Origin of the sequence: Pseudomonas vanderleydeniana (genome assembly GCF_014268755.2) — a bacterium.
GTDB classification, from domain to species: Bacteria; Pseudomonadota; Gammaproteobacteria; order Pseudomonadales; family Pseudomonadaceae; genus Aquipseudomonas; species Aquipseudomonas vanderleydeniana.
Genome location: NZ_CP077093.1, coordinates 5398469 through 5506442, shown reverse-complemented (window position 1 = coordinate 5506442; position 107974 = coordinate 5398469). Strand labels below are relative to the sequence as shown.

Sequence of the window (107974 nt, the reverse complement as noted above, 5' to 3'; positions counted from 1 at the left end):
TGAGCCGCGCCTGCTGATCCTCGACGAGCCGACCGCCGGGGTGGACATCGAACTGCGTCGCTCGATGTGGACCTTTCTCACCGAGCTGAACGAGAAGGGCATCACCATCATCCTCACCACCCATTACCTGGAAGAGGCCGAGCAGCTGTGCCGCAACATCGGCATCATCGACCACGGCACCATCGTCCAGAACACCAGCATGCGGCAGTTGCTCAGCCAACTGCATGTCGAGACCTTCCTGCTCGACCTCAAGCATGCGCAAACGGTCGCGCCGAACCTGATCGGCTATCCGAGCAAGCTGCTCGACAGCAACACCCTGGAAGTGCAGGTGGACAAGTCCGTGGGCATCACGGCGCTGTTCGGCCAGTTGGCCACGCAGCAGATCGAAGTCCTCAGCCTGCGTAACAAAACCAATCGCCTCGAGGAGCTGTTCGTGTCCCTGGTGGAAAAGAATCTGTCGAAGGTGGCGGTATGAGTTCGGAGCTGCAAGCCAACCTGGTCGCCCTCAACACCATCGTCTACCGGGAAATCCGGCGCTTCATGCGGATCTGGCCGCAGACCCTGCTGCCGCCAGCCATCACCATGGTCCTGTACTTCGTGATCTTCGGGAACCTGATCGGTCGGCAGATCGGTGACATGGGTGGTTTCACCTACATGGAGTACATCGTGCCGGGCCTGATCATGATGTCGGTGATCACCAACTCCTACGGCAACGTGGTCTCGAGCTTCTTCGGCAGCAAGTTCCAGCGTTCGATCGAGGAGCTGATGGTCTCGCCGGTGTCGCCGCATACCATCCTGGTTGGCTACACCCTGGGTGGCGTGCTGCGCGGCCTGATGGTGGGGATCATCGTGACCCTGCTGTCGCTGTTCTTCACCCACCTGCAGGTCCATCACCTGGGCGTGACCCTGCTGGTGGTGGTGCTGACGGCGACGATCTTCTCGCTGCTGGGGTTCATCAACGCCGTGTTCGCGCGCAACTTCGACGATATCTCGATCATCCCGACGTTCGTGCTGACGCCGCTGACCTACCTGGGCGGGGTGTTCTACTCGATCACGCTGCTGCCACCGTTCTGGCAGACCGTCTCGCTGGCCAACCCGGTGCTGCATATGGTCAACGCCTTCCGCTACGGCATTCTCGGCGTATCGGATATCCGTATCAGCGTGGCGATCGCCTTCATGCTGTTGGCGACCTTGGTGCTGTATTTCGGTTGTGCACGACTGCTGGTCAGCGGGCGCGGCATGCGCCAGTAAGCCCAGGCGACCCTGGCATGCCTGGCGGGCCGGGGCGCCCCGAATTCGTTGATACAGCGCAACCTTGTAGGAGCGTGGCTTGCCCGCGAAGCTCTTGGCGTCCTCAAGGAACTCTTCGCGGGCAAGCCACGCTCCTACAGGGGGCGGTATTCATTTGGTGTGGCGCTGTTCCCGGCGCCGCTGCCACTGCCGGGCCACCCACCAGCGCCAATAGCCCATGGTCAGGCAGTAACCCAGGGCCGCCATCACCAGTCCCAACAGCACCGAGCCCAGCAGGAACGGCTGCCACAGCGTGGACAGCTGGTCGCTGATCCAGGCCCAGGTCAGTTCGTCCGGCAGGCTGCGTGACGGCACGTTCATGACCCAGGCCCCCAGCTTGTAGGTGCAGTAGAAGATCGGCGGCATGGTCAGCGGATTGGTCAGCCATACCAGGCTGACGGCAATCGGCATGTTGCCGCGCAGCAGGATTGCCAGGCACGCCGCCAGCAGCATCTGCAACGGGATCGGCATCAGCGCGGCGAACAGGCCGATCGCCATGGCGCGTGATACCGAATGGCGATTGAGGTGCCAGAGGTTCGGATCGTGGAGCAGCCTGCCGAAAAATCGTAAGTGCTTGTGTTCCCGGATGCTCTGCGGATCGGGCATGTAGCGTTTGAATAGGCGACGCGGCATGGGGCTTCTCGGTCGGTTCAAGCAGGCAGTATGCCCGGATTTTACTGACGACCCATTCAGACATTGTGACAATTAATAAAGCACTCGCTGGCCAATCGGGCTATTCCGAGAACTGAACCCGTTCACGGAGAGTGAGATGCGCACAGGGATGTTGGCGCTGGCGGCGGGCCTGCTGTGCCTGCGCGCTCTGCCGCAGTTGCCGCCGCTGGGTTGGTTGCCGTTGCTGGCGCTGGCCGGCCTGGTGTTGTTGGCGTTTCGCCGTTATGCCGTCGCGCTGTTCCTGCTCGGTTTCAGCTGGGCCTGCCTGCAGGCTCACTGGGCCCTGGCGGATCGCCTGGCGCCGGAGCTGGATGGCCAGACGCTGTGGCTGGAGGGGCAGGTGGTGGGGCTGCCGGAGAACGGTGGTGCGGTGCAGCGCTTCCTGCTGGAAGAGGTGACCTCGCGTCGCGCCGTGCTGCCCCGGCGGATGCGTCTGGCCTGGTACGCCGGCCCGGTGGTCAGCAGCGGCGAGCGCTGGCGGCTGGCGGTCAAGCTCAAGTCGCCGAGTGGCCTGCTCAATCCCCATGGTTTCGACCGTGAAGCCTGGCTGCTCGCCCAGCGAATCGGCGCTACCGGCACCATCAAGGATGGTCAACGATTGGCTGCGGCTGCGGGGTCCTGGCGTGATGGCATTCGCCAACGCATGCTCCAGGTCGATGCCCGGGGACAATCGGCTACCCTGGTGGCGCTGGTGCTGGGCGATGGCTCGGGCTTGTCGACCGAGACCTGGCAGCTCCTGCAGGACACTGGCACCGTGCATTTGCTGGTGATTTCCGGGCAGCATATCGGGCTGTTCGCCGCGCTGGTGTATGCCCTGGTGGCAGGGGCGGCGCGTTATGGCCTATGGCCGCGACGCCTGCCCTGGGTGCCCTGGGCCTGTGCCCTGGCCTTCGCCGCGGCCCTGGGGTACGGCTTGCTGGCGGGGTTCGGCATTCCGGTGCAGCGCGCCTGCGCGATGATCGGCCTGGTGCTGCTCTGGCGCCTGCGCTATCGCCATCTCGGCGTAGGCTGGCCTTTGCTGCTGGCGCTCGATCTGGTCCTGGTGGTCGAACCCCTGGCCAGCCTGCGGCCGGGGTTCTGGCTGTCCTTTGCCGCCGTGACGGTGCTGATTTTCTGTTTCGCCGGACGATTGGGGGCCTGGAGCCCCTGGCAAACCTGGACCCGCGCGCAATGGACCATCGCCCTCGGCCTGGTGCCGTTGCTGCTGGCGCTCGGCTTGCCCATCAGCCTCAGCGGGCCGTGGGTCAACCTGGTCGCGGTGCCCTGGATCAGCCTGGCCGTGTTGCCGTTGGCCCTGCTCGGCACCCTGGCCTTGCCGCTGCCCTGGATCGGCGAATCATTATTGTGGCTGGCCGGTGGCCTGCTGGAGATCCTTTTCCAGGGGCTGGACCTGGTAGCGACGCAGCTGCCGGCGTGGTTGCCCGACACCCTGCCACCCTGGGCCTGGGGACTCGGCAGCCTCGGTATCCTGCTGTTGTTGCTGCCGGCCGGGGTACCCCTGCGGCCGTTGGGCTGGCCCTTGGCGGCGCTGGTCGTGTTATCGCCGCCGTCCCGCGTGCCCGAGGGGCACGCCGAGGTCTGGCAGCTGGACGTCGGGCAGGGCCTGGCGATCCTGGTTCGTACCCGCCATCACAGCCTGCTGTATGACGCCGGGCCGCGTTTCGGCGAGTTCGACCTAGGCCAGAGGGTGGTCCTGCCATCGCTGCGCAAGCTGGGCGTGCGCCAGTTGGACCTGATGCTGCTCAGCCATGCCGATGCCGATCATGCCGGTGGAGCCCTGGCGATCCGCGATGGCTTGCCGGTGAGCCGGGTGATCAGTGGTGATGCCCGTGGGCTACCCAAACGGTTGCGCGCCGGAGACTGCTCCAGCGGCGAGCGCTGGCAGTGGGACGGGGTGAGCTTCGAACTCTGGCAATGGCCTGCGGCGCAGGACAGCAACCAGCGCTCCTGCGTGCTGCAGGTCGAGGCCCGGGGGGAGCGGCTGTTGCTGACCGGGGACATCGACACCCGGGCCGAGCAGGCCTTTCTCGAGAGTCTATTGGCCGTTGGCACCGACTGGCTGCAGGCCCCCCACCATGGCAGCCGCAGCTCCTCGTCGATGAGCTTTCTCCAGCGCCTGGCGCCGCGGGCCGTGCTGATCTCGCGCGGCCGTGGCAACAGCTTCGGGCATCCGCATCCCCAGGTGATGGCGCGTTACCAGGCGCTGGGCATGGCGGTGCACGACAGTGCCGAGCAGGGCGCCGTACGCCTGTTGCTCGGGGCTTTTGGCGGTGCGCAGTCACAGCGCGAGCAAAGACGCTTCTGGCGTTGATTCGGCCCCTTGTGGCGAGCGGGCTTGCCCGCGCTGGGCCGCATGGCGGCCCCACATCCGCAAGACGCGGTGTATTTGAACGCAAGAGGAACCAGGTTTCACGACTGCTTCGCAGCCGAGCACGGGCAAGCCCGCTCGCCACTTCATCGTGCACATACAAAAACTGAAGTGCCGTGCTGGCAGGATTCAAATAGCCCAGGGTTATTAAACCGCACCGTCATGCGACATCACGTTCTTCGGCACGGCCAACCCCTATGTTAGAGTGGCGCACTTTTTCGAGGGGACTGTCACTGTGTGGGAATTGGTCAAATCCGGCGGCTGGATGATGTTGCCGATCATTCTGAGTTCCATCGCGGCCGTGGGTATCATTGCCGAGCGCCTGTGGACCCTGCGCGCCAGCCGCGTGACCCCGGAGCATCTGCTGGGACAGGTCTGGGTGTGGATTCGCGACAAGCAGCTGGACAAGGAAAAACTCAAGCAACTGCGCGCCGACTCGCCGCTGGGTGAGATTCTCGCTGCGGGCCTGGCGAACTCCAAGCACGGTCGCGAGATCATGAAGGAGTGCATCGAGGAAGCCGCCGCCCGGGTGATCCATGAACTGGAGCGCTACATCAACGCCCTCGGTACCATCGCCGCCATGTCGCCGCTGCTCGGCCTGCTCGGGACGGTGCTGGGCATGATCGACATCTTCAGCTCGTTCATGGGGGCGGGCATGACCACCAACGCGGCGGTCCTCGCCGGCGGTATTTCCAAGGCGCTGATCACTACCGCCTCGGGCCTGATCGTCGGTATTCCCGCCGTGTTCTTCCACCGCTTCCTGCAGCGCCGGATCGATGAGCTGGTGGTTGGCATGGAGCAGCAGGCGATCAAGCTGGTCGAAGTGGTACAGGGCGACCGTGACGTGGAAATGCCCGAGGGCAAAGCGTGAAATTCCGCCGCAAGCCTCGGGAAACCATCGATATCAACCTCGCGTCGCTGATCGACGTGGTCTTCGTCCTGCTGCTGTTTTTCGTGGTCACCACCACGTTCACCCGTGAAACCCAGCTGCGGGTCGACCTGCCGCAGGCCGTCAGTGGCTCGCCGGCCGAAGACCAGTTGGTCAAGCAGCTGGACATCGCCATCAGCGCCGATGGGGTGTTCTCGGTGAACAACCAGATCCTGCCGAAGAATGACCTGGCGACCCTGATGGAAGCGCTGCAGAAGGAGTCCAACGGTGACACCAACATGCCGCTGTCGATCAGTGCCGACGGCAAGACCCAGCACCAGGCCGTGATCACCGCCATGGACGCGGCCGGCAAGCTCGGCTTCAGCCACTTGCGCATGACCACCGTCGAGGCGGCGCCGGCCCCCTGATGGCACTCTCGGACCGCTTGTTGCGCGCCTGGTACGACGGCCACCCGGCCCTGGCCCTGCTGCGCCCGCTGGAATGGCTGTACCGCCGCGTGGTGGCGGGCAAGCGTGCTCGTTTCGTGGCCGGTGAAGGTGACATCTACCAGCCGCCGGTGCCCTTGATCGTGGTGGGCAACATCACCGTGGGCGGCACGGGCAAGACCCCGATGATTCTCTGGCTGGTCGAGCATTGCCGGCGCCGGGGCCTGCGTGTCGGCGTGGTCAGCCGCGGCTACGGCGCCAAGCCGCCAAGCCTGCCGTGGCGGGTGCGTGCCGACCAGGAGGCCGCAGTGGCCGGCGATGAGCCGTTGCTGATCGTCCAGCGCAATGCCGTGCCGCTGATGATCGACCCGGACCGCAGTCGCGCGGTCCGCGCCCTGTTGGCCGAGGAAAAGCTCGACCTGATCCTCTCCGATGACGGCATGCAGCATTACCGCCTGGCCCGTGACCTGGAGCTGGTGCTGATCGACGCCGCCCGCGGCCTGGGCAATGGCCGGTGCCTGCCTGCCGGGCCCCTGCGCGAGCCGCTGGAGCGCCTGCAGAGTGTCGACGCGCTGATGTACAACGGTGCCCACGCCGACCGCGACGGCGGTTTCGCCTTTCGCCTGCAGCCGACCGCACTGGTCAACCTGCGCAGTGGCGAGCGCAGGCCGCTCGACCATTTCCCGGCCGGGCAGGCACTGCATGCGGTGGCCGGTATCGGCAACCCGCAACGTTTCTTCAATACCCTCGAAACGCTACACTGGCAGCCTGTGCCCCACGCCTTTGCCGACCATGCCGAATACAGCGCGCAGGCCTTGAGTTTCACGCCGTCGCTGCCGTTGGTCATGACCGAGAAGGACGCGGTGAAATGCCGGGCGTTCGCCCCTGACGACTGGTGGTACCTGGCGGTCGATGCGCTGCCTTCCGAGGCATTCGTCGCCTGGTTCGACACGCAACTGCTGCGCCTGCTGCCTGATCGTCTCTTGCCCTAAACCCTTTTTATCCAGGGAACTCCTCATGGACACCAAACTGCTCGATATCCTCGCTTGCCCGATCTGCAAGGGGCCGCTCAAGCTCAGCGCCGACAAGACCGAGCTGATCAGCAAGGGCGCCGGCCTGGCTTTCCCGATCCGCGATGGCATTCCGGTCATGCTGGAAAGCGAGGCGCGTACCCTGAGCGCCGATGAGCGCCTGGACAAATGAGTACCCCGTTCATCGTCGTGATCCCGGCGCGGTTTTCCTCCACGCGCCTGCCGGCCAAGCCGCTGCAACTGATCGCCGGCAAGCCGATGATCCAGCACACCTGGGAACAGGCGTGCAAAAGCAGCGCGCAACGGGTGGTGGTGGCCACTGACGATCCGCGGATCGTCGAAGCCTGCCAGGCCTTTGGGGCTGAAGTGCTGCTGACCCGTGAAGACCACGAGTCCGGCACCGACCGCCTGGCCGAAGTCGCCAGTCTGCTGGGGCTGGAGTCGGAAGCGATCGTGGTCAACGTCCAGGGTGACGAGCCCTTGATCCCGCCGGTGGTGATCGACCAGGTCGCAGCCAACCTGGCGGCGCACACCGAGGCACGCATGGCCACCCTGGCCGAGCCGATCGAAGAGGTCGACGCGCTGTTCAACCCGAACGTGGTCAAGGTCGTCAGCGACGTCAACGGCCTGGCCCTGACCTTCAGCCGGGCCACCTTGCCCTGGGCCCGCGATGATTTCGCCCAGGATCGCGAGCACCTGCCGCAAGGCGTGCCGTTCCGTCGGCATATCGGCATCTATGCCTACCGTGCCGGCTTCCTGCATGACTTCGTCAGCTGGGGCCCGTGCTGGCTGGAGACCACCGAGCGCCTGGAGCAGTTGCGGGCCCTGTGGCATGGCGTGCGAATCCATGTGGCTGACGCCCTGGAGGCACCACCCACCGGTGTCGACACGCCGCAAGACCTAGAACGCGTTCGCCGTTTGCTGGAGGCCTGATGCGGGTCCTGTTTGTCTGCCTGGGCAATATCTGCCGTTCGCCCACGGCTGAAGGCGTATTGCGTCACAAGTTGCGCGAGGCCGGCCTGGCCGAGCTGATCGAGGTCGACTCGGCCGGGACCGGCGCCTGGCATGTCGGCAAGGCGCCGGACAGCCGCAGCCAGCGCGCGGCGCGGTTGCGTGGCTATGACCTGTCGGCGCAGCGCGCCCGGCAGGTCAGTAGCGCGGACTTCAATCGTTTCGACCTCATCCTGGCCATGGACCAGAGCAACCTGCGCAACCTCAAGTTGCTGCAGCCGGCCCAGGGCAAGGCTGAGCTGGACCTGTTCCTGCGCCGTTACGACAGTGCGGTGGACGAGGTGCCGGATCCTTATTACGACGAAGAACACGGCTTCGAGCAGGTGCTGGACCTGATCGAACAGGCCAGCGATCGCCTGGTCGATGAACTCCGGGGGCGCCTATGAGTCTGCAACTGCAAGCCGATGTGTCCCTCAAGCCCTACAACAGCTTCGGCGTCGATGTCCGCGCGCAGTGGTTCGCCGAGGCCCATGGCGATGAGGACGTGCGCGAAGCCCTGGCGTTCGCGGCCGCGCGACAACTGCCACTGCTGGTGATCGGCGGGGGCAGCAACCTGCTGCTGACCGGCGATATCCAGGCACTGGTGTTGCGCATGGGCAGCCGTGGCATTCGCCTGCTCAGCGATGACGGCCAGCGCGTGGTCATCGAGGCGGAGGCGGGCGAGCCCTGGCATCCGTTCGTGCTGTCGACCCTGGCCGAAGGCTGGTTCGGCCTGGAAAACCTCAGCCTGATCCCCGGGACAGTGGGCGCCGCACCGATGCAGAACATCGGAGCCTACGGTGTCGAGATCAAGGACGTGTTCGCCGGCCTCACCGCCCTCGACCGGCAGACCGGCGCGCTGCGTGACTTCTCCCTGGAAGAGTGCCAGTTCGGTTATCGCGACAGCCTGTTCAAGCATGCCCAGGGGCGCTGGTTGATCCTGCGGGTGCGCTTTGCCTTGAGCCGCGCCCAGCAGTTGCACCTGGACTACGGTCCGGTCGCCGAGCGTCTGAAGCAACTGGGCGTCAGCGAACCGGGGGCGAGCGATGTCAGCCGGGCCATCTGCAGCATTCGCAGCGAGAAGCTGCCGGATCCGGCGGTGCTCGGCAATGCCGGTAGCTTCTTCAAGAACCCGCTGGTCTCGGCCGCTCACGCCGCCGAGCTGAAGCAGGCCCATCCCGGCCTGGTCGGTTATCCACAGGCCGACGGGCAGGTGAAGCTGGCGGCGGGGTGGTTGATCGAGACGGCGGGCTGGAAAGGCTTCCGGGACGGCGATGCCGGCGTGCACCGCCTGCAGTCGCTGGTACTGGTCAACCATGGCGCGGCGACCGGTGGGCAACTGCTCGCCCTGGCCCGGCGAATCCAGGCCGATATCGCCGAGCGTTTCTCGGTCGAGCTGGAAATGGAACCGAATCTCTACTGACTGATTGCGCCCAAAAGTAACTGGAGGCTGTGTTCAGTGACTGAAGCCATTACCGCGATCATCCTGGCGGCCGGGCGCGGCAGTCGTTTTCGACAGGCGGCCGGAGCTGACCAGGACAAGTTGCTGGCCCTGTGCCGGGGACGGGACGGGGTGGAGCGTCCTGTGCTGGAGCAGGTGCTATGCAGCCTGCCTGAGCGCTTGGGGCAGCGGGTGCTGGTGACCACGGCGGATCGACCCGAGGTGATTCGCCTTGGGCGTGCCCAGGGTTGCCAGGTGTTGTTGCTGCCCTCCACGGGCATGGGCGACAGCATTGCCGCCGGGGTCAATGCTGCGGCAGGCGCCGCAGGCTGGTTGATGGTGTTGGGTGATATGCCGTTCATCCTGCCAGGGACCTTCGAACAGGTGCTGGCGCGAATGACCGGGGAGCGCATCTGCGTACCGGTGATGGCTGGCGAGTATGGCCATCCCGTGGGCTTTGGCCGCGAGTTCGGTGCGGGCTTGAGGGCGTTGTCCGGCGATCGCGGGGCCAAGGCGCTGTTTGCCGACGGGCGGGTCGATCCGGTACCGGTGGAGGATCGGGGGATTCTCTGGGATGTCGACTTGCCGGCAGCCCTGGTGTTTGATCCTGAAGAGGGGTAATGGTTTTTGCTGGCCTCTTCGCGGGCAAGCCCTGCACCTACAGGATCGGGTGAAAGATACTCGGTTCTAGGAGCAGGGCTTGCCCGCGAAAGCGTCCTGCGAAACAACGCGACTCTGAAGGGATGAAAAAGGAAGACATGAAAAAAGCCCCGCCTGCATCACTGCAGGCGGGGCTTTTTCATGGCCGTTGGAATCAGGCGTGAGGCTTGTGCTCTTCGGCTGTTTCCAGGGCTTTTGGCGCGTGCTCGATCACTTCTTCGACAGCCGGCGAGTTTTCCTCGGCCGCCGCTTCGGAGTGAACGACAGGTGCCGCAGGCGCCTGTTCAGCCTCAGCGACCGCAGGGGCCGGTTCGGCAACCACGGCGGCTTCTTCGGCAGGAGCGGCAGCGGCGGCAGCCAGTTCGGCAGCCTTGCGCGCTTCTTCTTCACGCTTGCGACGACGCACTTCACGCGGGTCGTTCGGTGCACGACCATTGCTGGTCAGGACCACCGCAGGCGCTTCCACCGCTACCGGGGCGACGTCCTCGGCGACCACGGGTGCGGCTTCGACAACCGGAGCCGGCTCGGGCTGGGCGACTACCACAGGCTCTACCGGAGCCGGTTCAGCGACCACAGGCTCGGCAGCAGGCGCTTCGACAGCAGCCGGTTCAGCCGCCCACTGGAAGGTGGCCTGGATTTCCTGGGCAGGCTCTGCAGCCTTCTCGACGACAGGTGCTTCAACTGCCGGTGCTTCAACCGGGGTCGCTTCGACAGCCGGTGCCTCGACCGCTGGCGCTTCAACAACTGGCGTTTCAGCCGCTGGCGTCTCGACAGCCGGCTCAGGTGCCACGAACACTGGCAACTGCTCGGCAGTGGCTTGCACCGGTGCTTCGGCGGCTGGCTCGGCTTCACGAACCGGGGCCACTTCCACTTCCGCAGCAACGGTTGCTTCAACCGCAGTGGTCGCCTCAACGACAGGTGCTTCAGGCGCTGGCGTTTCCAGGGTGGTCGCGGTGGCGCGTTCGGCCTGCTGATGCGCTTCGGCTTCGGCGGTGGCGCTGATTGCGCTGCTGGCAACGGCGGCGGTCACGGCCAGGCCGGCGGCCAGTTCGTCACCGGTGGCTTCGTTCTGCTGGCCTTCGCCGGCTTCTTCCGAGCCTTCGATCACGTTGCCGTTGGCATCGCGCTGGCGCTCACGACGGTTGCTGCGGCGACGCTGGCCACGGGAACGACGGCGTGGACGCTCGCCACCTTCGGCGTTGTCCTGGCCATCTTCCGACAGGTGCTCTTCGCCCTGCAGGACTTCTTCCTCGCTGGCTGCGGCAGCCTGTTCGGCACGTGGCTGGCGCTCTTCACGCGGTGGGCGTGGTTGGCGCTCCTCACGCGGTGCACGGGCTGGGCGTTCCTCGGCGACTGCGGCGGCAGCAGCAGCGGCGGTAGCGGCTACGGCACCAACGGCCGGGGAGGCGTCCAGTGGCTCGCGCAGCTCGCGGACACGCTCTTCACGCTCGCCACGGGGCTTGCGGTCTTCACGTGGCGCACGCGGTGCGCGCTCTTCGCGTGGTGGGCGCGGTGCACGTTCCTCACGGGCAACTGGCGCGTCGTCACGGGCTTCACGCAGTTCGCGTGGCGCACGTTCCTCGCGTGGAGCACGCTCTTCGCGCGGCTCGCGTGGTGCGCGTTCCTCGCGCGGGGCACGTTCTTCACGTGGCTTGCGGTCGTCGTCGCGGCGGCCATTGCGGCTGCGGCTCTGCTGACGGCCGTTGCGACGTTCTTCGTTGCGGGCCGGACGCTCGGCGACAGGCTTCTCGACCACGACAGGCGCGGCCGGTTCTTCCTTGCCGGCGAACAGGCTGACCAGCGATTTCACCAGACCCTTGAACAGGCTTGGTTCGGCGACAGGGGCTGGCGCTGGGGCCGGGGCGGCGGCAACCGGGGCGGCCACTTCGGTCGGAACCGGTGCGTTGGCGCGGGCCGGTGCGGTCTTGACCGCGGCTTCCTGGCGAACCAGGGTGCGGGTAGCGGCAGCTGGCTGGGCTTCTTCCGCTTCGGCGGCGGCAGCAGCGATTTCGTAGCTGGACTGGTTGTTGGTGGCGTCCGGGTTGTCGTCACGCAGGCGCTGCACTTCGAAGTGCGGCGTCTCGAGGTGATCGTTCGGCAGGATCACGATGCGGGCGCGGGTGCGCAGTTCGATCTTGGTGATCGAGTTGCGTTTTTCGTTGAGCAGGAACGCGGCAACCGGGATCGGCACCTGGGCACGGACTTCGGCGGTGCGGTCCTTCAGCGCTTCTTCCTCGATCAGGCGCAGGATCGCCAGGGACAGCGACTCGACGTCACGGATGATGCCGGTGCCGCTGCAGCGTGGGCAGACGATGCCGCTGCTCTCGCCCAGGGATGGGCGCAGGCGCTGGCGGGACATCTCCAGCAGGCCGAAGCGCGAGATGCGGCCGACCTGGACGCGGGCGCGGTCGGCTTCCAGGCATTCGCGGACCTTTTCTTCCACGGCGCGCTGGTTCTTGGCCGGAGTCATGTCGATGAAGTCGATCACGATCAGGCCGCCGATGTCGCGCAGGCGCAGTTGACGGGCGATTTCTTCAGCGGCTTCCAGGTTGGTCTGCAGCGCGGTCTCTTCGATGTCGCTGCCCTTGGTGGCGCGCGCCGAGTTGATGTCGATGGACACCAGGGCCTCGGTCGGGTCGATCACGATGGAACCGCCGGACGGCAGTTCGACGACGCGCTGGAAGGCGGTCTCGATCTGGCTTTCGATCTGGAAGCGGTTGAACAGCGGGACGCTGTCTTCGTACAGCTTGATCTTGCTGGCGTACTGCGGCATCACCTGGCGAATGAAGGTCAGGGCTTCGTCCTGGGCCTCGACGCTGTCGATCAGCACTTCGCCGATGTCCTGGCGCAGGTAGTCGCGGATCGCACGGATGATCACGTTGCTTTCCTGGTAGATCAGGAAAGGTGCGGAACGGTCCTGGGAGGCTTCCTTGATCGCGGTCCACAGTTGCAGCAGGTAGTCGAGGTCCCACTGCATCTCTTCGCTGCTGCGGCCCAGGCCGGCGGTGCGGACGATCAGGCCCATGTCGGCCGGGGCGACCAGGCCGTTCAGCGCTTCACGCAGTTCGTTGCGCTCTTCGCCTTCGATGCGACGGGAGATACCGCCGGCACGCGGGTTGTTCGGCATCAGCACCAGGTAGCGACCGGCGAGGCTGATGAAGGTGGTCAGGGCGGCGCCCTTGTTGCCACGTTCTTCCTTCTCGACCTGGACGATGACTTCCTGGCCTTCGCTCAGGACTTCCTTGATGTTGACGCGGCCTTCAGGCGCTTTCTTGAAGTATTCGCGGGAGATTTCCTTGAGAGGCAGGAAGCCGTGGCGCTCGGAGCCGAAGTCGACGAAGGCGGCCTCAAGGCTCGGCTCGATACGGGTGATTCGGCCTTTATAGATGTTGGCCTTTTTCTGTTCGCGCGCACCGGATTCGATGTCCAGGTCGTAGAGGCGTTGGCCGTCTACCAGCGCAACACGCAACTCTTCGGGTTGAGTTGCGTTAATCAGCATTCTTTTCATGTAGTACCGTCGGTTTCCGGGCTGCCGGAAACGGCGTTCGGCACACACGACTTCTCACGGTCGGTGTCAGGTGCGTCATGGAGTGGCGGGCCATTCCAGTGTCTAGCGAGATTTCGGCCTACTAATACTAGTGGCGAAGTCGCGACCGACGCTTCCTGCTTGCTGTGGTGGCATAAGCCCCGCTTTAAGCAAAACTGAGTCAGGAGGAGGAATCAACCGTGGGTGTGGACGATATGAAGCGTCTTGAACAAGCCTAATGCTACACAGTCCGACGGTTGTGCATCTCCACCCTACACGTATCCCTGATAATTCGGGTGCTGCCGCTCGCAGAATCCGCAGCGGGTTGCATTTACCGTGAACGCCGAAAGGGCAGTTCACGCATCATGGCTAATTTAGGCGTTGTTTCCGAAGCCTTCGCCGAGGTGGGTCCTGCGACTGACCGCACTTTGTGAACTGTCCGTGAATATCGGCTCGGGAGACGAGTGGTTACTCAGTTTCCCGGCTCGCTTCAGGCCTCATGTCACCTGCGCTTGTTACAATCGCGAACCTGCCAAATGTAGCGAAAGCCCCGTAGGACGGCCTCGCGTCCTGATGAATTGCGTGGGTCAGGGTCGGCTGTTTGCCGTTGTTCCGCTGCCCGGCCGCTTTTGGCGGCGTTCGCGACTATAGCAGCAATGATTAAGTGCTTCAATTCCATAAAAAATTGTTATCATCCGCGACATGACGACGACTACCCCCCCGACCTCAGGCGTTCAACTGCTCGAGGTCTCGCCGGAATATGCCGGCCAACGCATCGACAATTTTCTCCTGGCCCGGCTCAAAGGCGTGCCCAAGACCTTGATCTACCGCATCTTGCGCAAAGGCGAAGTGCGGGTGAACAAGGGGCGGATCAAGCCCGAATACAAGCTGCAGGCCGGCGATATCGTTCGTGTGCCTCCCGTGCGCGTTCCCGAGCGCGACGAGCCCGTGCCGGTGGCCCAGGGCCTGTTGCAGCGCCTGGAAGAGTCGATCGTGTACGAGGACAAGGCGCTGATCGTGATCAACAAGCCGGCCGGCATCGCCGTGCATGGTGGCAGCGGCCTGAACTTCGGCGTGATCGAGGCCTTTCGCCAGTTGCGCCCGGACGCCAAGGAGCTGGAGCTGGTACACCGGCTGGACCGCGACACCTCCGGGCTGCTGATGATCGCCAAGAAGCGCAGCATGCTGCGTCATCTGCACGAGGCGCTGCGCGGTGATGGTGTCGACAAGCGCTACATGGCGCTGGTGCGTGGCCACTGGGCGACCTCGGTCAAGCAGGTGCGGGCACCGTTGCTCAAGAGCAACCTGCGCTCCGGCGAGCGCATGGTCGAAGTCAACGACGAGGGCAAGGACGCGTTGACGGTGTTCAAGGTCCTGCGTCGCTTCAATGACTTTGCCACCATGATCGAAGCCAAGCCGGTGACCGGCCGTACCCACCAGATTCGTGTGCATACCCTGCATGCCGGGCACTGTATCGCTGGCGACAGCAAGTACGGGGATGACGACTTTACCCGGGAAATCCGCGAGCTGGGCGGCAAGCGCCTGTTCCTGCATGCCTACATGTTGACGGTGCCGCTGCCCGATGGCGGCGAGCTGAAGCTGCAGGCGCCGGTGGATGAAATGTGGGCCAAGACCGTGGAGCGCTTGAGTGCGGGCTGATTACAAACTGCTGATTTTCGATTGGGACGGCACCCTGGCCGATTCCATTGGTCGGATCGTCGAGGCGATGGGCATGGCGGCCGAGCGGGCTGGTTTCCCGCTGCGCGACGAGCGGGCGGTCAAGGGCATCATTGGCCTGGGATTGCCTGAGGCGATTCGCACCCTCTATCCAGATATTTCCGACGAAGGGTTGGTGGTCTTTCGCCAGCACTACGCTGACAGCTATATCTCCCTGGAAGCGGTGCCTTCGCCGTTGTTCCCCGGGGTGGTCGAATCCATGGCGGCCTTTCGCGAGGCGGGCTATCAGCTGGCCGTGGCGACCGGCAAGGCGCGTCGGGGGCTCGATCGGGTATTGAAGGCCCATGGTTGGCTGGACTACTTCGATGTCACCCGGGCGGCCGACGAAACCGCGAGCAAGCCACATCCACTGATGCTGGAAGAGATTCTCGCCCATTGCGGCGTGCCGGCCTCGCAGGCGCTGATGGTCGGCGATTCGGCTTTCGACCTGCAGATGGCGCGCAATGCTGGCATGGACAGTGTGGCGGTCGGTTATGGCGCCTTGCCCCTGGATGAGTTGCAGGTGTTCGAACCGCGCCTGGCGATCGACAGTTTTCCGCAGTTGCATGCCTGGTTGAATCGCCAGGTCTATTGATCTTGTTCGGATGAGCGCGCATGGCTGATGAATGGAATGCACCGCCCAAGGCGAATGCCGATGGCGAAGACAAAAGCTGGAAGTTGCTGGAGCGCACGCTGCAGGCAGGAATCATCGAGCAACGTCGCGCGCGGCGTTGGGGGATCTTCTTCAAACTGCTGACCTTTTTCTACCTGATCGGCGCGTTGGTGATGTTCTCGCCGCTGATGGATGCGGAAAAGAGTGTCAGCCGGGGTGCCCACTACACCGCCTTGATCGAGGTGCGTGGGGTGATCGCGGACAAGGAGTCGGCCAGTGCCGACAATATCGTCGGCAGTCTGCGCACGGCCTTCGAGGACCCCAAGGTCAAGGGCATCATCCTGCGCATCAACAGTCCGGGCGGCAGTCCGGTGCAGTCGGGTTACGTCTATGACGAGATCCGCCGCCTGCGCGGCCTGCATCCGGACACCAAGGTCTATGCGGTGATCTCCGACCTGGGCGCGTCGGGTGCCTACTACATTGCCAGTGCGGCCGATGAGATCTATGCCGACAAGGCCAGCCTGGTCGGTTCCATCGGTGTGACGGCGGCAGGCTACGGCTTCGTCGGTGCCATGGAGAAGCTGGGTGTGGAACGCCGTGCCTACTCTTCGGGTGAGCACAAGTCGTTCCTCGATCCGTTCCAGCCACAGAAGGCGGATGAGACCCGTTTCTGGCAGGGCGTTCTCGACACCACTCACAACCAGTTCATTGCCAGCGTCAAGAAGGGCCGCGGTGATCGTCTCAAGGACAAGGAACATCCCGAGTTGTTCTCCGGTCTGGTCTGGTCCGGCGAGCAGGCATTGCCGCTGGGGTTGATCGATGGCCTGGGCAGTGCCAGTTCGGTGGCGCGGGACGTGATCGGCGAGAAGAAACTGGTGGACTTCACTGTCCAGGAATCGCCGTTCGATCGATTCTCGAAAAAACTGGGTGCCAGCATGGCCGAGCAACTGGCCATGTGGATGGGCTTCCAGGGGCCGACCCTGCGTTGACCCGGCTGGCAGGCTGATCTCCGTGGTGAGCGGGCTTGCCCGCGCTGGGGTGCAAAGCACCCCTGGAACCTGCTATCGCGATTTGCCAGGCAAGCCGAGTCGAGCGGTTTGCGGCTGCCTTGCAGCCGAGCGCGGGCAAGCCCGCTCGCCACAGACCGGTGGTGGGACCGGAGTGGCGGTTGACTCAGGGGATCTCGACGCCTTCGGCCAGCAGCATGTCCACCAGTCGGATGAGTGGCAAGCCGACCAGGCTGGTGGCATCCGTCCCTTCTGTGCTTTGAAACAGGCTCACGCCCAGGCCCTCGGCCTTGAAGCTGCCGGCGCAGTCGTAGGGTTGTTCGGCGCGCAGATAGCGCTCGATGCGCTGTTCATCGAGTTCGCGCATGTGCACCGTGAAGGCCACGCAATCCACCTGGCAATGGCCGGTCTGGCTGTTGAGCAGCGCCAGGCCGGTGAGGAAGCTGACGCTGGTGCCGCTGGCGGCGAGCAGTTGCTCGCGGGCTTTCTCGAAGCCGTGGGGTTTGCCCAGGATGCGCCCGCCCAAGACCGCGACCTGGTCCGAGCCGATGATCAGGTGCCCTGGATGGCGAGTGGCCAGGGCGCGGGCCTTTTCTTCGGCGAGGCGTCGCACCAGGGCTTCGGCTGACTCGCCTGGGCGCTGGCTTTCGTCGATATCGGGCGAGCTGCACGTGAAGGGCAGGCGCAGGCGATCGAGCAATTCCCGGCGGTAGACCGAGCTTGAGGCAAGTAACAACGGCAGCATGCGCTTCTCCTGAAGGTGGCCGGCGATTCTATCCACAGGCGAAGCCGACGGACAGGGCTGAATTTCCTTTGACATGGGCGGGTGCATCCCTATAATGCTGCGCCTATGTTGAATGACCCGATTCCACCTCACGTTGACCCGCGCAAATTGGCTGATCGCGGCACCACCCTCCAGGGTGAGCTGCTGCTGGCCGATTTGGAGAGACTCTGCGACCCGCTTTCCGACACAGTCGGTACGGTGCAGGCCAAATTCGTTTTTGAACGAGATGAACGTAAGTCTGTGGTTATCCACAGCTTTATTGACACCGAAGTCAAGATGGTTTGCCAGCGTTGTCTTGAGCTGGTCACCCTGCCGATTCACAGCGAATGCAGTTATGCTGTGGTGAAGGAGGGTGCGAATACCCAGTCGTTACCGAAAGGTTATGACGTGCTGGAACTGGGCGAAGATCCTTTGGATCTGCAGGCATTGATCGAGGAAGAGCTTCTGCTCGCCTTGCCCATTGTGCCTGCTCATCATCCGGAAGAATGCCAGCAGCCGGCGGGGCTCGACGAGCCCGAACCAGCCGAGGACGAGGTAACGCGGTCCAACCCGTTCAGTGTATTGGCGCAGTTAAAGCGTGACCCAAACGTTTAGGAGTTAATCAATTATGGCTGTTCAGCAGAACAAAAAATCCCGCTCTGCCCGTGACATGCGTCGTTCGCACGATGCCCTCGAGGCCAACGCTCTGTCCGTGGAAAAGACCACCGGTGAAGTTCACCTGCGTCACCACGTTTCGCCAGAAGGCGTATACCGTGGTCGTAAAGTGATCGACAAGGGCGCTGACGAGTAAATCTTGTCCGCTCAGATCATCGCGATCGACGCAATGGGCGGGGACTTCGGTCCCCGCAACATTGTCCAGGCCAGTGTTGCCTGCCTTTCCGCTAAACCCTCGCTGCACCTGACCCTCGTCGGTCAACCCTCCCTTCTGGAAGAATTGATTGCTGGCTACCCGGCGGTTGATCGTGCGCGCCTGACGGTTTTTCCGGCGAGCGAAGCCATCACCATGGATGAACGTCCGTCCCAGGCCCTGCGGGGCAAGCCGGACTCGTCGATGCGCGTGGCCTTGCAACTGCTGCACGATGACCGTGTCCAGGCGGTGGTCAGTGCCGGCAATACCGGCGCGTTGATGGCCTTGTCGCGGCATGTGCTCAAGACCCTGCCGGGGATCGATCGGCCGGCGATGGTCGCGGCGATCCCGACCCAGCGTGGCTACTGCCAGTTGCTCGACCTGGGGGCGAATGTCGATTGCACCGCCGAGCACCTGTTCCAGTTCGCCGTGATGGGCTCGGTGGCAGCCGAGGCCCTGGGGGTGATGCGGCCGCGGGTGGCGTTGCTCAATGTCGGTACCGAGGACATCAAGGGCAACCAGCAGGTCAAGCTGGCGGCCGGTCTGCTGCAGCAGGCGCGAGGCTTGAACTACATCGGGTTCATCGAGGGCGACGGCTTGTATCGCGGCGAGGCCGACGTGGTAGTCTGCGACGGTTTTGTCGGCAACATCCTGCTCAAATCCAGCGAAGGGCTGGCGACCATGATCGCTGCGCGGGTCGAGGCGCTGTTTCGGCACAACCTGGCTTCGCGGCTGGTGGGAGCCCTGGCCTTGCCGTTGCTCAGCCGCCTGCGTGCCGACCTGGCGCCGGCGCGACACAATGGGGCGAGTTTTCTCGGCCTGCAGGGGATCGTGGTCAAGAGCCACGGTTCGGCCGGCGTGCAGGGCTTGCAGAGTGCAATCCAGCGGGCGCTGATCGAGATCCGGGAAAACCTTCCCGAGCGCCTGCATGGGCGTCTGGAGGACCTGTTGCTTTAGGCGTTTTGCCCGGCAGGCGCTTACAATGTGACCGCCCGGTTCAATGGGCCATCCAACTGACAGTTTATTGCGTTCCGTTCGTTATGTGCTGACGGGGCGCCAACTCTTCGACGATAAGATCATTAGGGGCTCGTTTCATGTCTACCTCCCTCGCATTCGTCTTTCCAGGGCAGGGCTCGCAGTCCCTCGGCATGCTGGCCGAGCTGGGCGCACAGTACCCGCTGATCCTGGAAACCTTCGCCGAGGCCTCTCAGGCCCTGGGCTATGACCTCTGGGCGCTGACCCAGCAAGGTCCGGAAGAACTGCTCAACCAGACCGACAAGACCCAGCCGGCGATTCTCACCGCCTCGGTTGCCCTGTGGCGCCTGTGGCTGGCCGAAGGTGGCCAGCGTCCTGCCTATGTCGCCGGTCACAGCCTGGGCGAATACAGCGCGCTGGTTGCCGCTGGCAGCCTGAGCCTGGCTGACGCCGTTCGCCTGGTCGAGCGTCGTGGCCAACTGATGCAAGAGGCCGTACCGGCCGGCCAGGGCGCCATGGCGGCGATCCTCGGCCTGGACGACGCGGTCGTCGTTGCGGCCTGTGCCGACTCCGCCCAGGGCGAAGTGGTCAGCGCGGTCAACTTCAACTCGCCGGGCCAGGTGGTGATCGCCGGTGCCAAGGCCGCCGTCGAGCGTGCCATGGAAGCCTGCAAGGCCAAGGGTGCCAAGCGCGCCCTGCCGCTGCCGGTGAGCGTGCCGTCGCACTGCGAACTGATGCGTCCGGCTGCCGAGCGTTTCGCCGAAGCCGTTGCCGCCATCGACTGGCAGGCGCCGCAGATCCCGCTGGTACAAAACGTCAGCGCCAGCGTTGCCGCCGACCTCGACAGCCTCAAGCGCGACCTGCTGGAGCAACTGTACAAGCCGGTCCGCTGGGTCGAGTGCGTGCAATACCTGGCAGCCCAGGGCGCGACCGAACTGGTCGAGTGCGGTCCTGGCAAGGTCCTGGCCGGCCTGAACAAGCGTTGCGCCGATGGCGTCAACACGTCCAACCTGAATACCCCGGATGCCTTCGCCGCCACGCGCGCGGCGCAGGCCTGAATTAGGAGAAGCCTGCATGAGTCTGCAAGGTAAAGTTGCACTGGTTACCGGCGCCAGCCGTGGTATCGGCCAAGCCATCGCCCTCGAGCTGGGCCGCATGGGCGCCGTGGTGATCGGCACCGCGACATCCGCCTCGGGTGCCGAGCGCATTGCCGCGACCCTCAAGGAGCACGGTATCCAGGGCACTGGCCTGGAACTCAACGTGACCAGCGACGAGTCGGTTGCTGCCGTACTGGCCAGCATCACCGAGCAGTTCGGTGCCCCTGCCGTACTGGTCAACAACGCCGGTATCACCCGCGACAACCTGATGATGCGCATGAAGGACGATGAGTGGTACGACGTGGTCGATACCAACCTCAACAGCCTGTATCGCCTGTCCAAGGGCGTTCTGCGCGGCATGACCAAGACGCGCTGGGGCCGAATTATCAATATCGGCTCGGTAGTGGGTGCCATGGGCAACGCAGGCCAAGTAAACTATGCGGCAGCCAAGGCAGGCCTCGAAGGTTTCAGTCGCGCACTCGCGCGTGAGGTCGGCTCGCGGTCGATTACGGTAAACTCGGTGGCGCCAGGCTTCATCGACACCGACATGACCCGCGAACTGCCGGAAGCACAGCGTGAAGCCTTGCTGACGCAGATTCCGCTGGGCCGTCTGGGCCAGGCCCAGGAGATCGCGCAAGTGGTCGCTTTCCTGGCATCAGAGGGTGCGGCATACGTGACCGGAGCTACAATTCCGGTGAACGGCGGGATGTACATGTAATTCAAATGTGACGGATTGCTTCAAAAAAATGTCATACCAGCTGTCTAAAATCCGTTATAAAGCTGCAACTTATTGACGGGCAGAGGGACACGGCGGGGTGAAGGCGAAAGCTTTCGGTTGAAAAGCTGAAAAGCCTTTCTATACACTTACCCACCGGCCAGCTGCCTGAATTTTTCCATTAGGAGTGAAAACAAGGTATGAGCACCATCGAAGAACGCGTCAAGAAAATCGTTGCCGAGCAACTGGGTGTGAAGGAAGAAGAAGTCAAAAACGAATCTTCCTTCGTTGAAGACCTGGGTGCCGACTCCCTTGACACCGTTGAGCTGGTGATGGCTCTGGAAGAGGAATTCGAGACCGAAATCCCTGACGAAGAAGCTGAAAAAATCACCACCGTACAAGCTGCTATCGATTACATCAACGCCAACCAGGCGTAATAGTTTGTAATCGTTGCCTGCTGTCATGGAAAAACCGCACTGCCATCATGGCGTGCGGTTTTTTCTTTAGGTGTAGGCAAACTGGTCAACAGGAAAGAGGAGAGTGCTGTGTCGCGTAGACGCGTCGTAGTCACCGGTATGGGGATGTTGTCGCCATTGGGTACGGATGTTCCGAGTACCTGGCAGGGCATTCTGGCTGGCCGCAGTGGCATTGGTCTGATCGAACACACAGACCTTTCTGCCTATACCACCCGTTTTGGTGGCTCGGTAAAAGGCTTCAATGTCGAGGAATACTTGTCGGCCAAGGAAGCCCGCAAGCTCGACTTGTTCATTCAATACGGCCTGGCAGCCGGTTTTCAGGCAATCCGCGACGCGGGCCTGGAAGTCACCGACGCCAACCGTGAACGTATCGGCGTGGCCATGGGTTCGGGTATTGGCGGTCTGACCAATATCGAGGAAACCAGCCGCACCCTGCATGATTCCGGGCCCCGGCGCATTTCGCCGTTCTTCGTGCCTGGCTCGATCATCAACATGATTTCCGGCTTCCTGTCCATCCACCTGGGGGCACAGGGACCGAACTACGCCATCTCCACGGCGTGCACCACCGGTACCCATTGTATCGGCATGGCCGCGCGCAACATCGCCTACGGCGAAGCCGACGTGATGATCGCCGGCGGTGCGGAAATGGCCGCCTGCGGCCTGGGCATGGGCGGCTTTGGCGCCTCGCGCGCACTGTCGACCCGCAACGATGAGCCAACGCGTGCCAGCCGTCCGTGGGACAAGGGCCGCGACGGCTTCGTGCTGTCCGACGGTGCCGGCGCCCTGGTGCTCGAGGAGCTGGAACACGCCAAGGCGCGTGGTGCCACCATCTACGCCGAGCTGATCGGCTTCGGCATGAGCGGCGACGCCTACCACATGACCTCGCCACCCGCCGACGGTGCCGGTGCGGCGCGCTGCATCGCCAATGCCCTGCGCGATGCCGGGATCACTCCCGACCAGGTGCAGTACATCAACGCCCACGGTACTTCGACCCCGGCTGGCGACATTGCCGAAGTCGAGGCGATCAAGACCGTTTTCGGCGAGCACGCCCACAAGCTGGCGGTCAGCTCGACCAAGTCGATGACCGGTCACCTGTTGGGTGCCGCCGGCGCGATCGAGGCGATCTTCAGTGTCCTGGCGATCACTGACCAGGTGGCGCCGCCGACCATCAACCTCGACGAGCCGGACGAAGGCTGCGATCTCGACTTCGTGCCACACGAAGCGCGGCACATGCCGATCGACGTGGTGCTCTCCAACTCCTTCGGGTTTGGTGGCACCAACGGTTCGCTGGTGTTCCGCCGGTTCGCCGAGTGATGCAGAGCTGGGTCGACGGTCAGCCGGCTGATTCCCTGCCGCTCAAGGACCGTGGCCTGGCCTATGGCGACGGTTTGTTCGAGACCATCGCCGTCAAGGGCGGGCGCCCGGTGTTGCTCGAGCGGCACCTGCAGCGCCTGGCCGAAGGCTGTCGCCGGCTGGGCCTCGCTGCGAATCAGCCGTTGATTCGCAGCGAGTTGCTGGTCTATAGCGCCGCGATGGGCGAGGGCGTGCTCAAGCTGATCCTCACTCGTGGCGACAGCCTGCGTGGCTACGCGGCGGCGGCTGATGCGCAGCCGCGGCGTATCCTGCAAGGCAGTCCCTTGCCGAGTTATCCACCGGCCCTGCAGAACCTGGGTATCCGCCTTTTTCCTTGCACCACCCGTTTATCCGAACAGCCACTGCTGGCCGGTCTCAAGCACCTCAACCGGCTGGAGCAGGTCATCGCCCGCAATGAGTGGCACGATGGCGAGCATGCCGAAGGGTTGATGCTCGACGCCGCCGGGCGAGTCATCGAGGGTGTATTCAGTAACCTGTTTCTCGTCAGTGAGGGCGTGTTGCGTACCGCGGACCTGAGCCGTTGCGGCGTGGCCGGGGTGATGCGCGCCGAGTTGCTGGACCAGGCGCGCGCCTTGGGCGTGCCTGTGGATATCTCTGACATCAGCCTGGAGCAATTCCAGCAGGCTGACGAAGTCTTTCTCTGTAACAGCGTTTATGGTGTCTGGCCAGTTCGTGCATTTGCCGATCTGAGCTGGTCGGTGGGGCCGCTCACCCGTAAACTGCAAGGCATTGCCCGCGCGTTATTGGAAGTTTGAATTGATACGTAAATTCTTGTTGCTGCTGCAGACTGGTCTGGTGCTGGCGGGATTGCTGCTGGGCGTTTCGGCCTGGAAGATCCATTCTGCGCTGGAGCAGACCCTCGATGTGACGCAGGAGCAATTGCTCGACGTGCCGGCCGGTGCGACACCTACCGGTACCTTCAACCGCATGGAGGCCGAGGGCACCCTGCATGATGCCTTCTGGCTGCGGTTGTACTGGCGCTTCAACCTGTCCGGGGTGCAGTTGCACAGCGGCGAATATCGCCTCACGCCGGGCATGACCGTGCGTACGTTGTTCGGTCTCTGGCAGCGGGGTGAAGTGGTGCAGTACAGCCTGACCCTGGTCGAGGGCTGGAACTTCCACCAAGTGCGCAATGCGCTCGCCAAGCAGGAAAAACTCCAGCAGACCCTGGCCGGCCTCAGTGATAGCGAAGTCATGACCAGGCTCGGCCACAAGGATGTATTTCCGGAAGGGCGTTTCTTCCCGGATACCTATCGATTCGTGCGTGGGATGACCGATGCCGAACTGCTGGAAAAAGCCTACGACCGCCTGCAGAACGTCCTGGCCCAGGAGTGGGAGAAGCGTTCGGCCGACGCGCCGTATACCGAACCCTACCAGGCGCTGATCATGGCCTCGCTGGTGGAGAAGGAAACCGGCGTACCCCAGGAGCGCGGGCAGATCGCTGGTGTGTTCGTGCGCCGCATGCAGCTCGGCATGTTGCTGCAGACCGACCCGACGGTGATCTATGGCCTGGGCGAGCGCTACACCGGCAAGTTGACCCGGGCCCACCTGCGCGAAGCCAACCCCTACAACACCTACCTCAACGTCGGCCTGCCGCCGACCCCGATTGCGATGGTCGGTCGTGAGGCGATCCATGCCGCGCTGAATCCGGTGGAGGGCAAGAGCCTGTACTTCGTCGCCCGTGGCGATGGCAGCCATGTCTTCTCCGATGACCTGGACTCGCACAACAATGCGGTGCGTGAATTCCAGCTCAAGCGACGGGCAGACTATCGCTCGAGCCCGGCGCCCGCTCAGGCTCCGGGGGGCGCGGCGAGTCCTGCGCCGGGCGCCGAGGCCAAGCCTGTCGTGCCAGCCCAGGAACCCGGCGAGCCGGCACAAGTGCCGCCTGTCTCCGAGCCTGAGACGAAAGACGCTCAGTGACCGGCCATGGGGAACCTATTTCCGGCTCTGTCAGGTCCGTGGTGGCTGGTCGGCAGGGTTTCGTTGAATCCTGCCATGACAGATAGAGCGCTCCAGTAACCTGGTAGGGATCGCAGGGTCGTGCAGGTGCGTAGTCAGCCTGGGTGGAGAGCCATCTCGAACCGGAACAGCTGTCGTCTGCAAACGAGATAGGGGCACTCCCGGAAATCTCGTATCATCCCGGGATTATTGCAAATAATGTTGCAATCAACCTGGTAAGAGTTTTCGCTCCCTCATGTCGTCGCTAAATAATAATCTGGAAGTTGCGTCCGGTAGTCAGCGCTTGAAGAATTTCTGGGCTGATACATTCGCGCTCAATACGTTCTGTTATTTCATTTCTATCCCTATTGAACTCGGCTTTGCCCAGATGAGTTTTACGACTCACCTGATGGCACGGTTCATCGGCTTATTCATTATCACCGGGACCGCTCGTCCGTTCGGGATCTGGCGCGATTTCGTGTTTCGGAGAATGAAACTGTCGGCCAGCGATACCGGACTAAAGCCTTATATCGTCGATACCTTGGCCTATCTCTCCTTCGAACTTCCCCTTTATATGATCAACATGAGTATCAGCGGTGCCTCGCTGGTGCAGGCGTTGAAGGCTGCGTTGATATTCTGTGTCATTGCAGGTGTTGTTGGCAGGCCCTATGGCCTCTACAGGGCCTATATAAGAAGAAAACTATTCAATCTGGACTGATGAGTGCGGTATATGGATATCAAGTCGATCGTTCAAGCAATCACCTTACAAAAGGAATTCCGGGAGAACATTGTCATCGACTGTGGGCATACCACGATCTTTTCCTCTGACCAGGGATATCGCTTCGGGGTACAGGGAGCGCCCAGTGCGAGCGAACTGCTGACCTTCAAGTTGGGTGTCGAACTGTTTGCAGCGTTACAACACACGGACCGAAAAATTTTGCTCAACCTCTGTCTGTCTGACCTGTTGGGTATCAAGGGCGGCAATGACGAGCGTCGGAAAATTGCTCAGGATCTGCAAGGCGAGCAAAAAGCCGATTATATCCCTGTGGCCTATAGAGGGATTCTCGAAAAGCATGGCGTACCGCTCGAGCGGGTGAAGGTTATCCTCCAGTCCCGGGGCAATGACCTGTTCAAGAAAGTCCTGCGACGTACGCGTTCAGGCATTGAGCAGCTCAAGGCGGTCAATCCGGACTATCTTCACGAAACATTCCAGCAGACCAATGCGCTTTTCCTGTCTACGGAAAATCAGGGGCTGTTTTCGCTGACCACACCCTATCTTTATGATACTCGGGTTGAAGACAGTTATTTCGGCGGGACCTGGTGGAAAGATTATGGCTCGATCAATCAGCGTGATCTGGAGCATTGTCCGCTGGTGCGGTTGAAGAAGAATCCGGTGATCAATCTCTACGAAACCGGGGGGCGAGTGCTGTGTCCAGCAACTTACGGTGGGCTGTTGTGCCAGTTCGACAATGCCACCGATCACATTGCCGTCTATGCCAGGGGTGACGATGAGTTCATCGGTGAAAAGGTCGCTCGTGGCATTGTCGCCGCCAATGTACTGATCGAAAAGTTTTCTAGGAACTGCGCCCAGATCATCGTCAATCAGGATGAACAGATTGAGTACTCCTTCATTGGCAAGGATGTGGTGGGCAGCAGAAGTCTCGACAGCGGGGCCTTCATTGCGCAAGTGCAGGATGTGCTGCAGGGCAACAACATGGAGCTCGTTTGAATGACTGCCTCGATGATCTATCTCGACAATGCCGCTTCCGCACTGCCATTCGGCGATGCCGTCAATTTTCAGGTCGCGCCGGGTAATCCGTCCAGCGATCATCCGGCAGGGCATGCGGCCAAGGCGATATTGGATAGGACCCGAGACCAGTTGAGCGCGCTGTTCGGTGGTCGGCCCGGTGAGTACTACTTCTGTTCTGGCGCCACGGAGGCGGCCAACCTCATCATCCAGGGCCACTGCCAGTTCTTGAAGGCGACGCAATCGCCGCGCAACCAGATCATTGTCAGCGCAATCGAGCACCCGGCGATATTCAATACGGTCAAGCATATGCAACAGCTTGGCTTCGGCATCGACGTGGTGCCGGTCGATCGCTGCGGCATTATCGAAACTTCCTATCTGTATGACGCCCTCAGTGAGCGTACTGCCATGGTGCTGGTCATGGGGGTCAACAATGAAACTGGAGCGTGTCAGCCGGTGGATGAGATCGCCCGGCGGGTGAAGATGCTCGACGCGCAGATTCCGGTCATTTGCGATGGTGTGCAGATGTTGACCAAGGTGGCGGCGCCTGACCTGGCGTGTGTGGATGCCATTATTGGTTCGGGACACAAGTTGGGAGCCGCCAAGGGGATCGGTTTCTTCTTCCTGAGTCATCGCCTCAGGCTGTTTCCGCTCCAGCTTGGCGGAGAGCAGGAATCCGGTATCCGTCCGGGCACGGAGAACCTCTACGGGATCGAGTCGTTGTATCGGGCGCTGCGGCATCATGAAAGGAATGCCGATGGGTTCCAGAGTCATGTGCGGCAATTGGGCACTCTGCTGCTAGAGACGCTTGCACGCCTGCACGTTGCCTTTTCGCTCAATACGCAGGACGGTGATACCTCCGGCTATGTGTTTTCCCTGCGCTTTGCCGGGCTGGATGCTAGCAAGGCCATGAAGCTTCTTGCACAACGCAATATCTGTGTGTCGAAGGGCTCGGCTTGCAGCAGTGTTTCACCCGTACCTTCCCGGGTCCTGAGCGCCATGAAACTCACCCCCGCCGAAATGGGTTCCACACTGAGGGTATCGTTCAGCCCGCTGTCTCGGCCGGAGGAAGTGCTGGCGTTTTGCGAGGCAATCAGGTCGATCCTTTCAGTCGAGGCCAAGGTCGTCTCGGGCTGATATCGATCATCCTGCCGAACGGGGGCGATGTTTACGCGTCGCCCTGGTTCAATGAATGTTCGAGCGGAAGAAATGCTTGCCTTCGGTCAGGAAGCTGGCCAGCGCATTGGCCGTGGCGCTCAAGCCATGACGGCCATTGCAGATCAGAAAGGATTGGCGGATTGCCCAGGGCGCAAGCAGGGGGCGTAGCGCGACGTCCAGCATGTCGACATACATTTCACCAACGAGCTTGGGCACGATGGCGATGCCCAATCCGGCGTGCACCATGCGGCACATTGCCTCGAGGCTGGCGGCCCGGCTGCTGGTGATGAACAGGGCCCCCAATGTCGCGTATTCGCGCTTGAGCAGTTGCATCAACGAGGTGTCGAGCTTCAGGCCGATCACTTTCTCTGCGGTTAACTCTGCCAGTTGCAATGAGTCGGCGACAGCAAGTCGGTGCCGTTTTGGCAGCAGGACGCAAAGTTGGTCCTGCCGATAGGGCACCGCGTCAAAATCATCAAGGCCGCAGATCTCGTTGCAGATGGCGAAGTCCGCACCATGTCCGGCAATGGTCCGCACGGCTTGCGGACTGGGCTGTTCCTCAAGTTCGACGTCGATGTCCGGGAACAGTCGGGCGAAAGCGGCAATGTCCTGGGTCAGGAACTGCATGACGGTGGAGGGGTTGGCGACGACGCGGACGGTGCCCTTGCTTCCGGACCTGAATTGCAGGAGCTCGGCCCCCAGTTCCTGGATGCTGTCGGCAACGCTCAGAGCACTTTGCCAGACGGCATTTCCAGCGGGTGTCACGTTGATGCCACGCGCATGACGATGGATCAGTGGCAGTCCGACCAGCGCTTCGATTTCCGAGATTCGGCGACTTACAGCTGATGCCGTAATGAACTCACGTTCTGCAGCACGGGAAATACTGCCTTCCTGGCATACGGCGGCAAACAGGCGCAATGAAACCAGATCCAGCTTTCTAACCAGGTCTTCCATGAAGTTGCTTACTCATCCTGAGTAAATAGTTGAAACAGTGCTGAATTGTCCGGGCATTTCTAATGCAGGTCAAGAAAACTGCGGCTTTCGAGGGAGTCTTTGCATAGCGGGACGAACCAGTTAAGCGGAACGATGGTTCCAATTGTTGACGAAATGGCTGGCAAGTAAAAAGTTGGTTTCTGATAGTTTGCAAGATACTCAGGTATGTACCGGATCAGTAGGCTTGTGCATGTCTGCGCCCGGCAGCCTGTTGTATCACTGCCGCATCTGCGCTAGCATGCTGGCCTTTCTTCCATCACGCAGCCAAGGAGACCATCATGCAAAACATCGCATTTTCCCTGGCAGAGCGCGCCCAAGCTTGAATTCCCCCGTGCCCGGCACTGCTGCCGCGCACGTCGAATGGCCTTCGGCCCCGGCTCTGTCCTAGCCAACATTTCCTGATTTCGTTTTACTGAACCGTCCGGTTCGGGACCGTATCGTGCCTGCGCATCCGTCGCGCCGGGCCGTCGCGTCTTGCCGGATGGATGGGATTATTCATGGGCAATTGCATGCAAACCCTGTCCGAGACCGTCACTTTGCTGGCCTCGGACGACACCTGGATCGAGGGCTCCGCGATCCAGCAACTTCACACCACCGCTGCGCTGCCGGGCATGGCCCGCGTGGCCGGTATGCCGGACCTGCACCCCGGTCGCGGCTATCCCGTGGGCGCGGCCTTCTTTTCCGTGGGGCGCTTGTACCCGGCCTTGATCGGCGGCGACATCGGCTGCGGCATGGCGCTGTGGCGCACGGACCTCGCCGTGGGCAAACTGAGCGCAGACAAACTGGACAAGCGGCTGGGCAACCTGGATCGCCCGCTGGACGAAGACTGGCAAGAGCGGGTGGCGGCGCTGGCGCTGCCGGCGAGCGGCTTCGAAGGCGCGCTGGGCACTATCGGCGGCGGCAATCATTTCGCCGAGCTGCAACGCGTGGACCAGATCTACGACGTCGAACGCAGCGCCGAACTGGCGTTGGATTCCAAGCGGCTGCTGCTGTTGGTGCACAGTGGTTCGCGTGGCCTGGGCCAGGCCATTCTGCGCGAGCAGGTAGACCAGCACGGCCACGCCGGCTTGTTGGAGGGCAGCGCGGATTGCGCCGCCTACCTGGCCCGTCACAACGAGGGCCTGCGCTTTGCCGAGGCCAACCGGCTGTTGATTGCGCAGCGCATGCTGGAGCGGCTGCGTGCCGAGGGCGAGCTGCTGCTGGACGTCAACCACAACCTGGTATCGCCGGCCCGCATCCGCGGCGTCGACGGCTGGTTGCACCGCAAGGGCGCGACACCGGCGGATGCCGGACTGGTGGCGATTCCCGGTTCGCGCGGGGATTTCACCTATCTGGTGGAGCCTCTGCCCAGCGAGCTGAGCCTGTTGTCGCTGGCGCATGGCGCCGGGCGCAAGTGGATGCGCAGTGAGTGCAAGGATCGGTTGTCGCGGCGCTTCAGTCCGGCACAACTGGGGCGCACCCGCCTGGGCGGCCATGTGATCTGCGAGGATCGGCAGCTGATCTACGAGGAGGCGCCGGAGGCCTACAAACCGGTGGACAGCATCGTCGATACCCTGGTCCGGGCTGGCCTGGTGCGGCCATTGGCGCGGTTGGCGCCGGTGCTGACCTATAAAACCCGCGGGGAGTGCTGCTGATGGTTCTGCTGCAATTTTCCGCCGCCCAGGGGCCGGAGGAATGCTGCCTGGCCGTGGCCAAGGCGCTGAAGCGCTTGCAGGTGGAGGCCGAGGCGCAAACTGTACGGATGACGCTGCTGGAGCAGGAGGACGGTCCGCGGCCGGGCACACTGCGCTCGGCGCTGCTGAGTCTGGAGGGAGCGACTGCCGAAGTGCTGGCGGCGCAATGGATCGGCACGCTGCAGTGGCAGGCGACCAGTCCCTACCGGCCGCGCCACCAGCGCAAGAACTGGTTCATCGGCGTAGCGCGTTGCCCGGAGCCGGCCGCTGGCCTGGCGGGGGAAATCCGCTTCGAGACCCTGCGCGCGTCAGGACCTGGTGGCCAGCACGTCAACCGCACCGAATCGGCGGTGCGGGCTACCCACCTGGCCAGCGGCATCAGCGTCAAGGTGCAGTCGGAGCGTAGCCAGCACGCGAACAAGCGGTTGGCGCTGGGCCTTATCGCGCTGAAGCTGGAGGCGTTGGCGGAGTGCGATGCGGCCGGCGCACGTGCGGCGCGGCGCCTGCTGCACCATCAGGTGGAGCGCGGTAATCCTGGCCGGGTGTTCGTCGGCGAGCGGTTCGAACCGCTGCACTGACATCGCGCCGTCGGGCGGGTGGCTGCACGCGCCAGCCCGACAGCGAGTGCGGAGGAGGGCTTGAGCGCCATTTCGCTGGCAAGCCAGGCTCCTGCAGGGGGCGTGAAGGCGGCCAGGTTTCAGGGGGTTGCCCGGGTGATGGTTCTGTGCTGCTGCCATGCCTGCATCACTGCTGTCTGCAAATGCTCCAGGCTGCCGTCATTGACGATCAATACATCCTCGGGCTGACGTGCGACGCCCAGTTCCGAGGAGTGCGCATTGACCCGTTGCAGATTGGGGCGGGTGATGTGCCAGATCACGCCATGGTGCTCGCGCAGGTACCTGGCTTCGTTCTCGAAGCGGATGTCCTTGATGATGATCGTCGAGGCGCTGGCCGGCAGCGGCGGACGGCGCTTGAGCGGCATCAGCGGCAGCCGGGCGCGTTTTGCCGCGTAGTCGGGGTCGAAGGCCAGGGCGTGCCGTTCGATCAGGGCCACGGCCTCCCGTGGGGAAATGTTCCAGCTCGGATCGACCTGCGAGTAATGTCCCGTGTCCCAGATCTGCGCATCCGAAAAGTCGAAGAACGCCTGGGCCGCCAGGCGAAAGGGCGCGTCGGCGGCCGCCAGGTCCGGCGTGCCCGACCAGGCACTGTCGTCCTGCGGCGGATTGATCTCGCGATCCGCCCGCTGCAACCAGTGGTCTGGGTTATGATTGCGCATCCATTCCGTGCCGACTTGCTGGAAGAACTCGCGCGGGGAACGGTTCCACAGATCAATCTTCTGCTCTTTTAATGTATCGTCCCAGGTTTGTTCATCGCTCAGGCCGAACAGGGCCTGGCAGCCGACCTTGAGTGGATCGGCCAGGGCGAATGCGGCGATCTCCGCTTGTGCGAGCAGCATTGACGCTACCGTGTCTTTGCCGGACCTGGCGAGTGCGGCTAGCCCGATGATGGTTCTCAAACTGTGCTCCTGGAGCCTTGCCAGAGTGGCCGATGCAAGAGGCCTCCCTGTTTACCGGTTGTCGAAAGGATACCCATACTGCTGTGTTTAGATTTTTTATCAAGATAAAACAACAGGCTGGCGCGTGCTGTCGTGCGCTCGCGACGGGGTTGCAGCATGGCTGAAGCCTATCCCTGGCAGGGCAGCCTCTGGCAGCAACTGGCCGGTCGTACCCAGCATGCCCATGCCTACCTGCTGCATGGCCCGGCGGGGATCGGCAAGCGGGCGCTGGCCGAGCGGCTGATGGCACTGCTGCTGTGCAAGAGCCCGGCAGGCCTGGAGGCGTGCGGGCAGTGCAAGTCATGCCTGCTGCTGGCGGCTGGCAGTCACCCGGACAACTACATCCTGGAACCCGAGGAAGCCGACAAGGCGATCAAGGTCGACCAGGTACGCGACCTGGTCGGCTTCGTCGCCCAGACTGCGCAGTTGGGCGGGCGCAAGGTGGTGCTGATCGAGCCGGTGGAGTCGATGAACATCAACGCTGCCAACGCCCTGCTCAAGAGCCTGGAGGAGCCGTCCGGCGACACCGTGCTGCTGCTGGTCAGCCACCAGTCCAGCCGCCTGCTGCCGACCGTGCGCAGCCGCTGCGTGCAGCAGGCCTGTCCGTTGCCGAGCGAGGCGATGAGCCTGCAGTGGCTGACCGCTGCCTTGCCTGACTGCAGCGAAGAGGAACGGGTGGAACTGCTGACCCTGGCGGCAGGTTCGCCGCTGATGGCGGCCAACCTGCAGAGCCAGGGCGTGCGCGAGCAAAGGGCCCAGGTGGTTGACGGGGTGAAGAAACTGCTCAAGCAACAGATGTCGGCGACCCAACTGGCCGAAGGTTGGAACGCCATCTCGCTGTTGCTGCTGTTCGACTGGTTCTGTGACTGGTCGAACCTGATCCTGCGTTATCAGCTGACCCAGGACGAGGACGGCCTCGGCCTGGCGGATATGCGCAAGGTGGTGCAGTACCTGGCGCAGAAGGCGTCCCGGGAGAAGGTACTGAATATCCAGGACTGGATTCTTGCCCAACGCCAGAAGGTGTTGAGCAAGGCCAACCTCAACCGGGTGCTGCTGCTCGAGGCCCTGCTGGTGCAGTGGGCAGCTTTGCCTACCCAAAACTGAGGCCAAAGGCCTAGAATCGGGTTATCCGCATTCAGGGAGTCCGCATGAACGAACCTATTGGTCCTGGCCCGCGCAACGGCATCCTGTCACTGACCATCAAGGACAAGTCGGTGCTGTACGCGGCCTATATGCCCTTTATCAAGAATGGCGGCCTGTTCATCCCCACCAACAAGAGCTACAAGTTGGGCGACGAGGTGTTCATGCTGCTCAACCTCATGGACGAACCGGAGAAGATTCCGGTCGCCGGCAAGGTCACCTGGATCACCCCCAAGGGGGCCCAGGGCAATCGCGCGGCCGGTATCGGCGTGCAGTTCAATGATGGCGACAATACCGCCCGCAGCAAGATCGAAACCCATCTGGCCGGTGCCCTGAAGTCCGACCGTCCCACTCATACGATGTAGTTGTCACTTTTCCTATGCTTGTAGATTCCCATTGCCATCTCGACCGCCTCGACCTCACCGCGCACGACGGTTCCCTCGATGCGGCCCTGGAGGCTGCGCGCCAGCGCGGTGTCGGCCACTTCCTGTGCATCGGCGTCAGCGCCGACAATGCGGCCGAAGTGAAGGCGCTGGCCGAGCGTTATGCCGATGTCGACTGTTCGGTCGGCGTCCACCCTCTGGACGTCAAGCCCGATGCGACGCCGGCGCTCGACTGGCTGTTGCGCGAACTCGATCATCCGCGGGTGGTGGCGATCGGTGAAACCGGCCTGGACTATCACTACGAACCGGAAGCGGCCGAGGTGCAGCAGGCGTCCTTCCGCCTGCACCTGGAGGCGGCGCAGAAGACCGGCAAACCGGTGATCGTGCATACCCGCGGCGCCCGGGCCGATACCCTGCAACTGCTGCGCGAAGCTCAATTGCCCCAGGCCGGTGTGCTGCATTGCTTCACGGAAGACTGGGACATGGCCAGGGCGGCGCTGGATCTGGGCTTCTATATCTCATTGTCGGGCATCGTCACCTTCCGCAATGCCGACGCCCTGCGCGATGTGGCCCGCCAAGTGCCGGCCGACCGCCTGCTGGTCGAGACCGATTCGCCGTACCTGGCGCCGATTCCCCATCGGGGCAAGCCGAACCTGCCGCAGTATGTGCGGGAAGTGGCGGAGTACCTGGCGATGCTACGGGGTGTGCCTTACGAGCAGTTTGCCGAGCAGACCACCGAGAACTTCAAGCGGTTGTTTCCAATGGCGCATGTGGCCTGAGCAGGCTCTTTCGCGGATGAACCGGCGCCCCGGTTCATCCGCGAACAGCTACACCGCAGCAGGAGCTGATATCCCCAGCCCATCCGCGAAAAGGGACCTTGAATCGCAGGCAAAAAAAACCCGGGTTCTGGGGGGTGAATCCGGGTTAAGACCATTAGGAGTAAAACAAAGGCGCGCGGTCCCTTGGCACCTTTATCGACGTGGCACTTGGGGGATATGCCCGCCGACATTTGAAGTATTGGCCAGTATTGCGTCACGTCCAGTCGGGTCTGCTCATTTTTTAAACAGATTTGGAATACACCCGCTTCCCTTGAGTTCTCACTCGTCCACCCGGGTGCGGCCCTTGTCGTAGAGCGACGCAGCGTGACCCGAACGAAGATTTTTTGACCGGCGAAGACTGATTCGTCGATAGTGAAAACGAAAAGCCACTGATGATTCGTGCAATTTGGCGCGGCTCAGGCATAATACTTCGCTTCGATTTTGCCCCTACAGACCTTTTCTTATGCACAAAGAACCCCGTAAGGTCCGTGAGTTTCGCCGCCGTGAGCAGGAAATTCTCGATACCGCGCTAAAGCTGTTCCTCGAACAGGGTGAAGACAGTGTCACCGTCGAGATGATCGCGGATGCCGTCGGTATCGGCAAAGGCACCATTTACAAGCACTTCAAGTCCAAGGCGGAGATCTACCTGCGCCTGATGCTCGACTACGAGCGCGACTTGAACGAGCTGCTGCACTCGGCCGACGTCGACAAGGACAAGGAAGCACTGTCTCGCGCCTACTTCGAATTCCGCATGCGCGACCCTCAGCGCTACCGGCTGTTCGACCGCCTGGAAGAGAAGGTGGTCAAGGGGCACCAGGTCCCGGAGATGGTCGAGGAGCTGCACAAGATCCGCGCCTCCAACTTCGAACGCCTGACCCTGCTGATCAAGGGTCGTATCAGCGAAGGCAAGCTGGAAGACGTGCCGCCCTATTTCCACTACTGTGCCGCCTGGGCGCTGGTACACGGCGCAGTCGCGCTGTACCACTCGCCGTTCTGGAGCAATGTGCTGGAAGACCAGGAAGGCTTCTTCCAGTTCCTGATGGATATCGGCGTGCGCATGGGCAACAAGCGCAAGCGCGACACCGATCATCCGCCGGCCTGAGTTCTATACTTGTCACAGCAAGGGACTTGCGAGAAAGGACTTGCCAAAACCTGATTTTGGAGTCAGCTTTTGGTGGGTGCGGCGTTTTGGTATCGCACTGCTCCTGTAGGAGCCAGCTTGCTGGCGATCGTGGTGTTCCAGCCGGTATATTGGTTACTGGCAGTCCGCTATCGCCCGTCAGCCGGCTCCTACAGGTTCGAGTTTCCAAGTTCTGCGTCGGAGTATCCCATGATCGTTGACCGTCAAGGCAGGCGCTTTCGCAATCTGCGAATCAGCCTGACGTCCGCCTGCAACTATGCCTGCACCTACTGCGTGCCCAACGGCAAGCGGCTGGTGGCGGCCCAGGACGAGTTGTCGGCCGAGGCCATGGCGCGCGGGGTCGCCTACCTGATCGAGGCGGCGGGCATCGAGCGGCTGCGCATCACCGGCGGTGAACCGCTGGTCAGCCCCAAGCTGGAAGCCTTCATGGGCGCAGTTGGCAAACTGGGTCTGGATGACATCAGCCTGACGACCAATGGTCAGTTGCTGGCACGCAAGCTGCCGCTGCTGCTGGAGGCCGGGATCCGGCGAATCAACGTATCCCTCGACACCCTCGATCCGGACGCCTTTCGCGGTATCGCCCGGGGCGGCGACCTGGCCAGCGTGCTCGACGGCATGGAGCGGGCGCGGGCGGCTGGCTTGAAGATCAAGGTCAACATGGTGCCGCTGCGTGGACAGAACCTGGACCAGGTGATGCCGCTGCTCGACTATTGCCTGGAGCGCGGCTACGAGCTGCGTTTCATTGAGCTGATGCGCATGGGCCACCTGGCCAGCGACAGCAATGCCTTTCTCCAGCAATTCGTCAGCCTCCAGCAGTTGCTGGAACTGATCGGTGAACGTTATGCCTACCTGCAGGCCAATGCGCCAGTCGACGCCACGGCCGTGCGCTACGAGATCCCCGGGCGTGGCTACTTCGGGGTGATCGCCAACGAAAGCGTGCCGTTCTGTCGGACCTGCTCGCGGCTACGACTGTCTTCCACGGGCTGGCTGCATGGCTGCCTGTCATCGAGCAACCGGCATTATGTCGGCGACCTGCTGGACAAGCCGCGCCACGAGGCCCTGCCAGCGTTGCAGCGCCTGCTGGTCAAGGCGTTGGGCGACAAGCAGCCGGTGGCCTTCTCCGGCGGCGCCACGGTGATGAAGATCATCGGCGGGTGATCGCCTGGGCATTGGTGTGACCCCCGTTCGCCCTCCAGGAGCCTCCACTCTCAAGCGATCTGGCGCGGAAGCTGCATCTTGCGGCTATTCGCCGGTTTTCCGTCACCGGCCTCTGGAGGATTAGGATGCGTAGCCTGGTTATGCTGCTGGCGCTGTTGGCGCTGGGCGGCTGCATGAAAGTCAGCGACCTGGAAGAAGGGGCGCGTTATCAGATGAGCGACGCGGGGTTGCTCGATCATAGCGATACGCGCCGTACCCACTCGTTCCGCATCCAGCCGGATTCCTTCATCTACATCGCCCAGGGGCCGTTTGCTCCACCCGGTGGAGCCTACCCGCGGCCCAACGTGGTGGCGGAAGAAGCCTTCAACGGCTTCGTCGAATACTTCCCGATGGTGCGTCGTGCCCGTGGGCCGGTTGGCCTCGACCAGGCCATGGCCGAAGCCCGCTCCGCCGGTGCCCACTATCTGCTGTACACCCGTTTCGCCAAGGCCGACGACCGCATCGGCAACTACGACGAGTGGGCCGACCAGGAAGCCGTCGACCGGCTGGGCGTCGACACCAGTGTGCTGCAGATCATGCTGATCGAGACCAGCACCCAATACCTGATCGACACCGCGCGGATCAAGAGTCGTGGCGGTTTACTGACGTTCCATGACAACAAACCGCAAGACCTGATCGCCAAGCCGCTGGCACAATATGCCCGTAGCCTGCTGGGCTTGAGCGATCAGTAAGTCATTCGGGAGTGGACATGAGTGAATCAGGCAAGGCCAACGACCTGTTGGCGCAGATCCCCGGGACGGAAAAGGGGCTGCCGCCGGTTCACCTGTGGAACCCGGACTTCTGCGGCGATATCGACATGCGAATCGCCCGTGACGGCACCTGGTACTACCTGGGCACGCCCATCGGGCGCAAACCCATGGTCAAGCTGTTCTCGACCATCCTGCGTCGGGATGGTGACGACTATTTCCTGGTCACTCCGGTGGAAAAGGTCGGCATCAAGGTCGACGATGCGCCCTTCGTCGCCGTGACCCTCGCAGTCGAAGGGCAGGGCGAGGCGCAACAACTGCGCTTCACCACCCAGGTCGAAGAGCAGGTGACGGCTGGCGGCGAGCACCCGATCCGGGTGTCGATCGATCCCCTGAGCGAAGAGCCGGCGCCCTATATCCACGTGCGCAGCAACCTCGAGGCGCTGATCCACCGCAACGTGTTCTACCAGCTGGTCGACCTGGCGGTGACGCGGCAGATCGATGGCCAATCCTGGCTGGGCGTGTGGAGCGCTGGCGAGTTCTTCCCGATCGGCCTGGAACCCTGAGGCTGCGCTACAGGCCCCACCATTCATCTTCCTGAAACACAAACCCCTTGCAGTCACAGGCCTGTTTCGGTTATCAAATTGTACATGATTAGACATGTTCGATTTGACAAGAAAAAACGGGTGGTCGATGAGCTGATCCGGCGCATCGAAAGCGGTCTCCTCGGCGACGGCTTTCTGCTTCCGGGCGAGCATCAGTTGGCCGAAGAGTTCTCGGTGAGCCGTGGCACCCTGCGCGAGGCCCTGGCCGAGCTCAAGCGGCGCAACTACATCGCGACCCAGAGCGGCGTCGGCTCGATCGTGACCTACGACGGCATGACCCTCGACCAGAGCGCTGGCTGGGCCCAGGCCCTGGCCGACTCCGGTGCGCAGATCAGCACCGAGATCCTGCGTTTCGAAGCCGTGCAGCGACCGGACCTGCTCAGCCGCTACGGGACCGGGCAGTTCATTGCGCTCGACCGGCGCCGGCGCAACGCCGAAGGCGTCGTGGTATCGCTCGAATACTCGCTGCTGCCGGCCAGCGGCGGCCTGGAGCGCTTGCCTGAAACCGGCCTGATCGACCATTCCCTGACCATTACCCTGGCCGCCCATGGCTTCATCGGCCAGCACGGCGACCAGTGGATCGGCGCTGAACCCCTCGGCGAGGTCGAGGCCGAACAGCTCGGGCGTCCGGTCGGTACCGTCTTTCTCAAGGCCCTGCGCACCACCTATGACCGCCAGGGTCGTTTCATGGAGCAGGTGCAGAGCCTGCTCGATCCCCAGCATTTCCGCCTGCACCTGGCGTTTGGAAACCCGACATGACCCCGACCAGCCGTGCCCTCGGCGCATTCTACGGGCTGGCCCTGGGCGACGCCCTCGGCATGCCGACCCAGTCCCTGAGCCGCGCCCAGATCCAGGCGCGATTCGGCAGCATCCGTGGCCTGGTGGACGCAGGGCCCGACCAGCCGATCGCGCCAAACATGCCGGCCGGATCGATCACCGATGACACCGAGCAGGCGATCCTGGTCGGCCAGTTGCTGGTCGACGGCCAGGGCCACATCAAGCCCGCCGTGCTCGCCGAGCGGCTGATCGCCTGGGAAGCGGTGATGAAGGCCAAGGGCTCGCAGGACCTGCTGGGCCCGTCGACCAAGCGGGCGATCGAGATGATCCTCGCTGGCCACAGCCCTGAAGAGGCCGGGCGCTACGGCACCACCAACGGTGCGGCGATGCGCATCACCCCAGTGGGAATCGCCGCCGATATCGCCCAGCCCCAGCGCTTTATCGACGCCGTGGTGCAGGCCTGCCAGGTGACTCACAACACCACCCTGGGAATCGCCAGTGCTGCTGCCGTGGCCGCAGTGATTTCCAGCGGGATCAATGGCAAGGGCCTGGTGCATGCCCTGGAGGCCGGGACCGAGATGGCGTTCGCTGCCGAGCAGCATGGGCATTGGGTCGCTGGCGGGCGTATCGGCCCGCGCCTGCGCTGGGCGCGACAACTGGCTGCCAGTTGCGCCGAATCGGAACTGCCGGAGCTGCTCTACGACGTGGTCGGTACTTCCGTCGCCAGCCAGGAGTCGGTGGTGGTTGCCTTTGCCCTGGCCCAGCGGGTGGCACGCGGGCAGTTGGGCACTTTCGATGCGGTCTGCCTGGCCGCCAGCATCGGTGGCGACACCGACACCATCGCCGGGATCCTCGGCGCCATGCTCGGTGCCTGCGACGGCCTCGAGTGCTGGCCGGCCGAGCTCATCGCACAGATCATCGAAGTCAACGGCCTGGAACTGGCCCCCCTGGTCCAGGGCCTGGTCGCCCTGCGTACTGCCTGACGTAACAACCTGCAATGGACTGCAAACCGTCGAGGCTGGTGCGGCCCAGGCCGCATCGTGCCTTGTGCATTGCCCACAACCACAACAATGGCATCAGGAGCTGAACAGCATGACCTCATCAAACGCCGGACAAGCGGCCGGGCAACTGGAAACCCGTGGTATCGAGCCGGCTCCCGAAGCCGAGTGCAATGGCCATCCCCTGCAACTGTTCTGGGTCTGGTTCGCCGCCAACATCAGCATTCTCGGCCTGCCGCTGGGGGCGACCCTGGTGGCCTTCCGCGGCCTGGCGATCTGGCAGGCGATCATCGTCGCGATCATCGGTGCGGCCGGCTCCTTCGCGGTGGTCGGGGTCATCTCCATCGCCGGCCGTCGTGGCCGGGCACCGAGCCTGACGTTGTCCCGGGCGATCTTCGGCGTGCGTGGCAACATCGGCCCAACCCTTGTTTCGCTGATGTCGCGCCTGGGCTGGGAAACGGTCAACACCACCACGGCGGCCTTCGTCCTGCTGTCGCTGTGCTCGATCCTGTTCCACTCCCCGGTCGAGGCCAAGAGCGCACCGCTGCTGACACTGCTGTTCATCGCCATTTTCGTATTGTTGACCCTGTCCGTCTCGGGCCTGGGTCATGCGACCCTGCTGGTGATCCAGAAGTGGGCGACCTACGTGTTCGGTGCCTTGAACATCCTGGTCGGCGGCTTCCTCTGCGCCACCATCGACTGGAGCGCGGTGTTCAATGCCACGCCGGCGCCGCTGAGCGCGATGATCATCGGTATCGGCACCATGGCCGCCGGCACCGGGATCGGCTGGGCCAATGCCGGTGCGGACATGTCGCGCTACCAGCACAAGAGCGTCAAGGCCACTCGCCTGGTGGCGTCAGCTGCTTTCGGCGCGGGTATCCCGCTGGTGCTGCTGATCACCCTCGGCGGGCTGCTCTCGGTGGGCAATCATGACCTGGCCCAGGCCAACGACCCGATCATCGCGATCCGTGACATGCTGCCGACCTGGATGGCGGTGCCGTACCTGATCACCGCCTTTGGCGGCCTGTTGCTGTCGAACAACCTGTCGGTGTATTCCGCCGGCCTGACCACCCTGACCCTCGGGCTGAAGGTCAAGCGGGTGCATGCGGTGATCGTCGATATCGTCGCGATCTTCGCCGGCTCCATCTACTTCATGCTGATCGCCGACAGCTTCTACGGTCCGTTCATCACCTTCATCTCGTTGCTGGCGGTACCGATCACCGCCTGGGTCGGGATTTTCGTGGTCGACCTGCTGCATCGCCAGTACTACAGCGCCAAGGACCTGATGAACGTCGGACCGGGGAGCGCCTACTGGTATCGCGGTGGTGTCGAGTGGCGTGCCTTCGGTGCCTGGGCGCTGGCCATCGTGCTCGGTTTCAGTTTCACCACCATCGGCACCACGGCGCAAAACGTCTGGTTCCGTGGTTTCCTGTCCGATTCCTGGCTGGGCCACAACGGCCTCGGCTGGATCGTCACCTTCCTGGTCGCAGGCGGTCTCTACGGCCTGCTCGGCGGCGCGGCCGACCGGCGCGCGGCCTTCGTGGAAAATGCCAATGGTTGAGGGCTTACGCAACACTCGATTGCTGCACACCGGCCAGGTCATCGTCGACCTGGTCATGGCTGTCGACCAACTGCCGCGCAGCGGTGGCGACACATTGGCCCATTCTGCCGTCTTCGAGACCGGTGGTGGCTTCAACGTCATGGCCGCGGCGCAACGCAACGGCTTGCCGGTGACCTACCTGGGACGCCATGGCACGGGCCGCTTCGGCGACCTGGCGCGCCAGGCGATGACGGCCGAAGGCATCCGGATGGCGCTCGAACCCGATGTCCGGAGTGATACCGGACTGTGCGTGGCCGTGACCGATGCCAGCGCCGAACGTACCTTCATTTCCCATATCGGGGCTGAGGGCGGCTTGTCGGCCGAGGACCTGGCCCGGGTCGAGGTCAGTGGCGACGACTATGTCTATGTCAGTGGCTACAGCCTGCTGCAGCCGAACAAGGTCCAGCCGCTGCTGGACTGGCTGCTGGCGTTGCCACGCGAGGTGGCCGTGGTGTTCGATCCGGGGCCGTTGGTCGACTCCCCGGCTGCCGCGCCAATGGCCGCCCTGCTGCCACGGATCGACATCTGGACCAGCAATGCTGTCGAGGCCCAGCGCTTTACCGGGACAGTGGCGATCGGCAAGGCGCTGCAAGGGCTGCAGCGACTGCTGCCGGAGCAGGCCCTGCTGCTGGTGCGCGATGGCCCGCAGGGCTGCTGGATCAGTCGGGCAGGGCAGCTCGAACAGGTCCCGGGCTTCAAGGTGCAGGCGGTGGACAGCAACGGTGCCGGCGATGCCCACGCCGGGGTCTTTCTGGCTGCGCTGGCCAATGGCCTGACGGCTGGCGAGGCGGCCCGACGGGCCAATGCCGCAGCGGCTATTGCGGTCACCCGCTGGGGGCCGGCGACGGCGCCGGGGACTGCGGAAGTCGAGGCCTTGCTGGCACGAAGCTGACCGCAAAAAATTGACTGGAGTCCATGAACCGGCGTTTTCCTTGCCGGGTTGATCAGGAAAGACTGGAAACCAGCGTAGTGGCTGTTCTACCCTACCGCGTTGGCTTCCCTTTTCCGACACCTGGATTCCGGTTTCTGCCCCGGGCCACCAGCGTGCATGAAGGGCAGCGTTCTCCCCGACTCTTGTGACGACGCCTGTGAAACTCATCATCATTGCTGTTTACGTACTGTCCATCGCGTATGTACACCTGCGCGGCCAAGTCCGGCACAAGCTGGGCCGCCAACTGAGCGACCATTCCAGCTTCCTGGCCCCGATCAACTGCTTCCTCTACCTGTTCTCGAAGATTCCGAGCCGTCCGTACCTGGAGGTCAAGGACTTCCCGGAACTCAAGCCGTTGCAGGACAACTGGCAGGAAATCCGCGAAGAGGCCCTGGCCCTGCTGCGGGCCGGCGAAATCAAGAAGTCCGAGCGTCCAGACGACGTCGGATTCAACTCCTTCTTCAAGACCGGCTGGAAACGCTTCTACCTGAAGTGGTACGGCGACAACCACCCCTCCGCGCTGGAGCTTTGCCCGCGTACCACCGAACTGCTCAACAGCATCGGCACGGTCAAGGCGGCGATGTTCGCCGAACTGCCGCCGGGCTCGCGCCTGGTCCGTCACCGTGATCCCTACGCCGGTTCCCTGCGTTACCACCTGGGGTTGGAAACGCCGAACGATGAGGGCTGCTATATCAACGTCGACGGCCAGAACTACCACTGGCGCGATGGCGAGCCGGTGATGTTCGACGAGACCTTCATCCACTACGCGGAAAACACCACCGACAAGGACCGGGTCATCCTGTTCTGCGATGTCGAGCGGCCAATGAAGTATCGCTGGGCGGCGGCATTCAACCGCTGGTTCAGCCGCAACGTGATGGCAGCTGCCGCCGCGCCGAACGGCGACGGCGACAAGACCGGCGGCATCAACAAGGCCTTCACCAAGCTGTACGGCATCCGCCAGCGCGGCAAGGCGCTGAAGAAGACCAACCGCACGCGTTACTACCTGGAAAAGTGGGCGATCTTCGGTGGCCTGCTGGCGTTGTTCCTGCTGATCTAGTGCGGTGACTCAAGGCCTCCGATGAGACGGCCGGATTCCATGTGGAGTCCGGCCGTTTTCTTTAGTGGCAACTCTGCGCTCAACGCTCCTGCACGCCACGAAATGCTGCGCTCAATACGCGCAGTGTCTCCTGGGAGCGGGCGTCCGTTGGGCGTGCATGCAGTATGATTTCCGTCATCGGCAGTGATGGCAGCCCCAGTTGCTCGCCGACTTCGACTGCGCCGGCAGGTGCCACCCGCCTGGCCAGGGCGGCTACGCCGAGGCCGGCACTGACCGCCGCGCCCACGGCCATCACGCCGCCGCCGACAAACACTTCGGTCCATGCGATCGCCGCCTCGTCCAGTACCCGCACCGCCAGCTGCCGTACGCCGCAGGGCGAAGCCATGGTCGCCAGGCGCAGGACGCTGCCCGGGGAGTGCTGCCAGGTGGGCGCGGCGAACCAGCCGAAGCGTTCCACCACCAGTACCTCACCGCCATGTTGCTCGCCTTCGCTGCGGACGATGGCCGCATCCAGCTCTCCGCGGTCGAAGGCTGCACTCAAGTCCCGCGACGAGCCGATGCGCACCTCGATGATCAGCAGTGGGTCATATTGCGCCAGGCGGCTGAGCAACTGCGGCAGGTCCGGGCCGGCGACATGGTCGCTGATACCGATGACCAGCCGACGGCTCTCGGGCACGCTCATGTCTCCCAAGGCCCGCTCATGGGCCAGGAGCAGGCTGCGGGCGGCCTGGATGAACTGCTCGCCACGGGGCGTCAGTTGCACGTGGCGTGGCGTGCGCTCCAGCAGGCGATAACCCAGGCGCTCTTCCAGGCGCTTGAGTTTCAGGCTGATCGCCGCCTGTGAGGTGTCCAGGGCCTGGGCCGCGCGGGTGAAGCTGGCGAAGTCGGCGATCAGCACAAAGGCCTGGACAGTATCGAGATCGAGTGGTCTGCCGATGTCTATCATATTCAATTCTTATCACACATATATTGAGTGATATCTTGTTGTAATTATCGGTGTTACGCAAGCTGGCTCCGGGTTATCCACATCCGGTCATTGCCGAAGGAGCGCAGTCATGTTTGCCAAACAGTATTCACACCGCTTGCCCGCCCACTACGACATGGGACTGATCCGCCGCCGAGCCAGCGAGCTGGGGCCGCGTTGGGACGGAACCCCGGGCCTGGTGTTCAAGGCGTTCATTGCCCGCGAGCGGGGAGTATTCGCCGCCACGGACAATCTCTACTCGTCGGTCTACCTGTGGTCCGACCCGCAGGGCGCCGCCAACTTCCTGCTGGACGAGCGTTTCCAGGTGGTCATCGATTCGTTCGGTCGCCCCCAGGTCGAGGCCTGGCTGCCGTTGGCGCTCGAGTTCGGCCCGGCGCGAGAGGCGAAGGCGCTGTACCGGGAGGAATGGGCGATCGAGCCGGAGACCGATCGTATCGGCCTGCTGGCGGCCGAGAGAGAGCGGGGCCAGGCGATCCTGCGCCAGGCGGACACCTTGGCGTCGTTCCTGGCACTGGATGCTGCCAACTGGCGTCTGGTGCGCATCACGCTGTCGTCGGCCGCACCCGATCGCAGCCGGGGTGGGCAGGTCTACGAAGTGCTCTACCTGGCGCAGTCCGATCTCGAGAGCCTGCGCCATGAGCGCTCATGAGCCGTGCCCGGAGCAGCCCGCCGCCATGCGGATGCTGCTGGCTCATCTACAGGGATTGGCGGTGGCCGCGCTGCTGATCCTGGGCCTGACGCTGTTGGCTTGCCTGCTGTTGCCAGTGAATTTTCGCTGAAATGATTCAAGTGGCAACACAATCCGAATAGCATGGGCGACTTCATCGATTCTGGAAGCGCCCATGTCCCTCGAAATACGCGAAGCCCGGCCCAGTGATGCGCCGCAGATCCTGGCCTTTATCACCGAGCTGGCCGACTACGAACGCGCCCGCCACGAGGTGATCGCCAGTGTCGTGGACATCGAGCGCAGCCTGTTCGGCGAAGGTGCCACGGCCCACGGCCTGATCTGCCTGCGTGATGGCGAGCCGGTCGGTTTTGCGGTGTTTTTCTTCAGCTATTCGACCTGGCTCGGCCGCAATGGCCTGTACCTGGAAGACTTGTATGTCTCGCCACAGCAGCGCGGCGCGGGAGCGGGCAAGAAGTTGCTGCGACACCTGGCGAAGATTGCCTGCGCCAATGACTGTGGCCGTCTGGAGTGGAGCGTGCTGGACTGGAACGAGCCGGCGATCCGTTTCTACGAGTCCATCGGTGCGCAACCGCAGAGTGAGTGGGTGCGCTACCGCATGGATGGCGAAGTGCTGAGAAACTTCGCCTATTCGGAGGACTGAGTCAGCCTCCAGGCCCTGTTCGCGGATAAATCCTGCTCCTACAGGTAGGGGGGGGCACAAGGTGTGCGCCTGGTGTGATCACTGTGGGAGCAGGATTTATCCGCGAAGGCGCCAGCCCAGGCGCTGCTGACCTACTGGAACCACTGCCACAGCAGCAGGGTTCCGACCAGACCAACCACCGAGACGATCGTCTGCAGCACCGACCAGACCCAGATCGTCTGCTTGAGCTGCAGGCCGAAGTACTCGCGCACCATCCAGAACCCGGCATCGTTGACGTGGCAGAAGAACACCGAGCCGGCGCCGATGGCCAGGGCCACCAGTGAGCTTTGGGTCGTCGCCAGGCCCGCCATCAGCGGCGCGAGGATGCCGGCGGTGGTGGTGGTCGCCACGGTAGCCGAGCCCGTTGCCTGGCGCAGGGCCACGGCGATCAGCCAGGCCAGCAGCACATAGGACAGGTGTGCGCCGCTGGCGACCTTGCTGATGGTGTCGCTGATGCCGGCTTCGAGCAGCGTCTGCTTCAGGCCGCCACCGGCCCCGATGGTCAGCAGCAATACGGCAATCGGCGCGAGGCTCTTGCGCAGCACGCCGCCAACCTGGTCGCGGGCCATGCCGATCGACCAGCCCAGGCAGATCACCGCGGCAATCACCGCGATGCCCAGGGCGATCAGCGGTTCACCGAGAAATTTCAGGGTAATCGCCAGGCTGCCTTGCGGTGCCATCGCGACCTTGGCCAGTGTGCTGCCGAGCATCAGCAGCACCGGCAGCAGGATGATCAGCAGGGACACGGCGAAGCTCGGCTTGCGGCGGGTTTCGATCTTGGCGGTGAACAGCGCGCCGAGTTCGGCAGGTTCCTGGACATCCAGTCGCTTCGACAGCCAGATGCCATACAGGGGACCGGCAAGAATCACCGCCGGTACGGCGATGCACAGGCCCAGCAGCATGGTCGTGCCGAGGTCGGCGTGCAGCGCGCTGACGGCGATCAGCGGCCCCGGGTGCGGGGGCATCAGGGCGTGCAGCGTGGTCATGCCGGCCAGGGCCGGGATCGCCACCTTGAGCAATGGCTGGCCGGACTGCCGGGCGATGACGAAGATCACCGGCACCATCAGCACCAACCCGACTTCGAAGAACAACGGCAGGCCGATGACCATCGCCACGAATGCCATGACCCAGGGCAGGGCCTTGCCTTTGGCATGTCGCAGCAGGGTCGAGGCGATTCGGTCGGCCGCGCCCGACTCAGCCATCAATGCGCCGAGCATCGCACCCAGGGCAATGATGATCCCGGCCTCGCCGAGCAGGCTGCCGGCGCCCTTGCTGAAGGCCTTGGCGACTTCTTCCGGCGGCAGCGCCGCACCGAGCCCGGCCACGAAGGTGCCGATCAGGATCGACAGGAAAGGCGGCAGTTTGGTCAGGCTGATCAGCACGATGATGGTGGCAATGGCAGCCAGGCAGCAGACGATCAGGCGGGTGTCGTGGGCGAGCCACGCAGCATGTGAAAGATCCAACGGAAACCTCTTCTTGTAATATCTTGTTACGGTATCCGAAGAATATACCTGAAGGATTCATATAGATGACTATCTGAGTTGGTTTTTTTGTCCATTGCGCCCGAATGGACGATGAGTGGCCTGGCCGCTGCCAGCTTCGCAGGCAAGCCTTGCTCCTACAGGTTGTGGCAGGGCGGGGTCATGAAGTTCGATACGGATCTTGTAGGAGCCTGGCTTGCCAGCGAAGAGGCCCTCAAGTGCGCCAACGGCTTCGCAGGCAAGCCTTGCTCCTACAGGGTTGGGGTGTGCGCCGGTCAGTTCATCAGCACGGGCGGCAGCGTGCCCAGCAGCGAGACGGCGAGAATCGCACCGAGGCCCAGCAGCCATTCGAGGGTGACGCTGCGCCGCAGCATCGTGAACTGCCCGCGACGACTCATCACCAGGTTGAACAGGGCCAGTCCGAGCATCAGCAGGACCATCAGCACCTTGACCATCAGGATCAGCGCAAAACCCTGGAACAGTGGGGTCGGCCAGAGGGCGCCGGTGAGCACGCGGACATTGATCAGGCCGGTGGCGATGATCGCCGCGACCATCAGGTAGCCCAGGCTGCTGAAGCGCCGCAGGATGCGCTCGATGTCGTGCCCGGCCGGCCGCCCCAGCACCAGCACGAGCAGCATCAGGCCGCCGATCCAGGCGCCGACCCCGCTCAGGTGCAGCAGTTGATTGAACATCAGCAACTGTCCACCCAGTCCGTCGAGCATGGCGCCATGACCCACCGGTGCCAGGGTCGCCAGATGCAGGAAGGCCAGCAGCAGGCTGATCATGGGCGGTGCGTTGGCGCCAAGGGCGATCAACAGCAGCAGGCTCAAGCCCAGGTGCCAGGTCCAGACCTGGCCGAAGAACGTGCTGCCCAATACCAGTTGCAGGGTGGGCAGCCGAATGGCATCGCCCCAGTCATCGGTCATGCCGACGGTGGTCAGCAGCAGCCAGGCCATCGCACTGAGCAGCGCCAGGCCGGCCATCCAGCGGCGCGCCGTGCGCAACCGCGAGTCGAGCACGATGCAAGGCGTCGGACCGATCAGCAGGGGCCGGAACAGGCAGGCCCCGAACAGCGACAGAACCATGGTGAAATGCAGGAAGCGACACAGGACCATGGCCTCTTGCATGAACTCAGTTGCCTACCTTGAAGCCGTAGTTGCCTTCGCTCTTGTGGGTGTCGACCGAGACCGCATGCCAGTTGACCTTGTAGTCGCCGGCCTTCAGTACGGCGGCCGGGGTCACGACCAGGATCTTCTTGTCGGCCGGGTCGGTGGCAATGCCTTTCAGCTCGACCTTGCTGCCGTCGTTGGTCAGCTCGACCTTGGTCAGTGCGGCCTCGACACCTTCGCTGAACACCAGACGCAATTCGCTCGGGGCACTGACGGTGCTGTCCGCTGCCGGGGTTGCACTCTTGAGGTGGGCGTGGGCGAACGCGGAACCGGTCGCGGCGAAACCACCGAGCAGAACAACGGCGCCGAGGAGTTTTTTCATGCGGGAAGATGACATCGATCAGTACCTTGATGAAGGGAACGGGTGAGGATGTTGCACGGTGGCAGGGAGGCCCACAATAGCCGCTATGGAAGCGTTTGGCACCTGCAAGACAAGAGGGGAGTCGGGAGTACCGGCTCCTTTTTTTGTATCGCAGGTGTCCGATGTTGTAGTGTCGCCCCTCTGAAAATTCTCCAGGGGTTGTGCGTCAGGTCCGAGAAATGACAGTGCGTGGAAAGGACTGGCGTTCGGCATCTAGAATGCGACTACAGTGGCGCAATCGTGCCGGGTTCTCACCGGCTTCTATTCTTATAAGAGATGCACGTGCTTGTGCGGTGTATTTCCGCACCGGGGCAGAACGGGAGAAATGTCCATATGGCGATCCGGCTCAGCGTTGTTTGCCATGCCCGCACCGAGGCTCAGCGTCTGGGGCGCTTCCCGCTGGATGAGCCGGTCGAACCCAAGGGACTGGCCAAGGCTGCCGAATTGGCCAGCCGGCTGAAAAAGCCGGTCCGTGTCCTCAGTGCACCGGAGACCCGTGCCTGGCAGACCGCCGAGGCGCTGGGCAGCGAGATCGAGATCGTGCCGGAGCTGGGGGACTACGATTTTGGCGAGTGGCAGGGCCTGAGCCTGAACGACCTGCAGGAGAACGCGCCCGAGGCACTGGCGGCCTGGGTCAGCCAGCCGGAGATCGCCCCGCCGGCGGGCGAGTCGGTGATCGCACTGTGTGCCCGGGTGGCAGCCTGGCTCGACAGTTTCCAGGAGGACGGGCACTTCGTCGTCGTCACGCACCCCTTCGTGATTCGCGCGGCGATTCTCCACGCGTTGCAGGCCGGGCCGGCCTCGTTCAACGCCATCGATATCGAGCCGCTGTCGGTGGTCGATCTGCGTAGGAACGGGCACTGGCGTCTGCGGTTCTAGTGCGTGTACTTGCTGATGGCTGCGAGATAATCGGCGTCGCCCAAACCCACCTGCGCCCAGACCCGCCGCTCTTCACCGCCCATGCGATCGTACTGCTCGTCGGCATCCCACAGCGTGAGGATCTGCCTGGGAAACAGGTGCTCATGGGTATTGAACGAATGTTCGCCTGAACCATCGGCCCGCGCCATTCGCTCGAACAGCTCCTCGGCCTCGGTATCGAAGACGTTCACGCCGTCATACATGACCTGGCATGCAGCGTAGCAGGACACCCCGATGAACGAGGCTTGGCCCGCGCTGTACTCGACCTGAATCCCCAGTTCTGGCAGATCGAAGTAGTCCTGTGTCTCGGTGTCGTGCGCGAGCGTGAAACCGTCGGCCGCCATCGCCAGCCGGGTGTTCTCCCGTGATGCGCCCAGCCTGGCGGGGCCGATACCTTCATGCGCAACGATGTTGAATATCTTCATGGCTGGACCTCGGCCCGTAGCTGCTGCCACTCATGCCAGCAGTTTTCAGCCGAAATGTCCGGGTAGTCCCTGCTGTCGTCCATGGCTTGCGCGACCTCCACCGGCAGGCTGATGCAGGCGGCGTTGTCCCGGATTTCCAGGACTTCGGCTTCTGATAGCGGCGCGCCTTTCTTCTGTTCGGCGGCCGTCAGGATAACCACCAGTGCGGGGACGAAGACAATGCAGAGCTGTTCGGATTGAGGCATGGGGCATCCGTGCGCAGGATTGAAAGTGTTCAGCACACTATCGGTATGAGGCGTGCCAGTTCAAGCGTGGAATGTCGACCGGGACGGGGTTGTCACGTTACGGGTCGCTGTAGCATGATCGATTCCATGAACATGATCTCGCTGCACCTGACCACCACCACTACCACCGCGACCGCCCAGGGCGGGTGCGAGGTTGCCGTGTGAGTGATTGACGCGCAGTGAACCAAGGCCCCGCCAGCAATGGACGGGGCCTTTTGGTTTCCGTGCCCTTGCTGACATCACCAGGAAGGAGAAACACCATGCAGGCTCACAGCCCCCGGCGCTCGGCGCTATTGATCATCGACATGCAGGTTGGCCTGTTTCAGGGCCCGGAACAGCCATGGCAAGGGGAGCAGGTGCTGGCGCGTATCACCGCGCTGGTCGGGCAGGCGCGCAAGGCCCGCGCACCGATCTTCGCCCTGCGGCACACCGGGCCGCAGGGTTCGCCGATCGAGGCGGGCCGTGCCACCAGGCAGGTCTTGCCGGAGCTGGGACTGGACCCGGCGGTGGATCATCTGCTCGACAAGACCCGTCCCAGTTGTTTCTTCGAAACCGGGTTGGCCGAGCAACTGGACGACGCCGGGGTGAAACGGCTGGTCATCGTCGGCATGAAGACCCAGTACTGTGTCGACAGCACCTGCCGGCTGGCTCGCGACCTGGGCTTCGAGGCGGTGCTGGTAGGTGATGCGCATACCTGCATGGACACGCCCGGGCTGTCGGCCCGGGCGATCGTCGAGCATCACAATGCGACCCTGAACGGGGCTTTCGTGCAGGTGATGAAGGCGGCGGATGTGAGCTTCTGAAACCGTGTGGTCACGGTCGGTGTCGGAGACACGGACCGTGCACCCGTCAGGGCTTTTTCACCGGCGTTGGCAAGGTCACCAGCGACACATAATCGTTCCAGAACTTCTTCTGGTCGACGGCGAACACCACCCTGGCCTTCTGCGTACCGACCGGTGCACCTTTGCTGTAACCCAGCGCCCGGCCGTAGTCCGGACCGAAGTGGGTGTCGACGTCGATCCACATCTCGCGTGATTCGGTGACGATGCCTGGCTCGGTCAGGAACAACGCCGGCAGGCTGTCCCAGGTGAAACTGTGGTAGCCCGGGTCCTTGGCGAACTCCGGTCCGAACACGCTCTTGTACAGTTCCGGCACCGCACCCTTGGCGGCGATCACTCGCTTGTAGACCGAAGCATCGAAGATGACCTTCTCGCAGACATCGTTGGGGAAGATCACGTGCTCGATCGGTGAGCGCAGGACGATCCGCGCCGCCTCCGGGTCGAACCACCAGTTGAATTCGGCGGCCGGAGTGGTGTTGCCCGGGATCTCGATGGCGCCGCCCATGTACACGATGCGCTTGATCAGCGGCACGATATCCGGCGCCTGGCGGATCGCCAGGGCCAGGTTGGTCAGCGGTCCGATCGCCAGCAGGGTCACCTCGTGAGGGTTCTTGCGCACGCTGTCGATGATGAACTGGGGAGCGGTTTCGCTGCGTAGCCGGGTATGGGTCGCCATGCCGTCCGGCGGGGCCACCAGTTGCGTCGCCGAAGTCGGCCGCGGGTTCTTGAACGCGCCGGGCCAGCCGGAGCCGAACAGCGCCTGTTCCTGAGGGTAGGTGGCGAAGTCATGCAGCAACGGATAGGCTGCGCCGGAATAGACGCCGATTTCCTTTTCCACGCCCATGCGCTCGACTGCCTTCAGCGCGTCGACCTGTTCCTGGTCGACCCAGGCGTTGCCGCTGACCAGGGTCATGCCGAGCAGGTCGATCTTCTTCTGTGCATGCAACTGCGCGAGCATGATGAAGGCCTGGCCATCATCGTTGAGCACGTTGAAATCGGTGTCGAGAATGACCTTTTCCGCCGCGTGCAGCGAGCCGGCCGAGCAGCCGACGGCCAGCGCCAGCGCGCAGCCCTTGAGAAAGCCTTGCATGGTGATTTGCCCCAATGAGTTATTGTTGTATTGCGCTGGCCCAGCATGCCTGGCGCCGCGCGCAAACGCTATCGCAAGGTAAGTGGTTACTTAATCAGGGGTGGGCTGCGCTGCAGCCGGTTGCTGCAGGACGCCCCGGATCACCAGGTCGCTGATGAAGGCCAGCCAATCCTGCCGTTGATGCTTGTCCGCCAGCGGTTCGCCGAGGAACGAGCTCAGGGTGTGCTGGTTGGAGTTGTAGAAGTAGCAGAGCGAGGCAATCATCAGGTACACGTGCTTGATGTCCAGGTCCAGGCGGAACAGGCCCTGGGCCTGGCCGGCCTCGATGATCGGGCGCAACACGCCGACCGCTTCTCCCGATAGCCGCCGCAGCTCCCCGGACTGTTGGGCGTGCTTGCCCTTGTGCAGGTTCTCGATGCTCAGGATGGCGACGAATTCCGGGTGGCGCACGTAGTAGTTCCAGACGAAGGCCACCAGCTCGCGCAGGGCTTGCCGGGGGTGTTCCAGGTCCAGGCGCAGCTTGCCTTCGGCCTGGTTGAACTGCTCGTAGATGTGTTCCAGCACGCAGAGGAACAGGCGCTCCTTGCTGCCGAAATAGTAGTAGAGCATGCGGTCGTTGGATTCGGCTTCCTGGGAGATGCTCTCCACACGTCCACCGGAATAACCATCGCGGGCGAATATCTTGATTGCGGCCTTGAGGATGCGGGCGCGGGTCTGGTCGGCTTGCTGGGCGCGGACGCCGGTTTTCCTGGTCACCGTCTGGCGGTCCTTCGACAGAGTTGATTCGGCATCCATCATACCACGCCGGTGTGGCGCCACTTGCCGGGCCCATTGTGTTGAACGGGTTCATTGTGGCGTCCCGACAAGCCCGCTCGCCACATAAGCCAGTTCACCAAATTAAGCCGGTTCACCACACGAGCGGGTTGGTCACAATCCGTACCGTCAGAGCTTCAGCGTCGCCATGTCGATCACGAAGCGGTACTTCACGTCACCGGCGATCATCCGGCTGTAGGCTTCGTTGATGTGGCGGATGTCGAGCATCTCGATATCGCAGCTGATGCCATGCTCGGCGCAGAAGTCCAGCACTTCCTGGGTCTCGGCAATGCCACCGATCAGCGAACCGGCCAGTACCCGGCGCTTCATCACCAGCTTGCCGGCATGCAGCGCCGGGTCGACCGGTTCGATCAGGCCGACGAGGATGTGCACGCCGTCGAAGGTCAGGGTATCCAGATAGGGGTTGAGATCGTGCTGTACCGGAATGGTATCGAGCAGGAAGTCGAAACGCCCGGCAGCGGCCTGCATCTGCGCCTCGTCGGTGGACACGATCACATGGTCGGCACCCTGGCGGCGGGCTTCCTCGGCCTTGCTCGCCGAGCGGGTGAACAGGGTGACTTCGGCGCCCAGTGCCTTGGCGAACTTGATACCCATGTGGCCCAGGCCACCCATGCCGAGAATCCCGACCCTGTCGCCAGGCTTGACGCCGTAGTGCTTGAGCGGCGAGTAGGTGGTGATGCCGGCACAGAGCAGCGGGGCGGCGCTGGCCAGGTCGAGTTTTTCCGGGATGCGCACGACGAAGTGCTCGCTGACCACGATACGGTCGGAGTAACCGCCCATGGTGTTGCTGCCGTCGATCCGATCCGGGCTGGCGTAGGTCATGGTCGGATCATTTTCGCAGTATTGTTCCAGATTGGCCTGGCAGGCGGCGCAATCACGGCAGGAATCGACCATGCAGCCGACGCCGACCAGGTCGCCGACCTTGTGCCGGGTGACCTGGCTGCCGACGGCGGTGACCTTGCCGACGATTTCATGCCCCGGCATCAGCGGGTAGACGGCGATGCCCCATTCATTGCGGGCCTGGTGGATATCGGAGTGGCAGACGCCACAGTAGAGAATCTCGATGGCCACGTCGTCCGGCCGTGGCGCTCGGCGCTGGAAAGTGATCGGAGCGAGGGGCGTGGTGGCGGACTGGGCGGCATAACCGATGGCGGTATACATGGGGCAAACCTTGCAAAGGCGGTAACGGATGAGGCGGGCCATTCTCGTGATCGCCCCGGGTGGCGGCCATGACGATTCCTCCGGGTGTCATGCCTAATCCTCCGGGATCGGCGCGCGGGCACTTTCCTGTGGCGCCAGACCTGCGATGATGTTCACATCCCTTTTTCCGTGAAGTTTTTGCCATGCAGTTGACCCGTCATCTCGACGCCAATGCCAGGCTGGTCGAATTGCTCCAGCCGCTGGCGACCCGCCCGGGGTTCTTGCCGACCCTGTTGCCCGAGGTGCAGATCGTCTCGGCGTCCGACAATGTCGCGCGCTGCCCGCAGATCTACGAACCGAGCCTGATGGTGATCGCCCAGGGCAGCAAGCTGGCCTACCTGGGGCCACGGACCCTGGAGTACGGTGCCGGGCACTACCTGATCCAGGCGTTGCCGGTGCCGTTCGAATACGAGACCTTTGCCACCGCGCAGGAGCCCCTGCTCGGAGTGTCGATCGGCATCGACCGGGCGCTGTTGAGTGAGCTGGTACGTGCGATGGGCCTGGTGGGCGAGCCCGGGGCATCGGCGCAAACGCCCGAGTCGATGACCTCGGTGGCGCTCGACGATGCCATGCGCCATAGCGTCGAGCAGCTGTTGCGCTGCCTGCATGATCCGCTGGAGTGCCGGGTGATGGGCCAGGCGCGTTTGCGCGAGGTACTGTTCACCGCTCTGCGCGGGCCCCAGGCCGACGTGTTGCGGGCGCTGGTCGAGCAGCAGGGGCAGTTCGCCCGGTTGGCGGCGTCGCTCAGCCACCTGCACGAGCATTTTGCCGAGCCGCTGAACGTCGACACCCTGGCGCGCTACGCGAACATGAGCCCGTCGACCTTTCATGAGCATTTCAAGCGCAGCACGCTGCTGTCGCCGGTGCAGTATCTCAAGCGCCTGCGCCTGCTCAAGGCCCAGAGATTGCTGGCCGGGGACGGGTTGGGCGTGGCCCAGGTGGCGCATCGGGTGGGCTACCAGAGCACGTCGCAGTTCAGTCGGGAGTACAAGCGCTACTTCGAGCGCACGCCGGGAGAGGAGGGGATGTTGGCGGGACAGTCGGCGTAGCGGGTTGATCCGGGGTTTTTGGTGTCCCGGACGGCCTCTTCGCGGGCAAGCCACGCGCCTACAGGGGCGTGTCGTTCATGGAATTGATGTGCGACACCAATCTGTAGGAGCGTGGCTTGCCCGCGAAGAAGCTACAAGACTCCACCCCAAACCTCCCGGTTTCCCACCCAGCAAAAAGGCCCCCGAAGGAGCCTTTCTTTTATGGCATCGACCGAATCACATGTTCGGATAGGTCGGGCCGCCAGCACCTTCCGGTGCGACCCAGGTGATGTTCTGCGAAGGATCCTTGATGTCGCAGGTCTTGCAGTGCACGCAGTTCTGGGCGTTGATCTGGAAGCGCTTCTCGCCATCTTCCTGGGTGATCACTTCATATACGCCCGCCGGGCAGTAGCGCTGCGCCGGTTCGTCGTACAGCGGCAGGTTCTTGCTCAGCGGGATGCTCGCGTCCTTGAGCTTGAGGTGGCAAGGCTGTTCTTCTTCATGGTTGGTGCTGGAGAGGAACACCGAGCTCAGCTTGTCGAAGCTGATCTTGCCGTCCGGCTTCGGATAGTCGATTTTCACCGAGTCCTTGGCCAGCTTCAGGCAGGCGTAGTCCGGCTTGTTGTCGTGCAGGGTGATCGGCAGCTTGCCGCCGAACAGGTTCTGCTCGACCCAGTTGAAGCCGCCACCGATGATCGGGCCGTACTTGTGGATGGCCGCGCCGAAGTTGCGGCTGGCGAACAGCTCCTCGTACAGCCAGCTGGCCTTGAACGAGGTGACATAGTTGTCCAACTGGTCGCCACCCTCGGCACCGGCCAGCAGCTTCTCGGCCACCGCTTCGGCGGCGAGCATGCCGGATTTCATCGCGGTGTGGCTGCCCTTGATCTTGGCGAAGTTCAGGGTGCCCAGGTCGCAGCCGATCAACGCGCCGCCGTTGAAGACCATCTTCGGCAGCGAGTTCAGGCCACCTTTGCAAATGGCGCGGGCGCCATAGCTGATGCGCTTGCCGCCTTCGAGGTACTGCTTGAGCACCGGGTGGTGCTTGAGACGCTGGAATTCATCGAACGGCGACAGATAGGTGTTGCTGTAGGACAGGTCGACGATCAGCCCGACCACCACCTGGTTGTTCTCCAGGTGATAGAGGAACGAGCCGCCGGTGTTCTCGGTGCCCATGATGTCCAGCGGCCAGCCGGCGGTGTGGACCACCAGGCCCGGTTGGTGCTTGGCCGGGTCGATTTCCCAGATTTCCTTCAGGCCGATACCGTAGTGCTGGGCGTCGGCTTCGCTGTCGAGCTTGAAGCGCGAAATCAGTTGCTTGCCAATGTGGCCACGGCAACCTTCGGCGAACAGCGTGTACTTGCCGCGCAGTTCCATGCCGGGGGTGTACAGGCCGTCCTTCGGGTGGCCTTCACGGTCGACACCCAGGTCACCGGTGATGATCCCGCGGACCACGCCGTTCTCGTCGAACAGCGCTTCCTGGGCGGCGAAGCCCGGGTAGATCTCCACGCCCAGGTTCTCGGCCTGCTGGGCCAGCCAGCGGCACAGGTTGCCCAGGGAGATGATGTAGTTGCCTTCGTTGTGCATGGTCTTGGGCACGAAGAAGTCCGGAACCTTGGTCGCGGTCTCGCCGTTGCGCAGGACATAGATGTCGTCGCGCTTGACCGGGGTGTTCAGCGGCGCACCGAGTTCCTTCCAGTCCGGGAACAGCTCGTTCAGGGCCCGTGGCTCGAACACTGCGCCGGAAAGGATGTGGGCACCGACCTCGGAGCCTTTCTCCACGACGCAGACGCTGATTTCCTGACCCGCTTCGGCCGCTTTCTGTTTCAGCCGGCAAGCGGCGGACAGGCCTGCGGGGCCGGCACCGACGATGACCACGTCGAATTCCATGTATTCGCGTTCCACAGACTCTCTCCTACTCTCAAGGCTCAACAGTTTTCTTCTGATTGGAGGTTTGGTGCCTCGCACCGGCATTCCCCTGCCACTGCAGGCAGGAGAAAGGTGGGGGAGACATCTTTCTCTCTAGGTGGCGCCATTATATCTACACCACTACCAGCGTCCAATACAAACGTTTGTTTGAATTCGCTGGAAGCCAGGTAAATCAAAGTAGCGCGGCTTATGACTGGCCATTTTGCCGTATTGACCGGAATAGGCGTTCCGGTCAAGATACGAGCGGTTTTGCGCTTGCCGTAGGCTAAACGTAGCCTGCAAGAGCACGTCTAAAGACAGGACGAAGGCAGCGAAAGTGTCGTGGCATGCCGATTCTGGCATGGAGTTTACACGTCCACCGGCTCCGTGACTGTACAGTCACAACCGATGGGCGGTCATGAACTGCAGAAGATCCAGGCTTTCGCGTAGATGTCGGCGTTTTTGGAGGTGCCCTTGAGCTTCGTGTGTGCGCCGCTGAGCATCCAACCGCCAGGTACGCCTGGGCGACTTTCTTTTCACCGGAGAGTGAGGAATCCATGAAGGTTCTTGTAGCTGTCAAACGCGTTGTCGATTACAACGTCAAGGTTCGCGTCAAGGCGGACAATTCCGGCGTCGACCTCGCCAACGTCAAGATGTCGATGAACCCATTCTGCGAAATCGCAGTGGAAGAAGCGGTACGTCTGAAAGAAAAAGGCGTGGCCACTGAAATCGTCGTCGTCACCATCGGCCCATCCACCGCCCAGGAACAACTGCGTACCGCGCTGGCACTGGGTGCCGACCGCGCCGTGCTGGTCGAGTCCGCCGACGAGCTGAACTCCCTGGCCGTGGCCAAGCTGCTCAAGGCCGTGGTCGACAAGGAACAGCCTCAGCTGGTGATCCTTGGCAAGCAGGCGATCGACAGCGACAACAACCAGACTGGCCAGATGCTGGCTGCCCTGAGCGGCTACGCCCAAGGCACCTTTGCCTCGAAAGTCGAAGTGTCGGGCGACAAGGTTGCCGTGACCCGCGAAATCGACGGCGGCCTGCAGACCGTTTCGCTGAGCCTGCCGGCTATCGTCACCACCGACCTGCGTTTGAACGAGCCGCGCTACGCGTCCCTGCCGAACATCATGAAAGCCAAGAAGAAGCCGCTCGAGACGCTGACTCCGGATGCTTTGGGCGTTTCCACCGCTTCCACCAACAAGACCCTGAAAGTTGAAGCACCGGCTGCACGCAGCGCGGGCATCAAGGTCAAGTCGGTTGCAGAACTGGTCGAGAAACTGAAAAACGAAGCGAAGGTGATCTGACTATGACTATCCTGGTAATCGCCGAACACGACAACAAGGCCGTCGCTCCGGCTACCCTGAACACCGTTGCCGCCGCCGCGAAGATCGGTGGTGACATCCACGTGCTGGTCGCAGGCCAGGGCGTTGGCGCCGTTGCCGAAGCCGCCGCGAAAATCGCGGGTGTGTCGAAGGTGCTGGTGGCCGACAACGCCGCCTACACCCATCAGTTGCCGGAAAACGTCGCGCCCCTGGTAGCCGAGCTGGGCAAGGGCTACAGTCACGTCCTGGCTGCCGCCACCTCCAACGGCAAGAACATCCTGCCGCGCGTAGCCGCCCAGCTGGACGTCGACCAGATCTCCGAGATCATCTCGGTGGAAAGCGCCGATACCTTCAAGCGCCCGATCTATGCCGGTAACGCCATTGCCACCGTGCAATCGAGCGCTGCGGTCAAGGTCATCACCGTGCGTGCCACCGGCTTCGACCCGGTTGCCGCCGAGGGTGGTTCGGCTGCCGTTGAAGCGGTCGCTGCTGCCCACGATGCAGGCAAATCGTCGTTCGTCGGCGAAGAGCTGGCCAAGTCCGACCGTCCAGAGCTGACCGCTGCCAAGATCGTCGTTTCCGGCGGCCGTGGCATGCAGAACGGCGACAACTTCAAGCACCTGTACGCCCTGGCCGACAAGCTGGGCGCGGCGGTCGGCGCTTCCCGCGCCGCGGTCGACGCAGGCTTCGTACCGAACGACATGCAGGTCGGCCAGACCGGCAAGATCGTTGCGCCACAGCTGTACATCGCCGTTGGTATCTCCGGCGCGATCCAGCACCTGGCCGGCATGAAGGACTCCAAGGTGATCGTCGCGATCAACAAGGACGAAGAGGCACCGATCTTCCAGGTGGCCGACTACGGCCTGGTCGCGGACCTGTTCGAAGCCGTCCCAGAGCTGGAAAAGCTGGTCTGATCCAGCTGCTTCACTTATAAAAGAACCCGGTCCCGTGACCGGGTTTTTTTTTACCGAATCACTGTCTATACCGCGTTATGGCGACACTGCCTGCTGTAGGAGCAGGGCTTGCCCGCGAAAGCGTCGGTTCAGCCAGCCAATAGGTTGACTGACCTGACGCTTTCGCGGGCAAGCCGCGCTCCTACAGGGGACGGTGTGGATTGGAGAGAGTTGTCATGGACGTGCTTCGCGTCGCCGCATTGTCGCTGCTGTTCGGCCTGCCCATGCAGGCATTCGCCGTCGGTAAATGCGAGCGGCTGATCGTCACCGGCAGCCCGGATGCACCGCCCTACCTGTGGCGCGACCCCGAGGACCCGGTACACCTGATCGGCGCCAGCGCCGACCTGTTGCGCCAGGTCGGCGGCGAGCTGGGGCTCAAGGTCGAGGTGCTCTATGGCGGCAAGCGCTCCGACGCCCAGGAGGAGGTGCGCAGCGGGCGCATGGACCTGCTGGTGGATGCGCCGATCACCGTGAACGAGCTCGATTCGCTGGACTACATCCACCCGGCGCTGGTGCAGAACGACTTCCTGGTCTGGACCCGCAACGATTCGAACCTGGTCTACAACGCCGCCAGCGACCTGCACGGGCACACCGGCGCTGTCTCGCAGAAGGCCCGGATGACCCAGCCGTTCGTGGCGTTCAGCAAGCAGCAATTGACCCTGCAATACACCCAGGCGTTGCCCCAGGCGTTCCAGAAACTGCTGCTGGGCGAGGTCGAGTATGTGCTGGCCGGACGTTATGCTGGCATGGTGACCGCCCAAAGCCTGGGCATGGCGAGGGACATCGCTCCGCGTGCACAGCCGGTCGACCAGCCGGGGCTGTTCCTGGCGGTGTCCCACAACTCGGCCTGCAATGACGCCTGGTTGCGCGGACAGCTGGCAAAAAAAATGACAGAATTGCCGGCTTCCGGCCTGACCGAGGCTGTGTTGCAGCGCAACCTGGAGCGTTGGAAGGCGCAACTGCAACCGGCTGGCGCCCCAAAACAGTAGGAATTTGCTTTTGAGTATCCGACCCTTATTCGCTGCCCTGGCCGTCGTGGCCCTGGCGGGCTGCGCGACCGATCCGGCGCCGAATGAACAAATGCGTCTCACCGAGCGAGCGCTCGAACAGGCCCGGGCCGTCGGTGCCAAGGCCGATGATGTGGCTGAACTGAAGCTGGCCGAGGGCAAGTTCGAACGCGCCAAGTCCGCCATGGCCGACCAGTCCTTCAAGAAAGCCCGCATGCGGGCCGAGCAGGCCGAACTGGATGCGCGCCTGGCCGAAGCCCAGGTGCTGACCGAAAAGAGCCAGGAGGAGCTGAAGCTGCTCAATACCCGCATCACGCGCCTGCGCAAGCAGTTGGGGGACGCCCAATGATCTATCCGAGCCGAATGGTCAGCGTCCTGCTGGCGCTGGGTTGTGTCAGCCTCTACGGTTGCGCTGGCCAGCAGTCCAGCGAGGCGGCCTTGCAGCAGGCTTCGGCCAGCTTCCAGAAGGTCAAGGAGGACAGCAACGTGCTGCGCTATGCACCCAAGGACGTGATCCGTGCGGGCGAGTCGCTGGCGCGTGCCGATCGCTTGTCCAGCTATTGGGGCAGCGGCGCGGATGTGGAGCACTACGCCTACCTGAGCGAGCGCTACTCGGACATCGCCCGCCAGCATACCGAGCAGGCGCTGAACCAGGAGCGTGCCGCCAAGCTGGAGCTGGAGCGCCAGCGCCTGCAACTGGCGCTGCGTGAATCCAAGCTGATCAGCGTGCAGCAGCAGGGCAAGTGGGTCGAGGAGCAGATCAGCCAGGCCAGTACCCAGACCGACCGCGGCCTGGTGATGACCCTGGGTGACGTGTTGTTCGACACCGGCGAGGCGGAACTGCAGAGTTCCGCCAACCGGGCGATCCTCAAGCTGGTGCAGTTCCTCCAGCTCAACCCGAAACGCATCGTGCGCATCGAAGGCTATACCGACAGCACCGGCGAGAAGGAGAGCAACCTGCAGTTGTCCCGTGATCGGGCCCAGTCCGTGGCGGACATGCTGGTTGACCTGGGCATCGATGAAAAGCGCATCGAGGTGGTCGGCTATGGCGACGAGTACCCGATCGACGTGAATGCCACCGAGCGTGGCAGGGCGCAGAACCGTCGGGTGGAAGTGGTCTTCTCCGACGAAAAGGGCCGTTTGGGCGCCGCCCGCTGAGGCCCAGGCGTTTCACGAACAGACCCGGTATCCGCAAGGTGCCGGGTTTTTTCATGCCCGGTCACCTTTGACAATTGGAATGCGGGTCAACTCCTGGATACGGGCCAGTGGTGGAACACCAGTCAGTGGTGGCGAGCGGGCTTGCCCGCGCTGGACCGCAAAGCGGTCCCAAACCCTGCGACCGGGTCTGCCTGGTACTGCAAGTGGCCCAGGTTCAGGGGCGCTTCGCACCCCAGCGCGGGCAAGCCCGCTCGCCACAAGACCCAGCCATTCCAGGGATAAGTGTGCCTATACAGTTTTGCTTCGCTCTTCACTGTATTGTCGACTATTGTAGGAACTGTGCCAGTACACTTTGAAACTGTTCCGGTATCGTTGCCGCCAAGAATAAAAACGCCGTTGAAACCGAGTGCCGCTTCATGACCAACCTATTGCTCTACCAACGTATTGCGCAGCAACTGGCCGACGACATCCGGCGTGGTGTCTACCAGCCAGGCGAGCGCGTGCCTTCGGTGCGCAAGATGAGCTCGCAGCTCAACGTCAGCCATGCGACCGTGTTGCAGGCCTATGCCAACCTGGAAGACCAGGGGCTGATCCGCGCCCGCCCGCAGTCGGGCTACTACGTGCACCAGACTCCCGCGCTGACCGCGCCGACCCCGGATATCGCCCGGGTCGAGCGGCCGGGCCTGGTCACCCGCAGCAGCATCATTCATCAGGTGTTGGTCGAGTCCCGTCGCGAGGGGGTGTTCCCGTTCGGCGCGGCAGTGCCGTCGGTCGACTACCTGCCGGTGCGGGCACTGCACCAGCAGTTGGCCAAGGTCACCCGGTTTCACAGCCCACGGGCCTTCAGCTACATGTTCAGCCCCGGTTTCGAGCCGTTGCGGCGCCAGGTGGCGATTCGCATGCGTGACGCCGGCGTGGTGGTCGATCCCTCCGAGGTGGTGATCACCCACGGCTGCGTGGACGCGCTGCAGATGTCCCTGCGGGTGCTGACCCGGCCCGGCGACCTGATCGCCGCCGAGTCGCCGACCTACTATGGCCTGCTGCAGCTGGCCGATCTGCTGGGCCTGAAGGTCATCGAGATTCCCAGCGATCCGTCCACCGGCATGAGCCTGGAGGCCTTGCAACTGGCGGCCAACCAGTGGTCGATCAAGGCCCTGGTGCTGACCACGCGCCTGAGCAACCCGCTGGGCGGGACCATGCCCGAGGAGCGGCAGAAACAGCTGCTGCGCCTGGCGTCGGACTTCGATATCCAGGTCGTCGAGGACGATATCTACGGCGAACTGATGTTCGAGGTCGGTCGGACCAAGGCCCTCAAGGCCTATGACCGGCTGGACCGGGTGATCTACTGCTCGAGTTTCTCCAAGACCCTCTCGCCGGGGGTACGGATCGGCTGGATGATCGCCGGCAAGTTCCAGCAGGAAATCCAGCGCTTGCAGACATTCAGTACCCATTCGGCCTGCAGCGTGACGCAGATGGGCGTGGCGGCCTACCTGGAGAACGGCGGTTATGACCGGCACCTGCGCTATATCCGCCAGGAGTACCGCAAGAACCTCAGCGCCTTCCAGCTGGCGGTGCAGCAGTATTTCCCCGAAGGCACGCAGATGACCCGGCCGACCGGTGGTTTCATTCTCTGGGTCAGCCTGCCGGGACGGGTCAATACCCAGGAATTGCATGTCCGGGCCCTGCAACAGGGCATCAGCATCGCGCCGGGGCTGATCTTCAGCAACACCGAGCAGTTCAACCACTGCATCCGGCTCAACTGCGGGATCCCTTGGAATCGCGAGGCCGAACGGGCCTTGATGACCCTCGGCATGCTGGCCAACCAGCTGTGCCAGGAAACTGCGGCCGGGCTGTTCTGAAACGGCCGTCGGGAGACGCCGGCAGGCGCTCCCGGCGGTGGCATCTGGGGACGATTCCCGATCGCGTTACTTGTCATCGTCAGCCCAACGAGCGAGCATAGAGGACTCTGTTGTCGATGCCGTAGAGCTCATGAACGCGACTTTCGCTGTACGCCTGCTATTGCTTGCCTTGCTGACCGGCCTGGGTGCCGGTACTGCGGCCATGGCGCAGGCCCAGGAAAAAACGCCGGTCGCCAGCAGTGCGACGCAGAAACCCAAGGCCGCCGCTACGAAGAAAACCAGCGCTGCGACGAACAAGGCCATCGCTCCCCAGAAAGCAGCTACTCAGAAAAAAGCCCAACCGAAAAAGACCGTTCCTGCAAGGAAGGCCGCCACGGGCAAGCCCCGCAAGGTCGATAATGAGGTGGTGAAGACGCATCTGCCACCACCCAGGCTGGACCTGAGCCTGCCCCAGGAGCTGGTCAACAAGATGCAGCCGGTCGGCAAGGTGCCGCTGTCCAAGAGCCGGCCGCTGTTGCCGCAGTTGTTCGTTGAAAAGCCGGCTTCCCAGACGCCTTTTCAACTCAACGGCCGTCTGCTGAGCAACGAAATGGAGCTGCAACTGCGCAACGACAGCCGTCGGGAAATCGAAGGCGCGGCGCTGGATTTCGAGTTCAAGCAGTAGAATCCTCCGTCCAGTCATGACGCTTCGTCGGTGACTGAGCAGTCATCTACCCAGTTATTGAAAAACAATTGTGCGACCAATTTTAAACAGCCGTTTTAGCGGTTACTCTGTCTTCCACACCCCCGGTTCCGTTGCAGGGAGCGTGTTGCCATGAACTGCCGTGAAGGTTGTGGCGCCTGCTGTATCGCTCCCTCCATCAGCTCGCCGCTGCCCGGCATGCCTGATGGAAAGCCTGCCGGAGAACGTTGCGTGCATCTGTCGGTCGAAAACCTCTGCGAGCTGTTTGGCAAGCCAGAGCGGCCAGCGGTCTGTGGCGGCTTCAAGGCAGACCCGGACGTGTGTGGCGGTAGCCGTGAAGAGGCCATCCGCCTGATTGGCTGGTGGGAGCAAATGACGGCGGCTTGAGGTGTGTTCTCCTTCAACAATAAGGAATAAGAAAATGGGTTCGCTGCATCGAATGGCTGTGGTTTGTGGTTTGGGCTTGCTGTTGACCGGTACTGCGTACGCGGAGACCTGGGAGACGGCCAAGGATGAGAATGGGATCAAGGTGTCGCTCGCCGAAGTGACCGGTTCCAAGTACAAGGCCTACCAGGGCGTGACGACGATCAAGGCCTCGGTCGCCAAGATCCGTGCCCTGCAGGAGGACGTGGTCGGTGCCTGCGCCTGGATCCACGAGTGCAAGTCGCAGAAGCTGGTGGACAAGAAGGGTGACGAGAGCTGGACCTACACCCAGTTCAAGGCGCCGTTTCCGGTCACCGATCGCGATTCCTACATGCATATCACCACCATCCAGAATGCCGACGGCAGCCTGACCCGCAAGCTTCAGGGCGTGCCGACCTACAAGCCGGAAGAAAAGGGCTATGTACGCGTGGCCCAGGTCGATGGTTTCTGGAAGCTGGTGCCCAAGGGTGACAACCTCACCGAAGTAACCTACCAGGTCCACACCGAGCCTGGCGGCAGCGTGCCTTCGTGGCTGGCGAACAAGTTCGTGGTCGAGGCGCCGTTCAACACCCTGCAGGCCCTCAAGGAACGCGCCGAGAAGTGATCGACCGGTTTGGCGGTCTTTGCCCTGGACCGCCGACTCCCTTGTAGGAGCGTGGCTTGCCCGCGAAGACGGTGCACCAGTCGACATCGCGGCTGCCTGACTTGCCGCCTTCGCGGGCAAGCCACGCTCCTACAGGTTCTGTTCGCCTGCAAACCCCTTGAACGATCCTCGCGGCTTCAGGGTCCACATGCATGTGGGCCCGCGATGGGCTTGAGCGAGGAGACACCGATGAAGATGTGGGCAGTCACTTTCGTGGATGATCATGGTGTTCAAAGCGTCGAGCACTTCGACTACGAGCACCAACCCAGCATGGAACAGGCGGCGCAATGGGTTCGCGCCAGGTTGTTGCCGGTTCCGGCCGAACTGGATCTGAACGATCTCGACGGGCGTATGGACGAGCCGACGCTCAAGAGTCTCAGGGAGCAGAACAGCATCCAGATCCTGCATATCGCACCGGCTTCGTGAAAGTCGGTTTTTCCCCTCCAGACCCTCTGGCAGAGCTGCTGGCATCGCGCTACTCTGCAATCGAGATCAGCGAGAGATTCGCTAAGGTGGTCTGATCTTGTCAGCTACATGCTTGTTTCCCGGCGACGGGCCTCCGTCGCGCCGCCAGCACCGTGGGTGCCTGGTTCGGGATTGCGAAAGTCTATCCAACGCTTGCTGAGGAGGACGTTTCATGAGCACAGCCTATCAAGAAGACATCAGCAGCCAGGTGCTGCGCCGCATGAAAGAAGGCGGTTTTGATTTCGCACGTATCCATCCGATCGAGTTCTACGCCGTTTTCCCGGACGAGGAGCGGGCGCGCAGGGCGGCAGGTCAGTTTCGTGGTGAATCCCTGAATGCCCAGGTCAGTCCCAGGGATGACGGGGCCTGGTATCTGGAACTGAGCAAGGTGATGTACGCCACCTACGGTGGTATCGATGACTTCGAACACGATTTCGGGGCGGTGGTCGAACCGCTGGGGGGTGTAATCGAAGGGTGGGGTGTCAAGCACCCGATCCGTGCGCTCAACTGAACGTATCCGACTCTCCCTATCGTGACGGCTGGCCCTTGGGCCGGCCGTTTTTGTTCGTGCAGCCTGGTTCGCGCAAAAAAAAGGCCACCGCAGAGGGTGGCCGAATGGGAAGTGCGTGGCGTGGACGAGTTTTCGGTCGGTCCACATTGAAAGCCTGGGTGCCTGGGTTGGCGTGATGGGCTCATTATCTGTCGGCGCTTTGGCTGGCGGAAATGAACTATGGCTATCTGGCTGATAGCCAAAGGGCTTACTGGACAGGCACCTTGCGCTTGGCCATGTGCTTGAGATAACCGACCAGCAGCTCCAGGTCGCTGTCCGGCAGCACGGCGGGGGTGAACGCCGGCATCTTCGCCTGCGGCCAGTGGCGCAGGCTCTGCGGGTCGCGGATATAGCGCTTGAGGTAACCCGCGGCAAAGTATTCGGTCGGGTTGTGCGGGATGTTCAGGTCCGGTCCCACCTGTGCATCTCCCGCGCCGTTGAGCGTATGGCAGGCCAGGCAGTTCTTCTGGAACAGCGCGAAGCCCTGGTTCACCGGATCGCCGGCCTTGAGCTTCGGATCCGGCAGCAACGCCGGGAATCGCTCCGCCACCGAGGTCAGGCGCTTGATGCTGGCGACCTGGAAAGGCCATTGCTCGGGGCCGATATGCCCGGCTTCCGGATGCGTCCATACCAGGTAGAACGGCCCCGCTCCCGGCTTGCCTTCGGCGAGCGGCGGCCATGGCTTGGCCGGGTCTTCCACCGCCAGCCAGGCCTGGGCCCCGGTCTTGCCGAGCAGGGGCGCGGCGTTCATTTCGGCGGCGAACCCGTCCAGTGCCACGGCCTGCAGGTGATCGTCAGGCTTGATGCCGTCCAGCAGGGCGGCGACCGGCACGGCACGATAGGTCATCTGGCGTTTATAGGAGACATCGTTGTCGATGGTGATGGTTTGCGCCCTGGGGTGGGCCAGCAGCGCCTCGGTCTCCCAGGTTCGGCTGCCGGAGCCGAGGTCGAGGGTCAGTTGGGCGGCGTGCAGGTGGCTACAGAGCAGGGCGGTCGTCAGCAGGATCAGGCGTTTCATTCGTTGTACTTATTCGATCGGTGCAGTGGTGGGGGTGGATTGGTCGGCGATGTCGTCGTCATTGTCGAAGACCCAGGTCGGGGTGTCCTCGACATGGTCGAACAGCGCGTCGCGCAGCTCATTGTAGTTGCCGCCGTTGACGATGCCGAAGTAACCGCGGCGGATCAGCGTGTCCTCGGCTTCCAGGGCGTGCTGGTTGGTATCGCTGTAGATCACCACGGTGGCGTTCGGGTCGAGGACCACCAGGCGCAACTGGTAGGCCAGGCCTTCGGCGCTGATGCCGGTGCCGTCTTCCAGGGTCAGGTCGACCTGCAGCGAGTTGTGGATGTTGCCGGCGGCGAAATCACTGTTGTTGCGCAGGTCAAGGATCAGCGCACCGTCGCGGATTTCGTCGACCGCGCGGTTTACATCGATGATCCCCGCCTGGGCCGGGAGGCTGCCGAGTAGTGCCGCTGCTGTCAGGGTAGCGGCGATCCAATGGCGCATGAACCTGTCTCCATCCAGTCATGGCTCAAGATTGGCACACAAAACCGTACCCCGGTAGTTGACCGGGGCGATAATTCGGTTTTTTGAAGAAGCTCCACAGCCTCTAGCCGGCCACTTTGGTGAGGTTCGGCAGGATGAGCAGCAGGGTGGTGGCGAATACGATCAAACCGGCCTGGCGGACTTTCGAGTGCTTGAACATGGCTGACTGCCTTCTTTTTGTTATTCCTGAGATACGACTCGATCAATCGGTGTTGGTGCCCCGGCAAAACCCGGCGGCCACTCCACAGGAATAACCTTAGGGCCCGCGTCACACTTGGTTTAGAACTCTTTGCCATGTATTTAGTTGATTAAGCTTCTAAAAAGGCATGAGGCAGATAGCCAGCTGGCTAGCGGGCCTTTTGCTAGACACTTGCAGGCACCCGAACGATCAGGCCCTTAGCAGGCTACCGTTCGTCCGAGCGTGAGGGTCAAGGCCGATGAGCGGTTCGGTCATTGAATCCTGGCGGGTCGGGCCTAAGGTGGGAACGCGGCTTTTCTCCCCACCTGAACGGTTCGAGGACGTCATGACAGAGGCTCTGATATTCGATGCGGTGCGTACGCCCCGGGGCAAGGGCAAGGCCGGTGGCGCCTTGTACAGCGTCAAGCCGGTCAACCTGTTGGCTGGCCTGTTGACGGCATTGCAACAGCGCACCGGGCTCGATACACGTGAAGTGGATGACATCGTTCTCGGTTGCGTGACGCCGGTGGGCGACCAGGGTGCCGATATCGCCAGGACGGCGGCGTTGGTGGCGGATTGGGATGTCAGTGTCGCCGGGGTGCAGGTCAACCGCTTCTGTGCCTCGGGCCTGGAGGCGGTGAACCTGGGCGCGATGAAGGTCCGTTCGGGTTTCGAGGACCTGGTGGTGGTCGGTGGCGTCGAGTCCATGTCACGGGTGCCGATGGGCAGCGACGGCGGCGCCTGGGTGCTCGACCCGCAGACCAACCTGCACTGCCACTTCACGCCCCAGGGCATCGGCGCGGACCTGATCGCCACGCTGGAAGGCTTCAGTCGCCAGGATGTCGATGGCTTCGCCCTGCAGTCGCAGCAGAAGGCCGCGCGGGCGCGGGCGGCCGGGGCGTTCCGCAAGTCCCTGGTGCCTGTGCTCGACCAGAACGGCATCGTGCTGCTCGACCATGACGAGTTCATTCGGGCCGACTCGACCCTCGAGGGCCTGGGGCAACTCAAGCCGAGTTTCGAAATGATCGGGCAGATGGGCTTCGATGCGACGGCCCTGCGGGTCTACAGCCATGTCGAGCGTATCCGGCATGTACACACCCCGGGCAACAGTTCCGGAATCGTCGACGGTGCCGCACTGATGCTCATCGGCTCGGCGGACAAGGGCCGTGAGCTGGGCCTGCGGCCGCGGGCGCGGATCGTCGCGAGCGCGGTCACCGCGACCGACCCGACCATCATGCTCACCGGGCCCGCGCCAGCCACCCGCAAGGCCCTGGCCAAGGCTGGCCTGCAGATTGGCGATATCGACCTGTTCGAGGTCAACGAGGCCTTTGCCTCGGTGGTGCTCAAGTTCATCCGGGACATGGCGGTCGACCCGCACAAGGTCAACGTCAACGGCGGCTCGATAGCCCTGGGCCATCCACTGGGCGCCACCGGGTGCGCGATTCTCGGCACGCTGCTCGACGAGCTCGAGCAGCGGCAGTTGCGCTACGGCCTGGCCACGCTTTGCGTCGGTGGCGGCATGGGCATTGCCACCATCATCGAACGTCTCTGAACCGATCGGGAAACCTGCCATGACTGATGCCATTCGCTACGAAAAGGGTGCCGACCGGATCGTTGTCCTGACCCTGGACATGCCCGGCCAGACGGCCAACACCATGAATGCCGCCTACCGCGAGGCGATGGCCGGCTGCGTGGCACGCCTGACCGCCGAGCGCGAGGAGCTGGCCGGGGTGATCATCACTTCGGCGAAGCCGACCTTCTTTGCCGGTGGTGATCTCAACGAGTTGATCAAGGTCACGCCAGCGCACGCGCAAGCCTTCCATGACGGCGTACTCGAGCTGAAGGCGCAGTTACGGGCGCTGGAAACCCTGCAGCGGCCGGTGGTGGCCGCGATCAACGGTGCCGCCCTGGGGGGTGGCTGGGAGATCTGCCTGGCCTGCCAGCACCGCATCGCCCTGGACGACAAGGCCGTGCAACTGGGCTTGCCGGAAGTCACCCTGGGCCTGCTGCCCGGCGGGGGCGGGGTGGTGCGCATGGTGCGCCTGCTGGGCCTGGAGAAGGCCCTGCCGTACCTGCTCGAAGGCAAGAAGCTCTCGGCTCGGCAGGCGCTGCAGGCCGGCCTGCTCGGTGAACTGGCGAGCGACGTCGACGACATGTTGGCCAAGGCCCGCGCGTGGATCATCGAACATCCCCAGGCTCGTCAGCCCTGGGACCTGCCGGGGTATCGACTGCCGGGTGGCATGCCGAGCGACCCCAAGGTCGCGCAGATGCTCGCCATTGCGCCGTCGATCCTGCGCTGCAAGACCTACGGCTGTTTCCCGGCCCCGGAGAAAATCCTCTGCGCGGCGGTGGAGGGCGCCCAGGTCGATTTCGACACCGCGCACCTGATCGAGACCCGCTATTTCACCGAGCTCGCCACCGGCCAGGTGGCGAAGAACATGATCGGCACCTTCTGGTTCCAGTTGAACGAGATCAACGCCGGCGGTTCGCGTCCCAGGGGGATCGAGCCCCATGTCACCCGCAAGGTCGGCGTGCTCGGGGCCGGGATGATGGGCGCGGGTATTGCCCATGTCAGCGCCGTGGCCGGCATCGAGGTGGTGCTCAAGGACGTCAGCCTGGCGGTCGCCGAGCAGGGCAAGGCCCGCTCGGCGGCGTTGCTGGACAAGCAGGTGGCCCGCGGCCGGTTGAGCCCTGAGCAGCGTGAGGTGACGCTCGGGCGGATCCAGCCAACGGCCACGGATGACGACCTGGCTGGCTGCGACCTGATCATCGAGGCGGTGTTCGAGGATCGCGACCTCAAGGCCCGGGTGTCGGCGGCCGCGCAACGGGTGGTCGATGCCGAGGCGGTGATCGCCTCCAATACGTCGACCCTGCCCATCACCGGCCTGGCGACGGCGGTGCCGCGACCGGACAAGTTCATCGGCCTGCATTTCTTCAGCCCGGTGGAGAAGATGCCATTGGTGGAGATCATCAAGGGCGCGCAGACCAGTGACGAAACCCTGGCCCGGGGCTTCGATTTCGTCCAGCAGATCCGCAAGACGCCGATCGTGGTCAACGACCGTCGCGGTTTCTTCACTTCACGGGTATTCGGCACCTTCACCAACGAAGGCATTGCCATGCTCGGCGAGGGCATCACGGCGGCGCTGATCGAGAACGAGGCGCGCAAGGCCGGCATGCCGGTAGGGCCGCTGGCGGTCTCCGACGAGGTGTCGCTGAGCCTGATGAGTCATATCCGCCAGCAGACCGCCCGTGACCTGCTGGCTGAAGGCCGGTCGGTGCCGGATCATCCGGCGTTTGCGGTGATCGACCGCCTGCTGGCGTTCGAGCGTCCGGGCAAGGCGGCGGGCGGTGGGTTCTACGATTACCCGGCGGGTGGGCAGAAGCACCTGTGGCCGGACCTGAAGCTGCACTTCGAGAAGCCCGAGCGGCAGATCCCACCACGCGATGTGCGCGACCGGCTGCTTTTCGTACAGGCCCTGGAAACCGTGCGTTGCCTGGAAGAGGGGGTATTGCAGTCGACGGCGGATGCCAACGTCGGTTCGATCTTCGGCATCGGCTTTGCCGCCTGGAGCGGCGGCGCGCTGCAGTTCATCAACCAGTACGGCCTGGCGGATTTCGTCGCCCGGGCCCGCTACTTGAGCGAACAGTATGGCGAGCGGTTCGCGCCGCCAGCGCTGCTGCTGGACAAGGCCGCCAGGGACGAGCGGTTCTGAGGGGCGCGAGCTGAACCTGGCCTGGCGCCGATGTGTTCCGTGCTTGCCTTGGACGCGTGTTTCAGGGCAGGCTCGGATTTCACTCCTTGGTCTTTCGCGTCAGGTACTTTTATGTCGTTACACATCTGCATTCTGGAAACCGATGTCCTGCGTCCAGAGCTGGTCGAGCAGTATCAGGGCTATGGGAAGATGTTCGAGCGTCTGTTCTCCCGCCAGCCAATCACTGCCGAGTTCAGTATCTACAACGTGATGCAGGGCCATTATCCGAGTGACGACCTGACTTTCGACGCCTACCTGGTGACGGGCAGCAAGGCCGACTCCTTCGGCAGCGACCCGTGGATCCAGACCCTCAAGACCTACCTGCTGAACCGCTACGAGCGTGGCGACAAACTGCTGGGGATCTGCTTCGGCCACCAGTTGCTGGCGTTGCTGCTGGGCGGCAAGACCGAGCGCGCGCACCAGGGCTGGGGCGTCGGCATCCACCAGTACAAGATGGCGGCCAAGGCCCCCTGGATGAGCCCGGTGCGTGAAGAGCTGACGCTGCTGATCAGCCATCAGGACCAGGTCACCGAATTGCCGGAGAACGCCACGGTCATCGCCAGCAGCGATTTCTGCCCGTACGCGGCGTACCACATCAACGACCAGGTGCTGTGCTTCCAGGGCCATCCCGAATTCATCCATGACTACTCGCGGGCGCTGCTGGACATTCGCCAGCAGAACCTTGGCGAGACGATCTACTCCAAGGGCATCGCCAGCCTCGATCAGGATCATCACGGCACGACGGTGGCGGAATGGATGATGCGTTTCGTCGCGCACAAGCCGCAAGCCAAGTCCGCCTGATTCCCGGTTTTTTGGGCCAGTCCAGGGCCATGTCTCCCTCGGGGAGGCAGGCTTGCCATAGGCCCGGATCACCTGCAGGCCGGGTTCACAGCCAGCCCGAGCGCTTGAAGCTGGCCCACAAGGCCGTGCAGCCAATGACAATCGCCCCGAGCACGGTGAAGTAGCCGTAGTGCCAGCTCAGCTCCGGCATGTTCTGGAAGTTCATCCCGTAGATCCCGGCGACCGCCGTGGGAAACGCCAGGATCGCCGCCCAGGCGGCGAACTTGCGTTGCACGATACTCTGCCGGGTCGACTCCAGCAGTGCGCCGATCTCGATGGTCTGGCTGGCGATGTCGCGCAGCGTCGCCAGGTCTTCCATCTGCCGGGTCACGTGGATCTGCACATCGCGAAAATACGGACGCATGTTCTTGTCGATGAACGGGAAGGCCAGGCGCGAGACCTCTTCGCTGATTTCGACCATCGGCGCCACATGGCGGCGCAGGCGCAGCACGTCGCGACGCAGATGGTGGATGCGCTGGATATCCCCCTCGTTCAGCGTGCTGCAGAGTATGTTCCTCTCCAGTTCGTCGATCTCGGCGTGAATGGCTTCGCTGACCGGCTGGTAGCTCTCGGTGACGAAGTCGAGCAGGGCATAGAGTACGAAGTCCTCGCCGTGCTCCAGCAGGAGCGGGCGGGCTTCGCAGCGTTGACGGACATGGGCATAGGATTTCGAGTGCCCGTTGCGGCAAGTGATGATGTAGCCCTTGCCGGCAAAGATGTGGGTCTCGATGAACTCCAGCTTGCCCTCGTTGCGGATCGGCGAATAGGTGACGATGAACAGCGCATCGCCGAAGGTTTCCAGTTTCGGCCGGCTGTGTTTTTCCAGGGCATCCTCGATGGCCAGTTCATGCAGGTTGAACTGCTTCTGCAGGTTGGCCAGCTCCTGGGCGTTGGGTTCTTCCAGGCCGATCCAGACGAAGTGTCCCGGTTTTGCCGCCCAGGCGGCGCCTTCGTCGAGGGTGATATTGGTGACTTTCTTGCCGGCGCTGTACACCGCGGCCGCAACGACTCTACCCATAATGCTGATCGCTTCTTCTTTTGAAGGGGAAAGACAAGTGCAGCTTAGCCTGCCTGGCCTCTCTCCAGAAGATTGCGATGCCTTGCACAGGGCTTTTAGTCGATGCGGTCCCCCACGATAAATGCCTGCAACGACAACGCTCAGGCTGTCTCGGCCTGTACCTGCCGATCCATCGCCTCGATGCATTCGCGCATCTGTTCCCGGCACTGCGCCATCAGCCTGGGCACGTCTTCCGAGGTCAGCCCGGCAGTGGGGATCGCCGGCAGCGAGCGAATCATCACCTGGCCGCTGCGCCAGCGATTGAGGCGCATATGCCGGACGTAGTTGCTGGCACACACTGGCACGATCGGCACGCCGGCGGCGATCGCCATCTGGAACGCACCTTTCTTGAAGGCCAGCAACTCCTGGCCCTGGTTGCGGGTGCCCTCGGGAAACACCCAGATCGACGTGTCCTTGCGTTGCAGGGTGTCGGTGGTGGTCCGCATCGCCCGCCGTGCCTGGTAGGCATTGCCGCGATCGATCAGTACATTGCCCGCCAGCCAGAAAATCTGGCCGAAGAACGGCACCCACTTGAGGCTTTTCTTGCCGATGGCGACGGTGCGCCGGGGCACCACGTTGCCGAACACGAACAGGTCGTAGTTGGACTGGTGATTGGCGATGAGCACGCAGCTCTGCGATTGATCGCGTAGAGACTCGATTTCGCTGTCGAGCTTCAGGCGCAGGATGCGCATGGCCGGGCGGGCATAGACGCGCGCGCAGAGCCGGCTGTTGTCCGGGTTGAAGGGGCGGCAGAGCACGAGCAGCAGGCCGAGAAGCCCGGCAATAATGAAGTGCAGTCCCATCAATGACATGCGCAATACGAACAGCATCTGGCGAGCTTCCCTGGCAAAAGGTCAGGCAGTGTACGGTTGTGCACTGGATTCGGCAATCGATGCCAGGAGGACCGGATACGGCAATCAAGGGTATGGGTTTTAGCCCTTCGATCGACTGGATGTGGAGCTATACAGGCAAGAAAAAGCCCGACGCGAGGTCGGGCTTTGCGATGTGGCCTGTCAGGGGATCAGTTCAGGTGTTCCTGATCGAGGATGATCGCGTTGTCGAGGGTTTCCAGCAATTCCTTGCGTACTTTCAGCTTGGTTTTCTTGTGCGCATTCATGTTGATCTTCTTCAACTGCTGGGCGGCGTTCAGTGCCGTTTCCAACAGGGCTTCTGGGGCGACCAACTTGTCGAGGAAACCGGCATCCACGGCATCTTTGGGCGAGAACATTTCGCCATTGATCACCGAGCGATGGAAGGCCGAGCGGCGCAACCGGTCGCGGGCCAGCTCGATGCCGGCGTGGTGCATGGTCATGCCGATCTGCACTTCGTTCAGGCCGATACTGAAGGGACCGTCGACACCGATGCGGTAGTCGGCCGACAACAGCAGGAAGGCGCCCTTGGCGACGGCGTGGCCGGGGCAGGCGACGATCACCGGGAACGGGTGGGACAGCAGGCGGCGGGCGAGGGTCGAGCCGGCAGTCACCAGGCTGACGGCTTCCTTGGGCCCGGCGGTCATCACTTTCAGGTCATAGCCGCCGGACAGGATGCCGGGCTGGCCGGTGATGATCACCACGGCGCGGTCGGTGGTGGCCTGGTCCAGGGCGGCATTGAAGGCGGTAATCACGTCGGGGGAAATGGCGTTGACCTTGCCATTGCTCAAGGTCAGCGTCGCGATACCGTCTTCGAGGTGGTAGGAGATCAATTCACTCATGACGCAATTCCTTATATAGAAGTGGAGCAGACGTTACCCAGCCGCACCGGGCAGGTAAAGCGCCGTGACTGACTGGTGAGTCAGGCTTTGGCCCCTGGTTGGGCGCCGAGGGGCTGCCAGGCGCCTGCTTCATCGGTGCCGCAGGCCGCAGGCGGGGCCGGAGATTGGCGGGTTTGCCCTGATCGAGGCGGGCGTCCCTGGCGAAAAATCGACTATTTGACTTAACCGCATGAAAATTCTGAAAAAAACCTTTGCCATCGGGAACGCTTTCGACTACATTAGCGCGCCTCGACAGACTGAATCGGTTTGACGAGATACGGTGAAGTGTCCGAGTGGCTTAAGGAGCACGCCTGGAAAGTGTGTATACAGGAAACTGTATCGAGAGTTCGAATCTCTCCTTCACCGCCAAATTCGCAAAGCCCCGGTAGTTAATAGCTCCGGGGCTTTTTGCTGTCTGGCTTCTCCAACACTCTTCTGAAAGGCGATCCCCTCGCGCTTTTAGGAGGCTCTGTCGCCGGCGAGTGGCTGGCCGGGGCCGTAGGTGCCAGTGTTGCCTCCGTCGCCATGAAGGCCCTGGCGATTGCCTGAATGGTCAGGGTCTTCGGTTATGAGATTGGCCGTGAAGGCATTACCCTGGTCGTTGCTGCGGTCTGTGTATTGATCAGCTTGGTCCAGCAGTGGCGCTGCAGGCTGATGCTTCGCAGCAGGCCCCTGAGTTCCCCTACGGGTAATGCCTCCCAAGAAAATCGAGCAGCGCCGCGTTCACCTCCTCGGGCTTTTCGTTCTGGATCCAGTGCCCGCAATCCTTCAGGACCCGCTGTTCCAGGTTTGGCACCACATTGGGCATGCGCTTGATCGTATGCGCTTCCAGGGCACCGACCGGATCGCGGTCGCCGACCATGAACAGCGTCGGTTGTCCTACCTGGGCCCCGGCCAGGCATTCGGTTTCCTGCCAGTTGCGCTCGAAGTTGCGGTACCAGTTCAGGGCGCCGTGGAAGCCTTTGCCGGCGAAGGTCTGGCGATAGGCTTCGAAGTCTTCCTCGCTACACCAGTGCGGCAGTGCAGCGGGGCAGGCCACGCCATCGAACAGCCTGGCATCGGCCGGCTTGCTCTGCAGGAACACCTCGGTATCGCCCATGAAGGTGCGCAGGGTGCGATCGATGTCCGCATCCAGTTCCTGTTCGGCGACGCCCGGCTTCTGGAAGTAGAGGATGTAGTTGAACCGGTCGGCGAAGAACTCGCGCATGCTTTCGATCGCCGGGCGTTTGGAGCGACCGGCGAAGGGCACCGACAGGGCGACCAGCGCGCGGACCCGCTGGGGTTCCAGCAGCGCCAGGTGCCAGGCCACCGGTGCCCCCCAGTCGTGGCCGATCATGGCGACCTGTTCATGACCGAAGGCCTGCATGGCCGCCTGGATGTCGCCGCAAAGGGTCAGCAGTGCATAGGCCGCGCTGTCCTGCGGTGCACTGCTGCGGCCATAGCCGCGCATTTCCGGGACGAAGACCCGATAACCGGCCTCTATCAGCGCCGGTACCTGCTTGCGCCAGGAATGCCAGCACTCGGGGAACCCGTGCAGCAGCCAGACCGGCCGCCCCTCCTGGGGGCCCGCCACCTGCACGCTCAGCGTGATGCCGTTGACGGACAAGCTGTGCTGTTCGAGTGCGTTCATCCCGTGAGCTCTCTGTTCGAATGCACCGACCCTAGCAGAAACACCGGATGGCGCTAATCATCATTCATTGATCGAATGATGACTGAAATACGCCTTTCAATGCAGCGCCACCAGCAGCGAGCGGGCCGCATAGCCGGCACCGAAGATCGCCACCAACAGCAGCACCAGACTGGAGGCGAACGTCACCCTGGCCTTGTGCCGGGCGGAAAACATGCGGCTGGCCAGGTGGATGTACAGGCCCAGGATGCTGAAATCGACCAGTACCCAAAGTACGGTCAGCAGCAGGGCGCTGTGGCCGAACGACGGGGTGATCTGGATGAACTGCGGGAAGAAGGACACGAAAAAGATGATGTCCTTGGGGTTGGAGATGCCCACCAGGAAACCTTTCACAAATCCGCTGCGTGAACTGGGTAGTGCTTGTTGCGGGCGATCGTCGACTGGCGTGCGCAGGGCGTCCTTGAGCCCCTGGAGACCCAGGTGGCCGATGAACAGGCAGCCTGCGAAGCTCACCAGGTTCAGCAACTGTTCGTTGAGCGATAGGCTGCCGGCCAGGATCAGGATCGCCAGCAGGGCAAGGACCAGCGAGGCGCCATTGGTGCCGAGCACCGTGAGCAGGGCGCGGCCGGTGCCGGCCTTCAGGCTGGTGTTGATGGCCAGCGCGACCACCGGTCCGGGCGTGACGATCAGCAGGGCAACACTGAGCAGGTAGAGCAGCAGCAACGAGAAGTTCATGGCAGGAAGGTCGCCTGTAGCCGGGGATTCGTGGAGGCCAAGCCTGAGGTGATGCAGGCGGTTTGAAAAATGGATAAATCTGTGACCAACTATGATTATTAATCATGATGGGCGTGCTGATGGCCGAACGTATCCCCCCGCTCTATGCCCTGCGTGCCTTCGAAGTGGCGGCGCGCTCCTGCTCGTTTACCCGGGCGGCCGAGGAACTGTCGCTGACCCAGAGCGCCATCAGCCGGCATATCCGCAACCTGGAGGAGCTGTTCGGTTGTCACCTGTTCGAGAGAAAGGGCCCGAAACTGCAACTGACCGACGCCGGGCAAGGCCTGGCCCAGGAACTCAAGGCTGGCTTCAAGCTGATCGAGGACGCCTGCCTGCCGTTTCGGGCCAATGCCGGCCACCTGCGGCTCAAGGCCCCGTCGAGCCTGACCATGCGCTGGCTGTTGCAGGTACTGGAGAAACTCAAGGAGACCGATCCCGGGCTGCCGATTCAGTTGTCCAGCGTGTGGATGGACATCGACAGCGTGGATTTCTACGCCGAGCCCTATGACTGCGCGATCCTGCTCGGGGATGGGCATTTCGGTGCGCAGACCGAATGCTGCAAGCTCTTCGACGAATGGTTGATTCCCATTTGTGCGAGCAAGGCGCTGGGGTCGCAAGCCTGGAGCCTCGACACCCTGCAACAGCATGAGTTGATCCATCCGTCATCGGATCGTCGGGACTGGCGGCGCTGGTTGCGCCGTGTCGATCGCGACGAGCAGGTCCGGCTCGATCGCGGCAAGGTGTTCGGGACCCTCGACCAGGGCATTGCCGCGGCGATGCGCGGTCATGGGGTGTCGATCGCCGATCTTGGGCTGGTGCTGGAAGACGTGCGGGAAGGGCTGCTGGCCCTGCCGTTCAAGAGCGCCGTCGGCACCGGGGACAGCTATTACCTGGTCTGGCTCAAGGGCAGCCTGCGCAAGGAGCGGATCCTGGCCTTCCGCGATTTCCTCGGCGGCGAGCTGCCGCAGCTGGATCTGCCGGGGGTCGAGTTTCTCTGATCAGGACAGGATGATGTAGTCGTTACGCTGCACGATGCCCCGGTGCGGCGCCTCCAGCAGTTCGACATAACGCCCGCCGACCTGGTCGATCGGCAGGCAGTCGTCGACGTCGAGCAGGGCGTCGGTGTGGTGCTTGTCCCACTCGCGCAGCATCTGTCGCTTGCCCTTGGCCTTGGCCTGTTCGCGGTCCTGGGCAACCACCAGCAGATACCGATGGGCCTCGCCATAGACGCCAGCCTCGTAGCCACCGAGGTTGATGAAGAACAGTCGTGGAGAGTCGGGGGCCGGAGCCAGGTCGCTGAAACCGACTTTCCAGCGCTCGACGCCATCGACCTGCATCCACGCATCGATATGCAGGCCGGCCGGGCTGCCGAACCAATCCTGGCGTAGTTGCCGATAGCTGTCCGCCAGGCTGTCGGCCTGTACGAAGGCCACATCATGCACTTCTATCTTGGCCCGGGGATGTTTTCCACCGAGCATCACCACCCACAACATTTGCGTTCCTTTCCAGAGAGGTCCACTCGGACGGCCAACCGATCGGGGGCGCGTCCCGATCAAAGAGTCGCATACGCATGTTACTGGGTTGATCGATGTACGTCGTGGGGTGGCCCAGAGACAGCGCTTGGGCCGACAGGTACGCCAATCGGATGACCTGGCCGGTTTGCGCTCAAGGTGTTTCCTGGTCGTCCTGGGGCCTGCGGGCATGGGCGGGAAGCGGGTGATGGAGCCAGGCCAGGCGGACTTCCTCGACACCCACCCAGTTACCGTGCTGTGGCCGGTCCCGGCAGCTCTTGAATGCCAGGCAGATGCCGTTCTGGTCCAGAAGGACGAAATGCCTGGGAGCGTTGGGAGAGGTCAGGAGGAAGCTCGGCGGTGTCATGTTCGGTGTCTGGGATTTTGCTGGATATACACCCTGTATAGGTGATTTCGCTGAGGAAGACTCATGAAGAATTGTGCAATTGTTTCAAAAAACAGCTGATGAAAATGACTCTCTGCTGCTTTGGTTGGCATGTCTGTTCGAGCGCCTTCGTGCAATGACCTGGAGCAAGCCGCGGCGAAGATGAAAATTCTTTCACTGTGAGGCTGCCACGCCACGGATATAGTCCGATCGCTCGTTCAAAAGCTTCCCTTGCCCGCCCTCCCGCGGGCTTTTTTTTGCCTGCCGTTCGTCGCGGCCGTGGCGTTTTTTCTAAACCTTTGTCGTCCAGGGCATTCCCAATTCGGTAAAGCACGGTTTTTTCCGCAGGAGGACAGCCATGAGCCGCAAGGCCCCACGACGATGCCCGATGTTTTTCAGCCTGGTGCTGGGCGCCAGCCTGGCCACCCAGGCGCTGGCGCAAACCCCGGCCGAGTTTATCGACAGCGCCTCGGCGGCCGGTATCGCCGAGATCGAGAGCAGTCGCCTGGCGATCCAGAAGACGGCTTCCACGGACATCAACAGCTATGCCGTGGAGATGATCAAGGATCACACCGACGCCAATCGTGATCTCAAGGCCATTGCCGGCAAGCACGACCTGCCGATGGCCTCCGACGCACAGATCATGGATCGGGCCAGGAAAATGATCCTGCAGGTGCAGGAAGGGGAATCGTTCGACGTGGCGTACGTGGCCAACCAGATCAAGGCCCATGAACAAGTGATCAAGCTGTTCGAGGACGAGGCCAGCCAGTCGCAGTCAGCCGAGTTGAAGGCGTTCGCCGAACAGACCCTGCCCAAGTTGCGCATGCACCTGGACATGGCCAGGAAGCTGGAGATGAGCCATCACCAGGGCGACTGATCACAGCCGCTGCAGTCGACTGGTCTTGCTGCCCTGGCGCGACAGGACCATTTCCTCGAGGATCTCCCTGGCCAGTCGGGCCAGGGATTCACGCCCGCGGTAGTCGGCCCTGACGATGCCGGTCACGGCGAAGTGGTCGGCATTCGGGCCGCTGAGGATCGCCGACAGGGTGCCGTCGGAATGCAGTGTGCATTCGACTTCATAGCTGGGCAAACGGGAGGCCAGTTCGGTCTCGATTTCCGATTTGCTCAGTGTGTCCATCGTGCATGCTCCAAGTCGTCATTGATCTATTCAAAAGAATAGAGCCGTCTGCCGTGTCTTGGAACAGGAAAATTTAGTTGAGCCATGAGCTTGAGCACTGACGTAGGGCTGCTAGGCTCACAGGCGGGCAATGAGTGCCCGTTTGCCTGTCACTTCAAAAGGATGTACCGACGTGATTTCAATTCTTGAACTGCGCAACATCATCGAGCTCGGATTCCTGCCCCTGCGTTGCCAATGCACGGTGGCGCCCGACGCGTCGCTGACGGTCAAGGTTTTCGATGAACCGACTGGTCGGGTGGACCTGCTGGTGACCGGGATCTCCAGCCAGACACTGACCAGTTCCCGGGCGATTGCCAACCTGGTAGCCGAGTTGCGGGGGGAATTGCAGGGCAACCAGATGCCCACGACACGAAGTTCGCGGGTGGCCGGCTAGGCGCCGGCCAACGCTTTCAGTCGGGGTCAGGCCGTCTTGTGCAGCGCCTCGATCAATTCCTGCTTACGCATCCTGTAGCGCCCGACGATGTGCCGGGCCCGTGCTTCCTGTAGCAGGCTGGCCTTGCTCTGCGTCTGCAGCGAGGCCTGGCTGTCGCGTGGATGACCCTGGCGGCTGGCGGCTGCACGTTTCGAAGAGTCCGAACGCGACTTGGCCTTGGCTGCTTCCGACTTGTTGCGCCCGGAGCCGCCAGGTCGCTCGCCACCGCCCGACTGCTTGTTGATGGTGGCCCAGGCACGCGCTTCGGCCTCTGCTGGCGGCAGGCCCCTTTCTTCATAGCTGGATTCGATACGAGCCGCCTGGCGTTTCTGCGCGGCGGTGTATTTGGCTTTGCTGGCTCGTGGCATCTTCTGACTCCTTGCTGTGAGGGTCGCAAGGGTGCCGGCGCAGCACGTCGGCACCGTGGAGGTTTCTAGCGGGTACCGGCTCCACCCGACTCCAGGCCCTTGGTGCCGGAGCCCGGGGTGTTGCCGTCACCGATGGGGCCGTTGCCATCGGTATTCATGCCACCCTGGCGACCGGTGTCGCTGCCCTGGTTGCGTGGGTCGATACCGTTGCTGCCGGGAGGCTGGGCGCCGTTCTTGATCACACTGCCATTGTCGGGATTGATACCGCCGGGAAGCTGTGGCGGCTTGGGTTGTTCCACCGGATTGGTCGGCCCGGTGGTCGATTCTGCGGCGAAGCTCGCCAGGGATGCCGATGACAACAGGCCGGTCAACACCAGCGTCGCAAGTCTTGAGGACATCATGGTCAGTCTCCTTGTTCGAGAGTCCTTACCTGATATTGGGCCGTGCGAGCGGGGTGTTGGTGCCGGCGAATCGACGAATGGCCGGGAAAGGAGGGCTCAGTCTTCGGAAATATCGTTGAACGAGCAGTACTCGTCCCAATCCATGCCCAGTGCCTCGGCCACTTCACGGTGCACTTCCAGGCGCATGGCCTGCAGTTCCTCCGGGCTTTCGGCGATCAGTTGCAGCGTCAGTTCCCAGGGTTCGATGCCCTGGTTCTCGGCCTCGTCGTCGAAGGCCCACTGGAATTGCTGCTGCTGTTCGGTCGGGCTCAGGCCCTGGGTCTCTTCGCGCAGGTGTGGGTTGGCGTCGAGGAACTTGGCGAGGGCGACCTCGCTGCGGGATTCTTTGGGGATCATGCTGGCGTCTCTGTGCGATGCGATGGCCACGGGCCTTGAAAAACTGCGGACATGATAGTGCGCCCTGGTGAAAATGACTGCTCAAATTTGGCGGGCGGCGTTGGCCCTGCAGCGACACCCTCCGTTGGCGATTTTTCCGCGGCTGGACATCACCGCGTCATTCAACGATGGAAACAATCAGCCAGCTCTGCGAGGCTTGTACTTTCCTGGCCGCACCTGAGCCGCCCTGAGTTCAACTTCCTGTATACGGATCGGATGCGATGACTGCTGTTGATTTTGCTTCCCCGGGCCCGATCAAGGCCGTGATTTTCGATATGGACGGACTGTTGCTTGATACCGAGGGCATCTACTCGGAGGTCACCCAGATCATCGTCGGTCGTTATGGCCGTCGCTTCGACTGGAGCCACAAGCAGAACATCATTGGCCGTGGCGCGGGCGACCTGGCGCGTTATGTGGTGGAAGCGATGGAGTTGCCGATCAGCCCCGAGGAGTTTCTCGCGGTGCGCGAACCCCTGATGCGCGAGCGCTTTCCGCAAGCCGGTTCGATGGCCGGTGCCGAGGCGTTGGTGCGGCATCTGTCGGCGCACAACATTCCCATTGCGGTAGGGACCAGTTCGTCGCGAGGCTCGTTCGAACTCAAGACCACCCTGCATCGGGAGTGGTTCGCGCTGTTCGACACCATCGTCACCGCCGACGATCCCCAGGTGGGCCAGGCCAAGCCGGCGCCGGATATCTTCCTGCTGGCGGCGAGCCGCCTGGGCGTGGCCGCCGAGGATTGCCTGGTGTTCGAGGATTCACCGTTCGGCGTGACGGCGGCGAAAGCGGCCGGCATGTATGCGGTGGCGGTGCCCGATCCGGCGATGGCGGTGGAAAAGTACCATCATGCGGACCGGGTGGTGACCTCGCTCAAGCACTTCGCCCTGGAGCCGATGGGCTTGCCGGCGATCGATTGGGCCAGGAACTGATGTAGAGCTGGAGTGATCTCTTCGCGGATCAGGCCGACACCGTCGCCCCGATCCGCCGCTGCACCAGCGTCCAGATGCCCAGTGCCAGCGCCGAAATCAGCCCGCCGGCGACGACGATCCCGTTCCAGCCGTAAGGCCCCCACAACTGTGCCCCCAGCAGTGACCCCAGTGCGCCGCCGATGAAGTAGCAGGTGATATAGCCCGCATTCAGGCGGTTGCGTGCCGCCGGGCGGACCTTGAACACCGCGTTCTGGTTGCTCACGTGCACCAGTTGCACGGCGAAGTCGAGGACCAGCACGCCGACCAGCAGCGCGGCCAGCGAATGGCCGGCGAAGCCCAATGGCAGCCAGGACAGCAGCAGCGCCAGCAGGCCGATGGTGGTGGCGAACTCACCCCTGCCGCGGTCCGCCATGCGTCCGCCGAGGTTGGCGGCCATGGCCCCGACGGCCCCGGCCAGGCCGAACAGGCCGATCACTCCATCCGAATAGCCGTAGGGCGGGTTCGCCAGCAGGAACGCCAGCGGCGTCCAGAACAGTGCGAACAGGCAGAAGCTCAGCAGGCCCAGAACCGCTCGCAGGCGCAAGACCGGTTCCTCGACGAACAGGCGGAACACCGAGCCGAGCAGCGCCGGGTAAGTCAGGCCGGCATTCTGCCGATGCTGTGGCAATGCGCGGGACAAGGCGAAGGCGCAGACGAACATCAGCCCGGCGGCGAGCAGATAGATGGCTCGCCAGTCACCGAACGATGACAGGGTGCCCGCCGCCGTGCGAGCCAGCAGGATGCCCAGCAGCAGGCCGCTCATCAGCGTGCCGACCACCCGCCCGCGTTGCTCTGGTGGGGTCAGGCTGGCCGCCATGGGGACCAGCACCTGGGCCACCACCGAGAACAGTCCGGTCAGCGCCGTGCCCAACAGCAGCCAGGGCAGGCCCGGGGCGAAGGCACTGATCAGCAGGCCGACGGCGCTGATCAGGGTCATGACGACGATGAGCCGGCGCTGCTCGAACAGGTCGCCGAGCGGTACCAGCAACAACAGGCCGGCGCCATAGCTCAGCTGCGCAGTGATGACGATGGTCCCGGCGGTGGCCATGCTCAGGCCCAGCTGTTGGGCGATGGTGTGCAGCAGCGGCTGTGCGTAATAGTTGCTGGCCACGGCCAGGCCGGTGGCGGTCGCCATCAGCAGGATCAGGGCAGTACTCAAGGGTTTGTTCATTGTGTCGGACATTGCCTGTCTCGTTATGGGATCTAGGTGTGCGAAGTATTCGGAATGTCTTAGCATGACGCCAATGCATTGTTTTCATTTCATCCATCTGTAAACGAGATGCAACCGATGAACCTGAAACAGATCGAGTACGCCCTGGCGGTGGCGGACGAAGGCAGCTTCACCCGGGCGGCGGAGCGTTGTCATATCGTCCAGTCGGCGCTCAGCCACCAGATTGCCCGGCTGGAGGAGCATCTCGGGACAGCGTTGTTCGAGCGCAGCTCGCGCAAGGTTCGGCTGACCGCTGCCGGCGAGGCCTTCGTGCGCAGTGCCCGGCCAGCCCTGGAGGCGACCCGGCGGATCGTCGCCGAGGTGGCGGCGGTCTCGGGAGAAGTGCGTGGCAGCCTGTCGATCGGCAAGATCTCGTCGTTGACCGAGATCGACCTGGTGGAGCTGCTGGCGCGGTTCCATGGACTTTATCCACAGGTGGACATCCACCTGAACATGAGCAAGAGCGAGCTGCTCATGGCGGATGTCCGTGAACGCCGGCTGGACCTGGCCTTCGTCGGTCTCTGGCCGGGAGAGAAGATCGAGGGACTGGCGATGCGTCTGTTGGCAGAGGAGGAACTGGTGGCAGTGGTGCCGCCCGATCATCCGCTGGCCAGCTACGAGCGCCTGCCGTTGGCGAAGTTGGAGGACCAGCCGCTGGTGGACTTCCAGGCTGGCACTGCCGGGCGCCGGCAGACCGACGAGGCCTTTGCCGCAGCCGGGTTGCGCCACCGGGTGCAGTTCGAGGCGGGGAACGTGATGCTGGTAGGCGAGTTCGTGCGGCGAGGGCTGGCGGTGGGGTTGGTGCCGAGCAAGATTGCCGAGGGTTTCAGTGGCGTGGTGACGGTGCCGGTGTACGACGCGCCGTCACGGCACCTGTATGCGGTCTGGTCCCATCGACCGACGCCGGCCGCCGCGGCCTTCCTGGTCTTGCTTGAGCAGGCGTTGGGTCGCCGGGAAAGTCCCGGCGACCCCCTGCTCGTCAGGCGCTGAAACCACCATCGATGGTCAGGCTGGCGCCGGTGATGTAGCCCGCCTCCGGCCCTGCGAGGTAGGCGACGAAGCTGGCGATTTCATCGACGTGACCATAACGACCGCTGGCCATCAGCGACAACAGGCTATCGGCGAACTCGCTGTTTGCCGGGTTCATGTCGGTGTCGACCGGTCCGGGTTGCACGTTGTTGACGGTGATGCCCCGTGGCCCGAGATCGCGCGCCAGGCCCTTGGTCAGCCCGACCAGGGCCGACTTGCTCATCGCATAGGTGGCCCCCCCGGCAAACGGCATGCGCTCGGCGTTGGTGCTGCCGATGTTGATGATCCGACCACCATCGCCCATGTGCCGTGCGGCTTCCTGGGTGGCGATGAACACGCTGCGGACGTTGATTGCCAGGGTCCGGTCGAAGTCTTCCAGGCTGAAGGTTTCCAGTGGTCCCATGGCCAATACGCCGGCATTGTTGACCAGGATATCCAGCCGGCCGAAGGCTTTCACGGTGTCGCTGACCGCCTGGCGGATCTCGTCGGCACTGGCGCTGTCGGCCTTGATCGCCAGGGCCTTGCCGCCATCGGCGATGACGCTGTCGCGCAACGCCTCGGCCTTGCTGGCGGAACTCACGTAGGTGAAGGCCACTGCGGCGCCGTGTGCGGCCAGGCGCTTGACGATGGCTGCGCCAATGCCACGGGAACCGCCCTGGACCAGGGCCACTTTACCGCTCAGATCATGTTCGTTCATTTCATTCTCCAAAGTTCAAGGCCGTTAGGGGAAGGGAGGGGGCCTTGCTGTTGGGAGCCAGTATCGACCGTGAATTGATGACCGTGTAGACGGTAATTGCTACAGTCTGTGTAAACCAAAAGTTTATAGTGGTGATCATGGAGAGCCTCGGCAGTATCGAATGTTTTGTCCGTAGTGCCGAGGTCGGCAGCTTTGCCGAGGCGGCGCGACGTCTGGGCCTGACGCCGGCGGCAGTGGGCAAGAGCGTTGCCAAGCTCGAAGCCCGACTGGGCGTGCGGCTGTTCCAGCGTAGCACCCGGCGCTTGACCTTGACCGAGGCCGGGCAGTTGTTCCTGGCCGAAGTCGGTACCAGCCTGCACAGCATCCAGAATGCCGTGGCCAACCTCGCCAGTGCCAAGGGGCGCCCGGCGGGAACGCTCAAGGTCAGCATGGGGACGGTGTTCGGACGCCTGTACATCGTGCCGCTGCTCAGGGAGTTCCTGCGGCGCTTCCCGGAGATCCGTCCGGACTGGCATTTCGATAACCGCCAGGTGGACCTGATCGGCCAGGGCTTCGATGCGGCGATTGGTGGCGGTTTCGAGCTGCCTCTGGGAGTGGTGGCGCGCAAGCTGACGGTGGCCCATCGGGTGCTGGTGGCTTCCCCGGATCACCTGGAGGGGCAGGCGCCTGTACGGGTGCCGGATGATCTGCGGCGTTGCACTGGCATCCTGATCCGTTCACCGCAGACCGGTCGTGTGCGTTCCTGGCAGTTGACGGGGCCTGAAGGCGAGCAGCAGCCGCTGAGCCTGCCGGCGTGCATGACCATGAGTGATTCGGAGGCGGCCTGCGCGGTGGCGGCCCAGGGCCTGGGAGTGGCCCTGGTGAGCATGCCGTTCGCCGTGCCCTGGCTGCAGGCGGGGACCTTGCAGCGGGTGCTGCCGGAATGGCATGTGGATGATGGCCATATCTCGATCTACTACGCCGAGCACAAGCTGCTGCCGGGCAAGACCCGAGCTTTCGTCGACTTCATCATCGAGTGTTTTGCCGAGCAGCAACTGGCCCGGCGGTTCGATGCTCGCCCGTCCTCCTGAGTACACCCGCCGTTGCGGGAACTCAGCGGCGCAGATGTCCCGGCCAGCCGATGATCTGCTTCGGCCGTGGCTTGGCGTAGGTGCGCACCTTGGAGGTCGACAGTCCCAGGCGCACCAGCGATTCGGCAATGGTCACGGCAGCGGTCACGCCGTCGACCACGGGAACCCCGGTGCGCTGGCGGATCTGTTCGTCGAGGCCGGCCATGCCGCCGCAGCCCAGGCAGATCACCTCGGCCTTGTCGTCCCGCACGGCCCGTTCGGCCTGCTGGACGATGGCATCCACCGCCCGTTGCGGATCCTCCTCGAGTTCCAGCACGGCCAGGCCGCTGGCGCGTACCGAGGCACAGCGCTGGTAGAGCCCGGCCAGTTTCAGCCGGTCCTCGATCAGCGGCACGGTGCGGTCGAGGGTGGTGACCACCGAATAGGCATGACCGAGGAACATCGCAGTGCTGGCACCGGCTTCGGTGATGTCCACCACCGGTACGTCGAGCAGTTCCTGCAGTCCTTCGCGGCCGTGCTCGCCGTAGCCGGCCTGGATCACCGCGTCATAGGGCTGGTCATAGGCCAGGACCCGATCCATCACGGCGATGGCGGCCAGGTAGCTTTCGAAGTTGCCCTCCACCGAGTCGGCACCGAAATACGGCGTCAGGCCGACGATTTCGGTACCCGGCGAAGCGACGGCCTGGGCCTGGCGGGCGATCGCCTCGGTGATGGAGGCGGTGGTGTTGACGTTGACGATCAGAATCCGCATGGGGCAATCCTTGTTCGGCAGGTTGGCCGGCCCGCGTCAGGCGGGCCGGCAGATTTCAGTATTCAGTGACTGGGGTTGTCGACGGCGATCGCGGCGCCGCTGACGTCGGTGTAATGGGCTTCGCGCTTGGCGATGAGCAGGTAGAGCAGGCCGGCGATGCCGGCGCCGAACATCCAGGAGAACGGCGAGACACTGGCGAAGCCCGGTACCAGGGCCAGCACGATGGCGATCAGCGCGGCCGGAATGAACGCCGCCACCGCCCGCAGGTTGATGCCGCCGTGGTAGTAGTAGGGACCGTTCGGGTCTTCGCTGTAGAGCGCGGGGACATCGATGCGGCCTTTGCGCAGCAACCAGTAGTCGACCATGATCACGCCGTACAGCGGGCCCAGCAGGGCGCCCAGCCCGGAGAGGAAATAGACGATCACCAGCGGGCTGTTGTAGAGGTTCCACGGCAGGATCAGCACGGCGATCGCGGCGCTGATCAGTCCGGCGCGACGGAAGGTCAGCAGGCGCGGTGCCAGGTTGCTGAGAACGAAGGCCGGGGCGACGAAGTTGGCCATGATGTTCACCGCCACGGTGACGATCAGGAATGCCAGGCAGCCAAGCACCAGGAAGAAGGTGTTGGGGATCGAGGCGATGATGTCGGTCGGGCTCTGGATCACCTGGCCGTTGATCTGGAACTGGGCGCCACAGAGCAGCACGGTGATGCTGGCGAACATCAGGATGTTCACCGGTAGGCCCCAGAAATTGCCGACCAGGATGGTCCGTCGACTGGGCGAGGAACGGGCGAAATCGCAGAAGTTGAGAATCAGCGTGCCGTAGATCGACAGCCACAGGGCCGCGCCGGCAAAGATGTTGCGCCACATCTCGCCACCGGTCAGCGGTTCGCGGATCGACCAGGCGATAGTGGCGCCGGCCTGGGTGTACATCCACGCGGCCAGGGCCGCCACGGTGAACAGGATCACCGGTCCGGCGAAGCCTTCGTAGCGGCGGACCGTCTCCATGCCGTAGGCGAGGATCACCAGTTGCACGAACCAGATGATCACGAAGCACACCCAGCCGAGTGTCGACAGGCCGAGAATCGAGTTGTGGTCATAGTCGGCGAAGCCGGGGTGGATGGCGGTCAGCAGCACCCGGAAGACCACGGAGGCCAGGTAGGTCTGGATGCCGAACCAGGCAATCGCGATCACGGCGCGGATCAGCGCCGGCAACTGTGCGCCATGGATGCCGAAGCTGATGCGGCTGATCACCGGGAAGGGGACGCCGGTCTTCTGGCCCATGAAGCCTGACAGATTCATGAAGAAGTACACCAGTGCCGCACCTATGCCCAGCGACAGCAGGATCTGCCAGCCGCCCAGCCCCATTCCGTAGAGGCCGATGGCAAAGGAGTAGTTGGCGATGTTGTGCACATCATTGGTCCACAGGGCGAAGATGCTGTAGCCACCCCAGCGCCGACCTTCGACCTTGGTCGGCGCCAGGTCCGGGTTGTGCAGGCGCGGGCTGAGGGCGACGCTGTTCGGGTCGAGCGGTGAGACGGGAAGATCCAGTGCGGCGTGTGACGAGAGACTGGTAGGCATTCCGGCTGGCTCCTGGCTCCGGGCTGAGGCTCCGCGGGGTGGCGAGGCGATGCTCGGTGAGCTTTTTGTATGTAGGTTTTTATGAAGTTGTATACAAGTTCACTGTCGAGCTAAGCCAGTTCTGTGCCAGTTTTCGATCTATAAAATGCCCTGTTAATTTCGTTTTTTTATCTTTGTTAACTAAATATATGAAATGAAAGAAATATAAGTTGACCGTTCGAACAGCTATTTCGTCGTGGATGAACGACTTGGCCGAAATACCGCTGTCGTCGTCAGTGAGTGTTCTGTCACTTTATGGTGCGTGGCGGTCAAGTGTGCACACTGATGTGACACTTATGGTTACAGTCGTGTGTACACTTGTTTTTCGGCGATTTGACAGCTTCCCGCAGGCCGTTCGATAGTGCCGACGCCTGCCCCTGCTACCGCTTTCTCTCGTTCTTCCAATAAAACCAATCGGAATCGGAGTCTCGGATGTCTGCACCTCGCGATACGGCTACTCAATACATTTCCCATGCTGATCTGGTTGTGCTCCTGCAGCAGGTTTTCCAGCGCCACGGCACTTCGCCAGAGGTGGCGCAGGTACTGGCCGAGAATTGCGCCGGTGCCGAGCGTGATGGTGCCCACAGCCATGGCGTGTTTCGCATACCGGGCTATGTCTCGACCCTGGCCAGTGGCTGGGTCGATGGCCGTGCGGTGCCGGTGGTCGAGGATGTCGCCCCGGGTTTCGTGCGGGTCGATGCCGCCAATGGTTTCGCCCAGCCGGCCCTGGCTGCGGCCCGTGAGCTATTGCTGGAGAAAGTCCGCAGTGCCGGGATCGCGGTGCTGGCCATTCGCAACTCCCATCATTTCGCGGCGCTGTGGCCGGATGTCGAGCCTTTTGCCTATGAAGGGCTGGTGGCGCTGAGCGTGGTCAACTCGATGACCTGCGTGGTGCCCCATGGCGCTGAACGGCCGTTGTTCGGCACCAACCCGATTGCCTTCGCTGCGCCACGGGCCGGGGCCGACCCGATCGTGTTCGACCTCGCCACCAGCGCCATGGCCCATGGCGACGTGCAGATCGCCGCGCGCAAGGGCGAGCATTTGCCAGCGGGGGGTGGCGTGGATCGCGAGGGACGGCCGACCTGCGACCCGAAGGCCATCCTGGACGGCGGGGCGCTACTGCCGTTCGGCGGCCACAAGGGTTCGGCACTGTCGATGATGGTCGAGCTGCTGGCGGCTGCACTGACCGGTGGCAACTTTTCCTTCGAGTTCGATTGGTCGCAGCATCCGGGCGCCAAGACGCCCTGGACCGGGCAACTGATCATCGTCATCGATCCGGCCCGCTCGGCCGGACGGGACTTCGCCGAGCGTAGCCAGAGCCTGGTCACTCAGATGCAGGGCGTTGGCCTGCAACGACTACCGGGTGACCGCCGGCATCGGCAGCGTGCCGATTCGTTGGTCAACGGCATACCACTGTCGAGCGATGAGCTGAGGCAGTTGCGCGAGCTGGCCGGTCACTAGGCCAGCTCGGCAGCGGGGAGGAGGGTGGCGGTCAGGAGCGGCGGCCCAGCAGCAGACCAACCACCAGGCCGAAACCGGCGGAGATCGCCACGGTCTGCCAGGGGTGTCCGCCGATGTAGGTTTCAGTCGCCTCGACCACCGGCCGGGTGCTGTCGCGCACGTGCGTGACCGAATCCAGGGCCTGCTTGAGTTTCTGGCTGACCTGGGCGCGCAGGCTCTCGCCTTCCTCGCCGACCAGCGTGGCGCTGTCCTTGAGCAGTTTTTCCGATTCCTGGATCAGGGCCTGCAACTCGCTGAAGGCCTGGTCCTTGATCTGGTCTTCGGCGGCTTGTACGGCGGACTTACGTGCCATGGCGTTATTCCTTTGCAAGTGAATGAGGCTCTGAATCATGGGAGTCGAGCCGAGTGGGGAAAGTTGCAATTTTTTCCCGCCACCCATGGGGCGACCGAAAATCCACGGTCGGATGTTGCCTAGCGACAGTGTAAGATACAGCTCTATTTGCACCGCAGGATTTTCCAATGAGCTTCAATCTGGCTAACAAGTCCCTGGCCGAGCGGGCCGCCATCGAGGATGAGAAGTCGCGCCTGTTCGAGCTCTGGCAGAGCAACCTGGGCAAGGCCAAGGGCGAGGCCGCGCGCTTGTTCGGCGAGCGAGCCAAGCGCAAGGGCAAGTGGGCGGAATGGGTCCGTGCCGAACTCGATACCCTGTCGCCGCCGGAATACACCAGCATGGTGCGCAGTGAGGTCAATCGGTTGATGGCCGCGGCCAAGTAAGGCCCGGGCTCAACTGACGCAGGTTACCCAGTAGTTTTGCCGGACGCCGGCCACGGCGATCTGCACCTCGTCACCGTCGACCTTGCCCAGCAGCGCCTGGCCCAGGGGTGAGCGCGGGCTGATCACGGTGACCGGTCGCCCCTCCCAATCCACTTTCAGGCCGGCCGCGTCCGGAGCCAGGAACAGCCACTGTTCGCTGCCGTTGCCGGCTTCTAGGGTCAGCAGGGCGCCGAGCTGGATGCCGAGCTGTTCGTCATAGGGTCGCAGGGGCAGTTCCCGACAGCGCTTGAGGGCCTGGCGGATTTCCTCGGTGCGCCGCGCCTGCCCGGTCGCCAGGTAGGACGCTTCCAGGCCGAGGGTGTCGTACTTGTTCTCGGCGACGTTCTCTTCGTGCGTCGCCGCTTCGTAGGCGGTTTGCGCCGCTCGCTGCAGGACGTCGAGATCGGCCGCCAGGGTGTCGATGATCCGCTGGTGGATCGCCTGCTTGTCCACGCTATCCAGCCCGTTCAATTGCAGAACTGCAGGACGTTGGCCCGGCTCTTGTCGCTGGGAGCGGTCTGGTCCTGCTGAAGCCAGAACTGGCACTTGGGGTTGGACAGGTTGCGGTAGCTGTTGCGGGCCTGCTCCAGGCGCTGCTGTTCCTCGTTCTTGCGCAGGTTTTCCTTGTACTGCTCGAACATCTGCGTCGAGTCGCCCGGCGCCTGCGGCGCGGCAGGGGCGGCCGGTGTGGTGGCCGCCTTGGGTTGGCTCAACTGCCGGGCGGCATCGGCCAGGGGCGCCAGCGGCTGGGCCACGAACACCCGTGCCAGCAGCCAGGCAGTGAGGGCCAGTGCCACGAAGCCGAGCCAGATGCCCAGGGCGATGCAGCCGGTCAGTTGCAATGGGTTGAGCGTGACATACAGGCGACGTGGCGGTTGTGGGCGATAAGGCATGGCGGCCTCCTGGCGGTTGGGTCGGTGCAGGATGCAATTGTCCCATGAAGATTAATCGACGTGGGCCCTTCTGCGCAGATGGATTTGCGCGGACAATCGATGCCTTTGCCAATCGGAGCCCTTGCATGCCGGCCAACTGGGATATTTTCTGCACCGTCGTCGATAACTACGGCGATATCGGCGTGACCTGGCGTCTCGCCCGGCAGCTGGTGGCGGAGCATGGGTTGACGGTGCGCCTGTGGGTCGACGATCTGCGCTCGTTCGAGCGGCTGTGCCCGGAACTCGCTATCGATTGCACGCAGCAGGTCCAACAGGGCGTCGAAGTGCGCCACTGGTCGGGCGACTGGCAGCCGGTGGACGCCGCGGATGTGGTGATCGCGGCGTTTGCCTGCCAACTGCCGGCGCCATACCTGGAGGCGATGGCCGAGCGCGAGCGCGTCCCGTTGTGGCTCAACCTGGACTACCTGAGTGCCGAAGACTGGATTGTCGGCTGTCACCGCCTGCCGTCGCTCAAGTACAAGCAGGTACAGAAGTTCTTCTTTTTTCCGGGGTTTGTCCCCGGTACCGGGGGCCTGCTGCGCGAAGCCGGCCTGCTGGAGCAGCGTCGGGCCTTTCAGGCCGATCGGCTGGCACGGCGGGACTTCCTGCGCGGCCTGGGGGTCGAGCCGACGGACGGTGAGCGGCTGATTTCGCTGTTCGCCTACGAGAACCCGGCCGTGGCGGGTTGGCTCGATGCCCTGGCGGCCGATACCCGGCCGACCCGGCTGCTGGTGCCCGAGGGCCGGGTGTTGGCGGATGTGCGCGACTGGCTGGGGGTGGCGGCCCTGGAAGTCGGCGACAGCCAGGTGCGCGGGGCGCTGGCGGTGCAGGTGCTGCCGTTCGTCCCCCAGCAGGACTACGACCGTCTGCTGTGGAGCTGCGACTTCAACGCCATCCGTGGCGAAGACTCGTTCATCCGTGCGCAATGGGCCGGCCGGCCGCTGCTCTGGCATATCTATCGGCAGGAAGAGGACGTCCATCTGGACAAGCTGGAGGCGTTTCTCGTGCTCTACACCCGGGGGCTCTCGGCGCCCGCACGGGAGGCGTTCAACGGTTGGTGGCGGGCCTGGAACACCGCGGGCGACATGGGGCAGGCCTGGTCCGCGCTGTTGCGCCATGAGTCGGAACTGAACGAGCATGCCGAGCGCTGGTGCCGGGAACTGGGCTCACAGGTCGATCTGTCGACAGCGCTGGTACAGTTTCAGCAAAGTTCGATATGATATGCGGCCTAGATTTTTGTACATCCCATCCAAATTCGGATATTCGCAATGAAAACTGGTAAAGAACTGAAACCCGGTACCGTGCTGCGTATCGACAACGATCCTTGGCTGGTCCAGAAAACCGAGTTCACCAAGTCTGGTCGTAACAGCGCGATCATGAAGACCAAGCTGAAGAACCTGCTGACCGGTTACAAGACCGAAACCGTCTACGGTGCGGACGACAAGCTGGACGACGTGATCCTGGATCGCAAGGAAGCCACCCTGTCCTTCATCAGCGGTGACTCCTACACGTTCATGGATACCACTGACTACACCATGTACGAGCTGAACGCCGAGGACATCGAGTCCGTTCTGCCGTTCGTCGAAGAAGGCATGGAAGACGTCTGCGAAGCCGTTTTCTTCGAAGGCCGCCTGGTCTCCGTAGAACTGCCGACCACCATCAGCCGTCAGGTTGTCTACACCGAGAACGCTGCTCGTGGCGACACTTCCGGCAAGGTCATGAAGCCTGCCAAGCTGAAGAACGGTACTGAAGTTCAGGTTGCCGACTTCATCGAAATCGACGAGTGGATCGATATCGATACCCGTGACAACTCCTTCAAGGGTCGCAGCAAGAAGTAATTGCTCGATGTCACATGAAAAAACCCGGAATTATCCGGGTTTTTTTATGCCTCCTTGCAGGACCTGGATTACTTCAGGTGCTGCTTCAGCTCTTCGGACGCCTGCAACAGGGCCGAGCGGACTTCCGGCACCTGGCTGACCACGTTGAGCAGGCCGAAGTCGTGGATCATGCCGTTGTAGCGTACGCTGGTCACCGGTACGCCGGCTTCATCCAGCTTGCGGCCGTAGGCCTCACCTTCGTCGCGCAACACATCGGCCCCGGCGGTCTGGATCAGTGCCGGCGGCAGGCCCTTGAGCTGTGCCGTCGTGGCCCGCAGCGGCGAGGCGTAGATCTCGTTGCGCTGCGCGGCATCGGTGGTGTAGTTGTCCCAGAACCACTTCATCATGTTCTTGCTGAGGAAGTGCCCCTCGGCGTACTGGTTGTACGACGCCGTTTCGAAGTTGGCGTCGGTCACCGGCCACAGCAGCAGTTGGAACTTGAGCGCCGGGGTGCCCTTGTCCTTGGCCATCAGGCTGACCACGGCCGCCATGTTGCCGCCGACGCTGTTGCCGGCCACGGCCAGGCGCTTGCCGTCGACGCCGATTTCCTTGCCATGCTCGGCGACCCATTTCGTCGCGGCATAGGCCTGGTTGATCGCCGTCGGGTAGTGGGCTTCGGGGGACGGCGTGTAGTTGACGAACACTGCCGCCGCACCGGAGCCGACCACCAGGTCGCGTACCAACCGCTCGTGGGTGGGGAAGTCCCCCAGCACCCAACCGCCACCGTGGAAGTACATGAACACGGGCAAGGTGCCCTTGACCCCGGCTGGCCGGACGATGGTCAGTTGTAGCGGCTGGCCGTCGACCTGGATGGTCTTCTGGCTGATGTCGGTGCGTGGCAGGGTCAGTTTCACGCCTGACTGCGCGCCGGACAGCACGGCACGTGCCTCGGTTGGCGTCATCTGCTCCATCGGCTTGCCGGTACCGGCATTCAGTGCATCGAGAAACGCCTGGGTGTTGTGCTCGATGCCGGCATTGTCGGCGGCGAATGCACCCTGGACGGACAGCGCGAGCAGAGTACCGGTCAGGACCTTGCTGAAAGTGTTCATGTACGGCTCCTTGGTTTCTACGGCTCGGTTAGACGGTGACGTGCAGGCGAACGTCGACGTTGCCGCGGGTCGCGTTGGAGTACGGGCAGACCTGGTGGGCTGCATCGACCAGGCTCTGTGCGTCAGCCTGTTCCAGGCCCGGCAGGCTGATGTGCAGGTCGATGTCCAGGCCGAAACCGCCAGGGATCTGACCGATGCCGACATGGGCGGTGATCGAGGCGTCAGCAGGGATCTGCCGCTTGCTCTGGCTGGCGACGAATTTCAGGGCACCGATGAAGCAGGCCGAGTAGCCGGCAGCGAACAGTTGCTCAGGGTTGGTGGCTGCACCACCGGCACCGCCAAGTTCCTTGGGCGTTGCGAGTTTCACGTCGAGGATGTTGTCGCTGGAGATCGCGCGGCCATCACGGCCACCGGTAGCGGTTGCAACTGCGGTATAGAGAGCTTTCATGGTTGACCTCGTCATTTCAGATGTGTGATTTGCGCTAAATGTTTGCGCGCTAACTGAGTACGGTTTAAATGTACTGCGCAAATATTTTGCGCGCAAGATAAATTTTCAAAAAAATCACTCGCCGATTTTTTCGCTTGTGCGAAAGCGGGTGTATTGCGGGTGGGATTGTCGCGGGAATAGGGGCTTGCGGCTTGTATGCGGGTGCTGTGTTCGCGCAGCTGCCAGGCGGTGGCGAGTTGTACTCGCCACCGGGGGAAGAGGGGCTAGAGACTGTCCTGCAGATGCCCGCGCAAGGCGAGCAGTTCGGCCTGCAGGGCCTTCAGGCGCTCCATGGAGCCACCACCGGCGGCCAGGATGCATTGCGGAATGCCCCGGGCCTTGTCGCGTAGGGCACGGCCGGCATCGGTCAGTTCGATGATGACCACGCGCTCGTCTTCCTTGCTGCGGGTACGGCTCAGCAGTCCTTCGGCTTCGAGCCGCTTGAGCAGCGGGGTCAGCGAACCGGGATCGGTCAGCAGCCTGTTGCTGATCTCGCCGACGGTCAGGCGGTCCTGTTCCCACAGCACGATCATCGCCAGGTACTGTGGATAAGTCAGGTTCAACGCCTGCAGCAGGGGTTTGTAGACCTTGGTCATCAACAATGAGGTGGAGTGCAGGGCAAAGCACACCTGATTGTCCAGGAGCAGGTCGTCGCAGTTGTCGGTAGTGCTGTTCATCACTGGAGCCTTGTGTGTCACGTCTGTTGAATCTAGCGGGCGAATCTTTAATGCGCCAGGGAATTTTCCCTGCTAATGCCGGCCGAGCCCGCTTTGCAGGGCCAGGTCCCAGGGTGGGACCGGGCTGAATCGGCTCTTGAGAAACTCCAGCAGCAGGCGGCTGCGGGAGTTGGCCGGCTGCTCCAGGCGCAGGGCATAGACGCCGGACGTTTCCGGCGCCGGCAGGCCGTTGTCGCAGAACAGCGGGAGCAGTTCTCCGCGCAGCAGGTACTCGCTGCTCAGCCAGGTCGGCAGGTGGGCCACGCCCAGGCCGCTCAGCGCGCCGGAGAGCAGGGCCTCGGCGTTGTTGGAGGTCATTCTGATCCGCGACGGACGATGCAATTGCATCTGTCCGTCCTGTTCGAAGCGCCAGGCCATGGGCGGTGCCAGGGCATCCCAGTCGAGGCCGTCATGCCTGACCAGTTCAGCGGGGCGCAGGGGCGTGCCGCGAGCCTTGAGGTAGGCCGGGCTGGCGCAGGCGATACGCACGATGCTGGCCAGGGGCGTGGCGACCAGGCGCGTATCGGCCATCTGCCCGGCGCGCAGGACCAGGTCGACCTTGCCCAGGTTGGAGCCCTGCATGTCGACGAAGCTGTCGATCAGGTGCAACTGCACATCGAGCCCCGGGTAGTCGACCAGGAAGTCGGCGATGGCCGGGGCCAGGTGACGGCGGCCGAAGGCGGCGGGGGCGTCGATGCGGATCAGGCCTTCCGGGGCGTTGCTCAGCGACACTGCCTCGGCCCGGGCCAGGCGCAGTTCGGCGACGATCCGCCGGGCCCGTTCGGCGAACGCCAGCCCGGCCGGGGTGGCTCGTACCGCATGCGTGCTGCGAATGAACAGGCGTGAGCCGACCGAGGCTTCCAGGCTATCGATCCGCCGCGCCACCGCCGAAGGTGTCAGCGGGTGGCGCCGGGAGGCGGCCGAGAAGCTGCCGGCTTCCAGGACGTCCAGGAACAGGCCGAGTTGATCCGTGAGACTGGTAGGGTTCATGTACTTTGCTTGTGCGTAGTTGGCATAGCCATTGTGCGTTGTTGTGCGTTTCCCTGCCAGAGCCGACTGCGTAGCATGAGGTCCATCAAGTGGGGAGAGTGTCGTGATTGAGTTGATCGAGTACCTGGTGTTGGGCGTGACCATGGGCGCCGTGGGCGGCCTGTTCGGGATTGGCGGTGGCCTGATCGCCATTCCGGTGCTGGGTATCCTGTTCGGCCTGGACCAGCAGATGGCCCAGGGCACGGCCCTGGTCATGGTGGTGCCGAACGTGGTGCTGGCCCTGTATCGCTACCACCAGCGCAACCGCATCCAGTTGAAACACGCGTTGCCCCTGGTGGTGACGAGCTTCTGTTTTGCCTGGTTCGGCGCCCTGTGGGCCGTCGGGCTGGATCCGCGCAGCATGCGCCTGTGCTTCGTCGGTTTCCTGCTGGCCCTGGCGCTGTTCTATCTGGTCCGCTCCTTCATGGCACCGTCCGCGGTTTCGGCGCAGATGCGCCACCCCTGGCCGTGGCTGGGAGTGCTGGGCGCAGGCTCCGGGGCCATGGGCGGCTTGTTCGGCGTCGGTGGGGCCGTGGTGGCGACGCCGTTCCTGACCATCGTTTTCGGAACGTCGCAGGTGGTGGCCCAGGGGTTGTCGCTGGCCCTGGCGCTGCCCAGCACCAGCGTGACCCTGGTGACCTATGCCGTGCACCACGAAGTCGACTGGCGCATGGGCATTCCCATGGCCATCGGCGGCCTGCTGAGCATCAGTTGGGGGGTGAAAATGGCCTATGCCCTGCCGGAAAGGATGTTGCGCGCGCTGTTCTGCATCTACCTGGTGATCGGTGCGGTGCTGCTCGGCTTCAAGGCTTGAAGCCGTCGACGATGTGTTCGGCCAGGCACTCGGTGATCGGCGAGGGCTTGTTCGCGTTGCGCACCAGCATGATGTTGAGCAGCGGCAACTGCGGCAGGCCTTCGGCTTCGCCGAGAATGCGCCAGTCCTGGGGCACCAGGCTTTCCAGCTGGGCAGTCATCGCCAGGCCGACATTGACCACCGCCATGATCGTCGACAGGCTTGGACAGTTGTAGGCCAGGCGGTAGTCGCGGCCACGGGCATCGAGGGCATTGCAGGCCCATTGCGTGCAGAAGCAGGCCATGCCGTCCATGGCCAGCGGCAGCGGGTTCTGTTCATGGATCGCCGCGTTCTGCGCCTCGGCCCAGACCAGGCGCTCCTGGCGCAGCAACTGGCCGATCTCGTCGCCCGGCTTGCGGGTGACGATGGTCAGGTCCAGGTCCTGGCGCAGCAGCAGTTGCGTCGAGGATTCGCAGTTCACCTCGATCTGGATCAGCGGGTAGGACTGGGCGAAGCGCGACAGGATGCCTGGCAGGAAACGCATCACGTAATCATCGGGCACGCCGATGCGCACCAGGCCGACCATGTGCGGCTCGCGCAGGGTATTGAACACTTCGCTCTGCAGTTTCAGGATCCGCCGGGCGTAGCCGAGCAGGACCTGGCCCTCGGCGGTCAGGCGCATTTGCCGGCCATCGCGTTCGAACAGCTGGCGCTGCAGCACGTCCTCCTCAAGCCGTTTCATCTGCATGCTCACGGCCGATTGCGTGCGATTGACCTTTTCTCCGGCCTTGGTGAAACCGCCCTCTTCGGCGATTGCGACAAAGGTGCGCAGGATATCGGTATCGATGCTCGGGTAGCTGGACAACTCATCAATCTCCGAGATGTGTTGCATAAGAAACATTCGTTGGATTGATCTTAGCCCCAGGCACAGACTCCAGTCATCCCCTACCGGAGGACAGGAAGATGAAAGGTCAGAAAGGTTATCTGCTGGTTGATGGAAGTGGACGTACGGGGTTTGCGCTGTCCGGGCTGTGGCAGCGGCTGGTGCGCTGGCACGAGTTGTCCCGGGAACGCCGGATGCTGGCCACGTTGAGTGACGAGGCTCTGAAGGACATCGGGCTCAGTCGGGCGGATGTCGACGGGGAAACCCATCAGCATTTCTGGAGCGATCCGTTGGGCAAGGGACGTTGATGGCAGGCGCACAGGTACTACACAAACCCTTGCCGGCTGGAGTAGTTTGCGGGTTCACAAGGAGGCGTGCATGCCCGCAGACCTGTCGTTTTCGTTGAAGCAAGCCCGTCGCCTGGCGCTGGCGGCCCAGGGATTCCAGGGCCGCCGGAGCACGGCGGCGATCCAGCCACAGCACCTCAATCGATTGATCGAGCGCCTGGGCGTGGTGCAGATCGACTCGGTCAACGCACTGGTGCGCTCCCATTACCTGCCGCTGTTTTCCCGCCTGGGCCATTACTCCGCCGATTTGCTCGACCAGGCCGCCTGGAGCCAGGGCCGGCGTCGCACGTTGTTCGAATACTGGGGGCATGAAGCTTCGCTGTTGCCGATGTCGTTGTATCCGCTGATGCGCTGGCGCATGGCGCGCGCTTCACGCGGTGAGGGCATCTACCAGCAGATGGCACGCTTCGGTCGTGAGCAGCAGGCGACCATTCGCCGGGTGCTGGCGCTGGTCGAGGCGCGCGGGGCCCTGGGAGCCGGGAGCCTGTCGAGTCGTGAGGAAAAGGCCGGCCCCTGGTGGGACTGGAGCGCCGAGAAGCATGCACTGGAATGGCTGTTCGCCGCCGGTGAGGTCACCGTGGCCGGGCGTCGTGGTTTCGAACGGCTCTACGACCTGCCGGAGCGGGTGATCCCGCGGGCCGTGCTCGACCAGCCGTCGCTCGACGAGCCCGAGGCCCAGCGCGGGTTGCTGCGCCAGGCGGCCGTGGCGCTGGGGGTGGCGACGGAGAAGGATCTGCGCGACTACTATCGACTCGATCCGGCCGATAGCCGGGCGCGCCTGGCGGAGCTGGTGGAGGCGGGCGAGATCGAGGTCTGCCAGGTGCAGGGCTGGCGCCAGCCGGCGTATTGCCCGGTCGGGATCAAGGTGCCGCGCAAGGTCGAGGCCAGCGCCTTGTTGTCGCCGTTCGATTCGTTGATCTGGGAGCGCAGCCGTACCGAGCGGTTGTTCGATTTCCGCTATCGGCTGGAGATCTATACGCCGCAGCACAAGCGGGTGTATGGCTACTACGTGTTGCCGTTCCTGCAGGGCGAGCGGATTGCTGCGCGGGTCGACTTGCGGGCGGAGCGGGCGTTGGGGCGGTTGGCCGTGCACGCGGTGCATGAGGAGGAGCAGGGGCTGGACGAGGCGGGGATGGCGGCATTGGCGGCCAGTCTGCGGCAGTTGGCCGATTGGCTGGGGCTGGCGGATATCCAGCTCAATTGTCTGCGGGAGAGTGCGCAGCGCTTGCGCGGGCTGCTCTGAGACGTGGGTTGTCTGTGGGTTTTGTGGTGGGGTCGCTGGCCCTTTCGCGGATAAATCCGGCTCCCACAAGGTACTGCAGGGTCGACGAAATTTGTGAGCACCACAAAACTGTGGGAGCCGGCGGTCCGGCGCCCGGTTTATCCGCGAAGAGGCCAGCGCAGCCAGCAAAAAACTACTGGCTCAACGCCGTACCTGCTTCAGCGTCTCGGCAATCAGGAACGCCAGTTCCAGCGACTGGTCGGCGTTCATCCGCGGGTCGCAATGGGTGTGGTAGCGATCCGACAAGCCATCTTCGGTGATCGGTCGTGCGCCGCCGATGCACTCGGTGACATTCTGCCCGGTCATCTCGATATGAATCCCGCCGGCATAGCTGCCCTCGGCCTGGTGCACCTGGAAGAACTGCTTCACCTCGCTGAGGATCTGCGCGAAGTCGCGGGTCTTGTAGCCGCTGCTGGCCTTGATGGTGTTGCCGTGCATCGGGTCGGAACTCCAGAGCACCCGCTTGCCTTCGCTTTCCACTGCGCGAATCAGCCGTGGCAGGTGCTCGCCGACCTTGTTCGCGCCCATGCGCACGATCAGGTTCAGGCGACCGGGGTCGTTGTCCGGGTTGAGGATATCGATCAGCCGGATCAGTTCGTCGGTGTTCATGCTCGGGCCGACCTTGACCCCGATCGGGTTGTTCACCCCGCGCAGGAATTCGACGTGGGCACCGTCCAGCTGGCGAGTGCGGTCGCCGATCCAGAGCATGTGCGCCGAGCAGTCGTAATAGTCGTTGGTCAGGCTGTCGCGGCGAACGAAGGCTTCCTCGTAGTTCAGCAACAGGGCTTCGTGGGCGGTGAAGAAACTGGTCTCGCGCAGTTGTGGTGCAGTGTCCAGGCCACAGGCGCGCATGAAGGCCAGGGTTTCATCGATACGGTCGGCCAGTTGGCTGTACTTTTCGGCCAGGGCCGAGTTGGCGATGAAATCCAGGTTCCACTTGTGCACCTGGTGCAGGTCGGCAAAACCGCCCTGGGCGAAGGCGCGCAAGAGGTTCAGGGTCGCCGTCGACTGGTGGTAGGACTGCAGCAGGCGTTCCGGATCCGGGGCGCGGCTCTGCTGGTCGAAACCGATGCCGTTGACGATATCGCCACGATAGGCCGGCAGCGTCACGCCGTTGATCGTTTCATCGTTGGCCGAGCGCGGCTTGGCGAACTGGCCGGCCATGCGCCCGACCTTGACCACCGGGCAGCCGGCGGCGAAGGTCATGACCACCGCCATCTGCAACAGTACCTTGAAGGTGTCGCGAATCTTGGCTGCCGAAAACTCCGCGAAGCTTTCCGCGCAGTCGCCCCCCTGGAGCAGGAAGGCGCGGCCCTCGGTCACTTCGGCGAACTGGCGGCGCAGTTCGCGGGCCTCGCCGGCGAACACCAGTGGCGGGTAGCTGGCCAGGGTCTGCTCGACACGCAGCAGATGAGCCGCGTCCGGGTACTGCGGTTGTTGCTGGATCGGCAGGGGGCGCCAGCTGTCGGGGCTCCAGGGTTGGCTCATCATGCACTCTAGTTATTGACGGTCGGATGCCCATGGTAGCAGCAATTAGTGCGTGACCTGCTGCGGTGGCATGGCCGACAATCGCGCTTTGCCGCTCGTTGCCGAGCGGTCGATTCATCGCGACGGCAGTGGCCGGTCGCGGCAAGGAGATGAAATGAGTGAGGAGCGCGTCGAGCGTCTGCTGGCTGAAGTGCATGACGCCTTCGGCATGATTCGCGTGCTGGAAGTGGAAGACTACCGCTTCCTCGAATTTGGCGATGCGATCGAGCAGAGCTGCGTGTTTACCGCCGATCCCAGCTGGCTGGAGTATGACTACACCCGTGCGATGCTGATCGGCGCCCTGTGCCACGAACACCCGGAGAGTGCCCTGTTCCTCGGCCTGGGTGCTGGCACGCTGACCCAGGCCTGCCTGAAGTTCCTGCCGCTGGAGGATGTCGAGGCCATCGAGCTGCGCCCCGACGTGCCCCGGCTGGCCATCGACTACCTGGGGCTGGACGACGACCCCCGGCTATATATCCGGGTGGGTGACGCCCTGGAACTGCTGGAGACGGCGGAACCGGCGGACCTCATCTTCGTCGACCTGTACACCGATGTCGGCCCCGGAGCCGGGCATCTGGCCTGGACCTTCCTGGAAAACTGCCAGAAGAAGCTCAACCCCGGTGGCTGGCTGGTGATCAACCAGTGGGCCACCGACGACGGCAAGCCGCTCGGCGCGGCCCTGCTGCGCGGCCTCTACCATCGGCATTACTGGGAACTGCCGGTGAAGGAAGGCAATGTCATCCTGATCATCCCGGCGGACCTCGAGCAGGTGCTGGATGAGCAGGCGCTGATTGCCCGCGCCGAGGCCCTGGCGCCCCGCCTCGGTTATTCGCTGCGTTCGCTGATCAAGGACATCCGTCCGGCAACCTGAAGGCCAGCGTCACCGATCCGACGAGTGAACCGTTTAAGCAGCCAGGCAGGCGGATAGCCGGCGACCCGTTGGTCGGTTATCCGCAAAGCCCGGCACAGAGGGCCGTCAACTGGCCTTTTCCGATAAAAAAAACTCCCTTTTTTCATCAGTTCCGGTATAGTGCGCGCCGGCCTTTAGCCGGGCCGCGTTTAGGTATTGCAATTCCCCCGAAGTCAACTTCGGGTGCTGTTCGCCAAGCGAACTATCCTCGACGATCCTTTCATTCAATCGTTTTCGCAAATCCCCGCCGACAAAGCTGCCAGGGTGACTCTCAGAGTCTTACACGGCATGCGCAGCTTTGGAGCATGGGTCTTTGCGGATGCACTTAGAGGCAGACCCATGACCCAGGAAATCGGCGGCTTCGCCGCTCTTGAACTTCATCCCAGTATCGTCGCTGCAGTAGTCGCCACCGGCTACGAAGAGCCTTCGGCTATTCAGCAGCAGTCGATCCCGATCATCCTTGCCGGTCACGACATGATTGGTCAGGCACAAACCGGTACCGGTAAAACGGCCGCGTTCGCCCTGCCTATCCTGCACCGCATCGATCCGTCCAAGCGCGAGCCGCAAGCTCTGATCCTGGCCCCAACCCGTGAGTTGGCGCTGCAAGTTGCAACCGCTTTCGAAACCTACGCCAAGCAGATGCCTGGCGTGACTGTCGTGGCCGTCTACGGCGGTGCGCCGATGGGCCCGCAGTTGAAAGCAATCCGTAATGGCGCACAGATCGTTGTCGCCACCCCAGGCCGTCTGTGCGACCACCTGCGTCGCGACGAAAAAGTCCTGGCAACCGTGAACCACCTGGTTCTCGACGAAGCGGACGAGATGCTCAAGCTCGGCTTCATGGATGACCTGGAAGTCATCTTCAATGCCATGCCTGAAAGCCGTCAGACCGTTCTGTTCTCGGCCACCCTGCCGCAGTCGATCCGTGCGATCGCCGAGCGTCACCTCAAGGAGCCGAAACACGTCAAGATCCAGAGCAAGACCCAGACCGTCACCGCGATCGAGCAGGCCCACCTGCTGGTTCACGCCGACCAGAAGACCTCGGCCGTGCTGAGCCTGCTGGAAGTCGAGGACTTCGACGCGCTGATCATGTTCGTGCGTACCAAGCAGGCCACCCTGGACCTGGCCAGCGCCCTGGAAGCCAAAGGCTACAAGGCTGCTGCCCTGAACGGTGACATTGCCCAGAACCAGCGTGAGCGCGTGATCGACTCGCTCAAGGACGGTCGCCTGGACATCGTCGTCGCCACCGACGTGGCGGCCCGTGGTCTGGACGTACCGCGTATCACCCACGTGTTCAACGTCGACATGCCGTACGACCCGGAGTCCTACGTACACCGTATCGGCCGTACCGGTCGTGCCGGTCGCGAAGGCCGTGCGCTGCTGCTGGTGACTCCGCGTGAGCGCCGCATGCTGCAGGTGATCGAGCGTGTGACCGGTCAGAAAGTGGCTGAAGTGCGTCTGCCGGACGCCCAGGCCATTCTCGACTCGCGTATCAAGAAGCTGACCAACAGCCTGGCTCCGCTGGTGACCGAGGCCGAAGCGACTCACGGTGATCTGCTCGACCGCCTGACCGCCGACATCGGTTGCAGCCCGCGCGCCTTGGCCGCGGCCCTGCTGCGCAAGGCCACCAATGGCCAGGCGCTGAACCTCGCGGCGATCGAGAAAGAGCGTCCGCTGGTGCCGAACAGCGCCCCGCGTGGCGAGCGTCCGGAGCGTTCCGGCGATCGTCCTGAGCGCGAGCGTCGCGCGCCAATGCCGCTGGCTGAAGGCCGTGCCCGTTGCCGTACCGCGCTGGGTGCGCGTGATGGTATCGCGGCGAAGAACCTGCTGGGCGCCATCCTCAACGAAGGTGGCCTGGCACGTGAAGCCATTGGTCGCATCCAGGTGCGTGACAGCTTCAGCCTGGTGGAACTGCCTGAAGAAGGTCTGGACCGCCTGCTGACCAAGCTCAAGGACACCCGCGTTGCCGGCAAGCAGCTCAAGCTGCGTCGCTACCGCGAGGATTGATCAACCCCGGTTGATTGATCGATAAAAAAATCCCCGACTGGTTCGGGGATTTTTTTTGCCTGCAATCAGGGCGCTCAGTCGAAGCGGTAGATGTCCATGCCCAGCGCGCCCAGGGTGAAACCCTGGTGGACGATCCCCATCCGCTCGCCCGCCCCACGGGCGAAGTACAGCGGCAGCAGGTGTTCGTCGCTGGGATGGTTGCGCACGGCGTAGGGCGCCTGGCGCCGGTAGTCGTCCAGGGCCGCGTCGTCATTGGCGGCGAGCTTGTCCACTATCCAGTCACGGAAGGCCTTGGCCCAGGGCTCGATGACTTCCGGGCCGGCGCGCCAGTTCAGCTCGCCGAGGTTATGGGTGATGCTGCCGGAGCCTACCAGCAGGATGCCCTGTTCACGCAGGCCACGCAGGACCTGTCCGATACGGGTCTGCAAGGTTGGGCCCATCTGGCTGGGCAGCGAGACCTGGACGATGGGGATGTCGGCATCGGGATACATCAGTTTCATCGGTACCCAGACCCCATGGTCGAACGGACGGGTGTTGTCCAGGCGTGCCGGCAAGCCCGCATCCGTCAACAGCCCGGCGACCTCGGCGGCCAGTTCCGGCTGCCCCGGGGCTGGATATTGCACGGCGAACAGCTCCCGAGGGAAACCACCGAAGTCATGCCAGGTTTCCGGGCGGGGACTGCTGCCGACCAGCAGCCCCTGGCTTTCCCAGTGCGCCGAGACGATCACGATGGCCTTGGGACGTGGCAGTTCGGCGGCCAGCCTGGCCAGGGCCGGGCCACTGGCGCCGGGTTCGAGGGCAAGCATCGGCGAGCCGTGGGAGATGAACAGGCTGGGGAGCATGATGAGGGTCCTGAGCGTTAAGATGACACCATCTTCAGTCATATCATTGATCTAAATCTAATATAAGTTTTAGTGGATTCTTATCGAATTAGTGGGGTTAAACATGCAGCCTGAGTTTTGGCACAAACGCTGGGAGCTGGGCCAGATCGGCTTTCACCTGGATCAGGTCAATCCCTACCTGCAGCGCTTCTGGCCGGACCTGTCGCTGGCGCCGCAGGCGCGGGTGCTGGTGCCGCTCTGCGGCAAGAGTCTCGACCTCGCCTGGCTGGCGGCGCAGGGGTTGCGGGTATTGGGCGTCGAGCTGTCAGGAAAGGCGGTCGAGGACTTCTTCCAGGAGCGCCAGTTGCAGCCGCAAGTGCGTGAGCAGGGGGCCTTTCGGGTCTACGAGGCCGGCCCGTTGGAGCTCTGGTGCGGGGATTTCTTCGCCCTGACGGCCGAAGATGTCGCCGAATGCTCGGCGGTTTATGACCGCGCGGCGATGATCGCCTTGCCGCCGGCGATGCGTGAGCGTTATGCGAGTCATCTGACGCGGATGCTGCCGGGTGGTTGCCAGGGGCTGCTGATTACCCTGGATTACGACCAGTCGCTGCTGGACGGCCCGCCCTTCGCGGTGCTCGATGGCGAGGTGAGAAGCCTGCTGGAGCCGGGGTGGGAAGTCCAGGTGGAAGAGGAGCGGGATGTGCTCGCGGACAGCGGGAAGTTCCTCAAGGCCGGAGTGACGCGCCTTGAGGAGCGGGTGTATCGATTGGTGAGGAACGAGATAGGCTGAGGGTGATCGTTCCCACGCGGAGCGTGGGAACGATCGGGGGATCAGCCGCGGCGACTCAGGGCGTTGATACGCTCTTCCAGCGGCGGGTGGCTCATGAACATCTTGGCCAGGCCCTGCTTCAGGCCACCGTTGATGCCAAAGGCGTTCAGGGTGTCGGGCATGTGCACCGGCAGGCCCTGTTCGGCGCGCAGGCGCTGCAGGGCGCTGATCATTGCAGCGGTGCCGGCCAGACTGGCACCGGCTTCGTCGGCGCGGAATTCGCGCTTGCGCGAGAACCACATGACGATGGCGCTGGCCAGGAAGCCCAGGACCACTTCGGCGAAGATGGTCGCGACGTAGTAGGCGATACCCTGGCCTTCCTCGTTCTTGAAGATCACCTTGTCGACGAAGTTACCGATGATCCGCGCGAAGAACATCAC

Annotated in this window: 119 protein-coding genes and 1 tRNA gene (2 of these 120 cut by a window edge); 77 read left to right on the top strand and 43 right to left on the bottom strand. The window is 63.1% G+C overall.

Features of this window, described 5'->3' with window-relative positions; genetic code table 11:
• Nucleotides 1-475: the 3' portion of an ABC transporter ATP-binding protein gene (locus tag HU752_RS24620; RefSeq protein WP_186681554.1), read on the top strand. 458 nt of this gene lie to the left of the window's left edge; 475 of the gene's 933 nt are visible here — the last part of the coding sequence; its start codon lies off the left edge, out of view; the stop codon is at nucleotides 473-475.
• On the top strand, nucleotides 472-1251 hold the full coding sequence (locus HU752_RS24615) for an ABC transporter permease (RefSeq protein WP_186681552.1): 780 nt from the start codon (nucleotides 472-474) through the stop codon (nucleotides 1249-1251). The genes HU752_RS24620 and HU752_RS24615 overlap by 4 nt, the downstream gene beginning before the upstream one ends.
• 150 nt (nucleotides 1252-1401) lie before the next feature.
• Here the strand turns inward: HU752_RS24615 and HU752_RS24610 are convergent, their stop codons facing one another.
• Complete coding sequence (locus HU752_RS24610; protein WP_186681550.1) at nucleotides 1402-1923, bottom strand: DUF2062 domain-containing protein; 522 nt, start codon at nucleotides 1921-1923, stop codon at nucleotides 1402-1404.
• A 136-nt stretch (nucleotides 1924-2059) separates the two neighbouring features.
• On the opposite strand from HU752_RS24610, the gene HU752_RS24605 reads away from it, so the two are divergent.
• The 9 genes from HU752_RS24605 (at nucleotide 2060) to HU752_RS24565 (ending at nucleotide 9727) form a co-directional block, all read left to right on the top strand.
• Complete coding sequence (locus tag HU752_RS24605) at nucleotides 2060-4273, top strand: DNA internalization-related competence protein ComEC/Rec2 (protein WP_186681549.1); 2214 nt, start codon at nucleotides 2060-2062, stop codon at nucleotides 4271-4273.
• A gap of 292 nt (nucleotides 4274-4565) precedes the next feature.
• Nucleotides 4566-5201: a MotA/TolQ/ExbB proton channel family protein gene (locus HU752_RS24600; RefSeq protein WP_186681547.1), complete on the top strand. Its 636-nt coding sequence runs from the start codon at nucleotides 4566-4568 to the stop codon at nucleotides 5199-5201.
• Nucleotides 5198-5626, top strand: coding sequence for an ExbD/TolR family protein (locus HU752_RS24595; RefSeq protein WP_017905779.1), 429 nt, complete (start codon nucleotides 5198-5200; stop codon nucleotides 5624-5626). Before HU752_RS24600 ends, HU752_RS24595 begins: the two co-directional genes overlap by 4 nt.
• Nucleotides 5626-6636 carry a tetraacyldisaccharide 4'-kinase gene (gene lpxK, locus HU752_RS24590; protein WP_186681545.1) on the top strand — a complete coding sequence of 337 codons (1011 nt, stop codon included), beginning with the start codon at nucleotides 5626-5628 and terminating at the stop codon, nucleotides 6634-6636. Before HU752_RS24595 ends, lpxK begins: the two co-directional genes overlap by 1 nt.
• Before the next feature lie 25 nt (nucleotides 6637-6661).
• Complete coding sequence (locus HU752_RS24585) at nucleotides 6662-6847, top strand: Trm112 family protein (protein WP_017905777.1); 186 nt, start codon at nucleotides 6662-6664, stop codon at nucleotides 6845-6847.
• Entirely contained in the window at nucleotides 6844-7608 is a 765-nt protein-coding gene (gene kdsB, locus HU752_RS24580) for a 3-deoxy-manno-octulosonate cytidylyltransferase (RefSeq protein WP_186681543.1), read from the top strand. Before HU752_RS24585 ends, kdsB begins: the two co-directional genes overlap by 4 nt.
• The gene (locus HU752_RS24575; protein ID WP_186681541.1) at nucleotides 7608-8072 is read left to right on the top strand and encodes a low molecular weight protein-tyrosine-phosphatase; all 465 of its coding nucleotides are present in this window, start codon (nucleotides 7608-7610) and stop codon (nucleotides 8070-8072) included. The genes kdsB and HU752_RS24575 overlap by 1 nt, the downstream gene beginning before the upstream one ends.
• A complete protein-coding gene (murB, locus tag HU752_RS24570) occupies nucleotides 8069-9088 on the top strand; it encodes a UDP-N-acetylmuramate dehydrogenase (protein ID WP_186681539.1) in 1020 nt (339 codons plus the stop codon). The genes HU752_RS24575 and murB overlap by 4 nt, the downstream gene beginning before the upstream one ends.
• 36 nt (nucleotides 9089-9124) lie before the next feature.
• Complete coding sequence (locus HU752_RS24565; RefSeq protein WP_186681537.1) at nucleotides 9125-9727, top strand: nucleotidyltransferase family protein; 603 nt, start codon at nucleotides 9125-9127, stop codon at nucleotides 9725-9727.
• A 193-nt stretch (nucleotides 9728-9920) separates the two neighbouring features.
• Here HU752_RS24565 and rne read toward each other — a convergent pair whose 3' ends face one another.
• Complete coding sequence (gene rne, locus HU752_RS24560; protein ID WP_186681535.1) at nucleotides 9921-13274, bottom strand: ribonuclease E; 3354 nt, start codon at nucleotides 13272-13274, stop codon at nucleotides 9921-9923.
• 720 nt (nucleotides 13275-13994) lie between these two features.
• On the opposite strand from rne, the gene rluC reads away from it, so the two are divergent.
• Genes rluC through HU752_RS24545 form a run of 3 tightly spaced genes read left to right on the top strand, consistent with a single transcriptional unit; the run spans nucleotide 13995 to nucleotide 16610 of the window.
• Nucleotides 13995-14951 carry a 23S rRNA pseudouridine(955/2504/2580) synthase RluC gene (rluC, locus tag HU752_RS24555; RefSeq protein ID WP_186681533.1) on the top strand — a complete coding sequence of 319 codons (957 nt, stop codon included), beginning with the start codon at nucleotides 13995-13997 and terminating at the stop codon, nucleotides 14949-14951.
• Nucleotides 14941-15603, top strand: a complete 663-nt coding sequence (locus tag HU752_RS24550; RefSeq protein ID WP_186681531.1) for an HAD-IA family hydrolase — start codon at nucleotides 14941-14943, stop codon at nucleotides 15601-15603. The genes rluC and HU752_RS24550 overlap by 11 nt, the downstream gene beginning before the upstream one ends.
• A 20-nt stretch (nucleotides 15604-15623) precedes the next feature.
• On the top strand, nucleotides 15624-16610 hold the full coding sequence (locus tag HU752_RS24545; RefSeq protein WP_186681529.1) for a S49 family peptidase: 987 nt from the start codon (nucleotides 15624-15626) through the stop codon (nucleotides 16608-16610).
• Between the two features lie 184 nt (nucleotides 16611-16794).
• On the opposite strand, the gene HU752_RS24540 is transcribed toward HU752_RS24545, so the two are convergent.
• Nucleotides 16795-17373 carry a Maf family protein gene (locus HU752_RS24540; RefSeq protein ID WP_186681527.1) on the bottom strand — a complete coding sequence of 193 codons (579 nt, stop codon included), beginning with the start codon at nucleotides 17371-17373 and terminating at the stop codon, nucleotides 16795-16797.
• A 105-nt stretch (nucleotides 17374-17478) separates the two neighbouring features.
• Here HU752_RS24540 and HU752_RS24535 point away from each other — a divergent pair, with 105 nt between their 5' ends.
• From HU752_RS24535 to HU752_RS24480, 12 genes are all read left to right on the top strand, one after another.
• The gene (locus HU752_RS24535; RefSeq protein ID WP_017905764.1) at nucleotides 17479-18006 is read left to right on the top strand and encodes a YceD family protein; all 528 of its coding nucleotides are present in this window, start codon (nucleotides 17479-17481) and stop codon (nucleotides 18004-18006) included.
• Between the two features lie 13 nt (nucleotides 18007-18019).
• Entirely contained in the window at nucleotides 18020-18202 is a 183-nt protein-coding gene (gene rpmF, locus HU752_RS24530; protein ID WP_009406838.1) for a 50S ribosomal protein L32, read from the top strand.
• A gap of 3 nt (nucleotides 18203-18205) precedes the next feature.
• The gene (plsX, locus tag HU752_RS24525; RefSeq protein WP_186681525.1) at nucleotides 18206-19216 is read left to right on the top strand and encodes a phosphate acyltransferase PlsX; all 1011 of its coding nucleotides are present in this window, start codon (nucleotides 18206-18208) and stop codon (nucleotides 19214-19216) included.
• Between the two features lie 137 nt (nucleotides 19217-19353).
• Entirely contained in the window at nucleotides 19354-20292 is a 939-nt protein-coding gene (gene fabD, locus HU752_RS24520) for an ACP S-malonyltransferase (RefSeq protein WP_186681523.1), read from the top strand.
• A gap of 16 nt (nucleotides 20293-20308) precedes the next feature.
• Nucleotides 20309-21049: a 3-oxoacyl-ACP reductase FabG gene (fabG, locus tag HU752_RS24515; protein ID WP_186681522.1), complete on the top strand. Its 741-nt coding sequence runs from the start codon at nucleotides 20309-20311 to the stop codon at nucleotides 21047-21049.
• 197 nt (nucleotides 21050-21246) lie between these two features.
• Nucleotides 21247-21483 (top strand): acyl carrier protein, encoded by a 237-nt coding sequence (gene acpP / locus HU752_RS24510; RefSeq protein WP_017905760.1) that lies wholly within the window; start codon nucleotides 21247-21249, stop codon nucleotides 21481-21483.
• 108 nt (nucleotides 21484-21591) lie between these two features.
• Nucleotides 21592-22836, top strand: a complete 1245-nt coding sequence (gene fabF, locus HU752_RS24505; protein ID WP_026145451.1) for a beta-ketoacyl-ACP synthase II — start codon at nucleotides 21592-21594, stop codon at nucleotides 22834-22836.
• Entirely contained in the window at nucleotides 22836-23651 is an 816-nt protein-coding gene (gene pabC, locus HU752_RS24500; protein WP_186681520.1) for an aminodeoxychorismate lyase, read from the top strand. The genes fabF and pabC overlap by 1 nt, the downstream gene beginning before the upstream one ends.
• Nucleotide 23652: 1 nt before the next feature.
• Nucleotides 23653-24816 (top strand): endolytic transglycosylase MltG, encoded by a 1164-nt coding sequence (gene mltG, locus HU752_RS24495; RefSeq protein WP_186681518.1) that lies wholly within the window; start codon nucleotides 23653-23655, stop codon nucleotides 24814-24816.
• Between the two features lie 322 nt (nucleotides 24817-25138).
• A complete protein-coding gene (alaE, locus tag HU752_RS24490) occupies nucleotides 25139-25552 on the top strand; it encodes an L-alanine exporter AlaE (RefSeq protein ID WP_186681516.1) in 414 nt (137 codons plus the stop codon).
• Nucleotides 25553-25564: 12 nt separating this feature from the next.
• Nucleotides 25565-26563, top strand: a complete 999-nt coding sequence (locus tag HU752_RS24485) for a hypothetical protein (RefSeq protein ID WP_186681514.1) — start codon at nucleotides 25565-25567, stop codon at nucleotides 26561-26563.
• Nucleotides 26564-27718 (top strand): cysteine desulfurase family protein, encoded by a 1155-nt coding sequence (locus HU752_RS24480; protein ID WP_186681512.1) that lies wholly within the window; start codon nucleotides 26564-26566, stop codon nucleotides 27716-27718.
• A 48-nt stretch (nucleotides 27719-27766) separates the two neighbouring features.
• On the opposite strand, the gene HU752_RS24475 is transcribed toward HU752_RS24480, so the two are convergent.
• Nucleotides 27767-28693, bottom strand: coding sequence for a LysR family transcriptional regulator (locus HU752_RS24475; RefSeq protein ID WP_186681510.1), 927 nt, complete (start codon nucleotides 28691-28693; stop codon nucleotides 27767-27769).
• Nucleotides 28694-29229: 536 nt separating this feature from the next.
• Here HU752_RS24475 and HU752_RS24470 point away from each other — a divergent pair.
• Nucleotides 29230-30366 carry an RNA ligase RtcB family protein gene (locus tag HU752_RS24470; protein ID WP_186681508.1) on the top strand — a complete coding sequence of 379 codons (1137 nt, stop codon included), beginning with the start codon at nucleotides 29230-29232 and terminating at the stop codon, nucleotides 30364-30366.
• Nucleotides 30366-30983: a peptide chain release factor H gene (prfH, locus tag HU752_RS24465; protein WP_186681506.1), complete on the top strand. Its 618-nt coding sequence runs from the start codon at nucleotides 30366-30368 to the stop codon at nucleotides 30981-30983. Before HU752_RS24470 ends, prfH begins: the two co-directional genes overlap by 1 nt.
• A gap of 119 nt (nucleotides 30984-31102) precedes the next feature.
• Here prfH and HU752_RS24460 read toward each other — a convergent pair whose 3' ends face one another.
• The gene (locus HU752_RS24460) at nucleotides 31103-31861 is read right to left on the bottom strand and encodes a deoxynucleotide monophosphate kinase family protein (RefSeq protein WP_186681504.1); all 759 of its coding nucleotides are present in this window, start codon (nucleotides 31859-31861) and stop codon (nucleotides 31103-31105) included.
• A 216-nt stretch (nucleotides 31862-32077) separates the two neighbouring features.
• Between HU752_RS24460 and HU752_RS24455 the strand changes: the two genes are divergently transcribed.
• The 12 genes from HU752_RS24455 to lpxO all read left to right on the top strand — a co-directional run bounded on the left by HU752_RS24455 (nucleotide 32078) and on the right by lpxO (nucleotide 43314).
• Nucleotides 32078-33064: a DNA polymerase III subunit delta' gene (locus HU752_RS24455; protein WP_186681503.1), complete on the top strand. Its 987-nt coding sequence runs from the start codon at nucleotides 32078-32080 to the stop codon at nucleotides 33062-33064.
• Nucleotides 33065-33108: 44 nt separating this feature from the next.
• Nucleotides 33109-33465, top strand: a complete 357-nt coding sequence (locus HU752_RS24450) for a PilZ domain-containing protein (protein ID WP_017905754.1) — start codon at nucleotides 33109-33111, stop codon at nucleotides 33463-33465.
• Between the two features lie 14 nt (nucleotides 33466-33479).
• Nucleotides 33480-34262, top strand: coding sequence for a TatD family hydrolase (locus HU752_RS24445; protein WP_186681501.1), 783 nt, complete (start codon nucleotides 33480-33482; stop codon nucleotides 34260-34262).
• A 502-nt stretch (nucleotides 34263-34764) separates the two neighbouring features.
• Nucleotides 34765-35403, top strand: coding sequence for a TetR/AcrR family transcriptional regulator (locus tag HU752_RS24440; protein WP_186681500.1), 639 nt, complete (start codon nucleotides 34765-34767; stop codon nucleotides 35401-35403).
• 228 nt (nucleotides 35404-35631) lie between these two features.
• On the top strand, nucleotides 35632-36600 hold the full coding sequence (locus tag HU752_RS24435; protein WP_186681498.1) for a GTP 3',8-cyclase MoaA: 969 nt from the start codon (nucleotides 35632-35634) through the stop codon (nucleotides 36598-36600).
• A gap of 125 nt (nucleotides 36601-36725) precedes the next feature.
• Complete coding sequence (locus HU752_RS24430; protein ID WP_186681497.1) at nucleotides 36726-37331, top strand: DUF4823 domain-containing protein; 606 nt, start codon at nucleotides 36726-36728, stop codon at nucleotides 37329-37331.
• A gap of 17 nt (nucleotides 37332-37348) precedes the next feature.
• Nucleotides 37349-37912, top strand: a complete 564-nt coding sequence (locus HU752_RS24425; protein WP_186681495.1) for a DUF1285 domain-containing protein — start codon at nucleotides 37349-37351, stop codon at nucleotides 37910-37912.
• 84 nt (nucleotides 37913-37996) lie between these two features.
• Nucleotides 37997-38710 carry a GntR family transcriptional regulator gene (locus HU752_RS24420; RefSeq protein WP_186681493.1) on the top strand — a complete coding sequence of 238 codons (714 nt, stop codon included), beginning with the start codon at nucleotides 37997-37999 and terminating at the stop codon, nucleotides 38708-38710.
• The gene (locus HU752_RS24415) at nucleotides 38707-39711 is read left to right on the top strand and encodes an ADP-ribosylglycohydrolase family protein (protein ID WP_186681491.1); all 1005 of its coding nucleotides are present in this window, start codon (nucleotides 38707-38709) and stop codon (nucleotides 39709-39711) included. The genes HU752_RS24420 and HU752_RS24415 overlap by 4 nt, the downstream gene beginning before the upstream one ends.
• 109 nt (nucleotides 39712-39820) lie before the next feature.
• Complete coding sequence (locus tag HU752_RS24410; RefSeq protein WP_186681488.1) at nucleotides 39821-41287, top strand: purine-cytosine permease family protein; 1467 nt, start codon at nucleotides 39821-39823, stop codon at nucleotides 41285-41287.
• Nucleotides 41280-42218 carry a PfkB family carbohydrate kinase gene (locus HU752_RS24405; protein WP_186681486.1) on the top strand — a complete coding sequence of 313 codons (939 nt, stop codon included), beginning with the start codon at nucleotides 41280-41282 and terminating at the stop codon, nucleotides 42216-42218. Before HU752_RS24410 ends, HU752_RS24405 begins: the two co-directional genes overlap by 8 nt.
• Before the next feature lie 196 nt (nucleotides 42219-42414).
• A complete protein-coding gene (lpxO, locus tag HU752_RS24400; protein ID WP_186681484.1) occupies nucleotides 42415-43314 on the top strand; it encodes a lipid A hydroxylase LpxO in 900 nt (299 codons plus the stop codon).
• A 79-nt stretch (nucleotides 43315-43393) separates the two neighbouring features.
• On the opposite strand, the gene HU752_RS24395 is transcribed toward lpxO, so the two are convergent.
• Nucleotides 43394-44260 (bottom strand): LysR family transcriptional regulator, encoded by an 867-nt coding sequence (locus HU752_RS24395; protein ID WP_186681482.1) that lies wholly within the window; start codon nucleotides 44258-44260, stop codon nucleotides 43394-43396.
• A 109-nt stretch (nucleotides 44261-44369) separates the two neighbouring features.
• On the opposite strand from HU752_RS24395, the gene HU752_RS24390 reads away from it, so the two are divergent.
• The 3 genes from HU752_RS24390 to HU752_RS24380 all read left to right on the top strand — a co-directional run bounded on the left by HU752_RS24390 (nucleotide 44370) and on the right by HU752_RS24380 (nucleotide 45627).
• Nucleotides 44370-44948, top strand: coding sequence for a DUF4865 family protein (locus HU752_RS24390; RefSeq protein ID WP_186681480.1), 579 nt, complete (start codon nucleotides 44370-44372; stop codon nucleotides 44946-44948).
• Entirely contained in the window at nucleotides 44935-45078 is a 144-nt protein-coding gene (locus tag HU752_RS24385; protein WP_186681478.1) for a hypothetical protein, read from the top strand. Before HU752_RS24390 ends, HU752_RS24385 begins: the two co-directional genes overlap by 14 nt.
• 63 nt (nucleotides 45079-45141) lie before the next feature.
• Nucleotides 45142-45627: a GNAT family N-acetyltransferase gene (locus tag HU752_RS24380; RefSeq protein WP_186681476.1), complete on the top strand. Its 486-nt coding sequence runs from the start codon at nucleotides 45142-45144 to the stop codon at nucleotides 45625-45627.
• Nucleotides 45628-45758: 131 nt separating this feature from the next.
• On the opposite strand, the gene HU752_RS24375 is transcribed toward HU752_RS24380, so the two are convergent.
• The 3 genes from HU752_RS24375 to copC form a co-directional block, all read right to left on the bottom strand.
• On the bottom strand, nucleotides 45759-47129 hold the full coding sequence (locus HU752_RS24375; protein ID WP_186681474.1) for a GntT/GntP/DsdX family permease: 1371 nt from the start codon (nucleotides 47127-47129) through the stop codon (nucleotides 45759-45761).
• Nucleotides 47130-47422: 293 nt separating this feature from the next.
• Entirely contained in the window at nucleotides 47423-48274 is an 852-nt protein-coding gene (gene copD, locus HU752_RS24370; protein WP_186681473.1) for a copper homeostasis membrane protein CopD, read from the bottom strand.
• 4 nt (nucleotides 48275-48278) lie between these two features.
• A complete protein-coding gene (gene copC / locus HU752_RS24365; RefSeq protein ID WP_037007060.1) occupies nucleotides 48279-48653 on the bottom strand; it encodes a copper homeostasis periplasmic binding protein CopC in 375 nt (124 codons plus the stop codon).
• 357 nt (nucleotides 48654-49010) lie between these two features.
• Between copC and HU752_RS24360 the strand changes: the two genes are divergently transcribed.
• The gene (locus HU752_RS24360; RefSeq protein ID WP_186681471.1) at nucleotides 49011-49556 is read left to right on the top strand and encodes a histidine phosphatase family protein; all 546 of its coding nucleotides are present in this window, start codon (nucleotides 49011-49013) and stop codon (nucleotides 49554-49556) included.
• On the opposite strand, the gene HU752_RS24355 is transcribed toward HU752_RS24360, so the two are convergent.
• Together HU752_RS24355 and HU752_RS24350 are read right to left on the bottom strand one after the other, a co-directional pair.
• A complete protein-coding gene (locus HU752_RS24355; protein ID WP_186681469.1) occupies nucleotides 49553-50020 on the bottom strand; it encodes a hypothetical protein in 468 nt (155 codons plus the stop codon). The genes HU752_RS24360 and HU752_RS24355 overlap by 4 nt on opposite strands.
• Nucleotides 50017-50265, bottom strand: coding sequence for a hypothetical protein (locus tag HU752_RS24350; RefSeq protein WP_186681467.1), 249 nt, complete (start codon nucleotides 50263-50265; stop codon nucleotides 50017-50019). Before HU752_RS24350 ends, HU752_RS24355 begins: the two co-directional genes overlap by 4 nt.
• 299 nt (nucleotides 50266-50564) lie before the next feature.
• On the opposite strand from HU752_RS24350, the gene HU752_RS24345 reads away from it, so the two are divergent.
• On the top strand, nucleotides 50565-51107 hold the full coding sequence (locus HU752_RS24345; protein ID WP_186681466.1) for a cysteine hydrolase family protein: 543 nt from the start codon (nucleotides 50565-50567) through the stop codon (nucleotides 51105-51107).
• Nucleotides 51108-51153: 46 nt separating this feature from the next.
• On the opposite strand, the gene HU752_RS24340 is transcribed toward HU752_RS24345, so the two are convergent.
• The 3 genes from HU752_RS24340 to HU752_RS24330 form a co-directional block, all read right to left on the bottom strand.
• Nucleotides 51154-52233 (bottom strand): nucleoside hydrolase, encoded by a 1080-nt coding sequence (locus HU752_RS24340; RefSeq protein ID WP_026145445.1) that lies wholly within the window; start codon nucleotides 52231-52233, stop codon nucleotides 51154-51156.
• A gap of 90 nt (nucleotides 52234-52323) precedes the next feature.
• Nucleotides 52324-53028 carry a TetR/AcrR family transcriptional regulator gene (locus tag HU752_RS24335; RefSeq protein ID WP_186681464.1) on the bottom strand — a complete coding sequence of 235 codons (705 nt, stop codon included), beginning with the start codon at nucleotides 53026-53028 and terminating at the stop codon, nucleotides 52324-52326.
• Nucleotides 53029-53175: 147 nt separating this feature from the next.
• Complete coding sequence (locus HU752_RS24330) at nucleotides 53176-54228, bottom strand: NAD(P)-dependent alcohol dehydrogenase (protein ID WP_186681462.1); 1053 nt, start codon at nucleotides 54226-54228, stop codon at nucleotides 53176-53178.
• Between the two features lie 182 nt (nucleotides 54229-54410).
• Here HU752_RS24330 and HU752_RS24325 point away from each other — a divergent pair, with 182 nt between their 5' ends.
• Entirely contained in the window at nucleotides 54411-55316 is a 906-nt protein-coding gene (locus HU752_RS24325; RefSeq protein ID WP_186681460.1) for an AraC family transcriptional regulator, read from the top strand.
• Between the two features lie 216 nt (nucleotides 55317-55532).
• On the opposite strand, the gene HU752_RS24320 is transcribed toward HU752_RS24325, so the two are convergent.
• Nucleotides 55533-57197, bottom strand: coding sequence for an electron transfer flavoprotein-ubiquinone oxidoreductase (locus HU752_RS24320; RefSeq protein WP_186681458.1), 1665 nt, complete (start codon nucleotides 57195-57197; stop codon nucleotides 55533-55535).
• A gap of 560 nt (nucleotides 57198-57757) precedes the next feature.
• Between HU752_RS24320 and HU752_RS24315 the strand changes: the two genes are divergently transcribed.
• From HU752_RS24315 to HU752_RS24265, 11 genes are all read left to right on the top strand, one after another.
• Complete coding sequence (locus HU752_RS24315) at nucleotides 57758-58507, top strand: electron transfer flavoprotein subunit beta/FixA family protein (RefSeq protein ID WP_186681457.1); 750 nt, start codon at nucleotides 57758-57760, stop codon at nucleotides 58505-58507.
• A gap of 2 nt (nucleotides 58508-58509) precedes the next feature.
• Entirely contained in the window at nucleotides 58510-59439 is a 930-nt protein-coding gene (locus HU752_RS24310) for an electron transfer flavoprotein subunit alpha/FixB family protein (RefSeq protein WP_186681455.1), read from the top strand.
• Between the two features lie 215 nt (nucleotides 59440-59654).
• Nucleotides 59655-60467, top strand: coding sequence for a substrate-binding periplasmic protein (locus HU752_RS24305; protein ID WP_186681453.1), 813 nt, complete (start codon nucleotides 59655-59657; stop codon nucleotides 60465-60467).
• Between the two features lie 10 nt (nucleotides 60468-60477).
• Nucleotides 60478-60834 carry a DUF4398 domain-containing protein gene (locus HU752_RS24300; protein WP_186681451.1) on the top strand — a complete coding sequence of 119 codons (357 nt, stop codon included), beginning with the start codon at nucleotides 60478-60480 and terminating at the stop codon, nucleotides 60832-60834.
• Complete coding sequence (locus HU752_RS24295) at nucleotides 60831-61643, top strand: OmpA family protein (RefSeq protein ID WP_186681449.1); 813 nt, start codon at nucleotides 60831-60833, stop codon at nucleotides 61641-61643. The genes HU752_RS24300 and HU752_RS24295 overlap by 4 nt, the downstream gene beginning before the upstream one ends.
• A gap of 416 nt (nucleotides 61644-62059) precedes the next feature.
• Nucleotides 62060-63502, top strand: coding sequence for an aminotransferase-like domain-containing protein (locus HU752_RS24290; RefSeq protein WP_186681447.1), 1443 nt, complete (start codon nucleotides 62060-62062; stop codon nucleotides 63500-63502).
• A 130-nt stretch (nucleotides 63503-63632) separates the two neighbouring features.
• Nucleotides 63633-64166: a hypothetical protein gene (locus HU752_RS24285; RefSeq protein ID WP_186681446.1), complete on the top strand. Its 534-nt coding sequence runs from the start codon at nucleotides 63633-63635 to the stop codon at nucleotides 64164-64166.
• 150 nt (nucleotides 64167-64316) lie between these two features.
• Entirely contained in the window at nucleotides 64317-64571 is a 255-nt protein-coding gene (locus tag HU752_RS24280) for a YkgJ family cysteine cluster protein (RefSeq protein ID WP_186681444.1), read from the top strand.
• A 34-nt stretch (nucleotides 64572-64605) separates the two neighbouring features.
• Nucleotides 64606-65211: an START domain-containing protein gene (locus tag HU752_RS24275; protein WP_186681442.1), complete on the top strand. Its 606-nt coding sequence runs from the start codon at nucleotides 64606-64608 to the stop codon at nucleotides 65209-65211.
• A gap of 228 nt (nucleotides 65212-65439) precedes the next feature.
• Nucleotides 65440-65676: a hypothetical protein gene (locus HU752_RS24270; RefSeq protein ID WP_186681440.1), complete on the top strand. Its 237-nt coding sequence runs from the start codon at nucleotides 65440-65442 to the stop codon at nucleotides 65674-65676.
• 211 nt (nucleotides 65677-65887) lie between these two features.
• Nucleotides 65888-66226, top strand: coding sequence for a ribonuclease E inhibitor RraB (locus HU752_RS24265; RefSeq protein WP_186681438.1), 339 nt, complete (start codon nucleotides 65888-65890; stop codon nucleotides 66224-66226).
• A 247-nt stretch (nucleotides 66227-66473) separates the two neighbouring features.
• Here HU752_RS24265 and HU752_RS24260 read toward each other — a convergent pair whose 3' ends face one another.
• Entirely contained in the window at nucleotides 66474-67283 is an 810-nt protein-coding gene (locus tag HU752_RS24260; RefSeq protein WP_186681436.1) for a c-type cytochrome, read from the bottom strand.
• Between the two features lie 9 nt (nucleotides 67284-67292).
• Nucleotides 67293-67769 carry a rhodanese-like domain-containing protein gene (locus HU752_RS24255; RefSeq protein ID WP_186681434.1) on the bottom strand — a complete coding sequence of 159 codons (477 nt, stop codon included), beginning with the start codon at nucleotides 67767-67769 and terminating at the stop codon, nucleotides 67293-67295.
• A 563-nt stretch (nucleotides 67770-68332) separates the two neighbouring features.
• Between HU752_RS24255 and HU752_RS24250 the strand changes: the two genes are divergently transcribed.
• The 3 genes from HU752_RS24250 (at nucleotide 68333) to HU752_RS24240 (ending at nucleotide 72539) form a co-directional block, all read left to right on the top strand.
• Entirely contained in the window at nucleotides 68333-69538 is a 1206-nt protein-coding gene (locus tag HU752_RS24250; RefSeq protein ID WP_186681433.1) for an acetyl-CoA C-acetyltransferase, read from the top strand.
• A 19-nt stretch (nucleotides 69539-69557) separates the two neighbouring features.
• Nucleotides 69558-71699, top strand: a complete 2142-nt coding sequence (locus tag HU752_RS24245; RefSeq protein WP_186681431.1) for a 3-hydroxyacyl-CoA dehydrogenase NAD-binding domain-containing protein — start codon at nucleotides 69558-69560, stop codon at nucleotides 71697-71699.
• Between the two features lie 111 nt (nucleotides 71700-71810).
• Entirely contained in the window at nucleotides 71811-72539 is a 729-nt protein-coding gene (locus HU752_RS24240; protein ID WP_186681429.1) for an amidotransferase, read from the top strand.
• Between the two features lie 85 nt (nucleotides 72540-72624).
• On the opposite strand, the gene HU752_RS24235 is transcribed toward HU752_RS24240, so the two are convergent.
• The 3 genes from HU752_RS24235 to HU752_RS24225 all read right to left on the bottom strand — a co-directional run bounded on the left by HU752_RS24235 (nucleotide 72625) and on the right by HU752_RS24225 (nucleotide 75346).
• A complete protein-coding gene (locus HU752_RS24235) occupies nucleotides 72625-73596 on the bottom strand; it encodes a magnesium and cobalt transport protein CorA (RefSeq protein WP_186681427.1) in 972 nt (323 codons plus the stop codon).
• Between the two features lie 140 nt (nucleotides 73597-73736).
• Nucleotides 73737-74465: a lysophospholipid acyltransferase family protein gene (locus HU752_RS24230; protein WP_186681425.1), complete on the bottom strand. Its 729-nt coding sequence runs from the start codon at nucleotides 74463-74465 to the stop codon at nucleotides 73737-73739.
• A 191-nt stretch (nucleotides 74466-74656) separates the two neighbouring features.
• The gene (locus HU752_RS24225) at nucleotides 74657-75346 is read right to left on the bottom strand and encodes a crotonase/enoyl-CoA hydratase family protein (RefSeq protein WP_186681423.1); all 690 of its coding nucleotides are present in this window, start codon (nucleotides 75344-75346) and stop codon (nucleotides 74657-74659) included.
• Between the two features lie 318 nt (nucleotides 75347-75664).
• Between HU752_RS24225 and HU752_RS24220 the strand changes: the two genes are divergently transcribed.
• A tRNA-Ser gene (locus tag HU752_RS24220) sits at nucleotides 75665-75754 on the top strand.
• Nucleotides 75755-76067: 313 nt separating this feature from the next.
• On the opposite strand, the gene HU752_RS24215 is transcribed toward HU752_RS24220, so the two are convergent.
• Nucleotides 76068-77015 (bottom strand): alpha/beta fold hydrolase, encoded by a 948-nt coding sequence (locus tag HU752_RS24215; RefSeq protein ID WP_186681422.1) that lies wholly within the window; start codon nucleotides 77013-77015, stop codon nucleotides 76068-76070.
• Between the two features lie 96 nt (nucleotides 77016-77111).
• Nucleotides 77112-77747, bottom strand: coding sequence for a LysE family translocator (locus HU752_RS24210; RefSeq protein ID WP_186681420.1), 636 nt, complete (start codon nucleotides 77745-77747; stop codon nucleotides 77112-77114).
• A 119-nt stretch (nucleotides 77748-77866) separates the two neighbouring features.
• Between HU752_RS24210 and HU752_RS24205 the strand changes: the two genes are divergently transcribed.
• Nucleotides 77867-78784, top strand: coding sequence for a LysR substrate-binding domain-containing protein (locus tag HU752_RS24205; RefSeq protein ID WP_186681584.1), 918 nt, complete (start codon nucleotides 77867-77869; stop codon nucleotides 78782-78784).
• On the opposite strand, the gene HU752_RS24200 is transcribed toward HU752_RS24205, so the two are convergent.
• Together HU752_RS24200 and HU752_RS24195 are read right to left on the bottom strand one after the other, a co-directional pair.
• Complete coding sequence (locus tag HU752_RS24200; RefSeq protein WP_186681418.1) at nucleotides 78785-79279, bottom strand: DUF1543 domain-containing protein; 495 nt, start codon at nucleotides 79277-79279, stop codon at nucleotides 78785-78787.
• Nucleotides 79280-79451: 172 nt separating this feature from the next.
• Nucleotides 79452-79664: a hypothetical protein gene (locus tag HU752_RS24195; protein WP_186681416.1), complete on the bottom strand. Its 213-nt coding sequence runs from the start codon at nucleotides 79662-79664 to the stop codon at nucleotides 79452-79454.
• Between the two features lie 376 nt (nucleotides 79665-80040).
• On the opposite strand from HU752_RS24195, the gene HU752_RS24190 reads away from it, so the two are divergent.
• A complete protein-coding gene (locus HU752_RS24190; protein WP_186681414.1) occupies nucleotides 80041-80559 on the top strand; it encodes a DUF4142 domain-containing protein in 519 nt (172 codons plus the stop codon).
• Here the strand turns inward: HU752_RS24190 and HU752_RS24185 are convergent, their stop codons facing one another.
• Nucleotides 80560-80820, bottom strand: a complete 261-nt coding sequence (locus tag HU752_RS24185) for a hypothetical protein (RefSeq protein WP_186681412.1) — start codon at nucleotides 80818-80820, stop codon at nucleotides 80560-80562. It abuts the gene before it with no gap.
• A 172-nt stretch (nucleotides 80821-80992) separates the two neighbouring features.
• Here HU752_RS24185 and HU752_RS24180 point away from each other — a divergent pair, with 172 nt between their 5' ends.
• Entirely contained in the window at nucleotides 80993-81253 is a 261-nt protein-coding gene (locus HU752_RS24180; RefSeq protein ID WP_186681411.1) for a DUF1652 domain-containing protein, read from the top strand.
• Between the two features lie 26 nt (nucleotides 81254-81279).
• On the opposite strand, the gene HU752_RS24175 is transcribed toward HU752_RS24180, so the two are convergent.
• The 3 genes from HU752_RS24175 to HU752_RS24165 all read right to left on the bottom strand — a co-directional run bounded on the left by HU752_RS24175 (nucleotide 81280) and on the right by HU752_RS24165 (nucleotide 82457).
• Complete coding sequence (locus HU752_RS24175; protein ID WP_186681409.1) at nucleotides 81280-81660, bottom strand: termination factor Rho; 381 nt, start codon at nucleotides 81658-81660, stop codon at nucleotides 81280-81282.
• 65 nt (nucleotides 81661-81725) lie between these two features.
• Complete coding sequence (locus HU752_RS24170) at nucleotides 81726-82061, bottom strand: hypothetical protein (protein ID WP_186681407.1); 336 nt, start codon at nucleotides 82059-82061, stop codon at nucleotides 81726-81728.
• Between the two features lie 96 nt (nucleotides 82062-82157).
• On the bottom strand, nucleotides 82158-82457 hold the full coding sequence (locus tag HU752_RS24165) for a DUF6388 family protein (RefSeq protein ID WP_186681405.1): 300 nt from the start codon (nucleotides 82455-82457) through the stop codon (nucleotides 82158-82160).
• A 260-nt stretch (nucleotides 82458-82717) separates the two neighbouring features.
• Between HU752_RS24165 and HU752_RS24160 the strand changes: the two genes are divergently transcribed.
• Nucleotides 82718-83422, top strand: coding sequence for an HAD-IA family hydrolase (locus HU752_RS24160; protein WP_186681403.1), 705 nt, complete (start codon nucleotides 82718-82720; stop codon nucleotides 83420-83422).
• A 28-nt stretch (nucleotides 83423-83450) separates the two neighbouring features.
• Here HU752_RS24160 and HU752_RS24155 read toward each other — a convergent pair whose 3' ends face one another.
• A complete protein-coding gene (locus HU752_RS24155; protein ID WP_225920066.1) occupies nucleotides 83451-84644 on the bottom strand; it encodes an MFS transporter in 1194 nt (397 codons plus the stop codon).
• Nucleotides 84645-84749: 105 nt separating this feature from the next.
• On the opposite strand from HU752_RS24155, the gene HU752_RS24150 reads away from it, so the two are divergent.
• On the top strand, nucleotides 84750-85661 hold the full coding sequence (locus tag HU752_RS24150; RefSeq protein ID WP_186681402.1) for a LysR family transcriptional regulator: 912 nt from the start codon (nucleotides 84750-84752) through the stop codon (nucleotides 85659-85661).
• On the opposite strand, the gene HU752_RS24145 is transcribed toward HU752_RS24150, so the two are convergent.
• The gene (locus HU752_RS24145; RefSeq protein ID WP_186681400.1) at nucleotides 85651-86397 is read right to left on the bottom strand and encodes a 3-oxoacyl-ACP reductase family protein; all 747 of its coding nucleotides are present in this window, start codon (nucleotides 86395-86397) and stop codon (nucleotides 85651-85653) included. The genes HU752_RS24150 and HU752_RS24145 overlap by 11 nt on opposite strands.
• A gap of 137 nt (nucleotides 86398-86534) precedes the next feature.
• Between HU752_RS24145 and HU752_RS24140 the strand changes: the two genes are divergently transcribed.
• Nucleotides 86535-87467 carry a LysR family transcriptional regulator gene (locus tag HU752_RS24140; protein WP_186681398.1) on the top strand — a complete coding sequence of 311 codons (933 nt, stop codon included), beginning with the start codon at nucleotides 86535-86537 and terminating at the stop codon, nucleotides 87465-87467.
• 22 nt (nucleotides 87468-87489) lie between these two features.
• On the opposite strand, the gene HU752_RS24135 is transcribed toward HU752_RS24140, so the two are convergent.
• Nucleotides 87490-88218: an aspartate/glutamate racemase family protein gene (locus tag HU752_RS24135; RefSeq protein ID WP_186681396.1), complete on the bottom strand. Its 729-nt coding sequence runs from the start codon at nucleotides 88216-88218 to the stop codon at nucleotides 87490-87492.
• A gap of 62 nt (nucleotides 88219-88280) precedes the next feature.
• Nucleotides 88281-89795 carry an NCS1 family nucleobase:cation symporter-1 gene (locus tag HU752_RS24130; RefSeq protein WP_186681394.1) on the bottom strand — a complete coding sequence of 505 codons (1515 nt, stop codon included), beginning with the start codon at nucleotides 89793-89795 and terminating at the stop codon, nucleotides 88281-88283.
• Between the two features lie 471 nt (nucleotides 89796-90266).
• Here HU752_RS24130 and HU752_RS24125 point away from each other — a divergent pair, with 471 nt between their 5' ends.
• Nucleotides 90267-91295 (top strand): Ldh family oxidoreductase, encoded by a 1029-nt coding sequence (locus HU752_RS24125; protein WP_186681393.1) that lies wholly within the window; start codon nucleotides 90267-90269, stop codon nucleotides 91293-91295.
• A 31-nt stretch (nucleotides 91296-91326) separates the two neighbouring features.
• Here the strand turns inward: HU752_RS24125 and HU752_RS24120 are convergent, their stop codons facing one another.
• On the bottom strand, nucleotides 91327-91647 hold the full coding sequence (locus HU752_RS24120; protein WP_186681391.1) for an ElaB/YgaM/YqjD family protein: 321 nt from the start codon (nucleotides 91645-91647) through the stop codon (nucleotides 91327-91329).
• A 167-nt stretch (nucleotides 91648-91814) separates the two neighbouring features.
• On the opposite strand from HU752_RS24120, the gene HU752_RS24115 reads away from it, so the two are divergent.
• Nucleotides 91815-92069, top strand: coding sequence for a hypothetical protein (locus tag HU752_RS24115; protein WP_010447072.1), 255 nt, complete (start codon nucleotides 91815-91817; stop codon nucleotides 92067-92069).
• A gap of 9 nt (nucleotides 92070-92078) precedes the next feature.
• Here HU752_RS24115 and HU752_RS24110 read toward each other — a convergent pair whose 3' ends face one another.
• Nucleotides 92079-92561, bottom strand: a complete 483-nt coding sequence (locus HU752_RS24110; RefSeq protein WP_186681580.1) for a GreA/GreB family elongation factor — start codon at nucleotides 92559-92561, stop codon at nucleotides 92079-92081.
• A 14-nt stretch (nucleotides 92562-92575) separates the two neighbouring features.
• Nucleotides 92576-93001 carry a hypothetical protein gene (locus HU752_RS24105; protein WP_186681390.1) on the bottom strand — a complete coding sequence of 142 codons (426 nt, stop codon included), beginning with the start codon at nucleotides 92999-93001 and terminating at the stop codon, nucleotides 92576-92578.
• Nucleotides 93002-93126: 125 nt separating this feature from the next.
• Between HU752_RS24105 and earP the strand changes: the two genes are divergently transcribed.
• Nucleotides 93127-94260 (top strand): elongation factor P maturation arginine rhamnosyltransferase EarP, encoded by a 1134-nt coding sequence (gene earP / locus HU752_RS24100; RefSeq protein ID WP_186681388.1) that lies wholly within the window; start codon nucleotides 93127-93129, stop codon nucleotides 94258-94260.
• Nucleotides 94261-94308: 48 nt separating this feature from the next.
• Nucleotides 94309-94878 carry an elongation factor P gene (efp, locus tag HU752_RS24095; protein WP_186681386.1) on the top strand — a complete coding sequence of 190 codons (570 nt, stop codon included), beginning with the start codon at nucleotides 94309-94311 and terminating at the stop codon, nucleotides 94876-94878.
• A 68-nt stretch (nucleotides 94879-94946) separates the two neighbouring features.
• On the opposite strand, the gene HU752_RS24090 is transcribed toward efp, so the two are convergent.
• The 4 genes from HU752_RS24090 to HU752_RS24075 all read right to left on the bottom strand — a co-directional run bounded on the left by HU752_RS24090 (nucleotide 94947) and on the right by HU752_RS24075 (nucleotide 98159).
• Nucleotides 94947-95966, bottom strand: coding sequence for an alpha/beta hydrolase (locus HU752_RS24090; protein ID WP_186681384.1), 1020 nt, complete (start codon nucleotides 95964-95966; stop codon nucleotides 94947-94949).
• A 28-nt stretch (nucleotides 95967-95994) separates the two neighbouring features.
• The gene (locus HU752_RS24085) at nucleotides 95995-96414 is read right to left on the bottom strand and encodes an organic hydroperoxide resistance protein (protein ID WP_054059751.1); all 420 of its coding nucleotides are present in this window, start codon (nucleotides 96412-96414) and stop codon (nucleotides 95995-95997) included.
• 263 nt (nucleotides 96415-96677) lie between these two features.
• Entirely contained in the window at nucleotides 96678-97130 is a 453-nt protein-coding gene (locus tag HU752_RS24080; protein WP_186681382.1) for a MarR family winged helix-turn-helix transcriptional regulator, read from the bottom strand.
• A 72-nt stretch (nucleotides 97131-97202) separates the two neighbouring features.
• Nucleotides 97203-98159: a LysR family transcriptional regulator gene (locus tag HU752_RS24075; protein WP_186681380.1), complete on the bottom strand. Its 957-nt coding sequence runs from the start codon at nucleotides 98157-98159 to the stop codon at nucleotides 97203-97205.
• A gap of 103 nt (nucleotides 98160-98262) precedes the next feature.
• On the opposite strand from HU752_RS24075, the gene HU752_RS24070 reads away from it, so the two are divergent.
• Nucleotides 98263-99012 (top strand): sulfite exporter TauE/SafE family protein, encoded by a 750-nt coding sequence (locus HU752_RS24070; RefSeq protein WP_186681378.1) that lies wholly within the window; start codon nucleotides 98263-98265, stop codon nucleotides 99010-99012.
• Here the strand turns inward: HU752_RS24070 and HU752_RS24065 are convergent.
• Nucleotides 99002-99856, bottom strand: coding sequence for a LysR family transcriptional regulator (locus tag HU752_RS24065; RefSeq protein ID WP_186681578.1), 855 nt, complete (start codon nucleotides 99854-99856; stop codon nucleotides 99002-99004). The genes HU752_RS24070 and HU752_RS24065 overlap by 11 nt on opposite strands.
• A 98-nt stretch (nucleotides 99857-99954) precedes the next feature.
• Between HU752_RS24065 and HU752_RS24060 the strand changes: the two genes are divergently transcribed.
• Nucleotides 99955-100182 (top strand): DUF1127 domain-containing protein, encoded by a 228-nt coding sequence (locus HU752_RS24060; RefSeq protein WP_186681376.1) that lies wholly within the window; start codon nucleotides 99955-99957, stop codon nucleotides 100180-100182.
• 70 nt (nucleotides 100183-100252) lie between these two features.
• Nucleotides 100253-101464, top strand: a complete 1212-nt coding sequence (locus HU752_RS24055) for a winged helix-turn-helix domain-containing protein (RefSeq protein ID WP_186681375.1) — start codon at nucleotides 100253-100255, stop codon at nucleotides 101462-101464.
• Between the two features lie 180 nt (nucleotides 101465-101644).
• Here HU752_RS24055 and HU752_RS24050 read toward each other — a convergent pair whose 3' ends face one another.
• Nucleotides 101645-102991 (bottom strand): class II 3-deoxy-7-phosphoheptulonate synthase, encoded by a 1347-nt coding sequence (locus HU752_RS24050; RefSeq protein WP_186681373.1) that lies wholly within the window; start codon nucleotides 102989-102991, stop codon nucleotides 101645-101647.
• A gap of 154 nt (nucleotides 102992-103145) precedes the next feature.
• On the opposite strand from HU752_RS24050, the gene HU752_RS24045 reads away from it, so the two are divergent.
• Together HU752_RS24045 and HU752_RS24040 are read left to right on the top strand one after the other, a co-directional pair.
• Nucleotides 103146-103901, top strand: coding sequence for a spermidine synthase (locus tag HU752_RS24045; protein WP_186681371.1), 756 nt, complete (start codon nucleotides 103146-103148; stop codon nucleotides 103899-103901).
• A 378-nt stretch (nucleotides 103902-104279) separates the two neighbouring features.
• Nucleotides 104280-105944, top strand: a complete 1665-nt coding sequence (locus tag HU752_RS24040) for a DEAD/DEAH box helicase (protein WP_186681369.1) — start codon at nucleotides 104280-104282, stop codon at nucleotides 105942-105944.
• Between the two features lie 74 nt (nucleotides 105945-106018).
• Here HU752_RS24040 and HU752_RS24035 read toward each other — a convergent pair whose 3' ends face one another.
• On the bottom strand, nucleotides 106019-106786 hold the full coding sequence (locus HU752_RS24035; protein WP_186681368.1) for a DODA-type extradiol aromatic ring-opening family dioxygenase: 768 nt from the start codon (nucleotides 106784-106786) through the stop codon (nucleotides 106019-106021).
• Nucleotides 106787-106889: 103 nt separating this feature from the next.
• On the opposite strand from HU752_RS24035, the gene HU752_RS24030 reads away from it, so the two are divergent.
• Entirely contained in the window at nucleotides 106890-107555 is a 666-nt protein-coding gene (locus tag HU752_RS24030) for a thiopurine S-methyltransferase (RefSeq protein ID WP_186681366.1), read from the top strand.
• 41 nt (nucleotides 107556-107596) lie between these two features.
• On the opposite strand, the gene htpX is transcribed toward HU752_RS24030, so the two are convergent.
• Nucleotides 107597-107974, bottom strand: the 3' end of a protein-coding gene (gene htpX, locus HU752_RS24025; RefSeq protein ID WP_186681364.1) for a protease HtpX. 510 nt of this gene lie beyond the right edge of the window; 378 of the gene's 888 nt are visible here — the last part of the coding sequence; the start codon falls outside the window, past its right edge; it ends in the stop codon at nucleotides 107597-107599.

Excerpts from the sequence above, each read along its gene's own strand:
- HU752_RS24615 (WP_186681552.1), top strand. The coding sequence starts at position 472 with ATGAGTTCGGAGCTGCAAGCCAACCTGGTCGCCCTCAACACCATCGTC.
- HU752_RS24610 (WP_186681550.1), bottom strand. The coding sequence starts at position 1,923 with ATGCCGCGTCGCCTATTCAAACGCTACATGCCCGATCCGCAGAGCATC.
- HU752_RS24605 (WP_186681549.1), top strand. The coding sequence starts at position 2,060 with ATGCGCACAGGGATGTTGGCGCTGGCGGCGGGCCTGCTGTGCCTGCGC.
- lpxK (WP_186681545.1), top strand. The coding sequence starts at position 5,626 with ATGGCACTCTCGGACCGCTTGTTGCGCGCCTGGTACGACGGCCACCCG.
- HU752_RS24585 (WP_017905777.1), top strand. The coding sequence starts at position 6,662 with ATGGACACCAAACTGCTCGATATCCTCGCTTGCCCGATCTGCAAGGGG.
- kdsB (WP_186681543.1), top strand. The coding sequence starts at position 6,844 with ATGAGTACCCCGTTCATCGTCGTGATCCCGGCGCGGTTTTCCTCCACG.
- HU752_RS24575 (WP_186681541.1), top strand. The coding sequence starts at position 7,608 with ATGCGGGTCCTGTTTGTCTGCCTGGGCAATATCTGCCGTTCGCCCACG.
- murB (WP_186681539.1), top strand. The coding sequence starts at position 8,069 with ATGAGTCTGCAACTGCAAGCCGATGTGTCCCTCAAGCCCTACAACAGC.
- rne (WP_186681535.1), bottom strand. The coding sequence starts at position 13,274 with ATGAAAAGAATGCTGATTAACGCAACTCAACCCGAAGAGTTGCGTGTT.
- rluC (WP_186681533.1), top strand. The coding sequence starts at position 13,995 with ATGACGACGACTACCCCCCCGACCTCAGGCGTTCAACTGCTCGAGGTC.
- HU752_RS24545 (WP_186681529.1), top strand. The coding sequence starts at position 15,624 with ATGGCTGATGAATGGAATGCACCGCCCAAGGCGAATGCCGATGGCGAA.
- HU752_RS24540 (WP_186681527.1), bottom strand. The coding sequence starts at position 17,373 with ATGCTGCCGTTGTTACTTGCCTCAAGCTCGGTCTACCGCCGGGAATTG.
- HU752_RS24535 (WP_017905764.1), top strand. The coding sequence starts at position 17,479 with ATGTTGAATGACCCGATTCCACCTCACGTTGACCCGCGCAAATTGGCT.
- rpmF (WP_009406838.1), top strand. The coding sequence starts at position 18,020 with ATGGCTGTTCAGCAGAACAAAAAATCCCGCTCTGCCCGTGACATGCGT.
- fabD (WP_186681523.1), top strand. The coding sequence starts at position 19,354 with ATGTCTACCTCCCTCGCATTCGTCTTTCCAGGGCAGGGCTCGCAGTCC.
- fabG (WP_186681522.1), top strand. The coding sequence starts at position 20,309 with ATGAGTCTGCAAGGTAAAGTTGCACTGGTTACCGGCGCCAGCCGTGGT.
- acpP (WP_017905760.1), top strand. The coding sequence starts at position 21,247 with ATGAGCACCATCGAAGAACGCGTCAAGAAAATCGTTGCCGAGCAACTG.
- pabC (WP_186681520.1), top strand. The coding sequence starts at position 22,836 with ATGCAGAGCTGGGTCGACGGTCAGCCGGCTGATTCCCTGCCGCTCAAG.
- HU752_RS24485 (WP_186681514.1), top strand. The coding sequence starts at position 25,565 with ATGGATATCAAGTCGATCGTTCAAGCAATCACCTTACAAAAGGAATTC.
- HU752_RS24480 (WP_186681512.1), top strand. The coding sequence starts at position 26,564 with ATGACTGCCTCGATGATCTATCTCGACAATGCCGCTTCCGCACTGCCA.
- HU752_RS24475 (WP_186681510.1), bottom strand. The coding sequence starts at position 28,693 with ATGGAAGACCTGGTTAGAAAGCTGGATCTGGTTTCATTGCGCCTGTTT.
- HU752_RS24470 (WP_186681508.1), top strand. The coding sequence starts at position 29,230 with ATGGGCAATTGCATGCAAACCCTGTCCGAGACCGTCACTTTGCTGGCC.
- prfH (WP_186681506.1), top strand. The coding sequence starts at position 30,366 with ATGGTTCTGCTGCAATTTTCCGCCGCCCAGGGGCCGGAGGAATGCTGC.
- HU752_RS24460 (WP_186681504.1), bottom strand. The coding sequence starts at position 31,861 with ATGCTGCTCGCACAAGCGGAGATCGCCGCATTCGCCCTGGCCGATCCA.
- HU752_RS24455 (WP_186681503.1), top strand. The coding sequence starts at position 32,078 with ATGGCTGAAGCCTATCCCTGGCAGGGCAGCCTCTGGCAGCAACTGGCC.
- HU752_RS24450 (WP_017905754.1), top strand. The coding sequence starts at position 33,109 with ATGAACGAACCTATTGGTCCTGGCCCGCGCAACGGCATCCTGTCACTG.
- HU752_RS24445 (WP_186681501.1), top strand. The coding sequence starts at position 33,480 with ATGCTTGTAGATTCCCATTGCCATCTCGACCGCCTCGACCTCACCGCG.
- HU752_RS24440 (WP_186681500.1), top strand. The coding sequence starts at position 34,765 with ATGCACAAAGAACCCCGTAAGGTCCGTGAGTTTCGCCGCCGTGAGCAG.
- HU752_RS24435 (WP_186681498.1), top strand. The coding sequence starts at position 35,632 with ATGATCGTTGACCGTCAAGGCAGGCGCTTTCGCAATCTGCGAATCAGC.
- HU752_RS24430 (WP_186681497.1), top strand. The coding sequence starts at position 36,726 with ATGCGTAGCCTGGTTATGCTGCTGGCGCTGTTGGCGCTGGGCGGCTGC.
- HU752_RS24425 (WP_186681495.1), top strand. The coding sequence starts at position 37,349 with ATGAGTGAATCAGGCAAGGCCAACGACCTGTTGGCGCAGATCCCCGGG.
- HU752_RS24420 (WP_186681493.1), top strand. The coding sequence starts at position 37,997 with ATGATTAGACATGTTCGATTTGACAAGAAAAAACGGGTGGTCGATGAG.
- HU752_RS24415 (WP_186681491.1), top strand. The coding sequence starts at position 38,707 with ATGACCCCGACCAGCCGTGCCCTCGGCGCATTCTACGGGCTGGCCCTG.
- HU752_RS24410 (WP_186681488.1), top strand. The coding sequence starts at position 39,821 with ATGACCTCATCAAACGCCGGACAAGCGGCCGGGCAACTGGAAACCCGT.
- HU752_RS24405 (WP_186681486.1), top strand. The coding sequence starts at position 41,280 with ATGGTTGAGGGCTTACGCAACACTCGATTGCTGCACACCGGCCAGGTC.
- HU752_RS24395 (WP_186681482.1), bottom strand. The coding sequence starts at position 44,260 with ATGATAGACATCGGCAGACCACTCGATCTCGATACTGTCCAGGCCTTT.
- HU752_RS24390 (WP_186681480.1), top strand. The coding sequence starts at position 44,370 with ATGTTTGCCAAACAGTATTCACACCGCTTGCCCGCCCACTACGACATG.
- HU752_RS24385 (WP_186681478.1), top strand. The coding sequence starts at position 44,935 with ATGAGCGCTCATGAGCCGTGCCCGGAGCAGCCCGCCGCCATGCGGATG.
- HU752_RS24380 (WP_186681476.1), top strand. The coding sequence starts at position 45,142 with ATGTCCCTCGAAATACGCGAAGCCCGGCCCAGTGATGCGCCGCAGATC.
- copD (WP_186681473.1), bottom strand. The coding sequence starts at position 48,274 with ATGCAAGAGGCCATGGTCCTGTGTCGCTTCCTGCATTTCACCATGGTT.
- copC (WP_037007060.1), bottom strand. The coding sequence starts at position 48,653 with ATGTCATCTTCCCGCATGAAAAAACTCCTCGGCGCCGTTGTTCTGCTC.
- HU752_RS24360 (WP_186681471.1), top strand. The coding sequence starts at position 49,011 with ATGGCGATCCGGCTCAGCGTTGTTTGCCATGCCCGCACCGAGGCTCAG.
- HU752_RS24355 (WP_186681469.1), bottom strand. The coding sequence starts at position 50,020 with ATGAAGATATTCAACATCGTTGCGCATGAAGGTATCGGCCCCGCCAGG.
- HU752_RS24350 (WP_186681467.1), bottom strand. The coding sequence starts at position 50,265 with ATGCCTCAATCCGAACAGCTCTGCATTGTCTTCGTCCCCGCACTGGTG.
- HU752_RS24345 (WP_186681466.1), top strand. The coding sequence starts at position 50,565 with ATGCAGGCTCACAGCCCCCGGCGCTCGGCGCTATTGATCATCGACATG.
- HU752_RS24340 (WP_026145445.1), bottom strand. The coding sequence starts at position 52,233 with ATGCAAGGCTTTCTCAAGGGCTGCGCGCTGGCGCTGGCCGTCGGCTGC.
- HU752_RS24335 (WP_186681464.1), bottom strand. The coding sequence starts at position 53,028 with ATGGATGCCGAATCAACTCTGTCGAAGGACCGCCAGACGGTGACCAGG.
- HU752_RS24330 (WP_186681462.1), bottom strand. The coding sequence starts at position 54,228 with ATGTATACCGCCATCGGTTATGCCGCCCAGTCCGCCACCACGCCCCTC.
- HU752_RS24325 (WP_186681460.1), top strand. The coding sequence starts at position 54,411 with ATGCAGTTGACCCGTCATCTCGACGCCAATGCCAGGCTGGTCGAATTG.
- HU752_RS24315 (WP_186681457.1), top strand. The coding sequence starts at position 57,758 with ATGAAGGTTCTTGTAGCTGTCAAACGCGTTGTCGATTACAACGTCAAG.
- HU752_RS24310 (WP_186681455.1), top strand. The coding sequence starts at position 58,510 with ATGACTATCCTGGTAATCGCCGAACACGACAACAAGGCCGTCGCTCCG.
- HU752_RS24305 (WP_186681453.1), top strand. The coding sequence starts at position 59,655 with ATGGACGTGCTTCGCGTCGCCGCATTGTCGCTGCTGTTCGGCCTGCCC.
- HU752_RS24295 (WP_186681449.1), top strand. The coding sequence starts at position 60,831 with ATGATCTATCCGAGCCGAATGGTCAGCGTCCTGCTGGCGCTGGGTTGT.
- HU752_RS24290 (WP_186681447.1), top strand. The coding sequence starts at position 62,060 with ATGACCAACCTATTGCTCTACCAACGTATTGCGCAGCAACTGGCCGAC.
- HU752_RS24285 (WP_186681446.1), top strand. The coding sequence starts at position 63,633 with ATGAACGCGACTTTCGCTGTACGCCTGCTATTGCTTGCCTTGCTGACC.
- HU752_RS24280 (WP_186681444.1), top strand. The coding sequence starts at position 64,317 with ATGAACTGCCGTGAAGGTTGTGGCGCCTGCTGTATCGCTCCCTCCATC.
- HU752_RS24275 (WP_186681442.1), top strand. The coding sequence starts at position 64,606 with ATGGGTTCGCTGCATCGAATGGCTGTGGTTTGTGGTTTGGGCTTGCTG.
- HU752_RS24270 (WP_186681440.1), top strand. The coding sequence starts at position 65,440 with ATGAAGATGTGGGCAGTCACTTTCGTGGATGATCATGGTGTTCAAAGC.
- HU752_RS24265 (WP_186681438.1), top strand. The coding sequence starts at position 65,888 with ATGAGCACAGCCTATCAAGAAGACATCAGCAGCCAGGTGCTGCGCCGC.
- HU752_RS24260 (WP_186681436.1), bottom strand. The coding sequence starts at position 67,283 with ATGAAACGCCTGATCCTGCTGACGACCGCCCTGCTCTGTAGCCACCTG.
- HU752_RS24255 (WP_186681434.1), bottom strand. The coding sequence starts at position 67,769 with ATGCGCCATTGGATCGCCGCTACCCTGACAGCAGCGGCACTACTCGGC.
- HU752_RS24250 (WP_186681433.1), top strand. The coding sequence starts at position 68,333 with ATGACAGAGGCTCTGATATTCGATGCGGTGCGTACGCCCCGGGGCAAG.
- HU752_RS24245 (WP_186681431.1), top strand. The coding sequence starts at position 69,558 with ATGACTGATGCCATTCGCTACGAAAAGGGTGCCGACCGGATCGTTGTC.
- HU752_RS24240 (WP_186681429.1), top strand. The coding sequence starts at position 71,811 with ATGTCGTTACACATCTGCATTCTGGAAACCGATGTCCTGCGTCCAGAG.
- HU752_RS24235 (WP_186681427.1), bottom strand. The coding sequence starts at position 73,596 with ATGGGTAGAGTCGTTGCGGCCGCGGTGTACAGCGCCGGCAAGAAAGTC.
- HU752_RS24230 (WP_186681425.1), bottom strand. The coding sequence starts at position 74,465 with ATGCTGTTCGTATTGCGCATGTCATTGATGGGACTGCACTTCATTATT.
- HU752_RS24225 (WP_186681423.1), bottom strand. The coding sequence starts at position 75,346 with ATGAGTGAATTGATCTCCTACCACCTCGAAGACGGTATCGCGACGCTG.
- HU752_RS24215 (WP_186681422.1), bottom strand. The coding sequence starts at position 77,015 with ATGAACGCACTCGAACAGCACAGCTTGTCCGTCAACGGCATCACGCTG.
- HU752_RS24210 (WP_186681420.1), bottom strand. The coding sequence starts at position 77,747 with ATGAACTTCTCGTTGCTGCTGCTCTACCTGCTCAGTGTTGCCCTGCTG.
- HU752_RS24205 (WP_186681584.1), top strand. The coding sequence starts at position 77,867 with ATGGCCGAACGTATCCCCCCGCTCTATGCCCTGCGTGCCTTCGAAGTG.
- HU752_RS24200 (WP_186681418.1), bottom strand. The coding sequence starts at position 79,279 with ATGTTGTGGGTGGTGATGCTCGGTGGAAAACATCCCCGGGCCAAGATA.
- HU752_RS24195 (WP_186681416.1), bottom strand. The coding sequence starts at position 79,664 with ATGACACCGCCGAGCTTCCTCCTGACCTCTCCCAACGCTCCCAGGCAT.
- HU752_RS24190 (WP_186681414.1), top strand. The coding sequence starts at position 80,041 with ATGAGCCGCAAGGCCCCACGACGATGCCCGATGTTTTTCAGCCTGGTG.
- HU752_RS24185 (WP_186681412.1), bottom strand. The coding sequence starts at position 80,820 with ATGGACACACTGAGCAAATCGGAAATCGAGACCGAACTGGCCTCCCGT.
- HU752_RS24175 (WP_186681409.1), bottom strand. The coding sequence starts at position 81,660 with ATGCCACGAGCCAGCAAAGCCAAATACACCGCCGCGCAGAAACGCCAG.
- HU752_RS24170 (WP_186681407.1), bottom strand. The coding sequence starts at position 82,061 with ATGATGTCCTCAAGACTTGCGACGCTGGTGTTGACCGGCCTGTTGTCA.
- HU752_RS24165 (WP_186681405.1), bottom strand. The coding sequence starts at position 82,457 with ATGATCCCCAAAGAATCCCGCAGCGAGGTCGCCCTCGCCAAGTTCCTC.
- HU752_RS24160 (WP_186681403.1), top strand. The coding sequence starts at position 82,718 with ATGACTGCTGTTGATTTTGCTTCCCCGGGCCCGATCAAGGCCGTGATT.
- HU752_RS24155 (WP_225920066.1), bottom strand. The coding sequence starts at position 84,644 with ATGTCCGACACAATGAACAAACCCTTGAGTACTGCCCTGATCCTGCTG.
- HU752_RS24150 (WP_186681402.1), top strand. The coding sequence starts at position 84,750 with ATGAACCTGAAACAGATCGAGTACGCCCTGGCGGTGGCGGACGAAGGC.
- HU752_RS24145 (WP_186681400.1), bottom strand. The coding sequence starts at position 86,397 with ATGAACGAACATGATCTGAGCGGTAAAGTGGCCCTGGTCCAGGGCGGT.
- HU752_RS24140 (WP_186681398.1), top strand. The coding sequence starts at position 86,535 with ATGGAGAGCCTCGGCAGTATCGAATGTTTTGTCCGTAGTGCCGAGGTC.
- HU752_RS24135 (WP_186681396.1), bottom strand. The coding sequence starts at position 88,218 with ATGCGGATTCTGATCGTCAACGTCAACACCACCGCCTCCATCACCGAG.
- HU752_RS24130 (WP_186681394.1), bottom strand. The coding sequence starts at position 89,795 with ATGCCTACCAGTCTCTCGTCACACGCCGCACTGGATCTTCCCGTCTCA.
- HU752_RS24125 (WP_186681393.1), top strand. The coding sequence starts at position 90,267 with ATGTCTGCACCTCGCGATACGGCTACTCAATACATTTCCCATGCTGAT.
- HU752_RS24120 (WP_186681391.1), bottom strand. The coding sequence starts at position 91,647 with ATGGCACGTAAGTCCGCCGTACAAGCCGCCGAAGACCAGATCAAGGAC.
- HU752_RS24115 (WP_010447072.1), top strand. The coding sequence starts at position 91,815 with ATGAGCTTCAATCTGGCTAACAAGTCCCTGGCCGAGCGGGCCGCCATC.
- HU752_RS24105 (WP_186681390.1), bottom strand. The coding sequence starts at position 93,001 with ATGCCTTATCGCCCACAACCGCCACGTCGCCTGTATGTCACGCTCAAC.
- earP (WP_186681388.1), top strand. The coding sequence starts at position 93,127 with ATGCCGGCCAACTGGGATATTTTCTGCACCGTCGTCGATAACTACGGC.
- efp (WP_186681386.1), top strand. The coding sequence starts at position 94,309 with ATGAAAACTGGTAAAGAACTGAAACCCGGTACCGTGCTGCGTATCGAC.
- HU752_RS24090 (WP_186681384.1), bottom strand. The coding sequence starts at position 95,966 with ATGAACACTTTCAGCAAGGTCCTGACCGGTACTCTGCTCGCGCTGTCC.
- HU752_RS24085 (WP_054059751.1), bottom strand. The coding sequence starts at position 96,414 with ATGAAAGCTCTCTATACCGCAGTTGCAACCGCTACCGGTGGCCGTGAT.
- HU752_RS24080 (WP_186681382.1), bottom strand. The coding sequence starts at position 97,130 with ATGAACAGCACTACCGACAACTGCGACGACCTGCTCCTGGACAATCAG.
- HU752_RS24075 (WP_186681380.1), bottom strand. The coding sequence starts at position 98,159 with ATGAACCCTACCAGTCTCACGGATCAACTCGGCCTGTTCCTGGACGTC.
- HU752_RS24060 (WP_186681376.1), top strand. The coding sequence starts at position 99,955 with ATGAAAGGTCAGAAAGGTTATCTGCTGGTTGATGGAAGTGGACGTACG.
- HU752_RS24055 (WP_186681375.1), top strand. The coding sequence starts at position 100,253 with ATGCCCGCAGACCTGTCGTTTTCGTTGAAGCAAGCCCGTCGCCTGGCG.
- HU752_RS24050 (WP_186681373.1), bottom strand. The coding sequence starts at position 102,991 with ATGAGCCAACCCTGGAGCCCCGACAGCTGGCGCCCCCTGCCGATCCAG.
- HU752_RS24045 (WP_186681371.1), top strand. The coding sequence starts at position 103,146 with ATGAGTGAGGAGCGCGTCGAGCGTCTGCTGGCTGAAGTGCATGACGCC.
- HU752_RS24040 (WP_186681369.1), top strand. The coding sequence starts at position 104,280 with ATGACCCAGGAAATCGGCGGCTTCGCCGCTCTTGAACTTCATCCCAGT.
- HU752_RS24035 (WP_186681368.1), bottom strand. The coding sequence starts at position 106,786 with ATGCTCCCCAGCCTGTTCATCTCCCACGGCTCGCCGATGCTTGCCCTC.
- HU752_RS24030 (WP_186681366.1), top strand. The coding sequence starts at position 106,890 with ATGCAGCCTGAGTTTTGGCACAAACGCTGGGAGCTGGGCCAGATCGGC.